Genomic DNA, 115343 nt, shown 5'->3' on the forward strand with positions numbered 1-115343 from the left:
GGCACGTACTGGTCGACGTTCGGCCAGGTGACGATCCTCGTCGCCGTCAAGATCGGCGGGCTCGGCGTCATGACGCTCGCCTCTCTGCTCGGCATGGCGGTGTCCCGGCGCATCGGGCTCACCCAGCGGCTCCTCACGGCGTCGGAGACGAAGACGACCCGGCTCGGCGAGGTCGGGTCTCTCGTCCGGGTCGTCATCATCACGTCCACGAGCCTCGAGGTGGCCATCGCCGCATTCCTCGTCCCGCGGTTCCTCGTGCTCCACGAGAGTCCCGGCGAAGCCGTGTGGCACGGCATCTTCTACGCCGTGTCCGCCTTCAACAACGCAGGGTTCGTCCCGACGGCGGAGGGTCTCACGCCGTTCGCCGGGGACTGGCTCCTGCTCATGCCGATCATCGTCGGGGTGTTCGTCGGGTCGCTCGGGTTCCCGGTGATCCTCAACCTCGCCCGCCACCGGCGGGACGTGCGCCGCTGGAGCCTGCACGCGAAGCTGACGATCACCATGAGCGTCCTGCTCGTCGCCGTCGGCAGCATCCTGTTCATCGCCCTGGAGTGGGCGAACCGGGGCACGCTGGGGCCCCTCAGCTGGCCGGACAAGCTGCTCACCGGTCTGTTCATGGGGGTCATGCCCCGCTCGGGGGGGTTCTCCACCGTCGACGTCGGCGAGATGCGCGAGGCCAGCTGGCTCATCACCGACGCCCTCATGTTCGTCGGTGGCGGGAGCGCATCCACCGCTGGTGGCATCCGGGTGACGACGATCGCCGTGATGATGATCGCGATCGTCGCCGAGGCCCGCGGGGACCGGGACGTCGAGGCCTTCGGCAGGCGCATCCCAAGAGACACCCTGCGCCTCGCCGTCGCGGTGTCGTTCGTCGGCGCGACGGCGGTGCTGCTGGCCACCCTCGTGCTGCTCGAGATCACCGGCTGGACGCTCGACGTCGTGCTCTTCGAGGTGATCTCCGCGTTCGCGACCTGCGGACTGACCACCGGGGTGACCCACGAGATGCCGACCGCGGGCAAGTATGTCCTCATCGTCTTGATGTTCATCGGTCGCACAGGCACGATGACACTTGCCGCAGCCCTCGCGCTGCGCGACCGCCGTCGGGTCATCCGACTGCCTGAGGAAAGGCCCATCATTGGTTGACAGGACGCCGACGATCATCGGCAACGACCGTGCGGAGATGCGTGCGTCGAAGGGCCGCACCGGGACGGAGACGGGCAAGGACCGCGGGTCCAAGGACGCCGGGGTCCTCGTCGTCGGGCTCGGCCGGTTCGGGTCGTCCCTCGCGCTCACGCTCGACCGGCTCGGCCAGGACGTCCTCGCCATCGAGCGCTCCCCCGCGCTCGTGGCCCACTACTCCGACCGGCTGCCGATCGTCGAGGCCGACGCGTCCAACCCCGACGCCCTCGAGCAGGTCGGCGCCCGCGACTTCTCCGTCGCCGTCGTCGGCGTCGGCACGTCGCTCGAGGCGAGCGTGCTCATCACGGGCAACCTCGTCGACATCGGCACACCCCAGATCTGGGCCAAGGCGGTCTCGGCCGAGCACGGCCGCATCCTGCAACGGATCGGCGCCCACCACGTGACCTTCCCCGAGGCCGACGCCGGCAACCGCGTCGCGCACCTCGTCTCCGGCAAGCTCCTCGACTACATCGAGGTGGAGGACGGGTTCACGATCGTCAAGATGCGCCCGCCGAAGGAGACGCAGGGATTCACCATCGCGCAGACGAAGGTCCGCGAGCGGTACGGCGTGACGATCATCGGGGTGAAGTCCCCCGGGCAGGAGTTCGTCTACGGCGAGCCGGAGACCCGGATCTCCTCGAACGACCTGCTCGTCGTCTCGGGGCACTCCGACCTGCTCGAGCGGTTCGCCGCGCGGCCCTGAGACCCGCGGCGACCGTCCGCGCGGTGCCCCGGCCCCGGAGCGGGTCGCCGGGGCCCCGCGCGGGAGGCGACTACCGTCGGCGGAGCGTGATGACCCGCTGGAGGACGACGAACCCGAGCAGCACGAGCCCGATGAACACCCGGGTCCACCAGGAGTCGAGTCCCTCGCGGGCGATGAGCACCTGGATGAGCCCGTACACGAGGACGCCGAGCCCCGTACCGAGCACGTAGCCACCGCCGCCCGTGAGGATCGTCCCCCCGATGACGACCGCGGCGATCGCGTCGAGCTCCATGCCGATGCCGGTGAGGTTGAAGCCCGACTTCGTGTAGAAGGCGAAGAGGATCCCGGCGATCCCGGCGCACGTGCCGCTGATGACGTACACCCACACGACGGTCCGGCCACCCTTGAGCCCCATGAGCTGGACCGCGTTGCCACCGTCGCCGACGCCCACCCCGTAGACGGTCCGGCCGAACCGCGTGTAGTGGAGCATGAGGAAGGCGACGAGCAGGACGACGAGCGCCACGATCATGCTGAGGTTGATCTTGGAGATGTTGCGCCCCTCGCCGAACTTGATGCTCCACGAGGCGAGCGCCGCGAAGCCCTCGTCCTTGATGGCGAGCGACTTGACGCTCACGACGTTGCACAGGCCGCGGGCCAGGAACATCGCGGCGAGGGACGCGATGAACGGTTGGATCGCGAAGACGTGCACCATCGTCCCGATGAGGAGGCCGAACGCGGACCCGATGAGAACCCCGACGACGAGCACGACGGGCAGCGGGAAGCCCGCAGGGAGGAGCGTCGCGACGACCAGCCCGACGAGCGCGACGACCGCACCGACGGACAGGTCGATGCCGCCGGTGAGGATGACGAACGTCATGCCGACCGCGAGGACGAGCAGGTAGGAGTTGTCGACGAGGAGGTTGGAGAACAGCTTGACGCTGACGAACCCGCGTTCTCCTCCGTAGCGGGACTCTCCGACGGCGAGCATGATCACGAGCGTGAGGAGCGTCCCGGCGACGGGCAGGTACCGGGGCTCGATGACACGGGAGACGGCCGCACGGACCGCCGCGCCGGTGGAGCGCGGACCGTGGGCTCCCGCCGGGCGGTGCGCGGGCTGTGCAGTGGTCGTCGTCATCGCACGACCTCCTTGACGGTCGGGACGGAGGTCGGGGCGGGGGCCGCGCCCTGAGCGGGACGCGCGCGGCGCCGGGAGGCACCCGAGCGGATCATCTCGCGGAGACGGGGCGACTGGGCGACGCAGACCGCGATGATGACGAGGGCCTTGAACAGAGGGGTGATCTGGGACGGGATGTGGAAGATCACCACGGCGCGCTCGATCGTGCTGAGGATGAGGGCCCCGATGACGGTGCCGCCCAGGTAGAACTTCCCTCCCGCGAGGGTCGTGCCGCCGAGGACGACGCACATGATCGCGTCCATCTCCTTCATGAGACCGATGTTGTTCGCGTCGGCGGCCATGGTCGGAGCGCCGTAGACGATCCCCGCCAGACCAGCGAGGAACGCGGCGACGATGTACACGAACCACGTGATGCTGCGCGCGGGGACACCGGCGAGCCGGCTCGCCTCGCGGTTGATGCCGACGCTCTCCAGGAGCATGCCGAGCGCCGAGCGGCGCACGAGCAGCACGAGGAGGACGAACACGACACCTGCGATGACGACCGGGGTCGGGAGCCCGAGGACGAAGCCCGAGCCGAGGAACTTGAAGGGGCCGCTCGTGACCGTCGTGATCTGGCCCTGGGTGATGAGCATCGCGATGCCCCGCCCCGCGACCATGAGGATCATCGTGGCGATGAAGGGCTGCACCCCCAGGACCGAGACCATGAACCCGTTGAACGCGCCCATCACGAGTGCGACGCCGAGGGCGATCCCGACGGCGACGAGGACGGTCGGGACGCTTCCCGCCGTCGGAGAGCTGTCGAGGTACGTGAGGGACACGGCGAGGGAGATCGCCATGACCGCCCCGACGGAGAGGTCGATCCCGCCGGTCGCGATGACGAGGGCCATGCCGAGCCCGAGGAGCATCGGCGTCGCGCTGAACCGCAGGATGTCGATGAGCTGGCCGAACAGGTGCCCGTCCCGCACGGAGACGTCGAGGAACCCGGGGCTGCGCAGCCCGCAGGCGATGAGCAGGATGACGAGTGCCGCGACGGGCCAGAAGAGCCTGTGGTGGACGACCTGCTGGAGGACGGTCGGGCCGCCCCCGCCACGTGCGGTCTCGGTGCTCACGGTGTGCTTCCTTCGAGGGGGGCGGGCAGGACGGGCGCGGCGATGCTCGTGAGGATCGTGTCGGGTGTGACGTCCGGGCCGTTGCGGATCTGCTCGACGAGGACGCGGTCACGGAGGATCTCGATCCGTTGGCTGACGCGCAGGACCTCCTCGAACTCCGAGGAGATGAACACGACGGCCATGCCGTCGTCGGCGAGCTCTGCGACGAGCTTCTGGATCTCGGCCTTGGCGCCGACGTCGATCCCGCGGGTCGGCTCGTCGAGGATGAGGATGCGGGGGGACGTGGCGAGCCAGCGGGCGAGCAGCACCTTCTGCTGGTTCCCACCGGAGAGGTTCTTGATGAGCATGTTCGGGCTCGCGGGGTAGACGTTGAGCGCCGTCATGTACTTCTCCACGATGGCGTCGAGCTCGCGTCGGGGCACCGGTCGCCACATGCCTCGCATGGTCTGCACGGCGAGGGCGATGTTCTCGCGGACGGTGAGGTCCCCGATGATCCCCTCCTTCTTGCGGTCCTCGGAGGAGAAGGCGATGCCAGAGGTGAGCGCGGCGAGCGGGTCGCTCAGGCGCACCCTGCGTCCGCCGAGCTCGAGGGACCCCGTGTCCGGCTTGTCGGCGCCGGCGAGCAACCGGGCAGCCTCGGTGCGCCCGGAGCCGAGGAGACCTGCGAGCCCGACGATCTCGCCGGGGAAGACCTCGAGGTCGTACGGCTCGATCTGGCCGTTCTTGCCGAGGCCGATCGCTGCGATCGCGGGAGCCTCGCCGCTGTGCGAGGTGCGGGCCCGGGCGACGGCGCCCTCCTCGAGGCCCGCGAGCTCCTCGCCGGTCCGGCCGATCATCTTCGAGATGAGCTCGAACCGGGGCAGGTCCTGCGTGCGGTAGGACCCGACGAGGCGCCCGTTGCGCAGGACGGTCATGCGGTCGGAGATGGCGTAGACCTGGTCGAGGAAGTGCGAGACGAAGAGCACGGCCACACCGGCGTCGCGAAGGCCGCGCACGACGTCGAAGAGCTCGTCGACCTCCGCCTTCTGCAGGCTCGACGTGGGTTCGTCGAGGATGAGCACCTTCGCGTCGACGACGGTCGAGCGTGCGATCGCGCACAGCTGCTGGACGGCGATCGAGTGCGCGGAGAGCATCGATCCGGGATCGATCGACAGCCCGAGGCGCTCGAGGTACGCCGCGGCCTCCCTGCGCATCTTGCGCCAGCTGAGGAACGGACCGGTACGTGGCTCGTGGCCGAGCATGACGTTCTCCGCCACGGACAGGTTGGAGCAGAGGTTGACCTCTTGGTACACGGTGCTGATCCCCGCGTCCTGCGCGTCGCTCGGGCCGGTCAGCCGTACCTGCTCGCCGCTCACGACGATGCGTCCCGAGTCCACGGTGTAGACCCCGGTGAGTGCCTTGATGAGGGTCGACTTGCCCGCGCCGTTCTCCCCCATGAGGGCGTGCACCTCACCGGGGTAGAGCGTGAAGTCGACGTCGTCGAGCGCCTTGACGCCGGGGAACGTGATGGTGATTCCTGACATCTCCACGACTGGCGTGGCTGCCGCCTTCGTCAAGGACATCGTTGACCTTTCTGCTGCGGCCCGGGGGCCGCGAGGTGGGGCGTCGTCTCGACGCGGGGCGTGCGCCGTCCCGTCGCGGAGGCTGACCGGGCCCCGTGCGGGGCGCGGGACCCGGTCAGCGTCCGTGCGAGAGGGTGCGGCAGCGGGTCAGAAGGACCGGCCGTCGATGACCTCTTGCGTGATGGTCTGGTCGAACGCCTCGTCCACGACGATGGTCTCCTTGTCGACCTCTTCGCCGTTGGCCACCTTGACGATGAGCTCGGCGAGCTGGTCACCGAAGGCGGGGTTGCACTCGACGACGTAGTTGAACTTGCCCTCGAGCAGCGCGGTCAGGCCGTCCTTGACGCCGTCGACCGTGACGATCTGGATGTCCTGGCCGGGGACCTTGCCGGCGGCCTCGATGGCCTCGATGGCGCCGAGGCCCATGTCGTCGTTGTGGGCGAAGATGAGGTTCATGTCGGGGTACGCCTGGAGGGCGGCCTCGACGGCCTCCTTGCCCTCGGTCCGCGTGAAGTTCCCGCTCGCCTCACCGATGACGTTGTCGCCCGCGACGGACCGGAAGCCTTCCTGACGGTTGGTCTGCGCGCCGGAGCCCATCGTCCCCTGCAGCTCGAAGATCTTCGCGTCCGGGTGGTTCGCCATGACCCACTCGCCGGCCGTGACGCCCTCGGCGGTGAAGTCGGCGCCGATCCACGTGACGAAGGGGTCCTCGACGGTGGTGTCGACCGTGCGGTCGACGAGGACGACGGGGATCCCGGCGTCCTTGATGTCCTGGAGGACCTCGTCCCAGCCGGTCTCGATGACGGGGGAGAAGGCGATGACGTCGACGTCCTGGTCGATGAAGTCGCGCAGCGCCTTGATCTGGTTCTCCTGCTTCTGCTGCGCGTCGACGAACTTCAGCTCGATGCCGTTCTCCGCGGTGAGGTTCTCCTTGATCGACTCGGTGTTCGCCGTGCGCCAGCCGCTCTCCGCCCCGAGCTGGGAGAAGCCCACCTTGACGAGGTCGCCGTCCGAGCCCTCGGACCCGCCTCCCCCGTCGCTGTCCGAGCTGCAGGCGGAGAGGGTGAGGATCGAGAGCGCGGCGAGGGTGCTGATCGCTGCGCGGGTGAAAGCCTTGCGGGCCATATCTCCTCCTTGAGATGTGCCTGGCGTCGTCGGTCGGCGTCAGACGGTGAGGGCGGGATCGTCGGCGGTCTCGCGCTACAGCGATGTTAGCGTTCACATCCGATATGGGCGCTTGGCGGTAGATCACTGTTGCGTAACGAAAGTCGGAGTTCGTTGTTGCGGTAAGTTTCGCCCGTTTCGCATCCCTTCGCCGTGCCCCCCGGGGCACGACAAAAGAGGGGGTCGGACAGTGTCCGACCCCCTCTTTCCGCGTCCTGCCCTAGAAGCCCTGCGCGAGCCTGTAGTAGGCCTGGTTCCACCGCAGCTCCTGCGCGAACCGCCGCGCCTCGGTCGACGCGTCGATCGTCACGAGCTCCGTCCGCGCCATGTCCGCGAGGTCCTGGAACGCCTCGAGGCCCAGCGCCGTGCTCATCACCGTGTGGTGCGCGGCTCCCGCGAGCAGCCACGCCTGGGCCGACGTCGCGAAGTCGGGCTCCGGCTTCCACACCGCACGCGCGACCGGCAGGTTGGGCAGCGCGTGCGCGGGCTCGACGACCTCGACGACGTTGACCGTGAGGCGGAAGCGCTCACGCATGTCCGACAGCGCGACGACGACGGCCGGGCCGGGGTCGGTGTTGAACACCAGACGGACGGGGTCCTCCCGGTCGCCGATCCCCAGCGGGTGCACCTCGAGGGACGGCCGCGCCGTGGTGAGCGTCGGGCAGATCTCCAGCATGTGCGCCCCGAGGATCACCTCGTCGCCGGGCGTGAGGTCGTACGTGTAGTCCTCCATGAGCGACGCCCCGCCGGGCAGGCCGTAGCCCATGACCTTCGCGGCCCGCACGAGCACGGCGGTCTTCCAGTCCCCCTCGGCGCCGAAGCCGTAGCCCGCGGCCATGAGCCGCTGGACCGCGAGACCGGGGAGCTGGCGCAGCCCGCCGAGGTCCTCGAAGTTCGTCGTGAAGGCATCGAAGCCGCCCTCCTCGAGGAACGAGCGCAGGCCTGCCTCGAGGCGCGCGCCGTACCGCAGCGACTCGTGCCGCTCGCCGCCGGGCAGCAGCTCGGCCGCGACGTCGTAGAGCTCGACATACTCCGCCACCAGGGCGTCGATCTCGCTCTCCGCGACCGCGTCGACGACAGCCACGAGGTCGTTGACGCCCCACGTGTTGACAGACACCCCGAGGCTGATCTCCGCCTCGGTCTTGTCCCCCTCGGTGACGGCGACGTTGCGCATGTTGTCCCCGAAGCGCGCCAGGCGCATGTTCCGCATGGCGTCGAAGCCCGCTGCGGCGCGCGTCCACACGGCGATCTGCTCGATCACGGCAGGGTTGGACACGTGGCCGACGACAGTCTTGCGCGGCACGCCCATGCGCGTCTGGATGTACCCGAACTCCCGGTCGCCGTGGGCGGCCTGGTTGAGGTTCATGAAGTCCATGTCGATGTCCGCCCAGGGCAGCTCGACGTTGGCCTGCGTGTGCAGGTGCAGCAACGGGGTGTCGAGCGCGTCGAGCCCGCGGATCCACATCTTCGCCGGGGAGAACGTGTGCATCCAGGCGACGAGCCCGATGCACGCGGGGTCGGCGTTGGCTGCGAGCGCGAGCTCCTTGATGGAGTCGGAGTCCTTGAGCACCGGCTTCCACACGACGCGCACGGGCACGTCGGGCGCCGCGTCGATCATCTCGGCGATGACCTGCGACTGCTCCGCCACCTGCCGCAGCGTCTCCTCGCCGTAGAGGTTCTGCGACCCGGTGAGGAACCAGATCTCCTTGCCGTCGAACGGGTTCTTCATCGTCGTTCCTTCACTGGCCGGGGTCACTGGCCGTAGACGTTCTGGTAGCGGTCGTAGAGGGCGTCGATGCTCTCGTCCGGGATCCGCGTGGGCTCGCCCAGCTGGCGTGAGATGTGCACGGTCCGCGCCACCTCCTCGACCATGACGGCGGCCTTCACCGCGGCCTTGGCGTCCCGGCCGATGGTGAACGGACCGTGGTTGCGCATGAGCACCGCGGGCGAGCGGGACGTCGACAGGGTCTCGACGATGCCGCGTCCGATGGAGTCGTCCCCGATGAGCGCGAACGGTCCCACGGGGATGTCTCCGCCGAACTCGTCGGCCATCATCGTCAGGACGCAGGGCACGGGCTCTGCGCGCGCGGCCCACGCGGTGGCGTACGTCGAGTGGGTGTGCACCACTCCCCCGACGTGCGGCATGTGCCGGTAGACGTAGGCGTGCGCCGCGGTGTCCGAGGACGGTTGACGGGTGCCGTCGACGAGCGTGCCGTCGAGGTCGCACACGACCATGGACTCCGGGGTGAGCTCGTCGTACGTCACGCCCGAGGGCTTGATGACGAAGAGGTCGGCGCTGCGCAGGCGCTGGGAGACGTTCCCGGCGGTCCAGACGACGAGCTCCCAGCGTGGGAGCTCGGCGTGCAGCCGGGCGACGAGCGCCCGGACCTCGGCGACCTCCGCACGGACCTCGTCGCTGTACCCGTCGAGGCCTGCGGGTGCACCGGCGCTCATGCGCCGGTCCGGGCTGCGCGGCGGATCGCCTTGAGGCGGTGCATGACGTCGTTGGCGCCGCGACCGAAGTAGTCGTGGAGCGTGCGGTACTCCTCGTACAGGGCGTCGTACCGGGCCGCCCGCTCCTCGTCGGGCTCGAACGCCGCAGCGGTCCGCTTGCCCATGGCCTTCGCGGCGCTGCGCACGTCGGGGTAGGCGCCCGCGGCGACGGCCGCGTGGATCGCGGAGCCCAGCGCGGGCCCCTGCTCGGACGCGATGGTCGACAGCGGCAGCCGCGTGACGTCCGAGTAGACCTGCATGAGGAACCGGTTCTTCAGCAGACCACCGGCGACGACGAGCTCGGTCACCGGGACGCCTGAGGCGTTGAACGCCTCGACGATGGTCCGCGTGCCGAAGGCGGTGGCCTCGAGCAGCGCGCGGTAGGTGTCCTCGGGCCGCGTCGCGAGGGTCTGCCCGACGACGACGCCGGAGAGCTCGTGGTCGACGAGCACCGACCGGTTGCCGGAGTGCCAGTCGAGGGCCACGAGACCGTGCTCCCCGATCTCCTGGCGCGCCGCGAGGTCGGTGAGGTACTCGTGCACCGACTGCCCGGCGGCAGCTGCGGCCTCGGAGTAGGCGGCGGGGACGGCGTTGTCGACGAACCACCCGAAGATGTCACCGACGCCGGACTGCCCGGCCTCGTAGCCCCACAGCCCCTCGACGATCCCGCCGTCGACGACGCCGCACATGCCGGGGACCTCGTGGAGCTCCTCACCGCTCATGACGTGGCACGTCGAGGTGCCCATGATCGCGGTCATCTGGCCGGGCGCGACGGCGTCGGCCGCGGGGGCGCAGACGTGGGCGTCGACGTTCCCGACGGCGACAGCGATGCCCTCGGGCAGCCCCGTCCAGGCTGCGGCCTCGGCCGTGAGCGTGCCGGCGCGCGCACCGAGCTGGCCGATCTCGTGCTCGACCTTGTCGGCGACGAACCCGCGGAAGTCGGGGTTGAGCGCGGCGAGGAAGTCCTCGCTCGGGTACTGCCCGTCCTGGTAGATCCCCTTGTAGCCGGCGGTGCACGCGTTGCGCACGTACTGCCCGCACAGCTGCCAGACGATCCAGTCCGCGGCCTCGACCCAGTGGTCGATCCGGTCGTAGACCTCCCGGTCCTCCTCGAGGAGCTGCAGGCCCTTGGCGAACTCCCACTCGGACGAGATGAGGCCGCCGTAGCGCTGGATCCACGACTCGCCGCGGGCGTGCGCGAGCTCGTTGATGCGGTCGGCCTGCCCCTGCGCCGCGTGGTGCTTCCACAGCTTGACGTACGCGTGCGGGCGGTCTCCGAGGCCGTCGAGCTCGCACAGCGGCGTGCCCGTCGTCGTCGTCGGGACCATGGTGCAGGCCGTGAAGTCCGTGGCGATGCCGATGACGTCCGCGGGGTCGACGCCGTGCTCGGCGTGGGCCTGGGCGAGGGCGGCGGGGACGGCGTTCTTCAGGACGTCGACGTAGTCGGCCGGGACCTGGAGCGCCCAGTCGGGGGCCAGCCGGACGGGCGTGCCGGAGTCGGCGGCCGGTCCGGCCGTCAGCACGTCGTCCATGACGGCGTGCGGGTACTCGAAGACGCCGGTGCCGAGCTCGGCGCCGTCGTGCACACGCACGACGACGGCGCGTCCGGAGAGAGTTCCATAGTCGACGCCGATGGTCACGGCGCGCTGCGGGTCGGTCATGGGGTGAGCCTCATCGCTGCTGGGGGGTGCGTGGATTCTCCGACAGTGCCACAGTCACCCGGACCCCGTCGTCGAACCACGATGTTAGCGTTCACAATCCGGTCCGTGTCAACCCCTCGTCGCCGCGCCGCGCCGCGGGGAACCCGCGCGGACCAGGCAGCCGACCACCCGCGTCGCGGGCCCCACCACAGCGGCGTCTCACGCCCGGGGCGGGCCGGTGCTCGAGCGCACGACGAGCGCGGGCGCAGAGACCGACGGCGCGGCCGAGCCGTCGTCGAGGACGCGCAGGAGCGTCTCGATGATGCGGGTGCCGAGCCGGTGGAAGCCCTGGCGGACCGTCGTCAGCGGCGGGATGAAGTGGGCGGAGCCGGGGATGTCGTCGAAGCCGACGACGCTCACGTCGTCGGGCACCCGGAGCCCTGCCTCGTGGAACGCTCGCAGCAGCCCCAGCGCGAGCTGGTCGTTGGCCGCGAAGACCGCTGTCGGCACACCCTCCTGCACGAGCCGCCGCCCCACCTCGAACCCCTGGTCCGCGGACCAGTCCGCCGCGACCGGCTCCCGCAGGTCGAGCCCGAGGTCCCGGGACTCGGCCTCCCACCCGGCGACGCGCGCTGCCGCGTCCAGCCAGTCCCGCGGACCTGTCACGTGCACCACCTCCCGGTGCCCGAGCCCGGCGAGGTGGCGCACGACGAGGCGCGCGCCGAGCTCCTGGTCGACGAACACCGTGGTGACGCTCTCCGGCGGGTCCGGGATCGACGCGACGACGACCATCGGCAGCCGGTCGTCGAACGCCCGCAGAGCGTCGACGACGTCCGCGTGCGGTGCGATGACGACGATGCCCTCGACCGCCTGGCCCATGAAGTGCTCGAGGGCGTCGTTCATCGAGGGCGCGTCCAGGACCCTCAGCGTCGCGACGGTGAGGAAGTAGCCCGCCTCCCGGGCCGCCTCCTCGATCGCGACGAGGGTCCTCGACGGGCCGAAGAGGTAGGACCCCGTGGTGACGACCCCGATCGTGCCCGAGCGGCGCGTCACGAGAGCCCGCGCGGACATGTTCCGCCGGTACCCGAGGTCGGCGATCGCCGTCAGGACCCGGTCACGTGTCTCCGGTCGCACGTTGGGGTGGTCGTTGAGCACCCGTGAGACCGTCTGGTGCGAGACCCCGGCCGCGCGCGCGACGTCGTTCATCCCGGGGGGACGCCCGGCAGCTGCCATCAGAAGCCGTATGCGCGGTAGACGTTCTCGACGTCCTGCCCGGGCCCGGCGACCTGGACGAGCACGCTGCCGTTCGTCCACACCGCCGAGCCGATCTCCCCCTCCGAGCCGGCGATGACGTAGCTGCCGGTGACGACGTCCCCGACCATGACCTCGCCCGAGTCCGTCGCCTCACCGACCTGAGCAGCGAGCCCGGCGGCGGCGGCCGCCGCCTCCTCCGGCGTGGCCCACTGCGCGACCGTCACCGCGAAGGACGCCTCCACGCCGTCGAGCTTCCCCGTGTACGTGAGGTCGTACCCCTCGAGCGCGCCGCTCGCCGCATGCGTCTCGGACGGGACGATCGACCGGAGGGAGTACTGCCGCACCGACGCCGGCAGGGCGAGGAACAGCGCGGACCCCTCGCCCCGCTCGACAGGCTCGACGTCGGGGACGGGCGGCGGGGCCTCGACCGTGACGGTGGGCGCGGGCTCGGGTTCCTCGCCGCCGGACAGCGCGAGGTACACCCCGGCACCGACGGCCGCGAGCACGGCCACCCCGAGCACCCACCACACCCATACGGGGCCGGGCAGCGCACGACGACGGGTCGCGACGTCGTCGTCGGACTCCGCCCCGGCGGTCGCAGGGGCCCGGTCGAGCGCCGCCGCAGCAGCCACCGTCGGATCGGTGGCACCGCGCAGCCGCGAGATCTCCGGTCGCGGCGCCGTGACCGCGCCCGCGCCCGGCGCGCCGGGCCCTGCGGCCCCGCCCCCCGGCTGCTCCCGCTCGGACCAGGGCCGCGCCGGACGTGCTGGCCGGTCGTCGTGCTCGCTCATCGTTCTCCTCGTCCACCCGGCGGTGGGCCCCGCACGGTCGCGCCCAGCCTACGGGTGGCGTCCGTCGGGAAGCGGGACCGCCCGCGGGTCCGTGTCGGTGGTCCCCGGTACCGTCCCGCTCATGGCCTCCTCGAGCACCACCGCGTCGCGCGCGACCGCGCGGACCAGCAAGCCCGGCTACCGCTGCTCCGAGTGCGGGTGGACGACGTCGAAGTGGGCGGGACGGTGCGGCGAGTGCCAGGAGTGGGGCTCGGTCTCCGAGGTCGGCGCTGCGGCGACCGGCCCCCGGACGGTGGCCAGCGCCCCGACGCGGAACCTCGCGCGGCCGATCGGCGAGATCGACGTCGACACGGCGAAGGCCACGCCGACGGGGATCAGCGAGTTCGACCGGGTCCTCGGTGGCGGCCTCGTGCCCGGCGCCGTCGTCCTGCTCGCCGGCGAGCCCGGCGTGGGCAAGTCGACGCTCCTGCTCGACGTCGCGAGCACGGCCGCGCGCGGTGGGCGCCGGGTCCTCTACATCACCGGGGAGGAGTCGGCCGGTCAGGTGAGGTTGCGCGCGGAGCGCATCGACGCCCTCGCACCCGGGCTGCTCCTCGCTGCAGAGACGGACCTCGGCCTCGTTCTCGGACAGGTGGAGGCCGCCGAGCCGGACCTGCTCATCGTCGACTCGGTCCAGACCGTCGCGTCCGCACAGGTCGACGGCTCACCCGGGGGCGTGAGCCAGGTCCGCGAGGTCGCCGCCGCGCTCATCGCGGTCGCGAAGGACCGCAACATGCCGGTGATCCTCGTCGGGCACGTCACCAAGGACGGTTCGGTCGCCGGCCCCCGCACCCTCGAGCACCTCGTCGACGTCGTGTGCCAGTTCGAGGGCGACCGCCACTCGCGCCTGCGGATGGTGCGCGCCGTGAAGAACCGGTACGGCCCGACGGACGAGGTGGGGTGCTTCGAGCTCACCGAGGACGGCATCCGCGGCCTGGCAGACCCGAGCGGCCTGTTCCTGTCCCACATCAACCTCGCCGTGCCGGGCACGTGCGTCACCGTCACGCTCGAGGGACGCCGCCCGCTGGCGTTGGAGATCCAGTCGCTCGTCGTCCCGAGCCCGCTGGCCAACCCCCGCCGGACGACGAGCGGTATCGACTCGAGCCGGCTCGCGATGATCCTCGCCGTGGTGCACCGCCACCTCGGGGCCAAGCTGTCCGACGCGGACGTCTACGTCTCGACGATCGGCGGCGCCCGGGTGTCCGAGCCCGCCGCCGACCTCGCCATCGCCCTCGCCACGCTGAGCGCTCTCGAGAACAGGCCCGTGCCGGTGGGCACCATCGCCATCGGTGAGGTCGGGCTCGCCGGGGAGCTGCGCGCGGTGACGGGCATCTCCCGGCGCCTGAGCGAGGCGGCACGGCTCGGATTCACCCGAGCGGTCGTCCCGGCAGGAACAGCGGGTCCCGCCCCTGCGGGCATGACCCTCCTGCCGTCCGCCAACCTCGCCGAGGCCGTCCGACTCACCCAGACGGTCGCCCGCTCCGCCGCGGCCGTCGGCGCGTAGGATTCGTCCCGTGGCCAACTCCCCCGCGCACATCGACGAACTCCTCCGCGAGACCCTCGCAGCCGTCGCACCCGGCACCGAGCTGCGCGACGGGCTCGAACGGATCCTGCGTGGGCGCACCGGCGCCCTCATCGTGCTCGGCTTCGACGACACCGTCGAGACCATCAGCTCCGGTGGCTTCGTCCTCGACGTCGAGTTCGCCGCGACCCGCCTCCGGGAGCTCGCCAAGATGGACGGGGCGATCGTCCTCGACCGCGAGGCAAGCCGGATCCTGCGAGCAGCCGTCCAGCTGCTGCCCGACCCGACGATCGAGACCACCGAGTCGGGTACCCGGCACCGCACCGCCGAGCGCGTCGCGAAGCAGACCGGCTTCCCCGTGATCTCCGTGAGCCAGTCGATGCGGATCGTCGCCCTCTACGTCAGCGGCTCGCGCTACGTGCTCGAGGACTCCGACACCATCCTGTCCCGCGCCAACCAGGCGCTCGCGACCCTCGAGCGCTACAAGGCCCGCCTCGACGAGGTGAGCGGCACCCTGTCCGCGCTGGAGATCGAGGACCTCGTCACCGTGCGCGACGTCTGCGCGGTGGTGCAGCGTCTCGAGATGGTCGGCCGGATCTCGGAGGAGATCGCCGGCTACGTCGTCGAGCTGGGGACGGACGGGCGCCTGCTCGCCCTGCAGCTCGACGAGCTCATCGGCGGGCTGGGCTCGGACCGCGAGTTCGTCATCCGCGACTACGTCGAGGTCGGCCGTAAGGACCACTCGGTCGAGGACGTGCTCGCGAGCCTCTCGGAGCTCGACTCCACCGAGCTCCTCGACCTCAGCCTCATCGGCCGGACGCTCGGCCTGCCCGGCGGCGGGGAGGCGCTCGACGCCGCGGTCGCCCCGCACGGTTACCGCCTCCTGTCGAAGGTGCCGCGCCTGCCGGCCCCGGTCGTCACCCGGCTCGTCAGCCACTTCGGAGGGCTCCAGAAGCTCCTCGCGGCCACCGTCGAGGAGCTCATGATGGTCGACGGCGTGGGCGAGCAGCGCGCACGGGCCGTCCGCGAAGGTCTCTCCCGCCTCGCGGAGTCGAGCATCCTCGAGCGTTACGTCTGAGCTCGAACGCTACGTCTGAGCTCGAACGCTACGTCTGAGCTCGAGCGTGACGTCTGAGCGTGAGCGTTACGTCCGAGCGTGAGCGCTGGGCGTGACGACTGGGCGTGACGACTGAGCGCCCTCGTGCGAGCCGCTCAGCTCTCGACGGTGAACGTCACCGCGGAGGACGAGACACCCTGGGTGGTCACGACGGCCTGGTAGGTGCCCGCGCCGATGCCGGGTAGGTCACCTGCGCACTCGGGCGCCGACCGCTGGGTCGCCCACTCGACCGTCTCGGTGTCCCGGTCGCCCGGCGCGAGGAGCAGCATCCGCGAGCCCGCCGTGTCACAGTCTGCGCTCGACCAGATCCGGTCCGTGCCGGAGGTGATGACGAGCTCGCGCGCCGTGCGGCCGGCGTCGACGGTGCAGGCCACCGGGCCGCTGTGCGAAAGGCTCACCTCGAACCCCACGGAGTCACCGACGGCAACCGTCGCGCCCGGCAGCGTCAGGGCGAGCTGGAGCTCAGCGGCGGCACAGTCCGTCACGGGCGCCGCGGCGGTGGGGCTGGCCTCGGGCGCCGCCGGCTCGTCGCTCGCCAGCGACCGCGTTGCCCAGCCCACGAGGGCGACCGTCCCGGCGACGAGCGCACCGAGGACAGCGAGTGCCAGCACCGCGACGAGCACGCGGCGCCGCAGGAAGGTGCCGGGGCCGGGCCCGGACGGCCCTCCCGGGCGCGGCGGCCCACCCATGGGTCGCCGCACCCGGGGGGCCGCAGCAGCCGAGGCGGGCGGTTGACCCGCCCGGGGGCGCGGGGCAGGACCCCGTGACCCCGGCGGGCGGGAACCGGTCGGTCGTGCACCGGGCCGCCCCGCCCCGCCCCTGCCAGCCGCGTCGTTGTCCATCCGCTCATTGTGCTCCACGACGAGGGCGAGGAGCCGTCACCTCCCCGGGAGCGTGCCACCTGCCGAGCGCCCTGTGGTCGCAGAGGCCATGCCCGCGACGCTCGCGTCGTGCACGACGACCCGGTCCCTGCCCCGCTCCTTGCCCGCGTAGAGCGCGGCGTCCGCGCGCTGCATCACCTCGCCTGCCGTCACCCCGGGCTCCCAGGCGGCGATCCCGACGGTGCACGTCTGCCCCCCGGGCACCGCGTCCCGCAGGCGCTCGAGCACGTCCACCCCCTCGGTGAGCGTGCAGTCCGGCAGGACCACGGCGAACTCCTCGCCACCCCAGCGCGCGACGACGTCCACCTCACGCACGAGCGTGGCGGCGCGCCCGGAGAACTCCCGGAGCAGGCCGTCCCCGGCCGCGTGCCCGTAGGTGTCGTTGTACGTCTTGAAGTGGTCGAGATCGATGAGCGCGAACGCGAGCGGCGTCCGGGTGCGGCGCGCGTCGGCCATCGCCTTCTCGACCGCGGCGTCCCACCCACGGCGGTTCACGAGCCCGGTGAGTGCGTCACGTCCGGCCGCGTCCTCGAGCCGGGCGAGCAGCGCGCCGCGCTCGATCGCGTGCGCAGCCTCCCCCGCGAGCGTCTCGATCATGTGGAGCACGTGGGGCGCGATCGCGTCGACCCGGTGGTGCCACGTCATGCACAGGACGCCGACGGCCGGGGCGCCACCGCGCGACAGCACCGGGAAGCACGCCGCCGCGTTGGTGCCGAGCGCCGCACGGACCTGTGCCGAGACCTTCTCGTCCTCGCTGAGGTCCGGCACGAGGACCCACCGGCCGGTGCGCAGCACCTCGGCGGTGCGGGACGGTTCCGACAACGGGATCCGCAGCGCGGGCATCTCCACCCCGACCACAGCGGTCGAGACGACGTTGCCGAGGCCGTCCAGCTCCATGAGGTACGCGCCGTCGGCGTCGGTGATGTCGAGCACGGCAGCGCACACCGCCTGCCGGGCGTCGTCCGCGGTCGCGACGGCGGACGACGCCCTGGCGAGGCGCTCGAGCCGGACGGCGTCGACCGCCGCGTCATCCGCCTGGCGGCGAACCTGGGAGAGGAGACGGTCCCGCTCGTCCCGGTTGAGCGAGATCGTCAGTCCCACGACGGTCGTCACGCCGACGAACGCCTGGACGAGCAGCGCCCTGGCGATGCCGTCCTCCACCTGAGCGAACGGCCCCCAGCCCTCCAGCGTGAAGATGCACGCAGCGACCCCGACGACGAGGGTGTGCAGGGTCGCGATCGTCGTGGTGAACCGCAGAGCCACCCACACGGTCACCGGAATGAGCCCGAACGCCACGGGGACGTCCGCGAGCGTCGTGAACGCCAGGGTGTACGCGAGCGCCGACGCGACGACGGCGAGCGCGAGCTCGAGCGCCGACCAGCCCGTGGGCCACACCTTCACCCGTGCCTGTTCCTCGCCGCCACCTCCCGGTCCCCCGAGGGACCGGGAGAGCTGGAACCCGACGCTGGCGATGAGCAGGACGCTCACGGTGTTCCGCATGACGAACATCCCCACGGTGAGCCACGTGACCTGGCCCCCGAGGACCGCGACGGCACCCAGCCCCACCGCGGCCGCCGCGACGCTGCTCACGACCGCCGCCGACATCAGCCAGAACGCCTCGTGACGGCGGACCAGGCGGATGCCTGTCCCCGGCGCGGCGGCACGCGCGCAGACGCGGAAGACGCCGACCTGCACGACGATGGACAGGGCGAGGGAGGATGCCAGCCCGGCGTCCGCACCGCTGAGCATCGTGACGAGCACGGTGAGGGTCAGAAGGAGCACGTGGTCCACGACCGCCCAGGCCCGGGGACGCGCCGCGGCGAACCAGACGACCGCCACGCCCGCAGCGGGATAGACGAGGCTGAGGTTGAGGCCGTCGACCGCCGTCTGCCGCCCGATGACGAGCGCCAGGAGATACATGACGGCGAACACTGCTGTGCGCGAGGCCCCGGCGGCGCGGGGGGCGTCGCTGCCACGTGGGCCGACGGGGCTGCTCCGGGAGGTCGGGGCGGACTCGTCCTCGATCATGGGGGCCATTCAAGCATCTCCCCCGGTCCGCGGACCGGGACCTCGGGACGTCCGATACTTGACCGGTGCCGTCTTCTTCCATCTCCGTCCGGTCTCCGGTGCCTGACCCCGGTGAGTCGCTCGACGTGCCGGGGCTCCAGGCGGAGCTTGCCGACTGGTTCGCGAGCGAGGCGCGCGACCTGCCGTGGCGCGCCACCGACCGCACGCCCTGGGGGGTCCTCGTGAGCGAGGTGATGTCCCAGCAGACTCCTGTCGCGCGGGTGGCACCGGTGTGGCTCGAGTGGATGGCCCGGTGGCCCACCCCTGCAGCGTTCGCCTCGGCCCGCACCTCCGACGTCCTGCGCGCGTGGGGCTCGCTCGGTTACCCGCGCCGGGCCCTGCGCCTGCAGGAGTGCGCCCGCGCCGTCGTCGAGCAGCATGGCGGGGTGGTCCCCGACGACCTGGAGAGCCTGCTGGGCCTTCCGGGCGTCGGTCCGTACACGGCGGGAGCGGTGCTCGCGTTCGCGTTCGGCCGCAGGGCCGTCGTGCTCGACACCAACGTCCGGCGCGTCATCGCCCGGACGGTGCACGGCGTCGCAGCGCCGCCGCCGTCGCTCACGGCCCGCGAGTCCGGCGTCGCGGCCTCGCTCGTCCCCGCCGACGACGCGGCGGCGGCACGGTGGGCAGCGGCGTCGATGGAGCTCGGCGCCGTCGTCTGCACGGCCCGCGCTCCGCGCTGCGGCGTCTGCCCCGTCGCTGCGCGGTGCGCGTGGCGGGCTGCGGGCTACCCCCCGGACGAGCACGCTGCCCGACGCCGCACGCAGGCCTGGGTGGGCACCGACCGCCAGGCCCGGGGTCGGGTGCTGAGCGTGCTGCGCGCTGCTGACGGACCGGTCTCGCGGGCGCGGGTGGAGGCAGCGTGGTCCGATGCCGCCCAGCTGCGCCGGTGCGTCGCCGGGCTCGTCGAGGACGGGCTCGTCGAGCAGACCGGCGACACCTACCACCTCCCGGAGTGACGGCGCCGTGCCCGTGCGCCGTGCCCGTGCGCCGTGCCCGTGTGCGGCGGCCGTGCGTCGTGCCCGGGTGCGCGGTCGCCGGGCGCTGGGTGCCCGGTCAGAGATCGATGAGCATCCTCGTGTTGCCCAGGGTGTTCGGCTTGACCCGAGCGAGGTCGAGGAACTCCGCGACGCCGTCGTCGTGCGAGCGGAGCAGCTCGGCGTAGACCGTGGGCTCGACGGGTGTCCCCCGGATCTCCCGGAACCCGTGCCGGGCGAAGAAGTCGACCTCGAAGGTGAGGCAGAACACGCGCTCGAGACCGATGTGCCGCGCGCGCTCGAGGAGCCCTTCGACGAGCGCGTGCCCGACCCCCTCGCCGAGCCACCCGGGAGCGACAGCGACGGTGCGGATCTCGGCGAGGTCCTCCCACATGACGTGCAGCGCTCCGCACCCGATCGTCTCTGCCGCGCCGTCGCCGGTCCCCTCCGCGACGAGGAACTCCTGCACGGCCTCGTAGTAGGCGACCGCCTCCTTGGCGATGAGGATGCGCTCCTGCGCGTAGGGCTCGACGAGCCTCCGTATCGCGCGGACGTCGCGGGGCAGCGCGGGACGGACGGAGAAGGGCCGGGGGGCTGCGCTCATCGTCGCAAGATAGCGCACATACTCGGTCGGTTGCATATGTACCCACTCCGTAGACCGTCTCCTCGCTGCTCACGGCCCTGGGCCGGAAGTCCCCGCGAGATCTGTCTCAACATGTGGCACTGTGGAGGCACGTCGTGCCGGAGCGAGCGAGAGGTGATCATGTCCACGTCAGGAACCTCGTCGAGGCTCACCACCGCCACCCGCGCCCGCTCCCTCGAGACGCTGCGGGAGACCGCGACCGGCGAGCCGCTCGACGTCCTCGTCATCGGCGGGGGTGTCACCGGAGCGGGCATCGCCCTCGACGCCGTCACCCGCGGTCTGAGCACGGCCGTCGTCGAGGCGCAGGACTGGGCCTCGGGCACGTCGAGCCGCTCGAGCAAGCTCGTCCACGGTGGGCTGCGCTACCTCCAGATGCTCGACTTCGCGCTCGTGCACGAGGCACTCACCGAGCGGGACCTGCTCATCACGCGCCTCGCTCCGCACCTCGTGCGGCCCGTCTCCTTCCTCTACCCGCTCGAGCACCGGCTCTGGGAACGCGGCTACGTCGGCGCGGGCGTGACGCTCTACGACACCCTCGCGAGCCTCTCCCCCGGCAAGCGGGCCCTGCCCCTGCACCGGCACGTCACCCGCAAGGGCATGGCCGCCCTCTTCCCCGACCTGCGGCACGACGCCGCGATCGGCGCCATCCGCTACTGGGACGCCTCCGTCGACGATGCCCGGCTCGTCGTGACCCTCGTGCGCACCGCCGCCTCCCACGGCGCGAGCGCCGCGAGCCGCACCCAGGTCGTGGAGATCACGAAGGATGCGAGCGGTCGCGTCGACGGCGCCGTGCTCGCCGACCTCGAGACGGGCGAGCAGTTCCCCGTCCGAGCGCGCAACGTCATCAACGCGACCGGTGTGTGGACCGAGGAGACCGAGGCCCTCGCCGGAGCCGACGGCGGCCTGCAGGTGCTCGCCTCGAAGGGCGTGCACGTCGTCGTGCCCCGCGAGCGCATCCGGGGGAAGGTCGGGCTGATCCTGCAGACCGAGAAGTCCGTCCTCTTCGTCATCCCGTGGTCCCGCTACTGGGTCATCGGCACGACGGACACGCCCTGGGAGCAGCAGCTGCAGCATCCCGTGGCGACGGCCGCCGACATCGAGTACGTCCTCGAGCGCGCCAACACCGTCCTCGCCGACCCCCTCACCCGCGACGACGTCATCGGCACCTGGGCAGGGCTGCGCCCCCTGCTGCAGCCGGGCACGAAGGCGGGGACGTCGTCGGCGAAGGTCTCCCGCGAGCACACGGTCGCCTCCCCCACACCCGGCCTGACCGTCATCGCGGGCGGAAAGCTCACCACCTACCGGGTGATGGCCCGCGACGCGGTCGACTTCGCCCTCGGCAAGGGCGCCCGCGCCCGGCCCTCGATCACCGCCGAGGTCCCGCTCGTCGGGGCGGTCGGCCTCGGCGTGCAGCAGAACTGGGCCCGACGGCACGCCGCGACGTACGGCTGGACCCCCGTGCTCGTCGACCACCTGCTGCACCGGTACGGCTCCCTCCTCGCCGACATCGTCGCGCTGTGCGAGCAGGACCCGGGCCTCGCGGCACCGCTCGAGCACGCACCCGCCTACCTGCGCGCCGAGATCGCCTACGCGGTGAGCCACGAGGGCGCCGTGCACCTCGAGGACATCGTCGTGCACCGCACCCGGCTGCAGTACGAGGTGCCGGACCGGGGTGTGGCCGCGCTCGACGAGATCTCCCGGATCGCCGCCGACGGCCTCGGCTGGGACGAGGACGCACGGCTCGCCGAGGTCGCCGCGTACACCGCGCGGGCCGACGCCGAGGCACGCGCGGAGCTCGAGCCCGACGACGTCGCGGCCGAGGTGGCCCGGCTCTCGGTCGAGGACATCGCGCCGCTCGTCCCGCTCGCCTCCCTCGACCCCGAGGACGCCGCGGCCGACGAGCCCGGTACGCACGGGACAGGTGGCGGCAACAAGCCCGGCTCGCCCACGGACAGCCGCGCCGCGGCCGGTCCCGCCGGGACCTGAGGAAAGGACGTACGTGGACGGTTCAGTGGCAGCAGTCTTCTTCGCCGAGGTGATGGGCACGCTCGTGCTCATCCTGCTCGGCACCGGGGTGGTCGCCAACGTCGTGCTCACCACGACGAAGGGCACCGGCGGCGGGATCCACATGATCACCGTCGGCTGGGGTCTCGCGGTGTTCTCCGGGGTGTGGGTCGCCCAGAAGTCAGGGGCGCACCTCAACCCCGCGGTGACGATCGGGATGATCACCGGGGACCAGGAGAACTTCGGCGGCACCGCCGCGCTCCCCATCACCCTGGGGAACACGCTCGTGTACTTCGCGGGAGAGCTCCTCGGAGCGATCCTCGGCGCCGTCCTCGCGTACCTCGCGTACAAGAAGCACTTCGACGCCGTCAAGCCCGGCACCCAGACCGTCGGGCTGTTCGCGACGACCCCGGCCATCCGCGCGTACGGGTGGAACCTCCTCACCGAGGTCATCGCGACGTTCGTCCTCGTGTTCGTCATCCTCGCCGTCGCAGCCTCGCCGCACGAGCTCGGGCCCCTGCCCGTGGCGCTCCTCGTGATCATCATCGGCGCCGGGCTGGGCGGTCCGACGGGGTACTCCATCAACCCCACGCGTGACCTCGGCCCGCGCATCGTGCACGCCCTCCTGCCGATCCCCGGCAAGTCCTCGAGCGACTGGTCGTACGCGTGGGTGCCCATCGTCGGCCCGGTCGTCGGCGGTGCGCTCGGCGGTGTGGCCGCTACCGCGTTCTTCTGACCTCGCACGACCCTGCCCTGCTCACGACGACGTGAAGGAAGCACCATGACTGACAAGTACGTCCTGGCCATCGACCAGGGCACCACGAGCTCCCGCGCGATCGTCTTCACGCACGAGGGCACCGTCCACTCCGTCGGGCAGCTCGAGCACGACCAGATCTTCCCGCGCGCCGGGTGGGTGGAGCACGACGCCGAGCAGATCTGGAGCAACGTCCGGGAGGCGGTCGGGCTCGCCCTGACCCGCGGGGACGTCACGCACACCGACATCGCCGCCGTCGGCATCACCAACCAGCGCGAGACCGCGGTGGTGTGGGACCGCACCACCGGCAAGCCCGTCTACAACGCGATCGTCTGGCAGGACACCCGGACCCAGAAGATCGTCGACAAGCTCGGCGGCGACGAAGGACCGGACAAGTACAAGGCGACGGTCGGCCTGCCGCTCGCGACATACTTCGCCGGGCCGAAGGTCATGTGGATCCTCGAGAACGTCGAGGGCGCACGCGAGGCCGCCGAGCGCGGCGACCTGCTCATGGGGACCACGGACTCGTGGGTCCTGTGGAACATGACGGGCGGTCCGGAGGGCGGCGTGCACGTCACGGACGTGACGAACGCGTCACGCACGATGCTCATGAACATCGACTCCCTCACGTGGAACGAGGACATCGCGAAGGACATGGGCATCCCGATGTCGATGCTCCCCGAGATCCGGTCGTCCTCCGAGGTCTACGGCAAGGGCCGCAACCGCGGGATGCTCCCCGGGGTGCCGATCGCCGGGATCCTCGGGGACCAGCAGGCCGCCACCTTCGGGCAGGCGTGCTTCGAGGTGGGGACCGCCAAGAACACCTACGGCACGGGCAACTTCATGCTCCTCAACACGGGTACGGAGCCGGTGGCGAGCAAGAACGGGCTGCTCACGACCGTCTGCTACAAGATCGGCGACCAGCCGCAGGTGTACGCACTCGAGGGATCCATCGCGGTGACGGGCTCGCTCGTGCAGTGGCTGCGGGACAACCTCGGGCTGTTCCCGGACTCCCAGGACGTCGAGTACCTGGCGAGCAAGGTCGACGACAACGGTGGCGCGTACTTCGTCCCTGCGTTCTCCGGCCTGTACGCCCCGCACTGGCGCCCGGACGCGCGCGGAGCGCTCGTCGGGCTCACCCGGTACGTCAACCAGAACCACATCGCCCGTGCCGCGCTCGAGGCGACCGCGTTCCAGACCCGCGAGGTCCTCGACGCGATGAACGCCGACTCGGGCGTGGACCTCACCGAGCTGCGGGTCGACGGCGGCATGGTGGCCAACGAGCTGCTCATGCAGTTCCAGGCCGACATGCTCGACGTCGACGTCGTGCGCCCGCAGGTCGCCGAGACCACCGCGCTCGGGGCCGCCTACGCGGCCGGCATCGCCGTCGGGTTCTGGGACGGGGAGCAGGACGTCCGCGACAACTGGAACGAGGGGCAGCGTTGGAGCCCGAGCATGGGCTCCGACGAGCGCGAACGCCAGTACCGCCTGTGGAAGAAGGCCGTCACGCGGACGTTCGACTGGGTGGACGACGACGTCCTGTGACCCCTCGAGGTCCGTGACCCGACGTCAGCGTCCGGCGTCAGCGCCGGCCGGAGCGTCCGCCGGACACGCCGCGACCACCGTCCCCGTGCGGGCGGTGGCGCGGCCCCCGTGCCGGCCGAGCAGGAACACCACGAGCGCGACGCCCATGCCCACCGCCGAGACGAGCGCCGTCGTCCGCACGTCGCCGTGCCTCACCACCTGGCCGCCGAGCAGCGCGCCGAGGCCGATGCCGAGGTTGAACATCATCCCGTTCGCGGCGGACGCCACGTCGGTGCTCCCCGTCGCCACGACGAGCAGTCGCACCTGGATCGCCGTGACGAGGGCGCTGAACGCCAGGGACACGACGGCGAAGGACGCGACGACCGCGACGGTGCTCGTGGACAGCACGTACGCCCCGACCATCGCCACCCCGACGACCGCGAGCGGCAGCGCGATCGCCACGTCGGGCCACCGGGGGGTGAGCCACCCGCCGAGCGCGACCCCCGCGACGCCCGTCGCGCCGGCGGCGAGCAGCGCGAGGCCCAGGCGCGCCTCAGGCAGCGAGCTGGCCTCGGTGAGGAAGACGGTGACGTAGGTCTGGGTGACGAAGTACGCCGTGACACCGAGGCCCGTCGCGGAGAGCACGGAGAAGTAGGTCCGACGGTCCGGGCGGGATCCGACGGACGTCGTCTCCGCGCTCCGGGGCCCGCCCGGGACGAGCACCGCGAGACCGACGAAGATCCCGAGGGCGACCACCGACATGACGAAGAAGCTGGGACGCCACCCGTGCTGGAGCGCGAGCGCGGTCATCGCCGGGATGCCCAGCACGGTGCCGAGCGAGCTGCCCGCGAAGAGCAGGGACACCACGCGGCTCTGCAGCGCGTGCTCGAACAAGGATGCCGCCGTGGTCGCGACGATCGCCCAGAACAGCGAGTGCGCGAGCGCCGTGAGCACGCGCGCGCCGAGCAGCAGGAGGTACGTGGGCGCGAGTGCGGTACCCACCGTGCCGACGACGAACAGGGCGAGCGCGGAGCACAGCAGCAACCGGCGCGGCACGTGCATCGTCGCGCGTGTCAGCGGGATGGACGCGAGGGCGACGACGGCCGCGTACCCGGTGACGAGCAGCCCGATCATCGGCTCGGTCGTCCCGAGCGACGGGGCCATGAGGGTGAGCAGCCCGATCGGCATGTTCTCGACCGTGACGAACACGAACGTCGAGGCCGCCAGGAGCGCGAGCGCCAGGACGGCCCGCCGGCGAGAGACCGGCGGTGCGGCGGGGTGGGCCGTGGAGGACTCGGGAGACACGTCGTTCCTTCAGGTCGGTGCGGCCGCACGGCGTCGGCCAGGCGCGGCGGCGATCACCGTACCGCGCGGACCACCGTGTCGACGGGTACTTTGGGCGGCAAGGACGACAGCTCTCGGGCTGTCGCGGGAGGAGGACGCGGACATGGGTCTGATGGACAACGCGAAGGCGGCGCTCGGCAAGGCCAAGGAGCAGGCGGGCGACCTCGCCCACCAGCACAACAGCGCGATCGACTCCGCCATCGACAAGGGTGGCGCGCTCGTGAACGCCAAGACCGGCGGCAAGCACGCCAGCGCCATCGCGAAGGGCAGCAAGCAGGCGAAGGACGCCGCCGACCGGCTCGCAGCGGAGAGCCGCGGACCGGGCGGGACCGCGAAGCACGCCGCACCGGAGCGCGTCGACCTCGTGCGCCCCGACCCGGACCAGCCGGCGCCGCAGCACGTCGAGGACGAGCGACCTGCCACCTGACGGGTCGGCCGTCCTACAGGTGCGCCGGAGGCACGGCCCGCAGGTCGGGCTGCGCGTCGTTGAGCCACCGCAGCCCCGTCGTCGCGAGACGTCCCGCCGCCCGGCCGATCGTGCGGTCGGACCGCGGTGAGTCCGGCAGCCGGAGCGGCTCGCGTGACCAGCGCGGGAGGGTCGCGACCGCGGCACGGGTGAGCACGGCGTACGGCACCTTCGCCGGACGGGGCAGGGGAGCGTCCGCGAGGAGGAAGCGCGCGACGTCGCGTGCCGCCGGGGTGCTCGCGAGCTCGGGGCGGAACCCCTCGATGCTCGCACGCAGCCCCGCCACCGTCGTCGGCACGTCGGTGGCGCCGAGGCGCCTCGCCACGAGGGACGTCTGCTCGACGTACGTGTCGCTCTCGGTATCGGTCAACGGCCGCGCCCCGAAGCGCTGGTGCGCGGTGAGGAAGCTGTCCACCTCGGCCACGTGCACCCAGGTGAGCAGGTGCGGGTCGTCCGCACGGTAGGGCCGCCCGTCGGGCGCGGTCCCGGCGATCCGCGTGTGCACGGCGCGGACGATCGCGACCGCGCGCTCCGCGTGCTCGACGGTCCCGAAGGTCGTGTCGGCGAGGAAGGTGCTCGTGCGGGCGAGCCGGCCCCAGACGTCGGTGCGGAAGTCGGAGAAGTCGTCGACCGCCGCCATGGCCAGCGGGTGCAGGGACTGCAGGAGCAGCGCCCGGATCCCCCCGACGTACATCGAGGCGTCGCCGTGCACGCGGTGCACGGGGCTCCCCGGCGGGAACCACCGGGGCCCCGGGGTCGTGTGGATGCGTTCCCGGGCCACAGGGCCCTCCGGGCCGGCGACCATGCCGAAGAGGGCGTCGCTCATGCGAGTGCGCAGCGCGCTCAGCGGGTTCACTGCTCCAGTATCCACGGCGCGCCCGACGGCCGCGGGGTGAGCGTTCCGGGGGCTCGGAGGTTCCGCGGGCTGGTGACCCGACCCGCGGCTACGATCGGAGCCTCACACCGAGGGGTCCCCACCGCATGCCCACAGCTGTCGCGCCGCGCGCGCCCGCGCCGCCGCGACGACCGTCACCCCGGACGCACCTGCGTGCTGCGCTCCCGAGCGGTGAGGACCTGAGCGAGGAGCGCTGGTCCACGCGGCACCGCGCGATCCGCATCCTCCTCGCGGTCCATGCCGTCGTCATCCCCCTCATCGGCCTGGTGCGCGGCTACTCCGTCCGGGATGTCGTCGTCGCCGGCCTGATCCTCGCCGTGCTCGCCCTGGGCGCCTCGGTCCCGGCGTGGAGCCGGGACACCCGCTCGTCCCTCGCGACGCTCGGTCTCATGGCGAGCTCGGCCTCCCTCCTCCACTTCTTCGACGGGACGATCGAGGCGCACTTCCACTTCTTCGTCATGGTGGCGATCGTCGCGCTCTACCAGGCGTGGTGGCCCTACCTCATCGCTGTCACGTTCGTCGTGCTGCACCACGCGGTCCTCGGCACGCTGTTCCCGGCGCAGGTGTACGGCCACCACGGTCACGGGACGTCGCCGTGGACGTCGGCACTCATCCACGGCGGGTTCATCCTCGCCGAGAGCATCGCGTGCCTCGTCCTGTGGCGGGCGAGCGAGGAGTCTCTCGAGCGCGAGCGCGACGCGCGACGCGAGGCCGCTCTGGCTCGGGACGACCTCGAGCAGGCCCAGCGGGTCGCCGGGATGGGCAGCTGGGACTGGGACGCGGTGACGGGTCTGCACACGTGGTCGTCGCAGACGTTCGTCCTGGCGGGACAGGACCCTGCGACGCACGCACCCACGGTGCGTGGGTCGATCGACCTCATCCACCCGGACGACCAGCCCCGGCTCACCGCGGCCCTCATGCACGCCTACGACACCCGGGGGACGTTCGACCAGGAGGTCCGCCTCGTCCGCCCCGACGGCGAGATGCGCCGGGTGCACGTCCTCGCCGAGTGGACGACGACGGCGGACGGCAGCCCGCACCGGCTCCTCGGAATCATGCACGACGTCACGGAGCGCTGGCTCCTGCAGTCCGAGATCGAGCACATGGCGTACCACGACCCGCTCACCGGCCTCACCAACCGGACCCTCTTCCTCGAGCGCCTCGAGGAGGCGCTCCAGACAGCGCGCAGCACGGGGCGCGAGTCCGCGGTCCTGTTCATCGACCTCGACGGGTTCAAGTCGGTCAACGACACCTACGGGCACCAGGTAGGCGATGACGCCCTCGTGGAGGTCGCGAAGCGGCTCACCGCCACGGTCCGGCCGTGCGACACGGTCGCCCGGCTCGGCGGGGACGAGTTCGCGATCCTCTGCTCCGACGTCGCCGGCCCGGCCGCCGAGGAGGTCGTCCTGCGCATCCGTTCCGAGCTCCTGCGGCCCGTCCGCGTGGGCCCCGCGGAGGTGGTGCTGGGGGGCAGCATCGGTGTCGCGTCGGACAGCGGGCACAGCTCCGCGGAGGATCTGCTGCGAGCCGCCGACGCGGGCATGTACGTGGAGAAGACCGCACGCCAGGACGCCTCGGTGCTCGGCGCGTGATCACGGTGCTGGACCGATGATCCCCGAGCACGCGGTGCTGCCCGTCGTCCCCGGCGCCGCAGTACGAGGAGCGGCGCGGCGGGCGGTCGAACGTTCCGGAAATGTCCGCGGCCCCCGTGCGTCGGTCAGGCGCGGACGCCGCGCAGACGCAACGCGATCCCTGCGACGACCGCGCTGCCGATGAGGAGGCCGACGCCGACGAGGATCGTCCCGACGAGCCACAGTCCTGACTCGTCGCTCGTCGCCCCGGACACGGCGAAGGCCGCCGTGAACCCGGCGGTCACCGCCAGCGCGGTGCTCAGGGTGTGCAGGCGGGTGGTGGCCGCGACCGTGAGGACGAGCAGCGTGATCACGGCGCCGACCACCTGCCACACCTCGTACGGTCCGCTCTGGTTCCCGTCCGCGTCGATCACGTACGTGGTGTCCCACGCGAACCACGCGACCCACGCCAGGGCAGCGAGGACGACGACGAACGCGACCGCACCCGCCCTCCGGGTGGATGACGGAGCGGGACCGGGAGGCGTCTCGAGGGTCATGCCGGAACTGTAGCGCCGCCGTCGGCGGCGTCCCGCTGCGCCCTGCGGGCGACGAGCAGGCTCAGGCGCGCGCCGAGGCGACGAGGTCCCGGACGGCGGGCGCGACCTCGGCGGCGTACCGCTGCGTCGTCGCCGCGTCGTCGGACGCGAGGATGAACCCGCTCGTCCCGTAGGTGAGCGTGACGTCCGCGAGCTGCTCCGCCCACTGTCGGGGCGGACCCTGGAGGAACCCGCTCCCGGAGGACGCGAACGACCCCCCGACGTTGAGCATCCGCCGCACGGCCCGCGGGTCGCGGCCCGCTGCCTGTGCACCGTCGTCGATCCGGGCGTTCATGTCCACGAGGTCCGCGAGACCACCGGCCAGGTACTGCATCGACGGGAGCCACCCGTCGGCGACGCGGCCGGTCAGGCCGAGCATCCGCGGCTTGTACGCGCCGAGCCAGATGCCGATGTCGTGCGCGGGGGCCGGGCCACGCTTGGCGCCCTTCACCTGGTAGAACTCGCCGTCGAGCGTCAGCCCGCCCCGCCGGCCCGCGTCCCAGACGCCACGGATGATCGCGACGGCCTCCTCGAGGGCCGAGATGGACTGCCCCGGCGTGAGGCGGCGGCCGCCCATCGCGGCGATCCCGTCCCAGAAGGCACCCGCTCCGAGCCCCAGCTCGAGCCGACCTCCGCTGAGGCGGTCGAGTGTCGCGGCGCTGCGCGCCAGGACCGCGGGCTGGCGCAGCGGCACGTTGAGGACGTTGGCGCTCAGCCGCACGTGCTCGGTCCGTGCCGCCGCGAAGGCGAGCAGCGTCCACGTGTCGTGGAACGTCGCGACGTACGGGTGGTCCTGGAAGGTCACGAGGTCGAGCCCCGCCCGGTCCGCGACGACGGCCTGCTCGACGGCGTGCTGCACCGGCTCCGCGGTGGGTGTGACGAAGGTGCCGAACAGGAGGTCGTGCCCGTAGTCGCTCATGCGCTGGTCTCCATCGTGTCGGCTCCCGCTGGTGCGAGAGGGAAGTTGTCCCGGAACAGGCCGTGCGGGTCGTAGGTCGCCTTGAGCCGACGCAGCCGCTCGAGCGTCGGCCCCGGGAAGGCATCGGTCACCCGCTCCGGGCTCGTGTCCGTCTCGAAGCTGAGGTAGAGACCGTCGAAGAGCTCACGCAGGGGCGCGAGCGCGCGGTCGAGCCGCCCGGCGTCGGCCCCCATGACCGTGAGGCTGAACTGCGCGTCGCGGTGCCCGTAGGCCATCGCGTCGGGCGGCACGTCGCTCGTCGCACCGCCGAGGGTGCGGATCTGGTACCAGTGGGCAGCACCACCAGCGAGCAGCCGGGCGCTCGCCGCACCGACCTCGGGGGTGATCTCCCGCAGGAAACCCGAGCGGGCGACGGGCTCACCGCGCCCGGCGTGCGGGGCGTCGGAGACCATGCTCATGACGGACGCGTACGACGTGATGACCACCCGTTGCTGGACCATCGGCGCGATCTCCGCGAAGGGCTGCAGGCGTGCGACGACGACCTCCGGGTCGTCCGAGTCGACCATCGCAAGACCTGCGCGATGCCGGGGCGTCCGGGCTGCGCGCGGCCCATGATGAGGAACGCGGTGGTGTCCCGCGGTGCGGACGACGCGACGCGGCCGAACTCCACGAGGTAGGTCGCGGGGTCTGCCACCTGGAAGGCCAGCTGGGCCCACCCGACATCCCCGACGGTCGCGGCCTCGAGCTCGAACGCGACGACGATGCCGAAGTTCGCGCCCGCCCCGCGGACCGCCCAGAAGAGGTCAGGGTTCTCGGTCGCGCTGGCGCGGACGAGCGAGCCGTCGGCGAGGACGACCTCGACGCCGCGCAGGTGGTCGATCGTCAGTCCGTGCTCCCGGGACAGGAACCCGATGCCGCCCGCCGTGGCGAGGCCACCCACGCCGACCCCGCCGTAGTCGCCCGAGCTCACCGCCCAGCCGTAGGGGTCCAGCGCTGCGGCGACGTCCTTCCACCGCGCGCCGGGACCGACGCGGACGAGCCGCGTGGCCTCGTCGAGCACCTCGATGCTGCTGAGCGCGCCGACGTCGATGACGATGCCGCCGTCGTTCGTCGACCGGCCGCTGATGCCGTGCCCGCCGCTGCGCACGCCGAGCGGCACGTGCGTGTGGCGGCGTGCGAACGCGACCGCCTCGACGACCTCGTCGACCGTGCGGGGGCGCAGCACGAGGCCGGGGCGCCCGCCACGCATGTACGTCGAGCGCACGCGCGAGTACCCGGGGTCGCCGGGTTCCACCGCCGCGTCGGCGAGCGCGGCCGGGACGTCGTAGTCGATTCCGTCGCGCCGCCGCGCGCGCACCTCGGCGCGACGCACGGGCCGGGTCGGGCCGGTGCCCGGCGGGAACGCCAGGTCGGCGGCTTGCCGGAGCGCGGGCCCGACGTCGCGCGCGAACCGCTCGACCGCGTCGGCGCCACCGGCGACCGCGTCGATCTCGACGAGGACCGTGTCGACGCCGTGCTCGACGACGAGCGTCACCAGCTCGGCGATCGACGGCTCCCGGACCACGACCACCCGTCGCAGCTCGAGGGGCTCCCGCCCGGCGGCCGCCGCCGCCGCGTCGAGGGCCCCGAGGTCACCGACGAGCGCTCCCGGGCCAGGATCGCCCACGGTGTCCAGCACCCCGACCCACCCGTCGGCCAGGCGGCCGGCCAGCTCCACGGCCGCGCGGTCGCCACCATGCACCCAGACGGCGACCTCGTGCGCCGGGACCGGCCCGGGCGCCGCGCCGTCGACGCGGTGGGCGACCCCGTCGTGCTCCACCTCGTCCTCGGACGTGTCCCACATCGCACGCACGACGCCCAGGGCGTCGGCGAGCGCGCCGACCTGCTCCGCCCCGGACGGCTCGCGGCCGGGGACGTCCGGCCGCGCAGCCGCGGTGGCGTCGAGCCCGATCGTCACGCGTCCACCCGCCAGCAGGTCGAGGCTCGCGGCCGCGCGGGCGAGCACCGACGGCATCCGCTCGGACGTCCGCAGCGCTCCCCCGACGAGCCCGATCCGGCTCGTGCGCGCCGCGACCCAGGACAGCAGCGTCCAGGCGTCGTCCGGAGCGGGTGCAGCGTCGTCGGGGTTCCCGGCCGGGTCGTCCTGCACGACGACGAGGTCGTAGCCGAGCTCCTCGGCGCGCACCGCGAGCGCGACCGCGACCGCGGCCCCGGCCGTACCGTCCTCGGCGGAGCCGCCCGGGCGCAGCAGGACGCCGAGCCGGAGGCGACGACCGTGCGTCATCAGCGGATGACGAGCTCGGACAGGGGCTTGCGCTCACGGGGCAGCTGCTCGCGCTCGCGCAGCGCGTCGGGGAGCAGGTCCGCGTCGGCGAGGCGACCGACCGCGATGACGGTCTGCACGTCGTGGTCGGCGCTCAGACCGAACTCCTCCGCGAGGGCCTCCCAGCCGAAGCCGCCCATGGTGTGGGTGTGCAGCCCGAGGGCCTGAGCCTGGAGCGTGAGGTGCGCACCAGCCTGGCCGGCGTCGTACCGGCTCCAGCGCATCGGCTTGCCGTCGGCGTCGACGACCCGGGTGGCGATCGCGACGAGGGCGCTCGCGCTGCCCGCCCACACGGCATTGAACCCGAGCAGGTGCGAGGCGATCCGACGGTGGGTCTCGCTCCCCCGCAGGCCGACGACGAACGTCCACGGCTGGCTGTTCGAGGCGGATGACGCCCAGCGGGCCGCCTCGAGCACGGTCGTGAGGTCGTCCTCGGAGAGCTCGTGGCGGGCGTCGAAGGAGCGGGGGCTCCAGCGCTCGGCGATGAGGTCGAGGATCGGGGCGCCGGTCTCTGCGCCACGGGACGTCGTCGTGGTGGTCATGTCATCCATCTCTCTCGGGGAACGTGGGACGCGGACATCGTCGGCCGTGCTGCACAACCTCCACCTCACCAGGGGGTATTCCCGCCGCGGGGGCAGACTGTGCCCATGCACGTCGTCGTCTCCGCCGCACCCGACGGCACCGTCCACCTCACGGACGTGCGCCTGGCGGACCGGTCCGCGGGTGGGGACGGAGCGGCCGCAGCGGTCGGCCCGGCGCATCACGTCACGCACGAGGACCTGCCGCGCGTCGTGCGCGACCGTGAACGGCAGCGGCCCCGGTGGGTGTGGTCAGACACGGCGACGTGGTACCCACCGCTCCTCGAGGCGGGCGTGCGGGTGGAGCGCTGCGTCGACCTGCGCCTGTGCCACGCGATCCTGCGCTCGAGCACGTTCACGGCGTCATCGGCACTGGCGCTCGCGCCGGCGTCGGGCTGGGACTCGCCGCGCGGCGCACGGACCCCGGGCCTGCTGTTCGACCTCGACCCGCCCGCTGACGAGGACCCGGTCGCAGAGCTGCTCGCGCAGCACGCCGCGGTCTGCGCGGTGGAGCCCAGCCGGGCGGGCCGCCTCGCCCTCCTGCTCGCTGCGGAGTCGGCAGGTGCGCTCGTCGCTGCCGAGATGACGTTCGCGGGGGTGCCGTGGAGTGCGCGCGAGCACGACCGCGTCCTGTCCGGGCTGCTCGGTCCCCGCCCTTCGCCGGGATTCCGTCCGGTGCGTCTCGAGGCGCTCCTCGAGGAGATCCGGGCCGCGCTCGACGGCGCAGACGTCAACCCCGACTCCCCGGCTGATCTCCTGCGCGCCCTGCGGGGCGCCGGCCTCGACGTGCGCTCGACCCGGTCCTGGGAGCTGCAGGCGCTGGAGCACCCCGTCGTGGCGCCGCTGCTCGAGTACAAGAAGCTCTCCCGCCTCATGACGGCCAACGGGTGGGCGTGGCTCGACGCCTGGGTGCGCGACGGGCGGTTCCGTCCCACGTACGTGCCCGGTGGTGTCGTCACGGGACGCTGGGCGTCCGACGGGGGTGGCGCGCTCCAGCTCCCCCACCAGGTGCGCGACGCCGTCCGTGCCGACCCGGGGTGGGCGCTCGTCGTGGCCGACGCCGCCCAGCTCGAGCCGCGGATCCTCGCCGCGATGTCGGGTGACGCGGCGATGGCGGCAGCCGGCACGGCAGGTGACATGTACGCGGCGATGGTCGACGCCGGCGCCGTCGAGACCCGGGAGCAGGCCAAGGTCGGGATGCTCGGCGCGATGTACGGGGGCACGCGCGGCGAGAGCGGCCGCATGCTCCCCCGCCTCGCCCGCGCCTACCCGCGGGCCCTCGGGCTCGTCGAGCACGCCGCACGCGCCGGGGAACGCGGCGAGGTCGTCTCGACCTGGCTGGGGCGCAGCTCACCGCGTCCTGGCGAGGCACCGCCCCTGCCCGGTGACCCCGACGGCGGCAGGACCGCCGAGGACGAGGACGCGGCACGGGCCCGCGCCCGCGGGTGGGGACGTTTCACGAGGAACTTCATCGTCCAGGGCACCGCCGCGGAGTGGGCCTTGTGCTGGATGGCGACGATCCGCCGACGCCTGCTCGCGCTCCAGCCCGGCGTGCCCGAGGACCCGGGCACGGATCCCCGGCTCGTCGACGGCCCGCACCTCGCCTTCTTCCTGCACGACGAGGTGATGGTGCACAGTCCTGTCAACCTCGCGCCGGACGTCGCGCGGATCCTGCGCGAGTCGGCGGCCGAGGCCGGGCGCCTCGTGTTCGGCCGGACCGGCGTCGAGTTCCCCGTGACCGTGGCGGTCGTGGCGAGCTACGCCGACGCGAAGTGAGCACCTCCTGCGTTAGCCAATCGTTATCTTCAAGACTTGAACACAGAGGGTGAAGAGGAATACTTTCGGACGAACGACGACCCTGGTGCACCGCTGCACCAGTCGGTGAGAGCAAGGATGCGACACCTCGAACCCCGCGCACGGCTGCGCCGGGACACCCTGTGCCCCACACCTGTTCCCACCCCGGCCCTCGGCCGGATCTCGTCACCGACGAAAGGACAGCCAACGATGTCTAGGAACACCCGAATCGTCGCCGCCGCGACGGGCGCAGCGCTCATGCTCAGCCTCGCTGCGTGCAGCTCCGAGCGCGACGACGCCGGCGACGGCGGTGCCGACGAGACCACCATGATCGGGATCGCGATGCCGACCCGCAGCCTGGAGCGCTGGATCAACGACGGAGCACAGCTCGAGACCCTTCTCGGCGAAGCCGGCTACGAGACCTCCCTGCAGTACGCGGACAACAAGGTCGAGCAGCAGATCACCCAGATCGAGACCATGGTCAACCAGGGCGTCGACGTCCTCGTCGTCGCAGCGATCGACGCCGCCTCCCTCGGCCCGGCCCTCGACACGGCGGCGGAGGCTGACATCAAGGTCATCTCCTACGACCGCCTCATCCTCGGCACCGACGCCGTCGACTACTACGCGACGTTCGACAACTACAAGGTCGGCCAGCTCCAGGGCGAGTACATCGTCGAGCAGCTCGACCTCGAGAACGCTGCCGGGCCGTTCAACCTCGAGCCCTTCGCCGGCGACCCCGGTGACAACAACGCGAAGTTCTTCTTCTCCGGCGCGTGGGACGTGCTCAAGCCGTACATCGACTCCGGCAAGCTCGTCGTCCCGTCCGGCAAGGCGCCCGCGACCAACGACGACTGGACCGACATCGGCATCACCGCCTGGGAGTCCGCAGGCGCGCAGGACGAGATGGACACCCGCATCAACTCGTTCTACGGCGACAAGAAGGTCGACGTCGTCCTGTCCCCGAACGACTCGCTCGCGCTCGGCATCGCGCAGTCCCTCGAGTCGGCCGGCTACACGCCGGGGGCGGACTGGCCCCTCATCACCGGTCAGGACGCCGACGAGGCCAACGTGCTCGCCATGCTCGCCGACAAGCAGAGCATGACCGTCTGGAAGGACACCCGCACGCTGGGCGCCCAGACCGCCACGATGATCGACCAGATGCTCTCCGGCGAGACCGTCGAGGTCAACGACGAGGAGACCTACGACAACGGCAACAAGGTCGTGCCGACGTACCTGCTCCCGCCGGAGGTCGTCACCAAGGAGACCGTCGAGGAGAAGCTCGTCGGTTCCGGCTTCTACGACGCGGAGACCCTCGGCCTCTGACGCGCGCCCCCGTCACCCGACCCGCGTGGGCGGGGCCCTCCGGGGCCCCGCCCACGCGGCGGGCTCCACGTCCACCCGGCTCCGCCCGGAGCCAGAATGAGGCCACCGATGGACACCACCATCCTCGAGATGCAGAACATCACGAAGACCTTCCCGGGGGTCAAGGCCCTGCAGGACGTCACGCTGCAGGTCCGCCGCGGCGAGGTGCACGCGATCTGCGGCGAGAACGGCGCCGGCAAGTCGACACTCATGAAGGTGCTCTCGGGGGTCTACCCCCACGGCAGCTACGACGGCCAGATCCTCTTCGAGGGTGAGCCCTGCGAGTTCCGGACGATCCGGGACAGCGAGAACCACGGGATCGTCATCATCCACCAGGAGCTCGCACTGAGCCCCTACCTGTCGATCGCCGAGAACATCTTCCTCGGCAACGAACGCGCGCGCCACGGCGTCATCGACTGGAACGAGACCAACTCCGCAGCCGCGAAGCTCCTCGAACGTGTCGGCCTCAGGGAGCACCCCGACACCAAGATCATGGACATCGGCGTCGGCAAGCAGCAGCTCGTCGAGATCGCGAAGGCGTTGTCGAAGGAGGTCAAGCTCCTCATCCTCGACGAGCCGACCGCCGCCCTCAACGACTCCGACAGCGCGCACCTGCTCGACCTCATGCGCTCCCTCCAGCGGGAGGGGATCACGTCGATCATCATCTCCCACAAGCTCAACGAGATCGCTGCCATCGCCGACTCGACGACGATCATCCGCGACGGCCGCACCATCGAGACCCTGGACATGCACGCCCCCGGCGGGGTGTCCGAGGACCGCATCATCAAAGCGATGGTGGGTCGGGCGCTCGAGAACCGCTTCCCCGCGCACACGCCGAAGATCGGTGAGGAGGCCCTGCGGATCGAGAACTGGACGGTGCACCACCCGATCCACGACCGCGTCGTCGTCGACTCCGCCAACCTCACCGTGCGGCGCGGTGAGATCGTCGGTCTCGCCGGGCTCATGGGCGCCGGGCGCACCGAGCTCGCGATGAGCGTGTTCGGCCGCAGCTACGGAACGAACATCACGGGCACCCTCTACCGCGACGGCAAGCCCGTGACCCTCAAGACCGTCCGCCAGGCCATCGACGCCGGGCTGGCGTACGCCACGGAGGACCGCAAGCGCTACGGGCTCAACCTCATCGACGACATCAAGCGCAACATCTCGTCGTCGGCGCTCGGCAAGCTCGCCCGGTGGAACGTCATCGACTCCAGCACGGAGACGGCGACCGCCGAGGGATTCCGCACGAGCATGAACATCCGGACGCCCAGCGTGGACGCGGTCACGGGGAAGCTCTCGGGCGGCAACCAGCAGAAGGTCGTCCTCAGCAAGTGGATCTTCACGGACCCGGACGTCCTCATCCTCGACGAGCCCACCCGCGGTATCGACATCGGTGCCAAGCACGACATCTACGAGATCATCAACACCCTCGCCGACTCCGGCAAGGCGGTCCTCGTCATCTCTTCCGAGCTTCCCGAGCTCCTGGGGACGTGTGACCGCATCTATGCGATGAGCCAGGGCCGGATCACCGGAGAGGTCTCCCGCGCCGACGCGAGCCAGGAGCGCCTCATGCGCTACATGACCATGGAGAAGGAAGGCACGAACGCATGAAGGGCTTGACCGATTACCTCAGCCGCAACCTGCGGGACTACGGCATGGTGGCAGCCCTCGTCATCATCGTCATCATGTTCCAGGTCTTCACCGACGACCGTCTGCTCATCCCCAACAACGTCGCAAGCCTCATCCAGCAGAACGCCTACGTCTTCATCCTCACCATCGGCATGGTCATGGTCATCGTCGCCGGGCACATCGACCTGTCGGTCGGGTCCGTCGTGGCCTTCATCGGTGGGATCATCGGCTACCTGTTGGTGAGGCAGGACCTGCCCTGGCTGCTCGTCGTCGTCCTCGCGATCGTCATCGGCGGCCTCGTCGGCTGCTGGCAGGGCTTCTGGGTCGCGTACGTCGGGATACCGGCGTTCATCGTCACCCTCGCGGGGATGCTCATCTTCCGCGGTCTCGCGATCGTCATCGCCGGCACCACGGTCTCCGGCTTCCCCTCGGCGTTCAACGACATCTCGAAGGGGTCTCTGCCGAACTTCCTGGGCTTCATGGGGAACCTCGACGTCGTCACCGTCGTCATCGGTCTCATCGCCATCCTCGGGCTCGTGTTCGCCCAGGTCCGCGCACGGGTCGTGCTCACCAGGGCCGGCCTCGCGACGGAACCCATGCCCGCCTTCGTCATCAAGCTCGTCGTCATGGTCGCGGCGATCGCGTACATCACCTACCTCCTGGCGAACTCCGCAGGCGGCACACCGATCGTCCTCGTCATCGTCGGCGCGCTCATCGTCCTGTACACGTTCATCCTCAACAAGACCGTCTTCGGTCGGCACATCTACGCCATCGGTGGCAACCTGCACGCCGCCCAGCTGTCGGGGGTGAACACGAAGAAGGTCAACTTCATGATCTTCGTCAACATGGGTCTCCTCGCAGGCGTCGCAGCGGTCGTCACGACCGCACGGGCCGGGTCTGCCGTGGCGACCGCGGGAAACAACTTCGAGCTCGACGCCATCGCGGCTGCGTTCATCGGCGGCGCGGCCGTCACCGGCGGTGTCGGACGGGTCTCGGGAGCGATCATCGGCGCGCTCATCATGGGCGTGCTCAACATGGGCCTGTCGATCATGGGCGTGGACGCAGCGTGGACGCAGACGATCAAGGGCCTCGTGCTCCTGGCGGCTGTCGCGCTCGACATCCTCAACAAGCGCAAGCTGTCGACGGTCTGACCCGCGCCGGTCGTCGACCGGCACGGCGCGCACGGGTGGTCCGGCTCTGCCGGGCCACCCGTCCGTGCACCTGGACGAGGGGTGCCGGGCTGAGAGGATGGACCCGTGAGCACCGATCCGGCCAGCACCGATCCAACCAGCACCGATCCAGCCAGCACCGATCCGACGACCACCGCCCCGTCCGACGAGAACGCCGTCCCCGCGATCGTGTTCCACGAGCCGCGCATCCCGCAGAACACGGGCAACGCGATCCGGCTCGCTGCGGTGACGGGCGCCCGCCTGCACCTCGTCGAACCGCTCGGCTTCGACCTCTCGGAGCCCAAGCTGCGCAGGGCGGGCCTCGACTACCACGACCTCGCCCACGTCGTCGTGCACCGGGACCTCGAGGCCATGCTCGCGTCCGCGCCGGGCTCGCGGGTCTTCGCGTTCACGACGCGGGCGACGATGCGGTACACCGACATCGCGTACGACCCCTCGGACATCCTGCTGTTCGGACCCGAGCCGACGGGGCTCGACGACGCCGTCCTCGCGCACGAGCGCGTGACGGCCGAGGTGAGGATCCCCATGCTGCCGAGCCGGCGGTCGCTCAATCTCACCTCGAGCGCGTCGATCGTCATCTACGAGGCCTGGCGGCAGCTGGGGTTCGTCGGGGGGCGTTGAGCCGCGAGCCGCACGCCTGGCCCGCCGCCGGGACCACCCGATTCGCCCGACTCCGGACCATCTCACCGATGCTCGCCCCCGTCGGGCCGGACAAATCCTCACAACCGTGCTTACGCTGACGATAAGGAGACGACCGCGGCGTCGCGCCGGGCAGCCCGGCGCCCCCGCGCCCGACCTGCCGGCCCGATGAGGAGTCCCATCACATGCGTCACGCTTCCGGAGCTCGCTCGACCGACCCGGCTTCCGCTGCCGTCGCCCCCGCGGTCGTCGACCACCACCTCGACCCCGTCGAGGAGGACATCATCGACGTCGTCGCCCGGTCCATCCTCGGAGCGGTCTTCCACGAGGTCCCCGGGTGCACGGGTCCGGACGGTCGGCCCCGCTCGCAGCACTGGCTCGAGCTTCCTGACGGCAGCGCGCTCATCGAGCTCGAGCCCGCCACCCGCTGCGACGACGGGCGTCCCGCCCCGGAACCCGACCCGACGGCCCTCCCACCGGTCGGTCGACTGCGCACGACGACCCGGGGCGCGGGTGAGGTCCTGCGGGCCGCGATGGAGGCGGGATGCACGAGCGTCGCCGTCGCCGTCGGCCCACCCGGTACGGCCGACGCCGGCACGGGCGCTCTCTGCGCCCTCGGTCTGCGGCTCCTCGACTCGGGTGGCGAGGCGCTCGGCCCCGGAGGTGCGGAGCTCGCTCGGCTCGAGCTCGCCGACATGACCGACCTGCGCCGCCCGCCGGTGATCACGGTCGTCACCGGCTCCACCCGCCCGTTCCTCGGTGACGCCGGCGCGGCAGCGGTCGCCGCTCGCGCACCCGGGGTCTCCGCGGACGGCCGCTCGATCCTCGAGGAAGGATTCGCACGTCTCGCCGCCGTGCTGGGCGGCGACCCCTACGCGCCGGGCAGCGGCGCAGCAGGTGGCGCGGTGTACGCACTCACCGTCGCGCTGGGTGCTCGGATCGAGTCGCCCGCCGACTACCTCGAGCGGGTGCTCAGCCCTGCTGCCCGGGCCGAGCAGGTCGACGACCGCTCATGATCGCCCGCGGCGCCACCTCCACGGTCGTGCCGCGATGAGCCACGGCGTCGCGACCCTCAGCGATGTCGCCCGCGAGGCGGGCGTCTCCCTCGCGACCGCCTCGCGCGCGATCAACGGCAGCGCGGGCAGGCACGTGCGCCCCGAGCTGCGAGAACGGGTCCTCGAGGTTGCCGCCCGGTTGAGATACTCCCCCGACGCGAATGCGCAGGCGATGGCCCGCGGGCGCACGACAGCGCTGGCGCTCATCGTCCACGACATCACCGACCCCTACTTCTCAACCATCGCCGCAGGGGTGACCGACGCTGCCGATCGCGCGGGTCTCGTCGTCACCCTGGCGAGCACCCGTCGGGAGCATGAGCGCGACCTCGCCTTCGTCGAGCTCATGCAGCGCCAGCGGGCGCGGGCGATCATCCTCGCCGGAGGGCGGTCCGACGACGCCGCGCTCAACGCCGCCCTGGCGGCGACGCTCGCCGAGTACCGCTCGCGGGGCGGTGGCGTCGCCGTGATCGGTCAACCGCTGCTCGGCGTCGACACGGTCATGGTCGAGTCCCGGCGGAGCTCGGCCGACCTCGCGCACCGCCTCCACACGCTCGGCTACCGCAGGTTCGCGCTCCTGGCCGGGCCGTCCGACCACCTCTCCGCCCGTGACCGCGCCGGGGGCTTCCAGGACGAGGTGGTGCGGCTCGGGTCGCGCCCCGAGGACGTTCACGTCGTCCACTCGCCGGTCACTCGCGACGGCGGGCATGCCGCGATGACCGAGCTCGTCCGGCGGGGCGTCGTGACGGCCGGGGGGCGGTCCGCCACAGGTGAGGGGTCCGTGCCCGCCCAGCTCGTCTTCGCCGTCACCGACCTCATGGCCGTCGGTGCCATGGCCGCAGCACGGGACGCAGGGCTCACCGTCCCCGACGACGTCGCGGTCGCGGGCTTCGACGACATCGTCACCCTGCGGGACGTCACGCCCTCGCTCACGACGATCCGGCTGCCCCTGCCGGACATGGGAGCGATGGCGACGGAGCTGGCGCTCTCCCCACCCGCGGACACTCCCCGTGTCGTTCCCGTGGACGGGACCGTCGTCCTGCGCGCGTCGACGCCCCCGCTCGGCTGAGCCGGGCGGGGGCGTCGGAGGACGTCCGTCGGGCGGGACACGGTCCCGGGCCGAGCGTGCAGATCAGAAGAGCTTGCCACCGGTGACGGAGATCGACTCACCCGTGATGTAGCTCGACTCCTGCGAGGCGAGGAACACGTAGGCGGGCGCGAGCTCGGCCGGCTGCCCCGCACGCTCCATCGGGGTCTCGGCGCCGAACTCCTCGACCTTCGCGTCCGGCATGGTCGCCGGGATGAGCGGCGTCCAGATGGGTCCGGGTGCGACGGCGTTCACGCGGATGCCCTGCGAGACGAGCTGCTGCGACAGGCCCCGCGTGAAGTTGAGGATCCCCGCCTTCGTCGTCGCGTAGTCGAGCAGCGGCGGGCTGGGGTCGGACGCCTGGATGGACGTCGTGTTGATGATCGTCGCACCCTCGTTCATGTGGGGCACCGCGGCCTTGGTGATCCAGAACAGGGCGTAGAGGTTCGTCTTGAAGACGCGGTCGAGCTGCTCCGTGGTGATGCCGAGCAGACCGTCCTCCTGCGCCATCTGGAAGGCGGCGTTGTTGACGAGGATGTCGATCCCGCCGAGCTCGGAGACAGCGTGGTCGACGAGTGCCTGGCAGTTCGCCTCCTCACGGATGTCCGCGGGGAAGGTCGCGCCCTTGCGGCCCGCCTCGGTGATCCACCGGACGGTCTCCTGGGCGTCGTCCTCCTCCTCGGGCAGGTACGAGATGAGCACGTCGGCGCCCTCACGGGCGAACGCGATGGCGACTGCGCGGCCGATACCGGAGTCTCCACCGGTGATCACGGCTCGCTTGCCCTCGAGCCGGCCGGACCCACGGTAGGTCTCCTCACCGTGGTCCGGCTGCTGGGTCATCTCACCGGTGTGCCCCGGTGTCGACATGTCGTCGACCGGCTGCTCGGGGGTCGGGTGCTGGGTGGTCGGGTCCTGGGGTGTGGTCTGGTCTGTCATGGATCGATCTTGCTGTCGACACCACGTGCCCGCATCTCGAACGCAGAGCGGGAAACCAGCCGGGCGAATGCTGGGACGCTGGCCCGGCAGGTCCGGGGAAACCGCTCCGACGCGCGCGCGGGACGCGGCGCACCGGGTCGGTGCGCCACGTCCCGGCGGCGGCGTCAGAAGTGCGTGATCGAGTGGACCGCGCGCTCCGGGCTCAGCAGTGCCCGCACCCGGTGGAGGGCGCCGGGCGTCCGCTCGTCGACGAGTCCGGCGGCAGCGAGGGTCAACGGGTCCGTCGAGCCGAGGTACACCGATCCCAGGGCCGCCACGTCGAGCTCGACGTCCGCCTCGAGGTCGTCTCCCCGGGTGACCGCGGCCCGACCGTCGCGCACCTCGATGCGGAACGTCCCGTCCGCGAACCCGAGGGCGTCCCGGACCCGGAGCGTCACGCTGCCGTCGACGACGTACGGGCGAGCCTCGAACGCCGCCACCGGGTCGAGCACCCGCAGCCAGACGTGGTCGGTCTCGCCGGTGACCTGACGCCGTCGGGAGTCGACGAGCGCGTGGGGCAGGGGGTCCGCGACCCCGGCGTCGCGGTAGACGACCTCGGTCGTGAGGTCGATCGACCCGAGGAGCTCCCACAGCCCGAGGTACGCGTCGTCGGACGCGGCCACGAGGTCCACCACCCGCACCGCGACCGCCTCGCCGCGCTCCTCGACGCGGTACGTGACGTACCCGTCCACCTCGCCGTCCGACGCGAGGTGGACGGCCGCGCGCAGCAGCGGCTCGGCGGGCTGGCCGGGCATCACCCCCGTGAGGGAGATGTCGTACTCCCCCGAGGCGCGCGAGATCGACCCGGGCGTGCGTGCGTGGAGTCTCGCGAAGACGGACCGCGCGACGTCTGTGAGCGCCGCCGGGTCCGCGAGCTCGACGGTACCCGCGGGCGTGGTGAGCAACGCCAGTCCGTCGCGGGTGTCCACCCGCGTGCGGACGAGCGACGTCGCCGGACCGAAACCGAACCGCCGGTAGATCGTGGCCTCGGAGACGGTGAGCGCGGCCATCGCCGCGCCCCCGGCGGCCGCCCGCTGCAGGTCGTCGACCATGACGCGCCGCAGGATCCCGCGCCGACGGTGCGTCGGGCGGACCGTGACGTCCGAGATGAGCTGGGTGTCGAGGAGGACGCCACCTCCGACGTTGAGGGTCCCGGGGTAGGTGACGAAGGTGCCCACCGGTTGCGTTGCGGGAAGGGTGGCGGTCCGAGGATCGCGTGCGTAGACGCCCGTGAGGCGGCGGCCGTCCGCGATCCAGCCGCGCACACCGGCCGCCCGGCCCTCCGCGGAGTCAGCCTCCTTCTCGTGGAAGGCGGTGGCCACCGCGGTGGCCCATCCTGCTGTCGCATCGTCGGGCACCTCGGCGCCAGCGTCGTCGGTCGTCAGGCCAGGGCTGAAGTGTCGGATCTCGTACTGTTCATCGAAGCTGTTCACCGGTCCACGGTACGAGGATCGGCGCCCGCTTGCGGCATCGCCCGTGCGTCATAGTGTTGAACGGGACCACGAGAGCCTTGAAGGAGCCCGATGACCGACGCACGGAATCCTGACCCCGACCCCACGCAGCTGCCGATGGAGAGCGCGAGCGGATCCGTGAACCCGGGCGAGACGCCGCCGGGCGAGTCCTCTGTCGCCGCTGTCCAGGGGCACGACGAGGGCGGCGGCTCGCGGATGTCCTCCGGATTCTGGCTCCTGGGTATCGGGCTGGTCGTCGGCATCGGCATCCTCGCGTTCGTCGGGTACGCCGTCGGCCTGTTCGACTGAACGCACTGATTCAATGCGCCTTCATCACGCGGCGCATGAATGAGGCAACCAAACTTTCTACGCAAGCACCCGCGCAAGATCGGGAAACGGCGCACGCAGACCAAGTCGCGCATCGACCGCTAACCTCAACGGCCCAGCGACCTGATCGACATGAGGGAGCGAAACGCCACCGAGGTACTGCCGGAGGCCAACCCGAATGACCTCCAGCGCATCTTTACCCCGGAAGCGACCAGTCAGCTTCCAGGCGGCGAGGTTCTTGAAACCGGCCACCGCAGCGCCCGCGGCCTCCGCACCAATGCGCGCCTGGAGCGCTCCGCGGAAGGAGTTCTCCAACTTGCTGTAATCGATCTGCATGGTGCGGGAATCGATCTTCTTTGAGAACTCGAGCGCCTCAAAATCCACGCCCCACGAATTCTCCGCATTCAGTTCGCGAAGTGCGCCGACAACTGATCCAATCTCGATCGCACGCGCTCGAATAACGTCCACACCACCCGCAGCCACGATCTTTTTCAAGCTTGCGGTTTCTTCGAGATAGTACGCAAACCAAGGGCCTTGCACCAGAAGCGCCTCGAGGTCCACCTCTCGGTAGGAGAACACCGGCAGGCAGGACGATTCACAACGCGCGACGAAATCATCAAAATCGCGGTCGACCAAACCGGCGAATCGCTTTAGCCGCAATTCTGCCAAATGTGCGAGCACAATCTCTACTTGCGGCCGGTTCCCCGCAGGAAACACGGCCCATTCGCCCGGAAAAACCCTGTTCAGGAGCCGTTCGTCGCTTGGGCCCTCGACGACTACAACGCCGCGCCGATCCACCTGCCGATGCTGCCTAATTCGATCCCAAGGGAGATCGAATTCCTGAAGGCTCGACTGCATCACGCCTGTTCTCCTTCGAGGAGCAGGTCATCCAAGTCATCCTCGACCGGTTCGGCTTGCTTCCCCATCGCGATCTCCGTAAGACTCGCTTGGTCGGGCTGTATCTCCGACACAAGATCCCATCGGCCGTTAATGATGCCAGTCGAGTGCGTCGCCGCAAGAATCCGCAATCCCGATATGCCGGCAACCTCGTCGATATCCGAGATGAAGGCATGCTTCCAAGCGGCATGAAGGCTGATCTCAGGCTCGTCAATGAGTATAAGAGACCCCTCTCTCGCGGTGAACAAAAGAAGCGTGAAGAGCGCGAGCAAGTGCTGCTCCCCCGATGACAACTGATCCACTTTTACCGATGAGCCCGCGCTTGTTTGCACTTGCAACTGGCCCGCGCCATTAAAAGCGATCCACTTGCGATAGAGCTTCGCATTTACGATGCCCTTCAACGATGTCAACTTCCGGTGAACCGGAATTAATGGCGCGAGCCGCCGGTCTAGGTCCTGGAAAAAGAGCTCCAACACCCGCCGTTCCGTTGGGTTTGTCTTTTCCGGCATCTTTACGTTTACAACCCGACCCGCCAACCCATTCGAGCTCAATTCTTCGCTCAGAACCGCCAAACGTGCGTACTCTGCAACTAGCGCGTCATCTCGCACCACCTTGCGTGAACGCCTCAGAAGCTTCGCGGCGAACTGCTCATCAGCCTGCTGTGATTCTGCAAGAGACTCTGCTTTGGCTCGTCGGACCGCGGACTGGATTTCACTCAAGTACTGCCGCATGCGCCCCTGGCTTCGCCCCCGCCGCCGCGGCCCCCCCTCGTCAAAGTAGCGGTAATCGCTCCGCGCAGAAGCCCGCGGAACGGAATCCAATCGCTTCGTGTCGATCAGAATGACGTCTGGGCTATCAAGAATCTCGACGAGCCGAGGATGTTCCGCCAGCACGCTAGCCCTGCGCACCGCAGACGGGATTTCAATTGCATACCTGCGTGATAGATCGACACTTGTAACGTATCGACCAATTCGCGTATCGAACCAACGATCGTTCTCGTCAATCCTCTGGATCCATTCGGGCAGCTCGTCCGTCTCGTCGGCCGCAAAGTCACTCGAAGTGACCTCGAAGTTCTCGACACCGAAGAGTTCGTCGGGATAGCACACTCGCACGCTAGTGACATCACCCACTGTCCTCTCGATCTCAATCACCTCACCACCATCAAGGGTTAATTCGACCCGTGCGTACGGCAGGCGTAGCAGATCGCTGAAGTTCATCGAGAGGATGGCTTTGATTATCTTCAGGACGTGGGTCTTTCCGACGCCATTCGGCCCCGTGAGAATAGTCACCCTCTCGTTTCGCGCAAGATCAACACTCAACCTGTGCCCGGGCTGGTCGAACAGTTCGGAGATCACAATTCTGGTCGGGAAGCGCGTCATCATCGCCCATCTGTCGAGCCTAGGCGAGCCTGGGTCGTTGCGAGGTTCGCAAAACTTTTCTTGTATATGCCCGCAGAAGCAACGTAAGACTAGCGCTCCCACGCGCTGCCTCTGGGACGAAGAGGGCGAGTTGCCCGACGGCAGAACTCTGTCACGTCGCAGTTTCCAGGACTAGCCTCGGCGCGTGGGAGCCAGTGCGGGGCATTTTGTGGCCACAGCGGCCGCTAGCCGCGCCGTCATGGAGGAGTTTTTGGCAAGGGAGGGCGAGGCTCTTCCCCGAATTGCACCCTTGACGCGAGGGCCTGTTGCCGGACGCAGTCGGTCCCCATGGGCCCGGGTCGGGTCAGCGCCCGCCGGTGAGTTTCCGTTGCCGCTGCTGCACCCCGGCCGTGCCGTAGGGGTAGTCGTCGACCCGGGGCGCGCTCGCCCGGGTGAGCTCCCGGAGCTCGGTCTCGTCCAGCTCGAGGTCGGCGGCGCGCATCGTGTCGAGAACCTGGTCCACGGTGCGGGCACCGAGGATCACCGACGTCACGGCGGGCTGGGCGGCGAGCCAGGCGAGGGACACCTGCGCGGCGGAGGCGTCGTGCTCCTGGGCCACGTGGTGCACCGCGTCGAGCACCCGCCACGTGCGGTCGTCCGCGTTGCGCGCCTGCCACGCCTCCATGCCCCGCTCCGGGTTCTCCCCGAGGCGCGTCGCTCCCTGCGGCGGGACGTCACGCGTGTACTTGCCGCTGAGCCACCCGCCTGCGAGGGGAGACCACGGCAGGAGGCCGATCCCCGCGTCGAGGCACGCCGGGACGATCTCGTGCTCGATGTCGCGGACGAGGAGGTTGTACTGCGGCTGCAGGGTCACGGGGGCCGCCCACCCGTGGGACGCCGCGACGTGCACCGCCTTGGTGAGCTGCCAGCCGAGGTAGTTGGAGAACCCGTAGTAGGAGATCTTGCCCGCGCTGACCGCGTCGTCGAGGAACCGCAGCGTCTCCTCGACGGGCGTCAGCGCGTCCCAGGCGTGCACCTGGTAGAGGTCGATGTGCTCGACGCCGAGCCGTCGGAGGGAGGCGTTGAGCGCGACGGTGAGGTGCCGGCGTGAGAGCCCGAGGTCGTTGGGCCCGGCGCCCATGGGGAACCGGCCCTTCGTCGCGACGACCATCTGTGCGGCCTCGGTCGGGTGCTCGGCGAGCCACCGACCGACGATCTCCTCAGAGGACCCCGCGCTGTAGACGTCCGCGGTGTCGATGAAGGTGCCGCCCGCCTCGACGAACGCGGTCATGATCTGCCCGGAGGTGGCCTCGTCCGCCTCCGCCCCGAAGGTCATGGTGCCGAGTGCCTGCGTGGACACGACGGCGCCGCTGGCGCCGAGGGTGCGGTACTTCACGGATCGTCTCCTCCGGGTGGGGACGCGTGCCGGGTGGTCCCAGCACGCTGGTCCCACCCTGCCCCTGCGGCAGCTTTCCCGCCACCACTCAGGGCACACCGCACGCCCCCGGAAACACAAAAGTTGTCAGACTCTCGCGCACGTATGTGTGCGCGAGAGTCTGACAACTCAGGTGGTGTGGGCGGGTGACCTCAGACGAGGTCGCGGACCGCCGCGTACTGCTCGCGGATGATCGGCTCGGGGCTGGCGTCGAAGATCTCGTTGCCCTTCCCGGCCGCGCTCCAGGTCGGAGCCTGCTCGGCGCCGGAGAGCACCCACGCCGCCTGACGGGCAGCGCCGTCAGCCACGTACTCGCCCGGCTCGGGGACCTCGACGGGCATCCCGAGGACCTGCGGCGCGATGCGTCGCACGGCCTCCGAGCGGGCACCGCCACCGATGAGCAGGAGGCGCTTGACCTCCACGCCCTGGGCGCGCAGGGCGTCCAGGCCGTCGGCCAGCCCGCAGAGCATGCCCTCCACGAACGCGCGCGCGAGGTGCGCGGGCGTCATGTTGTTCAGGCGGATGCCGTGCAGGGTGCCCGTGGCGTCGGGACGGTTCGGGGTGCGCTCGCCCTCGAGGTACGGGACGAGCACGAGCCCGTCCGCACCCGCCGGGGCGGACAGCGCGAGCTCGGAGAGCCCGGGGTGGTCCACCCCGAGGGTCCGGCACGCGGCGTCGAGCACCCGGCTGGCGTTGAGCGTGCACGCGAGCGGCAGGAACTCACCGGTCGCGTCCGAGAAGCCCGTGACCATGCCGGAGGAGTCCGTGGTCGGTGCCGTGGCGATGGCGGACACGACGCCGGACGTCCCGATGGAGATCGCGACGTCACCCGGCCCCATGCCCAGGCCCAGGGCGGCAGCGGCGTTGTCGCCGGCTCCCGGCCCGAGGGCCATGCCGTCGACCGTCCCGGCACTCTCCCCCGGCCCCAGCACGCGCGGCAGGACCACGCGCTGCGAGGCGCCCTCACCGAGGGCGAGGTCGAGGAGCTCCGGCACGTACGTGTTCGTCGCACCGTCGAAGTACCCGGTGCCGGACGCGTCGGAGCGGTCCGTCGTGAGCGCGGAGAGGTCCCGGGCGGCGCCGACGGAACCGCCGGCACCCGAGATCTGCCACGTGAGCCAGTCGTGCGGGAGCGCGACAGCAGCCACGCGCGCCGCGTTCTCCGGCTCGTTCTGCGCGAGCCACCGCAGCTTCGTCACCGTGAGCGAGGCCACGGGGACGCTGCCGATCGCGTCGGCCCACGCCTTCGGGCCGCCGAGCTCGGTGACGAGGTCCTGGGCCGCCCCGGCTGACCGGGTGTCGTTCCACAGGAGAGCGGGCCGGATGACCTGTCCGTCGGCGTCCAGCACGACCATGCCGTGCTGCTGGCCGCCGACGGACAGCGCTGCCACGTCGTCGAGCCCACCGGCGGCGGCCACCGCAGCACCGAAGGCGTCCCACCATGCGGCGGGGTCGACCTCGGTGCCGTCGGGGTGCTTGGCCGAGCCGAAGCGCACGAGCGCACCGGTCTCCGCGTCGCGGATGACGACCTTGCAGGACTGCGTCGAGGAGTCGACGCCGGCCACCAGGGTCCGACCGGACCCGGTGGCGGGCGACGAGGTGGCAGCCGTCATCAGCCGATCAGGTGGCGCAGGGCCAGCTGGTTGAGGCGCACGAAGCCGAAGTCACGCTGTGCAGCGGCCTCGGGGTCGAAGTCCTCGAACGCGGAACGGTCGGCGAGGAGCTCGGCGACGGTCTCGCCCTCGTTGAGGGTCGGCGTGGCGAGCTCGAAGATGCCGGCCGTCTTGAAGGCCTCCTGCACCTCGGGGTCGGCACGGTACTCGTTCGACTTCTTCGCGAGCATCTCGTACATCGCCATGTTGGCGGAGGCAGAGTCCCAGACGCCGGCCTCGACCTCGGTGCGCGAGGGCTTGTAGTCGAAGTGGCGCGGGCCCGTGTAACGGGGGCCGTCGGGCGTGCCCGGGAAGCCGTTCTCGACGAGGTCGACCGTGAAGAAGGCCGAGAGCAGGTCGCCGTGACCGAACACGAGGTCCTGGTCGAACTTGATGGAGCGCTGACCGTTGAGGTCGATGTGGAAGAGCTTGTCCGACCACAGCGCCTGGGCGAGCCCGTGCGTGTAGTTGAGGCCCGCCATCTGCTCGTGGCCCGTCTCCGGGTTGAGGCCGACGATGTCGCCGTGCTCGAGCTCGGCGATGAAGCCGAGCGCGTGGCCGATCGTCGGGAGGAAGATGTCGCCGCGGGGCTCGTTGGGCTTGGGCTCGAGCGCGATGCGCATGTCGTAGCCCTTCTCCTTGATGTAGCCGGCGACGAGGTCGAGGCCCTCGCGGTAGCGCTCGAGCGCAGCGTGCAGGTCCTTCGCGCCGTCGTACTCGGAGCCCTCGCGGCCGCCCCACATGACGAAGGTCTTGGCGCCGAGCTCGGCGGTGAGGTCGATGTTGCGGAGCACCTTGCGCAGCGCGAAGCGGCGCACGGAGCGGTCGTTCGACGTGAAGCCGCCGTCCTTGAAGACGGGGTGGCTGAAGAGGTTCGTCGTGACCATCTCGATGGTCATGTTGTGCTCTTCGGCCGCGGTCTTGACGCCGCTGAGGATGCGGTCGCGCGTCGCGTCGTCGGAGCCGAACGGCACCACGTCGTCGTCGTGGAACGTGAAGCCCCAGGCGCCGAGCTCAGCGAGCTTCGCGATGGAGTAGGTGGGGTCGAGGTTCGGGCGGGTCGCGGAACCGAACTGGTCCTGCGCGTTCCAGCCCACGGTCCAGAGACCGAAGGAGTAGTTGATACCAGAAGCGTTGGTCACGTGAGTCTCCTCGTTGAGCGTGTTTGTTGTATGACTGAACTTATCCCTGCGGACCGGTATGGTCAACCCATGGCCGCCATTCCCGCAGTCGGGCAGCACTCCCTGCGCGAGCAGAACATCGCTGTTGTCGCGCACCAGATCTTCCGGGCCACCACACCACCCTCGCGCGCCGACGTCGCGACGTCCACCGGTCTCACCCGCGCGACGGTCTCCGCCCTCGTCGACCGGCTCATCAAGGCCCGCATCGTCACCGAGCTGCCGCCCGCACCGCTGCGCCGCGCCGGCCGCCCGGCGGTCCCCCTGGCCCCCGCGCCCGGCACGCTCGTGGGCATCGGCCTGGAGGTCAACGTCGACTACCTCAACGGCACGATCGTCGACCTCGCGGGCGACGTCGTGGCGAGCGCCTCCCTGCCGGGCGACTTCCACCACAGCGACCCCACCGAGGTCCTCGAGCGTCTCGCGGACTTCACCCAGGACCTCCTCGCGACCGCAGCCGCGCACGTGCCCGACCCCGTGCACCTGCGCATCGCGGGCGTCACCGTGGCCCTGCCCGGGCTCGTCGACGCGAGCTCCTCCACCCTCCGGGTGGCGCCCAACCTCGGGTGGGCCGATCTCTCCCCCGTCGACCTCAGCGCCATCGCCCGCCACACCGGGAGCGCGCCCCTGACGATCGGCAACGAGGCCAACCTCGCGGCCCTCGCGCAGGTCGTGCAGCCGAGCGCGGACGACGAGGTCGCGGGCGACGCGACACCCTCCATGCCCGGGTCCTTCCTCTACGTCTCCGCGGACGTCGGTATCGGGGCCGCGATCATCGTCGACGGGGAACCGTTCCTCGGTGGGCGCGGGTGGAGCGGGGAGCTCGGGCACGTCGTCGTCGACCCCCACGGGCCCCCGTGCGAGTGCGGCGCCACGGGATGCCTGGAGCAGTACGCGGGCAAGGACGCGCTGCTGCGCGCCTCCGGCCTCCCGACGACCGCGAGCACCGTGGATGTCCTCGCGGCCGCGGACGCAGGCAGCGACGAGGCGCGGGAGGCCCTCGCCCGCGCCGGCACCGCGCTCGGGTCCGCCCTCGCCGACTTCATGAACCTCATCGACATCCCCGTCGTCGTGCTCGGAGGGGCGTACTCCGACCTCGCGGACTCGCTGGAGCCGTTCGTCCGCGAGCAGCTCACCAACCGAGTGCTCTCCGCGCCCTGGTCGGAGTTCGACATCCGGCGCGCCGTGGTCGGCCACCGGGCGGCGGCCATGGGAGGCGCCCGCGCGGTCCTCCGCGAGGTCGTCTCCGACCCCGCACGGTGGCTCGTCGACGCGACCGCCTGACGACGACGGCGCTAGGGTCCCCGCATGACGGCACGAGCCAGAACGCGAGCGACGACGCTCCTCCCGCTCCTCCTCGTCCCCGGGGTGCTCGCGAGCCCCGCGGCCGCGGCAGATGCCTCCGACGACGAGATCCGCAGCCTCGACGTCGCCGTGACGATCGAGAGCTCGGGGGCCGTGCTCGTCACCGAGACGTACGCGTGGGACTTCGGGGACCGCGAGGGCCGGGGGTTCGCGCGCGACCTCGCCACGGCCGTCGAGCACGACGACGGCTACCGCCGGTACGAGTACTCCGACGTCAGCGCCAGCAGCCCGTCCGGGGCACCCGCGGAGCTCGAGGTCATCGACCACGGAGCCTCTCTCGAGATCCAGGTCGCGGCGGACGAGGACAGCGACGAGCGCGTCACCGGTGTCCAGACGTACGTCGTGTCCTACCGGATCGACGGCGCCCTCAACGCGGTGCGCGACGAGGCGGGCGTGCCCGACGCAGACGAGCTGTACTGGAACGTCACGGGTGACGACCACGTCCGCATGGACGTCGTGCACGTCACGGTCGAGGGCCCGGTCGACGCCACCGCGGCGCGGTGCACCCAGGCGAGCGACGGCACGGCGTGCGACGAGCTCAGCGAGCCGGGCGCGATCGTCACCGCTCGCGGCACCGGCATCGCGCACGGCGACAACCTCACCCTCGCTGTCGCGTACCCGGCCGGGACGTTCGCCGACGCCGCCCCGATCCTCCTGACCGACGAGGAGTACGCCGAGCTGACCGACGAGGGCGTGAGCAGCGGCGCAGCGACCGTGATCGCCGGGATGATCGGCGCGCTCGTCCTCCTCCCCGTCGGCGGGATGCTGCTCACCGCGCGACGTCGTCGCGACCTCACCTTCGCGGGTGTCGAGCCCGGCGTCGTGCCGGTCGACCCGGCGTCGGCCCCGGTCGTCCCGGTCCGCAAGGACCCTCCGGTCACGCTCCGCGTCACGCCGCCGGACGGGCTCACCGTCGGCGAGGTCGGCGCCCTCGTCTCCAAGCAGCTCCGCTCGCGGGACGTGACCGCGAGCATCGTCGACCTCGCCGTCCGCGGGTACCTGCGGATCGAGGAGATGCCCTCCGCCGACGCGACGGGGACGGGCGGGCAGCGGTCGGGTTCGACGGACCCCGACGACTGGCGTCTCGTCGAGGTCGAGAAGGACCGCTCGGACCTCGCGCCGCACGAGGCGCGGCTGCTCACCGGCCTGTTCAAGCTCAGCCGCACGCCGACCATGTCCTCCCTCGCGGAGAAGTTCGCCGGCGACCGCAGCGACGTGCTCACCGCCATCGACGAACGCCTGCGGGAGCGGGGGTTGGTGAACCAGCCCCTCGGCCCGGAGCACGTGTCCGTCGCGGCGTTCCGGCAGCGGACCGCGCTCGGCCGAGCCCTCTACGAGCAGGCCCGCGGGTTCGAGCACTACCTCAGCACCGCCGCGGAGGGCCAGCTGAAGATGGAGGAGGCGCACCGCCTCGTCAGCAGCAACCTGCCGTACGCGATCGTCTTCGGCCTCGTGGACCGCTGGGTCGAGCGCTTCGCCGAGCTCGAGCCGTCCGGGTCGTGGCTCGGCGAGGACGGCTGGTACCGCCCCCTCGACGGGAGCGTGCTGCGCTTCGGTCTCGTCGGCCAGTCGATCGGACGGTTCTCCACCGCTACGGACACGACGCTCGCGTCGACACCCGGATCGGGGACGACGAGCTCCTCGGGTGGCTCGGGCTTCAGCGGGTCGAGCAGCAGCTTCTCGGTCGGGGGCGGGGGTGGTGGCGGCAGCCGGGGCCTGTGACCGGCGCCTGCTCACCCCACCGTGCGCTGCGGTGACCCCTCGACGTCTGCCCGGGAGCTCGAGCGCGTCCCGGGTGACGTCCCGGACGGTGAGCCCGGTCAGCGGCCTCCGGCGAGGAGCCACGTGGCCTCGGCCCGCAGCAGGGCCACCCGTGACGGCGAGGCGTACGAGCGCACGTCGTGACCGAGGGCGTCGTAGACCACCCGGAGGCCGTTCTCGCGGTTGACCCACAGGACCGGCTCCGGACGGTCCTCGTGGAGGTGCGTCGCGAGCACCTCCACCTCCGGGGCCACCTGCAGGAGCGCGTAGCGCTCGTCGAAGGCCGTGATCTCGGTGACCCCGCGCGTGGCGAGGGCGACGACGATCGGGTGGGCCCCGGCGTCGGTCGCCCCCGCCCCCGCACCGGTGAGGGTGAACGTCACGTCGTCGATGGGCGGGTGCATCGACACCCCGTCGACCCACCGCCCACCGAGGATCCGCTCCCAGTGCGGGCTGTCGGCGAACGCGAGCGACGCCTGGTGCAGCCCGAGGACGGGTCGGCCCGCGTCGGCGTACGAGCGCAGCGCGTCGTGGAACGCCGCCCACGGTGCGTCCTCCTCCCGGCGGACAGGGGCCGGTGCGTCGCCGGCCCCGCGGGGTGGACCCGCGGCGTTGACGACAAGGAGGTCGAACTCTCTGAGGTCCGCGAGCGCCTCCGGCACGGTCTCCCGCACGACGACCTCGCCCACGGCGCCGGCGGGATCGGTCTCGAGCGCCCGGGCGACGAGGGACGACGTCGCGGCCGTGTCGTGCCAGGGGTCCGTGTACCGGCCGTGCCCGGCGAGCACGAGGACGCGCGCGCCGGGCGAGATCGGTAGGGCCGTCATGTCAGCGCTTGGTGCCGTCGACCGCGAACGCGTCGATCGCGGCGATCTCGTCGTCCGTGAGCGGCGCGGCGTGCGCGGCCTCGACGTTGTTCTCCAGCTGCGCGACGCTGCTCGCGCCGATGAGCGTGGACGTCACGCGTGAGTCGCGCAGCAGCCACGTGAGCGCGAGCTGCGCGAGCGACTGCCCGCGGCCCTTCGCGATCGCGTCGAGGCCACGCGCCCGCTCGAGGTACGTGTCGCTGATGGCATCGGGCTTGAGGAAGTGCCCGACGGCGGCGCGGGAGTCCTGCGGGATCTCCCCGCTGAGGTAACGGTCGGTGAGCAGGCCCTGGGCGAGCGGGGAGAAGACGATCATGCCCATGCCGAGCTCGTCGACCGTCTCGAGCAGCGACTGACCGGTCGCTGCCGGGTCGTCCGTGCGACCGGCGTCCGGACGCTCGACGTGCCGGTTGAACATCGAGTAGCTCGGCTGGTGGATGACCAGCGGGGTGCCGAGCCCGGCGGCGACGCGGTGCGCCTCACGCGTCTGCGCAGGGCTGTAGTTGGAGATGCCCGCGTAGAGGGCGCGGCCGCTCGTGACCGCCGTGTGCAGCGCGCCCATCGTCTCCTCGATCGGGACGGACGGGTCCGGGCGGTGGGAGTAGAAGATGTCGACGTAGTCGAGGCCCATGCGCGTCAGGGACTGGTCGAGCGAGGACAGCAGGTACTTGCGGGACCCCCCGTCGCCGTAGGGTCCGGGCCACATGTCGTAGCCGGCCTTGCTCGAGATGATCATCTCGTCGCGGTACGGGCGGAAGTCCTCGCGCAGGATGCGGCCGAAGTTCGTCTCGGCGGAGCCGGCCGGCGGACCGTAGTTGTTCGCGAGGTCGACGTGCGTGATACCGAGGTCGAACGCGCGGCGCAGGATCGCCCGCTGCGTGTCGATCGGCGACGTGTCGCCGAAGTTGTGCCAGAGCCCGAGGGACAGTGCCGGGAGGTCGAGCCCGCTGCGCCCGCTGCGGCGGTAGGGCATCTGCGAGTAACGGTCGTCTGCTGCGAGGAAGGGAGTCACGTGCCGATCATGGCACGGTTATCGAATTGATTCGATCCGAAAGGTCGGATCGAGCGCTCTCCTCGCCGCAGCCCGCCGGTGGCGTTCTGCTGGCGGCCACCCGGAGGCCGCCGATATCCTTGATCGATGACGGTCCTCACCCGGAACGCCGTCCGCGTGAGCGGCCCCGCCGGCGCCCCACCCCTCGTGTTCGCCCACGGGTTCGGGTGCGACCAGGGCATGTGGCGCTACGTCGCCCCGAGGTTCGAGGAGCACCACCGTGTCGTCGTCTTCGACCACGTCGGAGCGGGAGCCTCGGACCTGAGCCACTTCGACAGGCAGCGTCACGCGACGCTCCACGGGTACGCGGCCGACCTCCTCGAGATCATCGATGCCCTCGACGTCGGCCCGGTCACCGTCGTCGGGCACTCGGTGAGCGCCATGATCGGGGTCCTCGCCTCGACCGCACGCCCCGACCTCGTCGACCGCCTCGTCCTCGTCGGGCCCAGCCCCCGCTACATCGACGACGAGGGGTACCGGGGCGGGTTCACCCAGGACGAGATCAACGAGCTGCTCGAGACGATGGACGCCAACTACCTCGGCTGGTCCGCACACATCGCGCCCGCGATCATGGGCCGGCCCGACGAGCCGGAGCTCGGCGAGGAGCTCACGAGGAGCTTCTGCCGCACCGACCCGTCGATCGCCCGACACTTCGCCCGGACGACCTTCTTGTCCGACAACCGCGCGGACCTCGCTGCCGTCGACGTCCCGACCCTCGTGGTCCAGTGCCACGACGACGTCATCGCCCCGATCGAGGTGGGCCGGTACGTGCACGAGAACATCACGGGCAGCGCGCTCGTCGTGCTCGACGCCGTGGGGCACTGCCCCAACCTCAGCGCCCCCGACGAGCTCGTCGCGGCGATGGAGCCGTTCCTCGCCGCGGTCCGCGTGGGCCCCGCCGGCGCGTGATGCCCGACACCGACCGCGCCGCCCCGGTGAGGTCGGACGGCGCGAGCTGGGACGCCGTCCCCTGCGGGCTGCTGACCCTGCGCAGCGACGGCACCGTCCTCGACGCGAACGCCACGTTCCTCGCGTGGGTGGGCCGGGACCGCGCGGACGTCGTCGGGACGCTCCGGCTGTCCCAGCTGCTCTCCGTCGGCGGGCGGATCTACTGGGAGACGCACCTGTCGCCGCTCCTGCACGTCGAGGGCCGGATCGACGAGGTCGCCCTCGAGCTCCGCTCCCCCGAGGGTCGCATCGCGGTGCTCATGTCCGCAGTCCTCGAGACGGACGAGCCGCTCGCTCCCGGCACTGCGCTCCGTGCGGCCCCCACCGGAGGTCGCATCCACGTCGCCCTGTCGAGCGCCCGCGAACGCTCCCGCTACGAGCGCGAGCTGCTCGCCGCCCGCCGGGAGGCCGAGCTCGCCGTGGCCCGGACGACGCTGCTCCTGCGCGCGACGACCGCGCTCTCCCAGTCGACGGACCTCACGAGCGTCGTCCGCGCCCTGCTCGCCGCGGCGACCGGTCCCCTCGGGGCCTCGGCCGCGACCGTCTGGGTTCCGGACGCCGACGGGCACCTCGCCGCGCACGCATCCGCGGGGGAGGACGCAGCGACGGCACCCCGCCCCTCCCCCGGGTGCGACCTCCGGTCACGGGTCGCGGGCACCGACGAGGGCCGCGTCGTCGTGCCGCTGCACGGGCTCTCGACCCTGCAGGGTGTCCTCTCGCTCGCCCCGGCGCGCGGGGCAGGGGCTGAGCCGGTCGACCTCCCTGCGCTCTCCGCCGTCGGTCAGCAGGCCGGGCTCGCGCTCGACCGCGCGCAGCTCTACGAGCACAGCGCGAGCGTCTCCCACCAGCTGCAGCAGTCGCTCCTGACGTCCCGGACGCCGGTCGACGGGAGGTTCGTCGTGAGCACCCTCTACCGGCCGGGCATCGCCTCCCTCGAGGTGGGCGGGGACTGGCACGACGCCTTCCTCGCGGACGACGACGTGCTCGCGATCGGCGTCGGCGACGTCGTGGGGAAGGGACTGCGTGCTGCGACCGTGATGGGGCAGCTGCGCAGCGCGGTGCGAGCCGTCGCCGGTCCCGGCGTCGGACCGTCGCGCCTGCTCACGCGTCTCGACCGGTTCGTCGAGCAGGTGCCCGCCGCGACGTCCGCGACGCTTGCCCATGCCGAGCTCGACCTCGCGCTCGGCCGGCTCACCTACGCGTGCGCCGGCCACATGCCGCCCCTCGTGCTGCCCGCGGACGGCCCGCCCCGGCTGCTGTGGGACGGGCGCTCGACGCCCCTCGGGCTGCGCGTCCCCGGTCTCGACCGGTCCGAGGCGACGCTCGACGTCGAGCCCGGGGACCAGGTGCTCCTCTACACCGACGGGCTCATCGAGCGGCGGACCCGATCGCTGCCGGACGGATTCCGCGCTCTCCTGGACGCGGTCGCGCGCCTTCGCGGCGCACGGCCGGACCACCTCGTCCGGGCGCTCACCGCAGACATGCTCCAGGACGAGGAAGGCCGCGACGACGTGTGCCTGCTCCTGCTCACATGGGTGGGCCAGCAGGGTCGGTGAGCGTCGGCGACCCGCAGATGTCACGAGTTCGCCCGATCCGGGGGACAATGAAGAGTTGGGGCTGTGACCCCGACGCGACCGGTCCGACGAACGCAGGATGTGCAGTGCCCCAGCCAGCCGTAGAACTTCCCACCCCCACGACAAGCTCCGCCACCTCGGTGGCGACCGCGGAGGCGGCACCCGCGGCCAGCTCGACCGTCCTCGCGGAGGCCTCCCGCCGCCGCTCCTTCGCCGTGATCAGCCACCCCGACGCGGGAAAGTCGACGCTCACCGAGGCGCTCGCGCTGCACGCGAAGGCGATCCGTGAAGCAGGCCGCTCCGACGGCAAGACCGGCCGCCACACGGTGTCCGACTGGATGGACATGGAGCAGGCCCGAGGGATCTCCATCACCTCCGCGTCGCTCCAGCTGACCTACCGCGACACGATCATCAACGTCGTCGACACTCCCGGGCACGCCGACTTCTCCGAGGACACCTACCGCGTGCTGTCCGCGGTCGACGCCGCCGTCATGCTCGTCGACGCCGCGAAGGGCCTCGAGGCGCAGACCATGAAGCTCTTCGCCGTCTGCAAGCACCGCGGCATCCCCCTCATCACCGTCATCAACAAGTGGGACCGTCCCGCCAAGGACGCCCTCGAGCTCATGGACGAGATCAAGGACCGCACGGGTCTCACCCCGACGCCGCTCACGTGGCCCGTCGGGATCGCCGGGGACTTCCGCGGCGTCCTCGACCGCCGGACCGGTCAGTACATCCACTTCACGCGCACCGCCGGCGGCACGACGATCGCCCCCGAGGAGGTCATGGACCCCGACGCGGCGCTCGAGCGCGAGGGCGACGCCTGGGCGACCGCCGTCGAGGAGGCCGAGCTGCTCGAGATCGAGGGCGCCGACCACGACGAGCAGACGTTCCTCGCCGGCGAGACCACCCCGGTGCTGTTCGGCTCCGCCGTGCAGAACTTCGGTGTGCACGCCCTCCTCGACGTGCTCGTCGACGTCGCCCCCTCCCCCGGCCCCCGGCCCACCGTCACCGGGGACGTCCGCCCCGTGGACGCGCCGTTCAGCGCCTTCGTGTTCAAGATGCAGGCCGGCATGGACACCGCCCACCGCGACCGCCTCGCGTTCGCGCGCATCTGCTCCGGCGTCTTCGAGCGAGGGATGGTCGTCACGTCCGCCCGCACGGGCCGCCCGTTCGCGACGAAGTACGCCCAGCAGGTGTTCGGGCGAGAGCGCACCATCGTCGACTCCGCGTACCCCGGGGACGTCGTCGGGCTCGTCAATGCGGCGAACCTGCGGGTGGGCGATACCCTGTACCTCGACAAGCCGGTCGAGTTCCCGCCGCTGCCCACGTTCGCACCCGAGCACTTCGCCGTCATGCGAGCCAAGGACGTGTCCCGCTACAAGCAGTTCCAGCGAGGCGTGATGCAGCTGGGAGCCGAGGGTGTCGTCCAGGTCCTGCGGTCGGACCTGCGCGGCGACCAGGCACCCGTGCTCGCCGCTGTCGGCCCGATGCAGTTCGAGGTCGCGGAGCACCGCATGGCGACCGAGTTCAACGCGCCGGTGACGCTCGACCACCTGTCCTACCAGATCGCGCTCCGCACGACGGCGGACTGGGTCGAGTCCCTCAACGCCCAGCTCGGCGTCGAGGTGCTCCGCCGCGAGGACGGCGAGTACCTCGCGCTGTTCCCGGACCGTTGGCGCGTCACGTCCGTGAAGAACCGCCTGCCCGACGCCGTGCTCGACCCGCTCGTCGCCACCTAGGCCCCAGATTTAGCACCACCCGGCAGTACCGCACACCCACCGGCCCACGCGGGCCACGAGACCTTTGAAGGTAACGACTTGCTGAACTCCCAGAAGATGACTCTCCACGCGCCCCCCGCACTGCCCCGCGGCGGCCTGCGCATCACCCCCCTCGGCGGCCTCGGCGAGATCGGGCGGAACATGACCGTGTTCGAGCACGAGGGCAAGCTCCTCGTCGTCGACTGCGGCGTGCTGTTCCCCGAGGAGCACCAGCCGGGCATCGACGTGATCCTCCCCGACTTCACGTCGATCCGCAGCCGCCTCAAGGACATCGTCGCGATCGTCCTCACGCACGGGCACGAGGACCACATCGGTGGCGTCCCGTACCTGCTCAAGGAGCGGGCCGACATCCCCGTCATCGGCTCCAAGCTCACGCTCGCGTTCATCACCGCGAAGCTCAAGGAGCACCGCATCCGGCCCCGCACCATCGAGGTCGAGGCCGGCGACGTGTCCAAGCAGGGACCGTTCGACCTCGAGTTCGTCGCCGTCAACCACTCCATCCCCGACGCCCTGGCCGTCGCGATCCGCACCCGCGCGGGCCTCGTGCTGCACACCGGTGACTTCAAGATGGACCAGTTCCCGCTCGACCGCCGCATCACGGACCTCAACCACTTCGCCCGCCTCGGCCAGGAGGGCGTGGACCTGTTCATGACCGACTCGACGAACGCCGAGGTCCCCGGGTTCACGATGTCCGAGCAGGAGCTCATCCCCGCGATCGAGCAGGTGTTCCGCACCGCCCCCAAGCGCGTCATCGTCTCGAGCTTCGCCAGCCACGTGCACCGCATCCAGCAGGTGCTCGACTCCGCGCACGAGAGCGGACGCAAGGTCGCGTTCGTCGGACGCTCCATGGTCCGCAACATGCAGATCGCCGACGAGCTCGGCTACCTCAAGATCCCGCGCGGGCTCGTCGTCGACCTCAAGAAGCTCGAGTCGATGCCGCCGAACAAGATCTGCCTCGTGTGCACCGGGTCCCAGGGCGAGCCCATGGCGGCGCTCTCCCGCATGGCGCAGGGCGAGCACGTCATCAAGGTGGAGGAGGACGACACCGTCCTGCTCGCCAGCTCCCTCATCCCGGGCAACGAGAACGCGATCTACCGCGTCATCAACTCCCTCACCGACCTCGGCGCGAACATCGTGCACAAGGGCAACGCCAAGGTCCACGTCTCCGGCCACGCCAGCGCGGGCGAGCTCGTGTACTGCTACAACATCGTCAAGCCGAAGAACGTCCTGCCGGTGCACGGCGAGGCCCGCCACCTCAAGTCCAACGGCCAGCTGGCCATGAAGACGGGCGTGCCCGCGAGCAACGTCGTCATCGCCCAGGACGGCTCGGTCATCGACCTCGTCAAGGGTCGTGTGTCGATCGTCGGCAAGGTCCCCGCCGGTTACGTCTACGTGGACGGTCAGACCGTCGGCACGGCCACCGAGGACACCCTCGCCGAGCGCCGCGCACTGGGCTCCAAGGGGATCGTCACGGTCCTCGCCCTCGTCGACCTCGACCTCGGGGTCATGGCCGAGAAGCCGGAGTTCATCACCCGCGGGTTCGTCCACGACGGGCACACCTTCGACGACGCCGTCATCGAGATCGAGAAGGCGCTCGCACAGATCCCGAAGAAGGACGTCGGAGACATCGACCGCCTCGAGAACGTCATCGCCAAGGCCGTCTCCCGCTGGCTGCAGCGCAAGTACCGCCGCGAACCGCTCGTCAACGCGATCGTCGTCGACGCGTAGTCAGACCGGATGCAGAAGGACCCCGCACGCGATCTCGTGCGGGGTCCTTCTGTCCGTCCGGCCACTGCCGATAAGGACGACATCGGATCCACAACAGCGACCTCACGTGCGGCGCGGACGACGCACGTGACCTTCGGGGTCGCAGCACTCGTCCTCGGGATCGCTCGCGCCCTCACGGAGGGCGTCGCCAGCGGTCTCGTGTTTCTCGCGTCGACGGGCGTACCCGTCCTCGTCGTCGTCGCTGTCCTCGTCATCGCGCGCCCCCCGTACCGCGCGCCCTGGCTGATCGTCGCGGCCGCGCTGGCCATGTCGACCCTCCACAACGTGGTGTGGTTCGTCCAGGTCCCGCTCGGGGGTGCCGACGAGGCGGACGGACTCCTGTACGACGTGTCGCTCATGATCACGTACGCAGGGCTGCTCGTCGCCGCGATCGTCATCGTCATGCCCATCGCCAGGGGCGACGGCGGCGCGGTGGTCGACTCGGCCATCGTCGCCGTCAGCGGTGCGGGACTCCTGTGGACCGCCGTCCTCGCGCCCGCCCACGACGCCCAGGACGCGACCACATCCACCCGCGTGCTCTCCCTCGTCACGGTGCTGCTCGTGTGCGGCACGAAGGGGGCCGTCGTGCGGGCCGCACTCACGGCACGCGCCGCCCGCCCCACCCTCGGCTACCTCCTCGTCGCCGCGGCAGCCATGCTCGCGGCCACCGTCATCTCGGTGACGTCGGTGACGCCCGCGGGCGAGCAGGTCAAGGACGTCGTGTGGATCATCGCCTACCTCGCCCTCGCCGCCGCAGCCGCGCACCCCTCGAGGGACCGGCTCGGCACTCCCGGTCGGGCACCCGCACGCCCCCTCACCCTGCCCTACATGCTCGGGCTCGGGTTCGCCGTGTGCTCGAACCTCCTGCTCGCCGGGGTGCTCGAGCTCAGCGGAGCCGGCGCGGACCCGGCGCTCCTCATCATCGGTTCCCTCTTCGTCCTGGCGCTCTTCCTCATCCGGGTGTGGCAGATCGCCGGCCTCTTCGAGCACGCCCGGGCCGACCTCGTGCGGCTGGCCAGCCACGACGACCTCACCGGTCTGCCCAACCGGCGTGCTGCGACCGCGCACCTCGACGAGACGGTCCGCCTCATCGACACCGGTGCTCTCGCGGGCGCCCGGGTCTGCTTCATCGACCTCGACGGCTTCAAGTCCGTCAACGATCTCCACGGGCACCGGGTCGGTGACCTCCTGCTCGCCGCGGTGACGAAGCGGCTGCGCGCGGCCGTGCGCGCCGAGGACTTCGTCGCACGCCTCGGTGGCGACGAGTTCGTCGTCGTCCTGCGCTGTGACTCCCCCAAGCTCGAGGAGTCCACCGTGCAGCGGATCCGTTCGGCCTTCGCGGAACCGATCGAGGTCGGCGGCACCGCGATCCCCGTCGAGCTGAGCATCGGGTCGGCCTCGGTGCGCGACGGCGACGGCTCGACGGCTGACACCGTGCTGTCGCTCGCCGACCAGCAGATGTACCTCGACAAGCGCCGCGGGCGCGCGAGCGAGCACGCCTCGAGCTGACCGGGCTCAGCCGAAGACGGTGCCCACCAGCACGACGTACAGGCCCGTCCCCGCGACGATGCTCAGCAGGGCGTTGCGGCGCCACAGGTGCAGCCCGACCGTCGTGAGGAGTGCCAGCGCCTCGGGGATCCCGTGGGACGGCCCGGTGAACGAGACGTCGCGCAGCGTGTACACGACGAGGATGAGCATCACGCCGACCGGCATGTACCGGGCGAGGTAGCGCACGTACCGCGAGGACCGGAGCGGCTCGACGAGCGCGAACGGCAGTGCGCGCAGCGCGAACGTGACGACGAGGATGACGGTGAGCGACGCGAGGATCGCCCCGTTGCTAGGCATGCCCCTGCCCCTCGGCACGGCCCCTGCGGCTGCCCCTGCGCCCGGTGACGACGAAGCGGACGGTGAGTGCCGCGACGAACGCTGACAGCGCGACGACGAGCATCTGCCCGGGGGCGACGACGAGCGCCCCGAGGGCGCACAGCAGGGCGAGGACCGGCGTGGGGACGTCCCGGGAGACCCGGTACGCATCGAGGGTGAGGACGACGAACAGCGCCGTGAGTGCGAAACCCATGCCGCGAGGAATCCCCGGCAGGGCGGACCCGAGGGCCCCGCCCAGCACCCCACCGAGCACCCAGTACGACTGGCAGAGCACCTGCATCCACACGATGCGTCCCGTGGACAGCTCCTCGGGCGGGACGTGGTGCGCGAGCGCGTACGCCTCGTCGGTCAGCGCGTACATGCTGTAGGTGCGCGCGCCCGCGCCGTGCACGGCGTGCAGCGGGAACGACAAGGCGTAGAACACGTGCCGGAAGTTCACGAGGACGGTCGCGAGGGCGATCTGGGCGAGGGGCGTGGCAGCCACGATGAGCCCGATCGCGAGGAACTCCAGCGAACCCGCGTAGATGAACACCGAGAAGACGGGCGCCCACCACCAGGCCAGCCCTGCCTCGACGACGAGGAGCCCGAACGCCACCCCCAGCGGCACGAGCGCCACTCCGACCGATGCGGTGTCCCGCAGAGCGGCTCGGAACGTTGCAGACATGGCGCCCACGCTACCTCCGGGCTCCGGGCTCAGGTCTCCGTGGTCCGTGGTCCGTGGTCCGTGCTCCGTGCTCCGTGCTCCGTGCTCCGTGCTCCGTGCTCCGTGCTCCGTGCTCCGTGGCTACCATGGACATGCCGGGTCGCAATGGCGCGTCTCGGCGCATCCCGGTCGCCGGGGACGTCCCTCAGCGCCGCCGGGGACGCCCGGGCCGCAGCGAGGCTCGGGACACGCGTCCGCGCACGCGGGTCCACAGCGCGCCCTCCCCTCGGATCACCGCCACGGACCGGTCCACGGCCGCCCAGTAGCTGGCGACCTCGGTGTCGCTCGGAGCCCCGCCCGAGAAGACCGCCGCGTCGGCGTGCTCGGCCAGGGCCGTCGCCGGCAGTGCGGGGTACACGACCGCGAGTCCCCGTGCGGTCTCCCGGCGGGTCCGGTCCGGGTCCGTTCCCGTCCCGTGGTCGCGGGCCGTGTCGAGCACCTCGTCCCACCCCCCGCTGATGCGCGCGACGGGGTCCGGCGCGTTCCGCCGGCGTCGTCGTCGCCGCTGCTTGGCGGCGACGACGAGGAGCGGGGGCAGCACGAGCAGCAGGAGCGGTACGGCAACGGCTGCGGTGACGAGGACCACGCGTCGGATGTCGACGCGCGCCTCCTCGGTCTCCTGGTTCGTGTCGACGTTCGGCTCCTCGACGTCCTCGCGCGGGGGGACGACGGGGTCCGCGGGCGGTGGGGGCGGCTGCACCACCTGGGGCTGCGGTTCCTTCTCGATCGGTGTCTCGTTCTCCTGCGGTGTCTGCGAGGTGGGCGGGGTCGGGAAGTACGGCACCCATCCGACGCCGGCGTACGCGACCTCGACCCACGCCTGCACGTGGTCGCCGGTGAAGGTGATCTCCTCCGCCCCGGCCTGCTCGGGTGCCGGGACGAACCCCATGACGACCCGTGCGGGCAGGCCCTGCTGCCCGACCATGAGCGCCATCGCCGACGCGTACTGCTCCGCGTCCCCGACCATGAGGTCACCGCCGAGGAGCTCGGTGATCCGTGCGGCTCCGTGCCCGGACGCCGACGGGTAGTCCCCGGAGGCCTCGATCCCGTGGCTGAAGAACCCGGTGTCGTGGAGGTGCGCCTCGAGGGCTCTGGACACGAGCGCCGCGGTCGTCGCGTGCGCCGCGACCTCCGTCGACCGCAGCGGGACGACGTCCGGCACGCGCTGCGGCTCTGGCAGGACGACGTCCGCCGGGTCCGCCGAGCCGATCTCCTCGTCCGTGGGGACGGGCGGCAGCACGGCGTCGAGCCGGTAGGTCTGGCCCTGCTCGAGCCCGCCGGTGAGCACCCCGGTACCCGTGGCGTCGTTGAAGCGGAACTCCGCACGCAGGGCCTCGTCCCCCGCGAAGTCGACCGCGGTCGTCTGGCCCACGGTGGGCAACCAGACCCCGGCGAGCTCGTGGACCTCGACCTCGACGCTCACGTGCTCCCCCGTCACGGACGACGGGATCGTGTCCCCGACCTTCCGGAACGACCCGGAGCCGTCGGGCTCCCCGTCGCCCAGGACGTTCCACACGACCCCGTCGAACGCGTCGAGCGTCGCGAGGCGCACCACGGCGTCCTCGGGCAGGCCGCGGACGGTGAGGAGATCGGTGTCCTTGTGGTCCTTGACGTAGGTGCGGTACGCCGCCAACGGGCTCACGTGGTCCCGCGGGTCGAACGGTGGCACGACGACCGAGCGCAGGACGAACCGCGGGACGTCACCCGCGACGACCGGCGCGAGCAGCACGCCGCCACCCACCGACAGCACGAGCATCGCCGCGAGCGAGACCGTGCGGCGCGGCCGCAACCGGCCGGCGCGCCACGCCGCCCAGCCGAGCAGCAGGACGGTCATCGCGACGCCGACCTCCGTCACGAGCAGCAGCTCGACGGTCCCGAAGAGGATGGACGTCAGGAGGACGAGGACCGGCACCGCCGCCGCGGTGACGAGCCGCAGACCGTGCCGACGCCCGGCGCCCACCGTCCCGGCCGCCACGACACCGACGAGACCGAGGAGGTACGGCACGACGAGCACGTTCCCCGCAGTACCCAGCGGGGGCTCGAGGGTGAGCACCTGCTTCCACGACGTCACCACGCCCTGGGCCAGGGCCACCAGGGTGTCCCCGGACGGCACGACACCCGCCACGGTCGTGGACGGAGCCGCGAGAGGGCCACCGACGAGCACGAACGCCAGCCCGGCAGCGGCGATCGTCGTCATGACGGGCCAGCGCCGCAGCACGGCGCACAGCGCCACCGCGGTGCCGACGAGCACCCCACCGAGGGCCGCCGGCAGGGCGGCCGTGGTGCCGTACACGGGCAGGAGCGGGACGAGGGCCAGGGCCACGGCCACCGCGAGGACGAGGACGTCGACGACGCGGTGTGCCGCGGGCCGCTGCTGCTCGGGCCCCGGCGCGAGGGGGTGCACGGTCACGCCTGCACCACCTGCCGCAGGAGCCGGGGCAGGTCCCGGATCTCCCCGAGGGTCGCGAGCGACAGCGCACCCTCGGTGCGCAGCGAGACCTCGCTGCCGACGCGGCACGTGACGAACACGGTCCGCAGACCGGCAGGCAGCCGCCCGGCGCTCGCGCGCAGCGCGGCGGGCGAGGTCGTGGAGCCCGTGATGCAGATGGCCATCGACGCCGTCGGCACCGCGCGTGCCACGACGTACGCGAGGTCCCTGTCGTCCTCGGTCGGCGGGAGGGTGTCGATGCGCGAGCAGTCGTCGAGCAACCACCGCGGCGTGCGCGCACGGAGCACCTCGGGCCCGGCGAGCGGCGTGATCTCCAGCCCGTCGCGGATCGCCTGGACCCCGATCGACGCGAACGCGCTCACCGCGAGCTCGAGCTCGTCGTCGTGCGCGTAGTCCGTCGACCGCGTCGCGACGGCGAGGGCCGTGTGGGTGCGACGCGTGTCCTCGAACTGGCGGACCATGAGGGTCCCGGTGCGGGCGCTCGTGCGCCAGTGGATGTTGCGCCGGTCGTCGCCGGGGATGTACTCGCGCAGCGCGTGGAAGGACATGTCGTTGTCCGTGATCGTCCGGGTGGACTGGCCCTCGAGGTCCCGGAGGAGCCCGGGTCGCGTCCCGGCCAGGGAGACGGTCACCGGGTGGACGTAGAGCTCCACGGGGTCCGTCCACCGGGTGTCGCGCCGCGCGATGCCCAGCGGGTCGGCACGCACCGAGTGCACGGGACCGACGACGACGACGGAGCGCCGGGACGTGGGGATCGCGAAGAGCTCGTCGTGCACCGCGCCCGGGGCCATGCTCGGCAGCGCGAAGCTCGCCGCGCCCTGCCCCACCGGCAGCTCCACGTACGCGGGCAGCAGCCGTCCGCGGCCGGCGTTGCGCACCTCGATGCGCCCCATGGCGCGCTCCCCGACGGTGACGAACCTGTCGGCGAGGTCGAGGTCGACCGCATAGCTCGAGCGCCCGATGGTCAGCAGGAGCGCGACGACGAGGGCGACCCCGAGCACGCACCCACCGACGACGAGCTCGGCCCACCCGAAGCGCCGTCCCACCCCGAGCGCGAGCACGGCGCACACGGCCGTCGCCCAGCCGAGACCGGTGAGCAGGCGCGCCCGCGCCCGCACGACGGCGACGGACCGGCGCCACGCACGCCGCAGCCGCGCGGGTTCCTCGACCCCGGTGTCGTCCACCGCAGCCACGTCAGACCTCGTCCATGTCAGGCCACGCGCTCCGACGGGGGCGTGGTCGTCGACAGGATCCGCTCGAGGACGTCCTCGCTCGTCACGCCCGCGAACTCGGCCTCGACGTCGAGCACGATCCGGTGCGCGAGCACCGCGACCGCGAGGTCCTTCACGTCGTCCGGGATGACGTACGGGCGCCCCTGGGCCGCCGCCCACACCTTCGCGCAGCGCACGAGGGCGAGGCACCCCCGGACGCTCACGCCGAGGCGCGTCTCCGCGTCGCGCCGGGTGGCCTCGGCGAGCCGGGAGATGTAGTCGTGGATCGTCCCCTCGACGTGGACGGTGGCACCGAGGTCCGCCATGTCGGCCACGGCGGTGGAGGAGATGAGGGGCGTGAGGCTCGTCGTGCGGTCGCGCTCCGCCGCGCCCGCGAGGATCTGCACGGTCGACGCGTGGTCCGGGTACCCCAGCGAGGTCTTCATGAGGAAGCGGTCGAGCTGCGCCTCGGGCAGGCGGTACGTCCCGGCCTGCTCGATGGGGTTCTGGGTGGCGATGACCATGAACGGTCGGCCCGCGGAGTGCGTCACCCCGTCGACCGTCACGCGGGACTCCTCCATGACCTCGAGGAGCGCGGACTGGGTCTTCGGCGAGGCCCGGTTGATCTCGTCAGCCAGCACGACGGACGCGAAGATCGGCCCCTTGTGGAACTCGAAGGCACCCGCCTTCTGGTCGTAGATCGTCACCCCCGTGACGTCCGACGGCAGGAGGTCCGGGGTGAACTGGATGCGGTTGTGCGTCCCGTCCACCGTCGCCGCGAGTGCGCGCGCGAGCATCGTCTTGCCCGTGCCCGGGGCATCCTCGAGCAGGATGTGCCCCTCGGCGAGCATCGCCGTGAGGACGAGGCGGACGACGTGCGTCTTGCCCAGGACGGCCTTGCCGACGTTGTCGACGAGCGCACTGAAGGTCTGTGCGAACCATGCGGCCTGCTCGGCGGTCATCGGGGTGGGTGTCATGTCACGGGCTGCTCTCTGTGCTGGGTGGGGTGCGGGTGCTCGGCGGGCGCTCGGGGCGCCCGGCGCTGATCAGCCATCGCCGGGTTCCGGCGGCGCCGCGACGACGACGTCGGTCGAGGCCGTGGCAGCTCCTGGGCCTTCCGCGCTCAGCGCGCGGACCTCGACACGGACCGTCCCGGGGGGGATGGCGACGAGCGTCACCGGGCTGGCCGTGGGGACGCCCGTCCAGCCGCCCGGGACCGTCAGCGGACGCACGACGCGGTACTCGTACCCCGTGACGGGCGACCCGTTCTCGGGGGCCGGCGTCCAGCTGAACTGGATGGTGCCGGGGCCGGGGGTCGACAGCGTGACGGACCCCGGGGCGTCCGGCTCGCGGATGCGCTGGGCTGTCCCGGTGGCGCTCGCGACCGTGCTCGTGCCGGCCGCGTTCGTCGCTCGCACGAAGACCGTGACGTCCTGCGAGTCGCCCCAGCCGCCGAAGTCGACGGCGTGGGCGAATCCCGACGGCGGGACGGGCGTCCATACCGACGGCGTACCGACGGCGTACTCGACGCTCGTGATCGGGGACCCCCCGGTACCAGCCGTGGACCACGTGACCGTGACCTGGCCGTACCCGCCGGCGACGTTCACGGTCGGCTGCTCCGGGACGGTGACGGGGGTCGCGCTGCCGATCGATGCCCAGTCGCCGCAGGCACCGCGGGTGTTGCACGCCCGGACGCGGTACGCCGGGGTCGGAGTCCCGCCCCCGAGGCCACCGATCGCGTAGCTCGTCACCGCGCCGACGTTGCCGATCCCCTCGACCTCGTAGGAGCTGATGCCGACGCCTACGCCGCCGGTGGACGTCGGCGCACCCCAGGCGAGGACGACCCGGCCGTCGCCGAACCCGCGACCGGTGGCCGTCGCGCTGATGCTCGGCGAGGTCGGGGCGCCGGGCGTCGAGAACGTCGACGTCGTCGTGGACCCCGCCGGGCCCGTGCCCGCCTTGTTGCGCGCGGTGACGGCGAACGTGTACTCGACACCGTTCACCGCGTTCGTGAACGCCCAGCTCGTGCTCGTGCCGCGGCTGACGACCTGGGTGGCCTGCCCCGCGCCGCTCACGGTCACCACGTACTCGTCGATGGGCGCGCCGTTGGAGGCTGGCGCGTCCCACCCGACGTCGATCTGGCCCCCGAGCGCCGTCTCCACCCGGCTGGCGCGAACCGTCGGAGCACCGGGCACCCCCGCGGGGATCGCCGACGACGACCACGGGCTCCACGAGCCGCCCTCGGGCGGGGTCGCCCCGTTGTGCGCGCGGACCCGGACCTGGTACTGGGTGCCGTTGGTGAGGCCGGTGAAGGTCACGGACGTCGAGGACGTCGTGCGGCTCCCACCACCCGACGTCGGCAGGGGCGAGATCTCGACCGTGTACTGGGTGATCGGGGTGCCGGTGTTGCTCGGCGCGCTCCAGCTCGCGGTGAGCTGCTTGTCGCCCTCGGCGAGGGTCGGCGCGGCAGGGACGTCGGGGACGGCGTCGGGTGTGGCGGACGCGCTCGCCGGCGACTCCGGCGACCACCCGATGGCGTTCTGTGCGGCGACCGTGAACGTGTACGCCGTGCCGTTGGTGAGGCCGGTGACCGTGCAGGTCGTCGACGCGCAGCTCGTCGTCTGACCGCCCGGTGAGCGGGTGAGGCGGTACGCGGTGATCGGTGAGCCGTTGTTCGCGGGAGCCTCCCAGGACAGCACGACGGACTGGCTCGTGACGCCGCCCGCTCTCGGAGCCACCGGGGCGTCGGGCCGGTCACGGACGTTCACGGAGATCCGCCCCTCGACCTCGCGCAGGCTGTCGCCCGTCGCGTCACGGACGCGGTACCGCACGACCATGGACCCGACGAAGCCCTCGTCCGGCCGCACGACCACGGTGGACCCTGACACGGACGCGGTGCCCGACCCCGGGGTCTCGACGGTCGCACCCAGCACGGTCACCGCCTGGTCGGGGAACGGGTTGAACACGACGGGGACGGTGACACGCGTGTCGACCCCGGCCGCGCCGTCGACGCTCACGTCGGGCGTGACCTTGACGAGCGCGCGGGTGCTCGCCACCACCCGGAACTGCACCTCGACCGTGAGGCTGCCCGAGCGGCCGTACCCGAGGGTCAGCTGCGTGGAGCCCGTCGTGCCACGAGCCACGTCCGGAGAAGCGACGACCTGGAGGGTCGTGCCGGTGAGCGTCGCGCTGAACCCCGCGGTCGGGGTCCCGGCGAGGCGGAAGGTGTACGGCTGCGCCCCGTCGGCACCCTCCGGGCCCTCGGCGAACCCGAGCAGGTCGACCGCTGCGGCGGCGTCACCCTGCGGGATCTCGATGACGCTCGGCGTGAACGTCGGCGGGTAGTCCTCCTCCGCGTACACGGTGATGGGGAGCGTCAACGTGGCCCTACGTCCGCTCGCGTCGTCGCGGCTGGCACCGTCGGTGACCTGGAACGTGATGGAGGCGGGGCCGGCGTAGCCGACCTGCGAGGCGTACCGCAGCGTCGTCTCGTCGACGACGAGCTCGGAGCCGTCGGAGCGTGTCGCGCTCACGAGCGTCGTGTCGCCGATGCGTGCCGTCTTGCCGGTCCCCACCTGGACGAACTCCGCGATGGGGATGGCGAGCTCCGCGCCGGACGCCACCCGCAGCTCCCGCGCCTTGGGGCGCAGGACGGGCGGGAAGTCGCCGAGCGCCGGGACGGTGATGAAGGCGTAGGCGTGCACGCCGTCGGCGTCGGGGTGCGTGTTCGTCAGGAGGTACGGGACCGTCTGCGCCTCGTCGGTCAGCGTCACGAGGACCCTGTCGTCGGCGGTCACGGACGCGACACCCGAGTGCGACGACGGGACGGACACCTCGAGGTCGCTCAACGGGCCCGAGGGGTTCTCCGCCACCTCGAACACGTCGACCTCGACGCTCGTCTTGCCGACGACGTCGATGGGCGCGACGGTGACGTCGCCCGCGACCGGCGGGGCGATGACGGCGTCGGCCACGACGTAGACGGTGAGGACGGCGGTCGCCCGGCCGCCCCGGTCGTTCGTCACGGTGTAGGCGATCGAGATCGGCGGTCCGGGTTCGGCGGGTGCCTCGACGACGATGCGGCGTCCCTCGGTGCGCGCGACGACACCCGGCGGGACCTCGATGTCCGGGGAGAGCGTGAGGTCGCCCCCGGAGGGGTTGACGTCGTTGCGCAGCACCCGCACCTCGACCCGCTGGCCGGGCTGCACCGTCACCTCGTCGTCCTGGGCGACGATGGGCAGCGCCTCCGCGGGCCTGCGGGCGATCCCGACCCGGACGGTCGCGACGGCGCGCTGGCCCACCCAGTCCTCGACCGCGTACGTGAAGGTGTCCGTGCCGGTCTCGCCGGGGAACGCCTCGTACTCGATCCAGTCGGCGCCGACCGCCGAGATGCGCCCCTTCTTCGGGGCGGTGTCCCCCTGGCCGAGGAGGACGACGCCGTCGCCGTCGGGGTCGATGCCGGTGAGCGGGACCATGACGCGGACCACCTCGCCCTCGAAGGTCCGGGCGGTGAGGTCCTTGGGCCGTGGCGGGGACTTCGTCGTGGCGGACGACTCGTGGACCGTCACCGTGAGCCGGCCCGCGCCCACGTTGCCGGCGGAGTCACGGACGCTGAAGACGGCGCGGGCCGTCGTCGGCGCCGACGGCGCCTGGTAGCGCAGCTGGTCGCCGGAGACGAACAGCAGGCCCTGCCCGTCGGCGAGCGGCTCCGCGAGCTCGGGGACGAGCTCCATGTCGTCGCCGTCCGCGTCGTACGCGTAGTCCAGGGCCGGGATGGTCACGACGCCTCCGGTCCGCACGGAGACCTCGACGTCGCGGACGACGGGCGCGTGCTGGTCGGCGGACGGGGGCACGGGCTGCACGAGGATCTCTCCGCGTGCCTCACTCACTCCGTTGGAGATGACATAGGTGACCGTCTCGGGTGCCTCGAGGGCCCGCAAGGACGTGATCCGCACGAGGCGGTGGTCGATCACCGCGACGCGCAGCGCCGAGTCGGGCACGGCGGTCGCCGACGTGAGGACGAGCACCCCGCCGTTGGGGTCGACGTCGTTCGCCATCGGGTCCACGGTCACCTCGCCCCCGAGGGGGAGCAGCGCCAGGTCCCGCACGGCGACGGGCGGCAGCGGCGCGCCGGGCCACTCGCGGATGTCGACCCGCGCGAGGCCCGTGGCCTGCTGCGGGGACGCGACGACCGTGAAGCCGACGTAGTACGTCCCGGGGTTGGGCGCTGTGAACGTGAACGTGCCGTCCTCGAGCTTCGGCAGGATCGTCGTGCCGGCGACCTCCTCGACGGACGCCAGACGCACCGGCTCCCGGGAGGCGCTGCGCACCGACGCGAGGATGTCGACGTCGACGGGCTGCCCCACGTAGGTCACGGCGTGCACCGGGTCGATGACGGGCGGCAGGGACCCGGTCGGGCGGACGTCGACGACCATCTCTCCGACGACCGTCGCCCTGCCGTCGGTCACGGTGAGCTGCACCGTCTGCCGTCCGAGCGCCTCGCCCTCGGCGACGAACGTGACGATGCCGTCCTGGCGGGCACGCACGGACCCGCTCCCGTCGGTCACGGCCGAGCTGAGCAGGAGGTCGTCGCCGTCCGGGTCGGTGAAGTTCGCGAGCGCGTCGTACTCGATGGTCGCGCCCTGCTCGACCTCCACGGCGCCGGTGCGGACCTGCACGGGGTCGGCGTTCTGGCTCGCGTCCTGGGCCGTGAGGGTGACGGTCGCCGTCGACGGGGGGTTCTGGCCGCGGCCGTCGGTGATCGTGTACGTGAACGTGACGCTGCCCTGGGCGTCCGGGAAGATGACGGCCTGCAGCGCGCGTCCGCCGTACACGGGCTCGAGCGTCCCGAACGTGTCGGGGATCGCGTCGAAGGCGCTGATCGCGATGATCCCGCACTCACCCGCCGTGTCGTTGTCGAGCACCTGGAGGATGGTCGTGCGCCCGGGGCGCACCCCGAGCGAGTCGTCCATGGCACCCGGCGTCGCGGACTGGTCCGTGCACTGGCTGAGGAGCTGCTGGGCAGTCTGGACGTCGTCGGACGTGTCCTCCTGGTCGTCCGGCTCCTCCTCCTGCTCGATGTCCTGCCAGTTGGGCTCCTGGACCTTCGGCAGGTCCTCCGGCAGCCACATCCGACCCTGGGCGGTGTCGTTGAGGACGACGACGGACCGGTTGACCCGGAAGACGAGGACGTCGGACGTCGTCATCCCGTCGAGGTCGACGATCTCGGGGTCACCGTCCTCGCACTGCGACACGTAGCTCCCGGAGCCCGACGCCCACGCCGAGTGCGTGCAGTCCCCGACGCGCACCGGGCGGGCGGGCACTCCTGCGCCACCGGTCGGCAGCGCGTCGACGCTCCCGTCCTCGAGGTCGACGCGCACCGCCGCCGTGGTCGTCGACGCGAGCACGACGTCGGACGCTGCCGAGGGTTGCTGCAGCACCGCACCCGTGCCGTGCTCCTCAAGGTTCACCGACCAGCCCTCGCCGTAGAGCGTGCTCCCGCCACGCACGACGAGCTCGTCGCCGACCGCGGTGATCTCGTCGGGTTCGACGCCGGCCGCGTCCGTGAGCGTGACCACCTGCTCCTGCTCAAGACCCTCCGGCGTGACCGCGACGCGGTGCACCCCACCGTCCGACGGGTCGAACGCGAGCACGTCGCCGTCGACGGTCACTGTCGCGAGGGCACCGTCGGCGAGCTTGAGGTCACCGGGCGTCGCAGCATCGATCGTCGCGAGCGTCGCCGTGGTCCGGACCCAGACGTTCCCGTCGGCGCCGGTGATCGCCACGACCCCCGCGGACATCGACACCTGGGTGTCCGCCGGGATCTCCGCCTGGGTGGCGAGCGTGACCGACGCCGTGTCGACGACGGACACCTTCCCCGGTTCGGTGAGCAGCACGTCCTGGGCGTCCTGGAGGACGTCGAACGCAGGATCGGTCGCGACGAGCCCGCCGTTGAGCTCCTTGACGGTCGCGTTGTAGCGGCCGAGCTTGAGCCCCTGGGCGTTGGTCACCCACACGGCGCCGTCGTTGAGGTCGATCTCCGCGATCTTCACACCGGGGTTGATGATCGCGAGGGCGGCAAGCACCGCAGGAACGGTGATGGCGGCGACGACGGAACGCGCGGTGGAGGTCCGGGAGGACGTGCTCCCGCTGCGGGACCGACGGAGCCTCATGCGCTGCACCCCTGCGCCGGCGTCGCCGTCGCGCGGCCGTCGGCACGCACGATCGACACCTCGATGCAGACGGTCGCCGAGCCCTCGGGCACCGGGACCGACACGGACGGCCGGGTGACCCGCTCTGCCGGCGCCGTCGACCCGACGGCGACGACGCGCCACAGGTATGCGTCGCCCTCCAGCTCGTCGGGGTTGCTCCACCGGAAGGTCGCGGTGCCGTCCGGGTTCGTCCGCCCCTCGAGGCCCTCGGGTGCCGGGACCGTCGCCCCACCGATGAGCGTCGGGGACGGCGTCGCGCTCGCGGACTCCTGGGGGTTGCCCTGCGGCCCGAGGCCGAGGGTCTGGCTGGCGACGAACGCGAGGAGCGCGACGACGACGACGCTGCTGGCGCCGACGAGGAGCCGTCGTCCGGTGGACGTGCGCCCGGCGTGCTGCTCGTCCTCGGCACGGTGCTCGGTCCGGTAGTGGCGTGTGCGGAGCTCGCTCGCGCTCACCTCGAACTGCGCCGGGCGGGGCGCCGGCCCGCCGGTCGACGGTGGGACGGCCACCGAGGCCGCCCGGGGCGCCGGAGCTGCACCCGCACCGTAGATCCCCGCCGGAGGAGTCGTTCCGCGAGCCCCGGCACCGTAGGGGATCGAGTCGTGGGACGTCGGCGGGTGCGGCGCCTGCGGGTGAGACGTCTGCGTGTGCGCCGTTGGCGTGCGGATCGCCGCGTCGTGCGTCACCGGGCCGGGGCCCGTCGTCGACGGCGACGGGGCGGCGCTCGTCCCGGGGCGCGTCCGGCCGCCCTCCGCACCGGCGGGGTCCGGCACCTCCGACGCGCTGGTCGGCCCCGGAGCCGGGGCCCCTGGTCCTGGGAGGCCGGCCGGGTCCGCCGCGCCCGGGTACGGGCCGTGCCCCGTCGTCGACGGGGCGACCACCGGTCCGTGCGGGGAGATGCTCGTGACGGCGCGCATCCGCGTCGCCTGGTCGTCGAGCTCCGCGACGTCGTCCGCCGACCGTGCGCTCACGGCGGCCGACGGTGTCCCTCCCGGCGCCCGGGCTGCGTGGCGCGGCGCAGGGGCGGGCGCTCCCTGCGGGTCGATGCTCGTGATGGGCCGCAGGCGCGTCGCCTCGTCGGAGTCCGGCTCGCGAGCGGAGCCCGGCGCAGCGGGAGCCTCGAACGGGCTCCGACCCTGGTGGGGGTCTGTGACGGTGTCCGCCGGCGGCTGGAACTCCTCGGACAGGTCGATGCTCGTCACCGGCAGCTGCATCGACCGCTCGACCTGCTGGAGGGCGTGCGCGAGGGCGAGGGCGCTGACGAAGCGGCGCTCCGGGTTCTTCGCCATGGACCGCGCCAGCACTGCGGTGAGGCCCGGTGGGACGTCCTGCCGGTCGATCGGCGTCAGAGGGCTTCGCTCGATGCGCGAGAGGAGGTCCGCTGGGGTGTTGTTGCGTCCCGGCACCTCGAAGGGCGAGCGACCGGCGAGGAGCGTGTAGAGCGTGGCGCCGAGGGAGTACACGTCCCCACGTGCGTCCCCGGTCGGGTGCTCGGCGAGGAGCTCGGGTGCGGACCACGGGATCGACATCCCCGTGGCCGCCGCCGACGAGCCGAGCGTCGCGGCGATGCCGAAGTCGGTGAGGGCGGGCCACCCGAAGTCGGTGGCGAGGATGTTCGCAGGCTTGATGTCCCGGTGCAGGATCCCGAGGCGGTGCGCCGCCTCGACGGCCGACGCGACACGGATCCCGGTCCGCAGCACCTCGGCGACGGTGAAGCGCTCGGTGCGGTACCGGGCGCCGAGGCTGGGCCGCGAGCAGTACTCCATGACGAGGAACGGGCGACCGTCCGCGGCGATGTCCGCGTGGTAGATCGTCACGATCGACGGGTGGTGGGACAGCTGCGCCATGACGTTGGCCTCGGCGAAGAACGCCTCGCGGGCGTCCTGGTCGAGGGACCCGCCGAGGAGGACCTTCACGGCGACCGAGCGTCGCGGGAGCTCCTGCCGGTACTCGAAGACGTCGGCGAACCCACCCATGCCCAGGAGCCGGACGTACTCGTACCCCGGGATCCGTGGCGCGATCGAGGGTTGGCGGCGGGAGCTCACTCGTCCCGCTCCAGCTCGAAGGTCACGCCGTCGCCGAGGTCGACGACGGCGCCGGGCACGACGACGGTCGCCTCGCCCGGGCGCAGCCGACGGGCGGGCTGTCCCGGCTCGACGAGGAGCATGCCGTTGGTCGAGTTGAGGTCGGTGACGAGCACGTCCTCGCCCTCGGCCCGCACCTGGGCGTGCGTCCGGGATATGTCCTGGTTGGGACTCGTCACCGTGACGAGGCGCGGGAGGTCCCGTGCCGAGACGCGGGACACGACGGGCGCCCGGCCGATGAGGACCGCCCTGTCGAGCGGGACGACGAGTCCGGACGCCATCCGGATCCGATGGACGCGGACGGGCACGCCGGGCACCGAGAAGGGACCGGGGACGAAGTCCTGCTGCCAGTCGGGCATCTGCCGGCGCAGCTCGACGAGGCTGGAGCTGAGCACGGTGCTGCCGTGCACGTCGTCCTCCTCGTCCACAGCGCCGGCTGCCGCCCGCGGGAGGGCCGTCACGGACGAGGCGGGCACCGTCTCGAGCGCGTGCACGGGCACCGCAGCGAGCTCGCCCGTCGGCGCAGCACCCGGACCGCTGCGCGGAGCGACGGACGACCCCGCCTGCCCGGCGTCCGCGGGGCTGGGGGCCGGCGGGTCCTCGAGGGGCGGCGCGACCGTCATCTCCGACGCGGGCGGCACCTCGAACGGCTCGAGGGCGCGGCGCGGCGCGGGCCCTGCCGGGAGCTCGTCGAACGAGGCGCGCGCCGGTGCGGCGTGCGCGCGGCCCGAGGACACCACGCTGTGCGAGGTGAGGGCGCTGTGCGAGCTGAGGGCACTGTGCGAGCTGAGGGTGCTGTGCGAGCTGAGGGCGCTGCGCGAGGCGAGGGCGGGGACGGCGCTCGCGCCGACGCGCAGCACGACCTCCACGGCCGACGCCTGGACCACGGCGGCGAGGGCGGGCATCCGCGCCGCCCGACCACGCGGGGCCTCGTCCTCCGGCACGGCGACCGTCAGTGCGTGCGCGTCGGTCACGTTGATCTCCGCCCACGTCGCGACGTGGGTCGCGGTGTGCTCCGCCAGACCGCTGGCGGTGGTGACGAGCAGGCGGACGTCACCCCGGAGGAACCCGCGGACGTGGCCGTCCACGACGGTCACGAGGGCGAACGGCGGCAGTCCCACGAGGCCCCCGCGGGCAAGCACGGCGAGCCCGTGCGTGAGATCGGGGCTCTCCCGGAGCGCATCCCACACCTCCGCGACCTTGGCGTGGTCGACCGACGGCGGCAGCAGGGCCACCGCACCGTCGGTGACCACCGCGAACCAGTCTCCGGGGGCGTACCGGGGGACGATCACGACGTCACCGTCCGTGGTCGCGGCACGGTGATGCCGTGCATCTGCTCGTCCCACTCGGGAGGAGGCTCTGCGACCGGGTCCGGGCGGCCGTCCTGGTTGTGGGTCTCGTCAGCGCTCGTCAGTCCGTGCCAGATCGTCGCGACGTCGACGACCACCGCGGTGATGTTGTCCCGGCCACCTGCCTCCACGGCGGCGTGCACGAGCGACTCAGCGGCCTCCTGGGCATCGCTGATCAACGTGAGCCCCACGCGGATCTTGTCATCGTCCAACTCATCGGTCAGTCCGTCGGAACAGATGAGCAATCTGTCCTGGGCACCTGCCGGGATCATCCAGTAGTCCGGCTCGGGGGCGGACGCGGTCTCGAGCGCACGCGTGACGACGTGCCGCTCCGCGTGCACCGACGCCTCCTCCTCGCTCAGGCGGCCTGCCTCGACGAGCTCCTGGACGACCGAGTGGTCGACGCTCACCTGCTCGAGGTCCCCGTCCGCGAGGCGGTACACGCGCGAGTCGCCGATGTTGAACACGAGCCAGTACGCGGCGTCGTCGTGCATGGCGATCGCCGCACCGGCGACCGTCGCTCCCCCGGTACGCCCGACGAGCATCTCGCGGAGGCGGTCCGCCGCCCGGCTGAAGCACTCGTGGACGTCCTCGATCGTCACGAAGCGGCGCCCGACGAGGAGCGAGAACTCCTCGACGACGACGCGGCTGGCGACGTCGCCCGCCTCGTGGCCGCCCATGCCGTCGGCGACGAGGAAGACGGGCGGGTACGCGAGGAGCGCGTCCTCGTTGAGCGTGCGGACACGTCCGGTGTCGGTCGCCGAGCCCCAGGTCGTGTGCATGGGCCTCACCCCTGCCCCCGGACGTCGGGCCGGAGGCTGAAGTCGCCGAAGGTCACGACCGACCCGGGCGCCATGCGGATCGTCTGGCCCGGAGCGCAGAGGATCTGCTGCCCGTCCGGGAGGGTCACGAGCGTGCCGTTCGTCGAGTGCCGGTCGGTGACGAACGGCCCGCGGGCGTCCATCCCGACGAGGAGGTGCGTCTTGGAGACCGACCGGCGCGGGTCGCTGAGGGTCACGAGGTCCGTGATGATCTCGTCGGGTGCGGGCTGCGGGTGACGGCCGACGAGGGTCATGCCGCGCAGCGGGAGGACCTGTCCGTCGGAGAAGCGCAGCACGACGTCCGGCCCGGCCGCGGACGACGCGGGCGGCCGGAGCTGGCCACGTTGCTCAGCCACTGCGGGACCCCTTTGGACACGGACGACGATCGGAGCCCGGCGACCGCCGAGCACAGACCCTGGGTAGGTTACCCCGTCGCGCCGGAGACAGGCCGCGCGATCCACCCATCACGGACGGCCTGCGGCGCCGCTCGTACCCGGCAACCGCCGGGCCCGGTCCCGTGGCACCGGGCATGTCTGTGCTGGGTACGAGGTCCCACAGGACGCCCCGAGCCGGTACATACGGTGGGAGCCAGACATCGAGGAGGCCCCCGTGGGAACCCAGCACACACCGCAGAGCGGCTCGGAGCGGGGCGCCCAGAGCCCTGACCCGAGGCGCATCGTCGTCGTCGGCGCAGGCATGGTGGCCCACCGGTTCGCCGAGAGCCTCGCCGCACGCGACCCCGAGGGACGCTGGGAGCTGACGATGCTCGGCGACGAGGGCCGGTTGCCCTACGACCGGGTGGCCCTCACGAGCTTCTTCGGCGGGGCGAGCCCTGAGGACCTCACTCTCGGCGGCGCCGACGGCGGCACCATCCTCGCTGCCGACCCGCGCGTCACCGTCCTGCCCGGCTCCCCGGTCGCCGCCGTGCGACCCGAGGACCGTGTCGTCCTCACGGAGGACGGCGTGCACAGCTACGACACCCTCGTCCTCGCGACGGGGTCCCGTGCAGCCGTCCCGCCGATCCCGGGAGCCGACCTGGCCGGTGTGTTCGTCTACCGCACGCTCGACGACGTCGCGGCGCTGCGGAGCTGGATGGCCCAGCGCACCCGCGCCCTGCGCGCCCGCGGTGACGACCGCCCCCTGCGGGGCGCCGTCGTCGGCGGCGGTCTGCTCGGTCTCGAGGCAGCGGGCGCTCTCCAGGCGCTCGGTGCGCGGAGCACCGTCGTGGAGTTCACCGACCGCCTCATGGCGCTGCAGGTCGACGCGGGAGGCGGCGAGGCCCTCCGCCGACTCATCGAGGGGCTCGGCATCGCGGTGCGCACCGCGACCGCAACGAGCGCGCTCCTCCCGGCGCCCGAGGACCTCCTCGACGTGCCGGGCGCGGACGAGGCCCGCACCGAGGGTGCGACGGCGTCCGAGCCGCCGGCCGTCGCGACGATGGTCTTCGCCGACGGCTCGGACATCCCCGTGGACGTCGTCGTCCTCGCCACCGGCATCCGACCCCGCGACGAGCTCGCCCGGGCCGCCGGCCTCGAGATCGGCCCGCGCGGCGGGGTCGTCGTCGACGCCGCGTGCCGCACGAGCGCCCCCGACATCTGGGCGGTCGGCGAGGTCGCCTCGATCGACGGTGGGTGCGTGGGCCTCGTCGCCCCCGGCAACACGATGGCGGACACCGTCGTCGACAACCTCCTCGGTGGCGACGCCCGCTACCCGGGGACGGACCTCTCGACGAAGCTCAAGCTGCTCGGGGTCGACGTCGCGAGCTTCGGGGACGCCTTCGCGGCCACGCCCGGCGCGCTCGAGGTCGTCTACGCCGACCCGATCGGTGGCACGTACAAGAAGCTCGTCATGTCCGACGACGCGAAGGTGCTGCTCGGCGGCATCCTCGTCGGCGACGCCTCCGCCTACGCGTCCCTGCGCCCCATGGTCGGGCGCTCCCTCGGTGCGGACCCTGCCGCCTACCTCGTCCCCGAGGGCGCGGGCGCTGCAGCACCGAGCGCGGACCTGCCCGACGACGTCGTGGTGTGCTCGTGCAACAACGTCACGGCCGGCACGGTGCGCCAGGCGGTGGCTGACGGCCACACGAGCGTCGCGGCCGTGAAGACCTGCACCAAGGCGGGCGCCACCTGCGGGTCGTGCGTGCCCCTCGTGTCGAAGATCGTCGACGTCGAGCTGCGCCGCTCCGGCCAGACCGTCTCCAGGGCGATGTGCGAGCACTTCGCCATGAGCCGCTCGCAGCTGTTCGACGCCGTCCGGGTCACCGGGCTGCGGACGTTCACCGAGATCGTCGCCCGGCACGGCGTCACGGTCCCCCTCGCCGGGGCTGACACGCCGCGCGGGTGCATCATCTGCAAGCCCGTCGTCGCGTCGATCCTCTCCTCGCTCGACGTCGGGCACGTGCTCGACGCCGAGCAGGCACCGCTGCAGGACACGAACGACCACCTCATGGCGAACATGCAGAAGGACGGTTCCTACTCGGTCATCCCCCGGGTGCCCGGGGGCGAGATCACTCCCGAGAAGCTCCTCGTCATCGCTGAGGTCGCCCGCGACTACGGGCTGTACACGCGGATCACCGGCGGGCAGCGGATCGCGATGTTCGGTGCCCGCATCGAGCAGCTGCCGCCCATCTGGCGGCGCCTCGTCGACGCAGGGTTCGAGTCCGGCCAGGCGTACGGCAAGTCCCTGCGCACCGTGAAGTCGTGCGTCGGGTCCACGTGGTGCCGGTTCGGTGTCCAGGACTCCGCCGGTCTCGCCGTGAAGCTCGAGATGCGGTACCGCGGGCTGCGCTCCCCGCACAAGATCAAGTTCGGCGTCTCCGGGTGCGCCCGCGAGTGCGCGGAGGCCCGTGGCAAGGACATCGGCGTCATCGCGACCCTCAAGGGGTGGAACCTCTACGTCGCCGGCAACGGCGGGTTCGCCCCTCGGCACGCGGACGTCATCGCCGAGGACCTCACGGAGGAGGAGCTGTTCCGGGCGATCGACCGCTTCCTCATGTACTACGTCCGCACGGCCGACCGCCTGCAGCGCACCGCGGCCTGGGTGCAGGAGGTCGACGGCGGCCTCGACGGTGTCAAGCAGGTGATCTTCGAGGACTCGCTCGGTATCGCAGCCGACCTCGACGCGGCCATGGCCACCCACGTGGAGCGGTACGAGGACGAGTGGCGCGCGACCCTCGACGACCCCGAGAAGCTGCGGAGGTTCGTGTCGTTCGTCAACGCACCCGAGCAGGCGGACGGCGACCTCGCGTACATCCCCGTCCGCGGCCAGGTGCGGCCCGCCGCCCCGGAGGAGCGGGCACCGGACCTCCCGCACACCCCGCTCGCCGCCCGGCCCTGACCCGCCCGACCCGCCTGACCAGCTCGCCCCGAGCCACGACCGTGAAAGGCACGACGATGACCTGCCCGACCACCTGGACCGACGTCTGCACGCTGTCCGACCTCCCGCTCGAGCGGGGCGTGCCCGCTCTCGTCGGGGGCGAGCAGGTCGCGCTGTACAAGCTCTCGCGGCACGAGGTCGTCGCGGTGCAGCACCGCGACCCGTACTCCGGGGCCAACGTCCTCGCCCGCGGCATCATCGGCTCCCGGGACATCGGGATCATGGGCCCGATGGTCACCCTCACGTCTCCCCTGCACAAGCAGATGTGGGACATCCGCACGGGCGAGTGCCTCGACGCCGGCGGCAAGGACCCGGTGGCGCTGCGCACGTGGACCGTCCGGATCGACGAGGGACGGGTGCTCGTCCGGACGACGACGGCGACCCCCGGCATGTCGCCGGAGGTCGCCGCCTAGGAGCACCTGGGGTGCGTGCCGGTCGTCAGCCGGCGACCACGACGTGCTCGTTGGGCACGCAGTGGGTCATGACGAGGCCCGTGACGTCGCGCGGGCCGTTCTTGCCGAGGTTCGCCGCACGCGTGAGCTCGTCCTCGGTGAGGGTCTGGCTCTGCAGGGGCGGCAGGCCACGGACGTCGTCGGCGGAGATGCCGATGCCGTCACCGACGCGCTGACCGAGCTCGTCGTCGCACATGTAGAAGTGCCAGACCATGCGCTCCTGGATCTCACGGCGGCACTGCGAGAGCGCACCGACGAGGTTGGTGACGAGGTCGTCCTTCTCCCACTGCTCGGAGAGCTGGTACCGCTCGCCGGCCTGCACGTAGTCGTTCGTGCGGGGGATGCGCGCACGGGTGAGGCGCCCGGTGATCTCGGGACCCTGCACGTCGTGCGTCGGGTACTGGGCCTCGCGCAGGCCGCCCGTGATGGACGGCTCGTAGTTGACGTGCGGGTTGGACCCGTTGGCGTCGACCGTGTACTGCATCTGCCCACCCTGCTGGTTGGTGGCGACCCGGGCGTTCTTCGCCTGGTTCACCGGCAGCTGCAGGTAGTTGGGGCCGACGCGGTAGCGCTGGGTGTCGGAGTAGGAGAAGGTGCGTCCGACGAGCATCTTGTCGTCCGAGAAGTCGAGACCGTCGACGAGCACGCCGGTGCCGAAGGAGATCTGCTCGTTCTCCGCGAAGAAGTTCTCCGGCATGCGGTTGAGGGTCATCTCCCCGACCTTGCGGAGCGGGAAGTCGTTCTCGGGCCACACCTTGGTGTCGTCGAGCGGGTCGAAGTCGAGCTCGGGGTGCTCGTGGTCGTCCATGAGCTGGACGTGCAGCTCCCAGGAGGGGTACTCGCCGGCCTCGATGGAGTCGTAGAGGTCCTTCGTGTGCGCGCCGAGGGTCTTGGCCTGCACCGCGGAACCGTCAGCGGCCGTGTAGGACGCGACGCCCTGCTTCGGCAGCCAGTGGTACTTGACGAGCTGCGTGTCGCCGGCCTCGTTGACCCACTTGTACGTGTTGACGCCGAAGCCCTGCATGGTGCGCAGGCTCGCCGGCAGACCGCGGGGGCTGAAGACGAGGGAGACCATGTGCATGGACTCGGGGGTCTGGCTGAAGAAGTCGAAGGCACGCTCGGGGACGTTCGCCTCGAAGGTGACGGGGTCCGGCTTCTGCGAGTGGATGAAGTCGGGGAACTTCACGGCGTCGCGGATGAAGAAGACGCCGAGGTTGTTGCCGACGAGGTCCCAGTTGCCGTCCTCGGTGTAGAACTTCACCGCGAAGCCGCGGGGGTCGCGGGCCATCTCGGAGGAGTCCCGGCCACCGGCGACGGTGGAGAAGCGCACGGCGACGTCGGTCTTCTTGCCCGGCTCCTGGAAGAGCTTGGCGCGGGTGTACTTCGAGATGGGCTCGTCGCCCACGGTGCCGTCGGCGGTGAACGTGCCGTACGCGAGCACGCCACGGGCGTGCACGACGCGCTCGGGGATGCGCTCGCGGTCGAAGTGGCTGATCTTCTCGAGGAAGTGGTAGTTCTCCAGCGTGGCGGGGCCGCGGGCCCCGACGGTGCGCTGGTTCTGGTTGTCGTAGACGGGGTGGCCCTGGCGCGTGGTGAGCACCGGGCGGTCGTCTCCGGGTGCGGGCGGCTGCGACGCGACGTCGGTCATGACAGTCCTCTCGTTGGCTGTGGATCTTGTGACGCAAGTCCTCGGGAGCTGGCGCACTCGGCGCACCACCCCCAGAAGGTGATCTCGGCCTCGTCGATGACGAAGCCGGGCGGTGTGGTCGTGGGTGCACCGTCCGCGCTCGCGCGGACGTGCGGGACGAGGCAGGGCGCGGCACCCTCGACGCAGTCGACGTCGGTGGTGGCGCCGCAGCCCCGGCAGACGAGGTGGTGGTGGTTGTCCCCCACGCGTGCCTCGTAGAGCGCCGCCATCCCGGCGGGCTCGATCCGGCGGGCGAGCCCGGACCTGACGAGTGCGTCGAGGCAGTCGTAGACGGCCTGCGTGGACAGCGTGCCGAGGCGGGCGCGGGCACGCTCGGCGACCGCGGCTGCGGTGAGGTGGTGCTCGCGGTCGGCTCGCGCCTCGTCGAGCACCTCGTAGACGGCGACGCGGGGGCTGGTGATGCGCAGGCCCACGGCGCGGAGTCGTTCGACGGTTGCTGTCACGCCCTCATCGTCCCACGATTCCGGAACGATGCCAAGAAAGGATCGGCTACATCTTTTGTGACGAACGTCAGAGTGCCACCGGCGGGAAGCTCGTCTGGGGCACCGGAGCCATCGGATCGATCAACCATGCCGCCCGCAGGTCCTCCCACAGCTCGACCGGCACGTGCGCCCGCGAGCGCCGCAGCGTCGTGCGGACCTCGTCCTCACCCAGCGCCCCCACCGCCGTGGCGACGACGGCGGGGTGCGCACGAACGAACGCGAGCGCGGCCTCGGGGAGCGTCACCCCGTGCCGCTCGCACAGGGCGGCGATGCGCTGCGCCCGGTCGAGCACGGCCTGCGGGACCTGTGCGTAGTCGTAGTGCGCGTCAGCGCCAGGTCGCGGCGTCGCGAGCAGACCCGAGTTGAACGGACCCGCGACGACCACGCCCACCTCACGCTCGAGCGCCGCCGGGAGCAGGTCGGCGAGCGCGCCCTGCTCGAGGAGCGTGTACCGCCCCGCGCACATGACGACATCGACGTCGGTCTCGCGGACGAACCGGGTGAGCATCGCCGACTGGTTCATCCCGACGCCGACCGCCCGGACGACGCCCTGGTCGCGGAGCTCGACGAGCGCCGGCACGGCCTCGCGCGACGCCTGCTCCCAGTGCTCGTCGGGGTCGTGGACGTACACGACGTCGACGCGGTCGAGGCCGAGCCGCCCGAGGCTGTCCTCGAGGGAGCGCAGCACGCCGTCGCGCGAGAAGTCCCACTCGCGGCGGACGTCGGCCGGGACGAGGAAGTCGCTGTCCTGCTGGCCCGCGAGCTCGGGCGCGGGAACGAGGAGGCGGCCCACCTTCGTGGAGAGCACGTACTCGTCCCGGGGGCGCTGCGCGAGCGCCGCGCCGAGACGCCGCTCAGCGAGACCGATGCCGTAGTGGGGCGCGGTGTCGAACGACCGCACACCCTCGTCCCAGGCGGCGTCCACCGTGCCGCGCGCCTCGTCCTCGTCCACCGCCCGGTACATGTTGCCCAGCGGGCCGGTCCCCAGCACGAAGGGCCCCAGACGCCCCACGACGCCCTGTCTGATGGTGCTCGCGTCGACGCTCATCCGCTTACCTTCTCAGGCCTCGGCGCGGGGCGCCCACCAGGACTCGCACCACGGACATCGCCTGTTGCGAGCGTCACAGCGCCGCGGCGCGCGACGTGAGCGGTTTCGCCCCGACCTGTGGAGGTTTAGGCTCTGCCCCCCCGGGGAACAGCAGGTGCATGACCGGTTCTGGACGGCCCGTCGCGGCCCACGCCTCCCCGGTCCCGCCGCGTGCCGTCCTGTTCGACCGCGACGGGACACTCGTCGTCGACGTGCCGTACAACGGCGACCCCGCGCTCGTCGAGCCCATGCCCACGGCCGTCGCGGCGGTCCGCCTGCTCCGTGACGCCGGGATACCGGTGGGGGTCGTGACCAACCAGTCCGGGATCGCCCGCGGCCTCATCACCCGCGCGGACGCGGACGCCGTCCACGCCCGCGTCGACGAGATCTTCGGGACGTTCGCCACCTGGTGCGTGTGCCCGCACGCGCCCGAGGACGGGTGCGCGTGCCGCAAGCCCCGGCCCGGCCTCGTCCTGCAGGGCGCCCGGGACCTCGGCGTGGCACCCCACGAGGTCGCCGTCGTCGGAGACATCGGCGCGGACTACCTCGCGGCAGCGGCAGCCGGCGCGCGCGCCGTGCTCGTCCCCACCCCCGCGACCCTCGAGCACGAGGTCCGCCAGGCGCCGGCGGTCGCGCCGGACCTCCTGGGCGCCGTCGGCTCGCTGTTCCCCGCGCTCCTGCGCACGCACCACCCGACGGCCCACCCGGACCGCGAGGGAGCCCGCGCCCCGACCGCTGCTGCCGCCGAGAGGAGCGTCCGGTGAGGATCTCGATGGTCTCCGAGCACGCCAGCCCGCTCGCGGCCCTCGGCGGCGTGGACGCGGGTGGCCAGAACGTGCACGTCGCCGCCCTGTCCTGCGCGCTGGCCCGGCAGGGCCACCAGGTGACGGTCTACACCCGCCGGGACGACCCCGACCTGCCCGAGCGTGTGCCGGCGGCCCCGGGCGTCGAGGTGGTGCACATCACCGCCGGCCCCACCGGGCACGTGCCCAAGGACGAGCTCATGCCCTACATCCAGACCCTCGGCGAGGGCATCGCTGCGGACTGGGCGGACGACCGGCCCGACGTCGTGCACGGGCACTTCTGGATGTCCGGCATCGCGGCGCTCGAGGCGGTGCGGCTCGCCGGTGCGACGGGAGACATCCCCGTCCTGCAGACCTTCCACGCCCTCGGCACGGTCAAGCGCCGCCACCAGGGCGACGCGGACACGAGCCCGGAGGAGCGCGCGCTGCTCGAGCCCTGGGTGGGCACCACGGCCGACGGTGTCGTCGCGACGTGCTCCGACGAGGTGTTCGAGCTCCGGTCGATGGGCATCCCCGCCCGGGCGATCTCGGTCGTGCCGTGCGGCGTCGACACGGAGCACTTCCGACCTGACGGGGAGGTCGCCGACCGCCCCGACGGGCGGGTCCGCGTCGTGTCGATCGGCCGTCTCGTGCAGCGCAAGGGGGTCGGCAACGTCATCTCGGCGCTGGCCCTCCTGCGGGCGCGAGGCCGCACCGACATCGAGCTCGTCGTCGTCGGGGGCTCCGCGGACACCGCGAGCACGACGGACCCGGAGCTCGAGCGCCTCCGCCAGCTCGCCGACGCCCTCGGGGTGCTCGACCTCGTCGACTTCCGGGGGCAGGTGGACCGTGCCGGGCTGCCGGCGATCCTGCGGTCTGCCGACGCGGTCGTCTGCGCGCCCTGGTACGAACCGTTCGGGATCGTCCCGCTCGAGGCCATGGCGTGCGGGGTGCCCGTCGTGGCGGCGAGCGTGGGAGGCCTCATCGACACCGTCGTGCACGGTGTCACCGGCCTCCACGTGCCCCCGCGCGACCCGGGCGCGATCGCGGACGCCGTCGAGAGCCTCGCCGACGACCCGGAGCGGCGCGCCGCCCTCGGTCGGGCTGGTCGCGCCCGGGTGTGCTCCCGCTACTCCTGGGACCGCATCGCGACGATGACGGCGAAGATCTACCAGGGCGCCCTCGCCGCCACGACCACCCGCAGCGCGGCCGTCCGGATCCCCCGCAGCGAGGCCGCGACGGGCACCGGGAGCCGCGCGACGTCAGGGCGCAGCGGGCACCCGGCCCGCTCCGGGGCAGGGACGCGCGGCACGGCGCTGCGCCAGGCCGAGGGGACGGCACGATGACCGCCCACAGCATGCTCGTCGCGGTCCCGGACGAGGCGTCCTCGGTCGAGTCCGGCATCTGCGCGCGGACCGTCGCCGCGCACCTCGGCGCGCTCGAGGGCGTCCTGGCGCACCTGCGCGTGGAGTCCGGGCACCTCACCGCCTGGGGCTGCGAGCTGGCACGTCGGCTCATCGACGGGCAGCGGCTCCTCGCGGCCGGCAACGGGGGGTCGGCCGCCGAGGCGCAGCACCTCACGGCAGAGTTCGTCGGGCGGTTCGACGGCGACCGACGCCCCTTCTCCGCGATCGCCCTCCACGCGGACACCTCCGCGATCACCGCGATCGGCAACGACTACGGGTACGACGAGGTCTTCGCGCGGCAGGTCCACGCCCACGGGCGACCGGGCGACGTCCTCGTCCTCATCTCCACGAGCGGGCGCAGCCCCAACCTGCTGCGCGCGGCGGCCGCGGCCCGGGAGGTCGGGGTGACGACCTGGGCGCTCACCGGGCCCGGCCCCAACCCGCTGTCGGAGGCCACGGACGACTGCGTCGCCCTGAGCGGGCCGTCCGCGAACGTGCAGGAGGCCCAGCTCGTCGCGGTGCACCTGCTGTGCCGGGCCTTCGACACCTACGTGCGGCACACCGAGGAGGGGCACGGATGAGGGTCGTCGTCGTCGGGGACGTCCTGCTGGACGTCGACCTCCTCGGACGGTCGGACCGGCTGAGCCCGGACGCCCCGGTCCCCGTCGTCGACGTCGAGGGGACCGTGCTGCGCGCGGGCGGTGCCGGGCTCGTGGCGCGGATGCTCGCGGCGGACGGCCACGACGTCCGGCTCGTGACCGTCCTGTCGGACGACGCCCGTGCGGCGGACCTGCGAGATGCCCTCCGGGGGGTGCGGGTGGTCGCCGGTGCGTCGAACGGGCCGACGCCCGTCAAGACACGGGTCCGTGCCGCGGGCCAGGCCGTCGTGCGTGTCGACGAGGGGTGCGCCACCCCCGCCGAGCCGACCGTGAGCGACGCGATGGTCGCCGCGATCGCCTCGGCGGACGTCGTGCTCGTCGCCGACTACGGGCGCGGGGTCGCCGCGCACCCCCGGGTCCGGGCGGCGGTCGCGGCGCGCGCGGCCGACGTCCCCGTCGTCTGGGACCCCCATCCGCGCGGGGCGGACCCCGTGCCGGGGACGACCGTCGTCACGCCCAACCTCGCCGAGGCCACGAGGTTCGCGCAGGTGCGCGGCTCGGGCATCGCAGCGGCGCACGACGCCGCAGCGCTGCTCCGGGCGCGGTGGGGCGCGGACGCCGTCGTCGTCACCCTGGGCGACCGTGGTGCGCTGCTCGTGGCGGACCCCGCGGGCCGGCACGGCGCCACACCGGGGCCCGTGGTCGTCCCGGCCCCGGGGGTCGAGGCGTCGGACCCGTGCGGGGCGGGCGACCGCTTCGCCGCGACGCTCGCGGTCGCGCTGCTCGACGGCACGCGCCTGCCGGACGCCGTCGACCGTGCCGTGCGGGCGGCCTCGACGTTCCTCGCTGCCGGCGGCGTCGCCGGGCTCGTCCCCGTCAGCGCACCCGACGACCGGCCCGTCGTCCCGCCGGTACCCATCGGCGGGACCGCCGAGGCGCTCGACGTCGCCCGCCGCACGCACGCGGCCGGAGGCACGGTCGTGGCCACGGGCGGCTGCTTCGACCTCCTGCATGCCGGGCACGCCCGCACCCTGGCCGCGGCCCGCACGCTCGGCGACTGCCTCGTCGTGTGCCTGAACTCGGACGCGTCGGTCCGCCGCCTCAAGGGCAGCGAGCGGCCGATCATCGGGCAGGAGGACCGGGTCGCCCTGCTCCTGGCGCTCGAGTGCGTCGACGCTGTCCTCGTGTTCGAGGAGGACAGCCCCGAGGACGCGCTCGCCCGACTCCGACCCGACGTGTGGGTCAAGGGCGGTGACTACCGGGTGGACGAGCTGCCCGAGGCCGCGCTGCTGCGGACCTGGGGTGCGGTGACCGTCACCGTCCCCTTCCACGCGGCACGGTCCACGTCGTTGCTCGCCAGCGCCCTCGCGCGGGTGAGCTGATGCCCACCCGTCCCGTCCCCCGACCGGCCCACGTGCCGACGACGGACATCCACCCGACCACCCGCACGACGAGGAGACACCAGTGAACCCATCGACACGCACACCCGGCCGCGTCCTCATCACGGGCGGGGCCTCCGGGCTGGGCGCCGCCGTCGCCCACGCCGTCAAGGCCGCGGGGGGCACGCCCATCGTGCTCGACCGGTCCGTCGAGGGCGTCGAGGCGGTCTCCGCCTACGAGGTCGACGTCGCCGACACCGCTGCGGTGGAGGCAGCGGTGGCCCGGGCCGTCGCGGAGCACGGCGGGCTCGAGGGCGTCGTCACCGCCGCCGGGACGGACAGGTGCGGGCGGCTGGAGGACATCGCTGCCGCGGACTGGGAGCGTGTCGTCGCGGTGAACCTCATCGGCACCGTGAGCGTCGTCCGCGCAGCCCTGCCGCACCTGCGCGCCACGCACGGCCGGGTCGTCACCGTCTCCTCCTCGCTCGGCATCAAGGCGGTCTCCGACGCGACGGCGTACTGCGCCTCGAAGTTCGGCGTCATCGGCTTCACCCGTGCGCTCGCTGCCGAGACCCGCGGCGAGATCGGCGTGACGACGCTCATCCCCGCCGGCATGAAGACGCACTTCTTCGACGACCGCGACGAGCAGTACAAGCCCCAGGACGACTCGCGGCTCAACGACCCGGCGGCCGTCGCGGACGCCGTGCTCTTCGCCCTCAACCAGCCCCCGGGCTGCGAGGTGCGCGAGCTCGTCATCTGCCACGAGGAGGAGGGCTCCTGGCCCTGACGAGCAGCCGGCGCCCGGCACGGCGCGGGCGTGCGGCGCAGCGGGGCGCGGCAGGCACCGACCACCCGGACGCCATGCCCCGCTTCGTCCCACCTTCAGCACGGACGCACCCAAAGCACGAAATGCCCGTTCCGGTGGCGGCGCCGGAGGAGCGGTGCTTCTCTGAGGTCACCCGTGGTCGACAAAGGCGCCGCGCCGATCTCCTCCCACACGGAACGAGGCCGCCGTGAGCGCACTCGACGACATCCCCACCCCTGCCGAGGTCCGCACCCCGTCCCGCCCGCGCAGCCGGACCGAGGTGGACGCACTCGTCCTCGCGCACCTCGGCGTCGCCGAGTCCATCGCCCGCAGGCACAGCTCCGGTGGCGGCGACTGGAGCGACCTGCGGCAGGTCGCGTACGTGGGGCTGGTCAAGGCCGCCCAGCGGTTCGACCCCGTCAAGGGTGAGCAGTTCGTGTCCTTCGCGGTCCCGACGATCGCGGGCGAGCTCAAACGCTACCTGCGGGACTGCGGATGGATCGTCCGGCCACCGCGCCAGGTCCAGGAGCTCCGGGGCCATCTGTCCACGGAGATCCCCCGCCTCACCCAGGCCCTCGGCCGGCAACCGTCGTCGGCGGACCTCGCAGCAGCGATGGGTGAGGACCTGCGCCGGGTCGAGGAGGCCCTCGGCGCGCACAACAGCATGCGTCCGTTGTCCCTCGACGCCCCCGGTGGACCGGACGACACCGAGGGCAACCCGCTCGTGGACCTGCTCACCCGGGAGGACGCCGGCCTCGAGCGGGCCGAGCTCATGGCGACGCTCGCCTCGGCCTGCGGGACGCTGTCGGTCCGCGACCGGCAGATCGTCTACCTGCGGTTCTTCGAGGAGAAGACGCAGCAGGAGATCGGGCGCGAGCTCGGCGTCACCCAGATGCAGATCTCGCGCCTGCTCACGCACATCCTCGGTCGCCTGCGCGCGGAGCTCGTGCCGGGTCCACCCGGGCGACCCACGGCAGCCTGACCGCACCGGTCGCGACCCGCACGGGTAGGCAGCCTCAGCGGGAGAGGACCTCGTCCGCGGCCGCGAGGACGTCGCGGACCGTCACCGCGAGCAGCGCAGGGTCCGGCTCGTCCCCGAACGCGTCGCCCACCCGCACGCTCGCGTCGGTGAGCGCGACGTGCGGACCCTTCGGCGGCCCCCACTCCTCGACGGGGGCGGGACCGAAGATCACGACGGACGGGATCCCGAACGCCGAGGCGAGGTGCGCGGCACCCGTGTCGACCGTGACGACGAGGCGGGCGTCCGCGACGACGGCGGCGAACTGCCGCAGGTCGAGCAGGCCCGCGAGCGCGTGGGACTCGTCGAGCCCGGCCTGCCGCGCGACGTCGAGGGCACGGTCCCGCTCCGCCTCGCCCCCTGTGAGCACGACGTCGAACCCGTCGTCGGCGAGCCGCCGCGCGACCTGCGCGAACCGCTCCGCGGGCCAGCGCCGCGACCCGTAGAAGGCGCCGACGTGCACGACCGCTGCACGCGGCCGCAGGCTGGGCCCGGGGTGCCGGAGCCACACCTCGTCCGGGTCCGCGGGCATGCCGTGGGCCTCGACGAGCCGGGCCCAGCGCACCCGCTCGTTGATGCCGTCGAGCCACTGCGGCCCGTCGCTCCCGGGGCCCCGGTGCCCGATGCGGCGCCGGGCACCGAGCGCGTCGATGACCCGGCGGCTCTCGGGTCCGTTGCCGTGGAGGTTGACGGCCGTGTCGATGCGTCCGGGCCGCAGGGGCAGGAGGTCGTCGAGACCGCGGGCGGGCAGGAGGGCGTCGACCCCGTCGACGAGGTCGATGACGGGGTCGAGCCAGGCGGGCATCGCGAGCACGAGCCGGTGCTCGGGGAGCGCCCGGCGGATCGCGTGCAGCGCGGGGACGGCGACGAGGAGGTCACCGAGCTTGAGGGTCCGCAGCGCGAGCACCTCGGGGACGTCGCAGGTCCTCGCATCGAGGTCGGTGAGGAGTTCCACGCTGCCACCCTGGCAACGTTTGGGGGCCCGCGCCACAGGGAACAGCACGGGGTATGAGCCATCCTTGCGCCGCCCCGCCCCAGCCGCCGCGGGCACGCCGCCGCGTCCTCGTCGCACGGCTCGACAGCGCCGGCGACGTCCTCGTCTGCGGCCCCGCGGTGCGGGCCGTCGCCGCGAGCGCCGACGTGTGGATGCTCTGCGGCCGCCAGGGCGTGGCGGCGGCGCGCCTCCTGCCGGGCGTCTCGCAGGTGCTCGAGTGGGACGCTCCGTGGATCGCGGCGTCCGCGCCGCCGGTGTCCGTCGAGCACACGGACTCCCTGCTCGCCGCGGTCCGGGAGTGCGCGCCCGGTGCCGCGGTGATCCTCACGTCGTTCCACCAGTCACCGCTCCCCCTCGCGCTCCTGCTCCGTCTCGCGGGTGTGCCGCACATCAGCGCCGCGTCGGTCGACCACCCCGGTCACCTGCTCGACGTCCGGGTGCGTCCCGGCGAGGACTTCCCGGAGGACCAGCCGGAGGCCGTGCGCGCACTGGCGATCACCCGCGCCGCGGGCTACGAGCTCCCGGCGGACGACGACGGGCTCCTGCAGGTCCTCGCCGCGCCGGCCCCCGCCCCCGACGTCGCGGCGCTCGTCGGGGACGAGCCGTACGTCGTCGTCCACCCGGGCGCGTCCGTGCCCGCCCGCACCTGGCCGGGGTGGCGCCACCGCGACGCCGTCGAGCTGCTCGCCGCGCGGGGCGTGCGCGTCCTCGTCACGGGCGGACCCGACGAGCGGGACCTCACCCGCGAGGTCGCGGGCGACCACGGAACCGACCTCGGCGGACGCACGGACCTCGCCGCGCTGTCCGGGATCCTCGCGGGCGCCGCGATCGTCGTCACGGGCAACACGGGGCCGGCGCACCTCGCTGCCGCCGTCGGGACCCCCGTCGTGAGCCTCTTCTCCCCCGTGGTCCCCGCCGCGCGGTGGGCACCCTACGGCGTCCCTGTCGCGCTGCTCGGCGACCAAGCGGCTCCCTGTGCCGGATCCCGCGCGCAGCTGTGCCCGGTCGCAGGTCACCCGTGCCTGACCGACGTGACGGCGGACGAGGTGGTCGCCGCCTGCCTGGAGCTCGCCGGACCGGCGCTGGCGCCGACGACGACGTGGGAGAACAGCGTCCCCGAGATGGAGGTACCGACCGCGTGAGGATCCTCGTGTGGCACGTGCACGGCGGCTGGATGGACGCGTTCGTCCGCGGCGACCACGACTACCTGCTGCCCGTCGACGCTGACGGCACCGGGGGACGTGGCCCCCGGCAGTGGCCCGCGAAGGTCCGGGACGTCCCCGAGGGCGAGCTCGCGGACACGGACGTCGACGTCGTCGTGCTGCAACGCCTCGAGGACCTCGAGGCAGCCGAGCGCCTCCTGGGCAGGCGCCCTGGCCGGGACGTCCCGGCGGTGTTCGTCGAGCACAACACCCCGCGCGTCGACATCCCGTCCTCCGTGCACCCGCTCGCCGACCGCAGCGACATCCTCGTCGCGCACGTCACCCACTTCAACGCACTGTTCTGGGACTGCGGGCGCGCGCCGACCACGGTCGTGGAGCACGGCGTCGTCGACCCCGGGCCGCTCTACACCGGGGAGCTCGAGGCGATCGGCGTCGTCATCAACGAGCCCGTGCGGCGGTGGCGGGTGACCGGGAGCGACCTGCTGGGGGACTTCGCTCGCGTCGGACGGGTCGACGTGTTCGGCATGAAGACCGAGGGTCTCGCCGCCGCGCTGGGCGTGGAGCGCCCGCCGGGCCAGGAGATCGTCCTGGCCGCGGGAGACCTGCCCACGGCGGAGCTGCACGCGCAGCTGGCGCGCCGCCGCACGTACCTGCACCCGGCCCGGTGGACGTCGCTCGGTCTGTCCCTGCTCGAGGCCATGCACATCGGCATGCCGGTGCTCGGCGTCGACGCGACGGAGATCCGCCGCGCCGTGCCGCCCGAGGCCGGTGTGCTCTCGACGGACATGACCGAACTGCGCTCCGCCGCGGCCCGGTGGCTCGCGCACCCCGACGAAGCGCGCGCCCGTGGCGCGGCAGCGCGCGCCTTCGCGCTCGAGAACTACGGCCTCGCGGCCTTCCTCGCCCGGTGGGACGAGGTGCTCGGCACCCTCTGACGCGTCACGGATGCCGAGCGGACGCCGAGCGTGCGAGGAGGTCGGCGACCTCCTCGTACATCTCGTCTACCGCGACCCCGGCGACGAACGGCACGTCGTGCGCGCACCGGTCGTCCCTCGCCGGGACCTGCGGTGCTCCGCACTCCGGGCACCGGGTGGTCCACGACATGAGGACGCGGTGCCCGGTGCGGGCGAGCGGACCGGCGTTGATGACGTTGCCGCACCAGAACACCCCGACGGTCGGGCACCCCACGGCGAGCGCGAGGTGCCGCGGGCCGCTGTCGTTGCCGGCGAACACGTCGGCCGCGGCCAGGAGTGCGACGAGGTCGCTCAGCGAGAGCTGTCCCCCGAGCGAGCGCACGTGCGCGCCGCGTCCCCGACCCACGAGCGGCCGGGCGGCGGCGGCGACCTCGTCGGCGAGGTCCGCGTCCGCACCGTCCCCGACGACCACCACGTGCGCGCCGTCGGCGGCCGCACGGGCCGCGAGCTGCGCGAACGACGCGACCGGCCAGCGCCGGCGCGCGTCGGTCGCACCCGGGTGGACGACGAGCAGCGGGGACCCGTCCGGGGGGCGCAGGCCCAGCCCGCGCTCCCGCTCGGCGTCCGTGACGACGAGCTCCGGCTCGAGCCCCACGGGGCGCGCTCCCGCCAGTGCGGCGACCTCGAGCCCGCGCAGCATCTCGTGCTGGTAGTACCGGAACGGGATGGTGCGCTCGAGCGCGACGGCGTCGGGCGTCCGTGTGCCCACCGTGTGCCGCGCCCGGGCACGCAGCAGGAACGGGTTGGAGTTCCGGCCACCCCCGTGCACCTGGACGGCGAGGTCGTAGCGCCGGGCGGCCACCCGCTCGAAGAACGCGTCCGTCGCCGCGGGGTCCTCGACGAGGCCGACGCCGTCCCGCACGCCGTGCGCGACGGGCAGCAGCTCGACGTCCGACACGGGCGACGGGCGTCCCGCGAGCAGCGCACGGTGCAGCGCGTTGCCGAGGAGCGTGATCCGCGCTCCGGGGTAGGCCGCGGCGAGCGCGTCGATCGCGGGCAGGGCGAACAGGAGGTCACCGAGCCCTCCCCCGCGCAGCACGGCGATCCGCTCGATGTCGTCGAACGGCGGCGAGAGCGGGCCCACGGTGGGCACGCGGCTCACAGGGGCGGCGAGACCACCGACGCCCTGCTCGGCGTCCCCGTCCGTCGTGGTCGTGGTCAGCGGTGCGGTCGTCACGGGTCCTCCTCCGGGCGCGTCCTCCGGGCGGTCGTCCACGCCCTGTTCCCGTGCCGCGCCCCCGGCAAACGTTCCGCCGTGCACGTGTAGGGGGACCCCGGGGTGGGTACGGGACCCCTGTGCCCGCCGAGCAGACGCCCGGCCCCACCCGACGCGTGCAGCCGGCCCGCGCCACCGCTCCGGAGGACCCCATGTCGCTCATCCACCTGCCAGGCAGTCACACCGACGAGGTGCTGATGACGATCGTCGACCCCCGGGACGGCAGTCCCGTGGGGGATGTCGAGCCGACGGCGCTGGATGCGCTCGAGGACGTCGTCGACCGGGCGCGCGACGCGTTCGCGTGGTGGTCGCGGGTCCCGCCCGGCGAGCGTGGCTCCATCCTGCGCCACGCCGCCGCCCAGGTGGCGGAGCACGCCGAGTCCCTCGCCCGCCTCAACGCCCGCGAGACCGGCCGACCGGAGGCCGAGGCGCTGGCCGGGGTCACCGCCGGCGTCGAGACGTTCCTGCAGTACGCGGAGCTGGGCCCGTTGCACCGTGGCAAGAGCCTGCGGGGTGCGGTCGACGCCGCCGACTACACGGTGCCCGAGCCCCGCGGCGTCGTGCTCGCCGTCACGCCGTGGAACGACCCGGTGGCCGTCGCGGCCGGGCTCATCGGTGCCGCGGTCGTCACAGGCAGCACGGTGATCCACAAGCCGAGCGAGCGGTGCCCGCACACGGGCGCCTTCCTCGGTGAGATCCTCTCCCGGGCGTTCCCGGCCGACGTCGTCCAGACGGTCCTCGGCGGGGCGGGGGTCGGCGCCGCACTCACCCAGAGCACCGGCATCGACGTCATCGCGCACGTCGGTTCGACGGCGACCGGCGAGCGGATCGCCCGCACCGCTGTCCTCACCGGCGCGCACGTCATCCGCGAGAACGGCGGCAACGACCCCCTCGTCGTCGACGCGGACGTCGACCCGGAGTGGGCTGCGCAGCAGGCAGCCCTCGGCGCGTTCGCCAACTCCGGCCAGGTCTGTGTCTCGGTGGAACGCATCTACGTCCACCAGGCGGTCGCCGGGGCCTTCACGGACGCGCTCGTCGCCGAGGCCCGCCGACGGGAGGCCGAGCGGGAGCTCGGGCCCCTCGTCGACACCGCACTGCGCGACGAGGTGCACCGTCAGGTGTCGACCTCCCTCGCCGCGGGTGCCGTCGCCCGGACGGGCGGGTTCGTCCCCGACGGCCCGGGTTCCTTCTACCCGGCCACCGTGCTGACGAACTGCGGTCCGGGCATGCCGGTCATGACGGAGGAGACGTTCGGGCCGGTCGCCCCCATCCAGGTCGTCCAGTCCTTCGAGGAAGGGCTCGAGCTCGCCGCCGCGGACCGCTACGGGCTCGCGGCGACCGTGCTCACCGGGTCGATCCGCAACGCCCAGCGCGCCGTCGCGGAGCTCCCGGTGGGGACGCTGAAGATCAACGCCGTGTTCGGCGGAGCGCCGGGCGGTTCGGCCGAGCCCCGGGGGGACAGCGGCAGCGGGTACGGGTACGGGCCGGAGCTGCTCGACGAGATGACGCTGACGAAGGTCGTCCACATGGAGGCCGCGCCACTGCGCGGCGAGACCGCCTGACCCTGCGAGGGCACCCGGAAGGAACGTGCGCATGGCCCCCACCGAGCCGATCCTCTCGTCACGCGCGGCGCTCACGGCCGAGGTGCCGCGGATGCTCGCGCACATGTCCCCCGTCGTGAGCGTCGTGGGGGACCCGATGCTCGACGGCTGGTTCAGCGGCACGAGCGACCGCATGGCGCGCGAGGCGCCCGCGCCGGTCGTGCACATCACGTCGCGCCGGTACGTGCCGGGCGGGGCAGCGAACACCGCGATGAACCTCGCCGCGCTCGGGGCACGGGTGCGGTTCTCCGGGGTCGTCGGGGACGACGAGCCGGGGCGGATGATCCGCGACCTGCTCGCCGGGGCCGGGATCGACGTCGCCGGGCTCGTGCTGCATCCCGACGTCGTGACGACGACGAAGGACCGCATCGTCGTCGGCGACCAGGTCATGGTGCGGATCGACGAGATGCCGGCCGGGGTGTACCCGGCGGAGGCCCTCGAGGCGCTCGCCGCCGCCGCCCTGCGAGCCGGCGAGGACGCGGACGCCGAGGTCGTGTGCGACTACTCCTCCGGCACGCTCCAGGGACCGGTGACGCAGGCGCTGCTCGCCCGGTCCGCGCGTCCCGGACTCTGCGTGGTCGACGCCCACGAGCCCGCGCTGTGGGCCGCGCTGCACCCCGACCTCGTGACGCCCAACGCCGCCGAGGCCGCGGCCACCGTCGGTGTCGACCTGCGCGGGGAGCCGGACCGTGCCGCCGCGGTGGCGGCGCTGGCGCGCCGGCTCACGGGGACGACCGGAGCACGGGACGTCGTCGTCACCCTCGACAAGGACGGTTCCGTGCTGCTCGACGCCGACGGCCTGCAGCACCGCACGTGGGCGCGCCCGGCCACCGAGAAGCAGGCGTCCGGTGCGGGCGACACGTTCGTGGCGGCCCTCACGCTCGCCCGCACCTGCGGGTTCCCGCTGACCACGAGCGCGGACCTCGCCCAGGCCGCCGCCGACGTCGTCGTCACCCGGTTCGGCACCTCCCTGTGCACGACCGCCGACCTCGTCGACCACCTCGCGGGGTTCGCGGACAGCGCACTGGACCACGACGAGCTCGTCCGCAGGATCGAGCAGGACCGCGCCGTCGGGCGCTCTGTCGTGTTCACGAACGGGTGCTTCGACGTGCTGCACCGCGGCCACACCGCGTCCCTCAACCAGGCCAAGCGGCTCGGCGACGTGCTCGTCGTCGCGATCAACGACGACGACTCCGTGCGCCGGCTCAAGGGCGAGGGGCGACCCATCAACCCCGCCGCGGACCGGGCGGGCGTGCTCGCGGCGCTCAGCTGCGTCGACTACGTCACCGTGTTCTCGACCGACACCCCGGTGCCGCTCATCGAGCGGATCGAGCCGGACGTCTACGCCAAGGGCGGGGACCATACCGACGCCGGGATGGTCGAGTCGGACGTCGTGCGCGCGCACGGCGGGGAGGTGCGGATCCTCGACTACGTGCCCGGGAGCTCGACGACGGCGGTCGTCCGGCGGATCCAGCTGGCCCCGGCGTCGACCGCCTCGACAGCAGCGCCCGCCCGGACGGTCGTCCGGTCCTAGGTCGTCGTCCGGTCCTGGGTCCCAGCCGCGACGCCCAGGAGCGCCGCGAGCTCGGCGGCCGTGCCCACGCTGGGGACGCCGTCGGGCGCGTGGCCCGTGTCGTGGGACCAGGTGACCCGCGCCGCGCGCATCCCCACGCGGGTCGCGGCGCCGAGCTCGTCGACCATGCCGTCGGCGACGTACCAGGCGTCCGCCGGCTCGAGGCCGAGCGCTGCGAGCGCCGTCGTGTAGATCTCCGGGTCCGGCTTCATGTGCCCGACCGCGCGGGAGAGCGTCACCCCGTCGAGCAGGGGCAGCAGGCCGCTCGCGTCGAGGGTGTGCTCGACGCTCGCTGAGCAGTTGCTCACGAGCCAGGTGCGGATGCCACGGGACCGGAGGTCCGCCAACAGCTCCGGTATGCCGTCGACGACGCGGACGGCGTCGCGCAGGAACCGGTGCTCGGCGTCGGCGAGCTCCGCGACGAGCTCGTCGCTCGTGTCCCGCGGCGCCGGGAGCGCGTCGAGGACGTGCCGGACACGCTCCGTCGTCGGGCCGACGACACCGGTGTTCGACGCGCGGCTCGTCGCGTCCCACAGCGCGAGGAACTGCTCGGTCGGGATGCCGATGCGCTCCGCGAGGTCCTCCTGATGAGCTCTGCGTGCGGCCGGCGCGACGACGACGAGCGTGTCGTAGAGGTCGAAGGTCACGGCGCGCACGGGTCTGTCGTCAGACGGAAGCATGGCCCCACCCTGGCACGGCGACCCAGCCCTGATCCACGCGCGGAGCGACGCGCAGATGGGTGGTGGTCACATCGGGCCACGGCACAGCGCGCCATCGCGCACCCGCGCCTAGGGTTGCGAGATGCACTTCGCGCTGCTGGCGGTCATCGGGGTCCTCGTGGTCGTCGCGGTGTCGGCCTTCGCCTCTCGGCTCGGCGTCGCGGCGCCGCTCATCCTCGTCGTCGTCGGGGTGCTCGGGAGCTTCGTGCCCGGGGTCCCGGTGCTCGAGTTCCCACCGGAGCTCATCCTCACCGTCGTCCTCCCACCGATCCTCTACTCCAACGCCGTCACGGTCCCCCTCGTGGACTTCCGCCGGAACATCAAAGCGATCACAGGCCTCTCCGTGCTGCTCGTCCTCATCTCGGCGCTCGCCGCCGGCGCACTCCTCTACTCGCTGCTCCCGGACCTCAGCTGGCCGGCGGCCATCGCGCTCGGCGCCGTCGTCAGCCCGCCCGACGCGGTCGCGGCCACCGCGATCGGCAAGCGCCTCGGTCTCCCGCCACGCCTCGTGACCCTCCTCGAGGGCGAGGGCCTCGTCAACGACGCCACGGCCCTCGTGCTGCTGCGCTCCGCGATCGCCGCGACCGCCGGAGCGGTCTCCGTGTGGGAGGTCGCGGGGGACTTCCTCTTCGCGGTCGTCGCGGCGATCGTCATCGGCCTCCTCGTCGGGATCATCACGGTGTGGGTCCGGTCGCGGCTCGACGACCCGGTGCTCACCACCGCCATCTCCTTCGCCGTGCCGTTCGTCGCCTTCATCCCCGCCGAGGAGCTCCACGCCTCCGGTGTCCTCGCGGTCGTCGTCGCGGGCCTCTACACCGGCCACCACAGCGCCGCGGTCTTCAGCGCGCAGGACCGCATCAGTGAGCGCACCAACTGGCGCACCGCGCAGTTCCTCCTCGAGAACGGCGTGTTCCTCCTCATGGGGGTCGAGCTCAAGGGCCTCGTCGAGCAGGTCCGCAGCGACGAGCTGACACTCACCGGCGCCGTGCTCATCGGGCTGGCCGTGACCGGCCTCCTCGTTCTCGTCCGGGCCCTGTTCGTCGTTCCCCTCATCGCGGTGCTGCGCCACGACCAGCGCCGGGCCGTCGAGCGTCGGACCCGGCTGAAGAAGGCGCTCGAGCGGCTCGACCAGTACGAGGAACGGGCCGACGACAACGAGGACGGGCCGCGGGACGTCGCCCGTGCCCGCCGGTTCCTCGTCCGCCGTCGGGCCGACGCCGTGTTCCTCACGCAGGAGGGCCTCGGCTGGCGCGGTGGCGCCGTGCTCGCGTGGTCCGGGATGCGCGGCGTCGTCACGCTCGCCGCGGCGCAGTCCCTCCCCAGGGACGTGCCCTACCGCGCGGAGCTCGTGCTCGTGGCATTCGTCGTCGCGATCGTCACGCTGCTCGTCCAGGGCGGCACGCTCCCCGCGCTCATCCGGAAGCTGGGCGTCGTCGGGTCCGACTCGGAGGCCGACCGCGCCCAGCTCGCCACCGTCTACCAGGAGATCGCGACGACGGGCCTCGCCACCCTCGACGACCCGGACCTCGCACAGCCCGACGGCCGACCCTTCTCCCCCGACGTCGTCGAGCGTGTCCGGGAGGACAGCCTCATGCTGGCGGAGGCCGTCCAGGAACGCGCAGCGGTGACGGAGGACGACCGCCCGCACGCCCAGCACCGCCAGCTGCGGCTCATGGTCCTGCGGGCGGAGCGGGCCGCGTTCCTCGACGCGCGGGCGTCAGGCACGTACAGCTCACGCATCCTCGACCGCGTGCAGTACATGCTCGACATGGAGGAGGCGCGCCTCATGCAGATCGCCCGGGGCGAGCCCGGGCACCACTAGCAGCGTGAGCGTCGAGATCTCCGGGCGCGTCTCCAGCTGCCGCGCACACGACCCCGTGGGACGTCACCGGACGCCCCCCCGGACGGAAGGACGATCAGGTGAACTCGCAACCATGGGCAGCCGAGCCCGAGCACAGCGACGCGGTGGCGCGCGAGAACACGGGCCACGGCTGGGACGAGTGGGTGGCGCTCATCGACGCGGGCCCGGGCCGCGACGCCGGGCACACGGCGATCGCTGCCTGGGTGCAGGACGCCCACGGGGTCCCGGGCTGGTGGGCGCAGAACGTCACCGTGAGCTACGAGCGGATGACCGGCCTGCGACGTCCCGGTCAGATGGTCGACGGGACGTTCACCGCGAACCGGTCCCGCATCGTCGAGCGGCTTCCGGAGGAGCTCCGCGCGCAGCTGCTCGACGACGTGACGCGAGCATCCCTGCTGCCCGGCCTCGCGCTCGAGCTCCGGTCCCGCCCGACGACGAGGTCACCGAGGTTCAGCCTGCCGGACGGGACCGCGGTCCTGTTCTCCATCGATCCCGCGAAGGCCGACCGGACCCGGGTGAGCGTCGCCCACGAGAAGCTCGCCTCGCAGGACCAGGTCGATCGCTGGAAGACGTTCTGGGGCGACTGGCTCGCAAGCCTCTAGGCGGGACTGCCGAGCGCCCGCCCGCGAGATCAGGCGTAGTACAGCGCGACGGCGCGCCCGTCGATCTCCCGGACATCCACCGGGGTGTCGTACACCGCCTCGAGGACCTCCGGTCGCATGATCCCGGCCGCCGACGCGTCGGCGACGACACGTCCGTCCCGCATGGCCACGATCCTGTCCGCGTGGGTGGCAGCGAAGTTGATGTCGTGGAGCACGACGATGACGCGCTTGCCGAGCTCGTCGGCCATCCGGCGCAGGAGCCGCATGATCTCCACGGCGTGCCGGAGGTCGAGGTTGTTGAGCGGTTCGTCGAGCAGCACGTACCGGGTGTCCTGCGCGAGGACCATCGCGACGAACGCCCGTTGGCGCTGACCGCCCGAGAGCTCGTCGAGGAACCGGTGCCGCAGGCCGTCCATGTCGAGGTAGCCGAGTGCCCGCTCGATGGCCTCGCGGTCCTGGGGTCCCAGCCGACCCTTCGAGTGCGGGAACCGGCCGAACTCCACGAGGTCCTGGACGGTGAGCCGCGCGGCGATGTGGTTGTCCTGCTGGAGGACGGCCAGGCGGGTGGCGAGCTCCGGTGAGGACGCGCGCGCGACGTCGAGCCCGTCCACGGTGATGCTGCCGGCGTCGGGCCGCAGCAGGCGACCGATGATCGAGAAGAGCGTGGACTTGCCCGCCCCGTTCGATCCGATGAGTGCGGTGACGCCTTCCTCACCGAGCTCGATCGACACGTCGGAGAGCACGGTCGTGCTCCCGTACCGCTTGGTGACGCCGTCGAGCGCGATCATCGCGCCCCCTTCCGTAGCACGAGGAACAGGAAGAACAGGCCGCCGGCGAACTCGATGACGACGCTGATCGTGGTGCCGAGGTGGAACACCCGCTCGAGGACGAGCTGCCCCGCGAGCAGGCAGAACATGCCGAGGAGGACCGCCATGGGCAGGGTCCACCGGTGCCGGAACGACCCCGCGAGCGAGTAGGCGAGGTTCGCGACGATGAGCCCGAAGAAGAGGATCGGGCCGACGAGCGCCGTCGAGGCGGCGATCATCACGGAGACGATCGAGAAGAGCACGAGGACGGTGCGCCGGTAGCGCACGCCCAGCCCGACGGCGGCCCGCTCGCCCAGGCTGAGCACGTCGAGGGTGCGCAGCAACGGCACGAGAGCGACGAGCGCGGCCGCGACGATGATCCCGGTGAACAGCAGCAGCTGCCGGTCGGGGCGCGTGAGGCTCGCGAACATCGCGTCCTGGAGCACCTGGAAGTCGACCGGGTCGATCATCCGCTGCATCCATGAGGACAGGCTGCGGAAGAAGGTCCCCAGGACGATCCCGACGAGGAGCATGAGGTGGATGCTGCGGCGCTTGCCGGCGAACATCCACGTGAAGAGCCCCGCGGCGAACGCGACCATGACGACGACCTGCACGCCCCACAGGAGGAGCTCGTCGGCCCGTACGAGGACGGTCGCTCCGAAGAAGAAGACGACGAACGTCTGGACGAGCACGTAGAACGCGTCGAACCCCATGATCGACGGCGTGAGGATCCGGTTGGCCGTGATGGTCTGGAACACGACGGTCGAGGCGCCGACGGCGGCCGCGACGACGAGCATCGCGAGCACCGTGCGGGACCGGATCTTCACCGCGTAGTCGAGCGACCCGGGGACGTCGGTGAGCAGGTACAGGGCGACGAGCACCACGACGACCACCGCGAGCGCGGTCAGCCGCGCCCACGGCGGGACGCGGGGTCCGGGCCGGGCGAGCCCCGTGGCGGGGCGTGCTCCGGCGTGAGCGCCCGTGCCGGGCGCGGGAGCGGTCTCGTCGGAGGGGTCCGCGGGCTGCGTCGTGCCGCGTGCGGGTCTAGTGAGCACGGGACCTCTTCCGCAGCAGCAACCACAGGAACAGCGCGCCGCCGATGATCCCGACGACGACGTTGAGCGGGATCTCGTACGGGAACCGCACGACCCGGGCGAGGATGTCGCACGCGAGGATGAACACGGCGCCGAGCGCCGCGACCCACGGGATGGACCGCCGCATGTTGTCGCCGACGAGGAGGCTGACGACGTTGGGCACGACGAGCCCGAGGAAGGGCACCATCCCGGCGGTGACGAGCACCGACGCCGTGATGACGGCGATGAGCACCATGCCGATGGCGACGACCGGCCCGTACCTCACCCCGAGGTTCGTCGCGAACACCTCGCCGAGCCCGACGACGCTGAACCGGTCCGCGGCGAACCAGGCGACGACCGTCATCGCGGCAGCGATCCACAGGAACTCGTACCGTCCCTGCATCACCCCGGAGAACTCACCCTGCGACCAGGTGCCGAGCGCCTGGAGGAGGTCGTACCGGTAGGCGAAGAACGTCGTGAACGCGCCCACGACTCCGCCGAGCATGATCCCGACGAGGGGCACGAGGACGAGCTGACGGGACGGGATGCGGCGCAGGACCGCGAGGAAGACCCCGGTCCCCACGAGGGCGAACAGCGCGGCGAACGCCATCTTGCCCAGCTGGGGCATGCCGGGCCACAGGAGCAGGGTGACGAGGACGCCGAGCATCGCGAACTCCGTCGTGCCGGTCGTCCCGGGCTCGACGAAGCGGTTGCGGACGAGCATCTGCATGAGGAGCCCGGCGATGCCGAGGGATGCTCCTGCGAGGACGACGGCGAGCGTGCGGGGGACGCGGCTCGCCATGAGGAGGAATGCGGCCTGTCCGTCGGCACCGCCGGTGAGGAGGCTCGCCGGGGAGACGTCGGCCACGCCGATGAACGTGCTCGCCACGACGAGCACGAGCAGCGCGGGCAGCACGAGGACCCCCACCCGCGGGGTGCGCAGGGTGGGGGTCGGTGCCGTGAGGACAGCGGTCACCCGTGGGTCAGGGAACGAGCGAGCTGATGTCGTCGACCATCCGGTCGACGGTGCTGATCCCGCTCATGACGATGTACCAGGCGGAGGGGTCGAGGTAGACGATCTGGTCTTCCTGCCAGGCGGTGGTCCGGTGCATGATCTCGTTGTCGAGCACCTGCTGGGCGGACTGGCCGGAGCCGTCCCCGGCCACGGCCTCGCGGTCGACGACGAGCAGCCAGTCGGGGTCGTGCTCGAGGAGGAACTCGAAGGAGACGGGCTCGCCGTGCGTCGCGGAGGCGACGTCCTCGACGGCCGGCTCGAGGCCGAAGACGTCGTAGACCATCGCGAACCGGGCGGCGCGCCCCTCGGCCCCGGCGGACGGGCCGTACGCGCTCACGTCACCACCGGAGACCTGGACGACGAGACCGTTCCCGGCCTCGGCCGCGATCGCCGACGCCTCCTCGATGCTCTTCTCGACGCCGGTCCACGCCTCGGCTGCCTCGTCCTGCTTGCCGAAGATCTCGCCGAGGACGGTGACGTTCTGCTCGAAGTCGTCGAGGAAGGAGTTCCAGCCGAGCGTGAGGTCGATCGTCGGCGCGATCTCGGCGAGGTCGTCGTAGGCCGCTGCGGAGCGGTTGGCGACGATGATGAGGTCGGGCGCCGATGCCTCGATGGCGACGAGGTCGGGCTCGAAGAGCGAGCCCGCGTTGACCATGTCCTCGGTGACGTACTCCTGGAGGTAGTCCGGGACGGCGTCGAGCGCCGTCCCGGACACCTCGACGCCCAGTGCACCGAGGGTGTCGAAGCTCGCCATGTCGAGCACGACGACGTTCTCCGGGCGGTAGGGCACCTCGACGGACTCGGTGACGACGGCGGGCTCCTCGCCCTCCTTGGCGGTGTTGCGCTCGAACTCGACGGTGATCGTCTCGGGCGCGTCGTCGGTGCCGGCAGACGCGACGGCGTCGTCGCTCGAGGAGCAGCCGGCGAGGACGAGCGCCGCGACGAGCGCGGTGCTGATGGTCGTAGCGGGGAGGAGACGGGACGCGCGCATGCAGGGCTCCAGCTTCTGGGAAAGGGATCCAGGACGTCGATAAGGACGGCCTTAGGAAACGAAGCCTAGCCTAACTTCGCCCTCTCCCCGCATGGCCGGTGAACGCAGTCGGGCCCGGCACCGAACGATCCGGTGCCGGGCCCGAGCAGCTGTGGGCGTCAGCCCGCGGCGTTCGCCGCTGCCTGCGTCGCGTCCACGATGTCCTGCGGTGTTGCCTGGCCGGCGAACATCAGGGCGATCGCGTCATTCAACGCACTTCCGATGGTCGCGCCGAGCTGGGTGTCGAGGTAGAGCTGGACGTAGGGCGCGGAGTCACGCTGTCCGACGAGCACCGCGAGCGCAGCGTCACCGACGGATGCGACGGCCGCCGGGTTGGTGGGCAGTCCCATGCCTTCCTCCGCGAAGCCCTGCTGCACCTTGTCCGAGACGAGGTAGGAGATGAAGTCAGCACAGGCCGGCGGCGCGTCAGTACTGCACGCCCATGCGTCGCCGCCACCGAGCTGCGCCGTCGGGTCCCCCTGCCCGCCTGCCACTGCTGGGAAGCTGAACCACCCGGCGTCCTCGCCGAGTCCCTGGCGGTCCTCGGTGAGACCCTGCATGACGCCGGACTCGTAGTGCCCGGCGAGCTCCATCGCGACCTGGCGGTTCGCGATGAGGCCGGAGGCGCTCGTCGCGCCCTCCTGCGCGCCCGTCGTGAGGAATCCCTCGTTGAACGGTTCGGCGGCGATGAGCTTCTCCAGCTCCTGCCCGGCCTGGAGGAAGCACGGGTCGGAGAAGTCCTTCGAGGACGCGAGGTTCTCGAGGACGTCCTGCGAGCAGGTCCGCAGGGCGAACGTGTACCAGTAGTGGGCGGCGGGCCACTTGTCCCCCGCACCGACCGAGAGCGGCGTGATCCCCGCGCTCCGGAGCTTGTCGATGGCACCGTAGAACTCCTCCATCGTCGCGGGGGTGCCCTCGATGCCGGCCTGTGCGAACAGCGCCTTGTTGTACCAGAACCCGACGACCCCGAGCGTGAACGGCAGGGCGTAGGTCGAGCCGTCGAGCTGCCAGCCGGCGAGCCGGACGTCACCGATCTTCGCGGCCGCCTCGGCGGTGCTCTGGGTGATGTCCTGGATCACTCCCGCGGCGACGTGGTCGGCGAGCTCGCCGCCGCCACGCTCCATGAAGACGTCGGGCATCGGTCCGTTGCCCGCGAAGCCCGCCTCGAGCAGGGAGAGCATGTCCTGGTGCTGCAGGGCCGTGATCTCGATGGTGACGCCCGGGTTCTCGTTCTCGAACGCCGTGGCCACGGTCTCGTAGTAGATGTTGCCGGGGTCCTGGTTGGAGTTGTGCCACCAGGTGATCGTCTGCGGCTCGAGAGCGGGGACGTCGTCCTCGGCGGACCCGCTGGAGCATGCGGCGACGAGCAGGGCGCTCATGGTGACGGCGACGGCTCGGAGTGCGGTTCGGTTCTTCATCGGTGCGTCCTGTCGGCTCTGACATGGCGAGTGGGGAATCCGGGCCAGCCTCCTGCCGCGCGGAGCGCCTGTCAATCGTTTTCCACAGCGTTAACCCGACTCTTCACCCAGTCGGGCCTCCGGCGAAACGCAGCAGCAGATCTTCGACGTGCTGCTCGACGAGCGCCCGGAACACCTCGTGCTCGGCGAGCGCGGGATCGAAGACCTCCCGCACGGCGAGCATCCGACCGGCGAGGTCGCCGTCCGGTCCCTGCGCGGCAGCACGCAGCGTCTGCGCCGCGGGGTCGTCCAGCGGCAGCGGCGCGCCCGTGAAGGTCGTCCCTCGGGCGACGAACACGATCCACACCGCCACGACGAACGCTCCGGCGCGCGGCTGCGCCCCGGCGGCGAGCCGGTCCCGGAGCGTCGGGAACAACCGGAACGGCAGCTTCTTCGAGCCGTCCATCGCGACCTGCGCGGTGGTGTGCCCTGTCGCGGGGTTGGCGAACCGTTCGAGGAGCGACTCCGCGTACTGGCCGAGGTCGACGCCGGGGGGCGCGACGAGGGTCGGGATGACGTCCTCGATGAGCAGGGCACGTGCCGCAGCTGCGATCTCGGGATCGTCCATCGCCTCGGCGATGAGCCGGTGGCCCCGCAGGGCGCCGAGGTAGGCGAGCAGGGAGTGCGTCGCGTTGAGCATCCGGAGCTTGGCCTGCTCGTAGGGCCCGACGTCTGCGGTGAGCGTGGCTCCGGCACGCTCCCACGCGGGACGGGGACCTGCGAACCGGTCCTCGATGACCCACTGGACGAACGGCTCGGCGACGACGAGCCCCTCGTCGCGCACGCCCGACACCTCCTGCGCCCGTGCGCGGTGCTCCTGCGTGGTGGCGGGCACGATCCGGTCGACCATGGTGCTGGGGAACGTCACCGACTGCGCGAGCCAGTCCCGCAGGGACACCGCGGGGCCCTCATGGACCACGGGGTCCGCTGGGCCGGCGCCACCGCATGCCGCAAGAGCGGCGCCGAGCAGGTCGCCCACGAGCCGTTCCACGACCCGCCCGTTGTCGACCATGTTGTCGCACGTCAGCACGGTGATCGGGGCGGCGGACGTGGCGGCGCGACGCACGAGACCGCGCACGAGGAGCCCGATCGGCGAGCGCGCTGGTGCGGCAGTGGCCCCCGGGTTGCCGATCTCGGCGGCGAGCGCCGCGACGTCGGCGGCGACGTCCGGGTCCTGCAGGTCGAGCGAGCCGTCGGGCCCTGCCCGGTACCCCTTCTCCGTCACGGTGAGCGTGACGACGTGGGTCGTCGGCGCTGCGAGCGCCGCGAGGACACGCTCGGTGTCCTCCCCGGGGAACGCGACGTCCCGCACCGAGCCGATGATCCGCAGCGAGGACGAGTCCCGACCGGCGGTGAGCACGCCGTAGAGGCCGTCCTGCGGGGCGAGCTGCTCGACGACGGAGCGGGAGCGCTGCGTGACGCCGAGGATCCCCCAGCAGGTCTCGCCCGTGGCTGCTGCGGCGTCCTCCGTGAGCACGGCCTGGTGCGCACGGTGGAACGCCCCGAGCCCCAGGTGGACGATCCCGATGCTCACCGCGGCGGGGTCGACCCGGGGGCCCTCGACGGGTCCGTCGAGGCACGCCGCGCGCTCGAGCGTGGCGAGCGAGAGCCGCGGCCCGGTCGCCACGACGGTGCCGCCGGACTCCTGCTCTGTACTCACTTCAGTCCTCTCAGGAGCTCGTGGCCCCGGTCGACGCGCGGGAGGGAACCGAGGTGGAGGCACGGATGATGAGCTCCACCCCGAGCTGGGTGTGCTCCGGCAGGGGAGCTGTCGCGGTGGGCTGCGCGGATGCCCCCGACGAGGGCTCGTTCGTGCTGGCGAGGTGGGCGACGATGAGGTCGACCCCGTAGCGCCCGAGGCCGGCCTGCGGGATGTGGACGGTGGTGAGCGCCGGGGAGACGAGCGTCGCGACGGAGACGTCGTCGAACCCGACGACGGACATCTCGCCGGGGACGTCGACGCCGCGTTGGCGCAACCGGTCGACGATGCCCAGGGCCATGAGGTCGTTGTACGCCACGACGGCGGTGATGTCCGCGGCGAGCGCGAGGTCGGCGGCGGGGTAGCCGCCGGAGAAGTAGGGCCGGAAGTGGCCGAGGTCGACGACCGTGACGTCGGGGAACTGCTGGGCGACGCTCAGCGCGGCGATGCGCCGCTGCTCCCCCGACCACGACTGCGCCGGCCCGCTGGCATACCCGATCGACCGGTGCCCGAGGGCCCGCAGGTGGCTGACGACCTGCTGCATGCCGTCCGCGTTGTCGACCGTCACCGAGGGCACACCGTCGACCTCACGGTTGAGCAGTACCGCGGTGCGTCCCCCGACGGCCTCGATGACGTCCGCGTCGGCCGCGCGGGGCGACGCGAGGATGATGCCGTCGACCTGTGCCGCGAGACTCGCGACGAGCTCGAGCTCCTGCGCGGCGTCCTCGTCGGAGTCCGCGACGAACACCGCGTACCCGGCCGCCCGGGCCCGGCTCTGGACGCCCTTGGTGACGGAGGCGAAGAAGGGGTTCTCGAGGTCGGGGATGAGCAGCCCGATGTTGTTTGTCCGTCCCACGCGCAGGCCGCGAGCGGCCGCGTTGGGGCGGTAGTCGAGCTCCTTGGCGGCGGCGAGCACGCGCTCGCGCGTGGCGTCGGAGACCATCCCGGGGGCGGACAGTGCGCGCGATACGGTGGAGATGGAGACCCCGGCTCGGACTGCGACGTCACGGACGGTCGCCACGCCCCACCTCCTCCACAGACCGAAGACGCCGCTCTGCGTCGGTGGACAGTCTGCAAACGATTGTTTTGTCCGTCAAGTTCGTCCCACCGCACCGAGCGCAGCCGCGGCGTTTGTTGCTTCTCGCCCTGTGACCGGGCACGATGGACTGCAAACGATCGCAGTGACGTTTCAACGAGGAGGCGAACTTGGCTGCACAGCGCTCTGCCCCGACCGTGGCCGTCGGCACCGACGACGGGGCCGTGACCGGGGCGCCGTGGACCCTCCACGAGGACCGCGCACTGCCTGCCGAGCCCGCCACCCGCTCCGTCGCCCGCGAGATCTACGCGGCGACGCGGACGTTGCCCATCATCTCGATGCACGGTCACGTCGAGGCCCGGCTGCTGGCCGAGGACACCCCGTTCGGCGACCCCGCCGAGATGCTCGTCATCCCGGACCACTACCTCGTGCGGATGCTCGTCTCCCAGGGCGCCTCCCTCGACCAGCTGGGCATCGCCCCGACGACGCCCAGCAGCACACTGGTTCACGAGACCGACCACCGAGCGGTCTGGCGGCGCTTCTGCGAGAGCTGGAAGCTCTTCCGCGGGACACCGACGCGCTACTGGATGGAGCACGAGCTCGTCGAGGTCTTCGGCATCACGCAGCGGCCCTCGGCCGCCACCGCCGACGCGATCTACGACCAGCTGTCCGCAGCCCTCGCGTCGGAGGAGTTCCGCCCGCGCGCGCTCATGGACCGCTTCGGCATCGAGATCCTCGCGACGACGGACCCCGCGTGGAGCCCGCTCGAGCACCACGCGCACCTGGCCGAGACCGGCTGGGGAGAGCGCGTCGTCCCGACGTTCCGCCCGGACCCGTTGCTGCACCTCGACGGCCCGGGCTGGACGCACGACGTCGCGCGGCTCGCCGCCGCTGCTGGCATGGAGGTCGGCACGTACGACGCCTACCTCGAGGCCCTGCGCGACCGCCGCCGCGCCTTCATCGCGGCGGGTGCCCGCGCGACGGACCACGGCCACTTCTCGGCGGACACCACGCCGTTGCCGCACGCGCAGGCCGCGCGCATCTTCGACACCGCGCTCCGCGGCGGCCCGGTGAGCGCAGCCGAGGCGCAGGCGTTCAGCGGCCACATGCTCTTCCAGATGGCCGCGATGTCGGCCGAGGACGGCCTCGTCATGCAGCTCCACCCGGGCGTCCAGCGCAACCACGACCGCGGCGTCCACGCGACGTTCGGCGCGGACATGGGGTACGACATCCCCGTCGCGGTCGAGTACACGCGCGCCCTGCGTCCCCTGCTCGAGGCGTTCGGCCACCACCCGCGCTTCCGGTTCATCGTCTTCACCATCGACGAGACCGCGTACTCCCGGGAGCTCGCCCCCCTCGCGGGGGTCTACCCCGCCATGCGGCTGGGGGCACCCTGGTGGTTCCTCGACTCCCCCGACGGCATGCGCCGCTTCCGCGAGGCCGCGACGGAGACCGCGGGGTTCTACAACACGTCGGGATTCGTCGACGACACCCGCGCCTTCGCGTCCATCCCCGCACGGCACGACCTCGCGCGACGCATCGACGCCGGCTACCTCGCGCGGCTCGTCGTCGAGCACCGCCTCGACCTCGACGAGGCCGTCGAGACCGCCGTCGACCTCGCCCACACCCTGCCGCTCGAGAGCTACCCCCAGCCCTGAGCTCCGCCCGCGCCGGCAGGCGCACCCGCCCCCCGCACCCTGGAGTGACCGTGATCATCACCGATGCCGTCGTCGTCATCACCTGCCCCGGACGCAACTTCGTCACCCTGAAGATCACGACGTCAGACGGGATCGTGGGGCTCGGGGACGCAACAGTCAACGGGCGCGAGATGTCCGTCGCGAGCTACCTCACCGACCACATCGTCCCCATGCTCATCGGGCGCGACGCACGCAACATCGAGGACACCTGGCAGCTGCTGTACCGCGGTGCGTACTGGCGCCGCGGCCCGGTGACGATGGCGGCCGTCGCGGCCGTGGACATGGCGCTGTGGGACATCAAGGCCAAGGCCGCGGGCATGCCGCTGTACCAGCTGCTCGGCGGCGCGTCCCGCGTCGGCGCGCTCGCCTACGGGCACGCGTCCGGCTCGTCGCTCCCGGCCCTGTTCGACTCCGTCCGCAACCACCTCGAGCTCGGCTTCAAGGCGATCCGCATCCAGACCGGCGTGCCCGGGCTCGGTCAGATCTACGGCGTCGGCTCGGACCAGAGCGCGGGCGAGCGCTACGACTACGAGCCGGCGAAGCGCAACCTCCTCGACGGCCGACCGACCCCCGTCGAGGAGGTGTGGGACACCCGCGCCTACCTGCGGCACATCCCCACCGTGTTCGAGGCCGTGCGCAACGAGTTCGGCCCGGAGCTGCCGCTCCTGCACGACGGGCACCACCGCATGACGCCGATCCAGGCGGCCAAGCTCGGCAAGTCCCTCGAGCCGTACGACCTCTTCTGGCTCGAGGACTGCACACCGGGTGAGGACCAGACGGCGCTGCGGCTCGTCCGCCAGCACACGACGACGCCGCTGGCGATCGGCGAGGTGTTCAACACCACGTACGACTACGCGACGCTGCTGCCCGAGCGCCTCATCGACTACGTGCGCTCCGCGGTGACCCACACGGGTGGTGTGACCGCCATGAAGAAGCTCCTCGACTTCGCAGGCATGTACGGCGTGAAGTCCGGCATGCACGGGCCGACGGACATCTCCCCCGTGGGCATGGCCGCCGCGCTGCACATCGACCTCGCGATCCACAACTTCGGCATCCAGGAGTACATGCAGCACTCCGCGCAGACGCTCGAGGTGTTCCACACCTCCTACACGTTCACCGACGGCCTGCTGCACCCGGGCGAGACCCCCGGTCTCGGCGTCGACCTCGACGAGGAGGCGGCCGCGAAGTTCGAGTACACCCCGGCGTACCTGCCCATCAACCGCCTCGTCGACGGCACGGTCCACGACTGGTGAGTCCCCGTCGTGCCGGCGGGCGGGGTCCCTTCCCCGCCTGCCGGGACGGCTCGTCCCGGCAGGCCGTGTGACGATGGGCAGATGAGTCGACGCGCTGCTATCGAGGAGCGGCGTGCTGCGCTCGAGGGGCGGCGCGCTGCGCTCGAGGGGCGGCGCGCTGCGCTCGAGGAGGACCACCGGCGGGTGCTGAGCAACCTCGCCGAGGTGCGCGACGCACGTTCCGGGCAGTCGGACGACGACGAGCACGACCCGGAGGGCGGCACGACATCGGCCCAGTGGTCCCACCTCACGGGCATCCGGGCAGAGATCGAGGCGAGGATCGCGGAGGTCGACGTCGCGCTCGAGGGCCTCGACGACGGCACCTACGGCATGTGCCGCTCGTGCGGCCG

General features: G+C 72.1%; 93 protein-coding genes (2 of these 93 running past the window's edge). 42 read left to right on the top strand and 51 right to left on the bottom strand.

Translation table 11 applies throughout. The features are described from left to right. Together AC54T1_RS10980 and AC54T1_RS10985 are read left to right on the top strand one after the other, a co-directional pair. On the top strand, positions 1-1143 hold the 3' portion of the coding sequence (locus tag AC54T1_RS10980) for a TrkH family potassium uptake protein (protein ID WP_484345749.1). Its footprint begins 234 nt before the window's first position; the window shows 1143 of its 1377 coding nt (coding positions 235-1377); its start codon lies beyond the left edge, outside the window; it ends in the stop codon at positions 1141-1143. Between the two features lie 37 nt (positions 1144-1180). Then, positions 1181-1882: a potassium channel family protein gene (locus AC54T1_RS10985; protein ID WP_484345748.1), complete on the top strand. Its 702-nt coding sequence runs from the start codon at positions 1181-1183 to the stop codon at positions 1880-1882. 70 nt (positions 1883-1952) lie between these two features. Here AC54T1_RS10985 and AC54T1_RS10990 read toward each other — a convergent pair whose 3' ends face one another. From AC54T1_RS10990 to AC54T1_RS11030, 9 genes are all read right to left on the bottom strand, one after another. Then, entirely contained in the window at positions 1953-3017 is a 1065-nt protein-coding gene (locus AC54T1_RS10990) for an ABC transporter permease subunit (protein WP_484345579.1), read from the bottom strand. Further along, positions 3014-4126 (bottom strand): ABC transporter permease, encoded by a 1113-nt coding sequence (locus AC54T1_RS10995; RefSeq protein WP_496911946.1) that lies wholly within the window; start codon positions 4124-4126, stop codon positions 3014-3016. Before AC54T1_RS10995 ends, AC54T1_RS10990 begins: the two co-directional genes overlap by 4 nt. Next, entirely contained in the window at positions 4123-5688 is a 1566-nt protein-coding gene (locus tag AC54T1_RS11000; RefSeq protein WP_484345577.1) for a sugar ABC transporter ATP-binding protein, read from the bottom strand. The genes AC54T1_RS10995 and AC54T1_RS11000 overlap by 4 nt, the downstream gene beginning before the upstream one ends. A 147-nt stretch (positions 5689-5835) precedes the next feature. Then, the gene (locus tag AC54T1_RS11005) at positions 5836-6813 is read right to left on the bottom strand and encodes an ABC transporter substrate-binding protein (protein ID WP_484345576.1); all 978 of its coding nucleotides are present in this window, start codon (positions 6811-6813) and stop codon (positions 5836-5838) included. A gap of 259 nt (positions 6814-7072) precedes the next feature. Beyond that, the gene (gene araA, locus AC54T1_RS11010; RefSeq protein WP_496911947.1) at positions 7073-8581 is read right to left on the bottom strand and encodes an L-arabinose isomerase; all 1509 of its coding nucleotides are present in this window, start codon (positions 8579-8581) and stop codon (positions 7073-7075) included. Positions 8582-8604: 23 nt separating this feature from the next. Next, the gene (locus AC54T1_RS11015) at positions 8605-9306 is read right to left on the bottom strand and encodes an L-ribulose-5-phosphate 4-epimerase (protein WP_484345574.1); all 702 of its coding nucleotides are present in this window, start codon (positions 9304-9306) and stop codon (positions 8605-8607) included. Then, positions 9303-11006, bottom strand: coding sequence for a ribulokinase (gene araB, locus AC54T1_RS11020; RefSeq protein WP_496911948.1), 1704 nt, complete (start codon positions 11004-11006; stop codon positions 9303-9305). The genes AC54T1_RS11015 and araB overlap by 4 nt, the downstream gene beginning before the upstream one ends. Positions 11007-11204: 198 nt before the next feature. Next, the gene (locus AC54T1_RS11025; RefSeq protein ID WP_496911949.1) at positions 11205-12218 is read right to left on the bottom strand and encodes a LacI family DNA-binding transcriptional regulator; all 1014 of its coding nucleotides are present in this window, start codon (positions 12216-12218) and stop codon (positions 11205-11207) included. Further along, complete coding sequence (locus AC54T1_RS11030; protein WP_496911950.1) at positions 12218-13030, bottom strand: hypothetical protein; 813 nt, start codon at positions 13028-13030, stop codon at positions 12218-12220. Before AC54T1_RS11030 ends, AC54T1_RS11025 begins: the two co-directional genes overlap by 1 nt. Positions 13031-13151: 121 nt before the next feature. On the opposite strand from AC54T1_RS11030, the gene radA reads away from it, so the two are divergent. Both radA and disA read left to right on the top strand, forming a co-directional pair. Next, positions 13152-14573 (top strand): DNA repair protein RadA, encoded by a 1422-nt coding sequence (radA, locus tag AC54T1_RS11035; protein ID WP_496911951.1) that lies wholly within the window; start codon positions 13152-13154, stop codon positions 14571-14573. Positions 14574-14583: 10 nt separating this feature from the next. Next, positions 14584-15669, top strand: coding sequence for a DNA integrity scanning diadenylate cyclase DisA (gene disA / locus AC54T1_RS11040; protein ID WP_484345569.1), 1086 nt, complete (start codon positions 14584-14586; stop codon positions 15667-15669). A gap of 134 nt (positions 15670-15803) precedes the next feature. Here the strand turns inward: disA and AC54T1_RS11045 are convergent, their stop codons facing one another. Beyond that, the gene (locus tag AC54T1_RS11045; RefSeq protein ID WP_496911952.1) at positions 15804-16397 is read right to left on the bottom strand and encodes a hypothetical protein; all 594 of its coding nucleotides are present in this window, start codon (positions 16395-16397) and stop codon (positions 15804-15806) included. 189 nt (positions 16398-16586) lie between these two features. Next, complete coding sequence (locus AC54T1_RS11050) at positions 16587-18617, bottom strand: GGDEF domain-containing protein (protein WP_496911953.1); 2031 nt, start codon at positions 18615-18617, stop codon at positions 16587-16589. Between the two features lie 65 nt (positions 18618-18682). Here AC54T1_RS11050 and AC54T1_RS11055 point away from each other — a divergent pair, with 65 nt between their 5' ends. Beyond that, entirely contained in the window at positions 18683-19612 is a 930-nt protein-coding gene (locus AC54T1_RS11055) for an HhH-GPD family protein (protein WP_496911954.1), read from the top strand. Between the two features lie 97 nt (positions 19613-19709). On the opposite strand, the gene AC54T1_RS11060 is transcribed toward AC54T1_RS11055, so the two are convergent. Next, a complete protein-coding gene (locus AC54T1_RS11060) occupies positions 19710-20234 on the bottom strand; it encodes an amino-acid N-acetyltransferase (RefSeq protein WP_484345565.1) in 525 nt (174 codons plus the stop codon). Positions 20235-20393: 159 nt separating this feature from the next. Between AC54T1_RS11060 and AC54T1_RS11065 the strand changes: the two genes are divergently transcribed. From AC54T1_RS11065 to glpK, 3 genes are read left to right on the top strand one after another with little or no spacing between them, the layout of a single operon-like run. Next, complete coding sequence (locus AC54T1_RS11065; protein WP_484345564.1) at positions 20394-22259, top strand: glycerol-3-phosphate dehydrogenase/oxidase; 1866 nt, start codon at positions 20394-20396, stop codon at positions 22257-22259. A 13-nt stretch (positions 22260-22272) separates the two neighbouring features. Continuing rightward, a complete protein-coding gene (locus AC54T1_RS11070; protein WP_496911955.1) occupies positions 22273-23013 on the top strand; it encodes an MIP/aquaporin family protein in 741 nt (246 codons plus the stop codon). 45 nt (positions 23014-23058) lie between these two features. Next, a complete protein-coding gene (glpK, locus tag AC54T1_RS11075; RefSeq protein WP_496911956.1) occupies positions 23059-24576 on the top strand; it encodes a glycerol kinase GlpK in 1518 nt (505 codons plus the stop codon). 24 nt (positions 24577-24600) lie between these two features. Here the strand turns inward: glpK and AC54T1_RS11080 are convergent, their stop codons facing one another. Further along, on the bottom strand, positions 24601-25860 hold the full coding sequence (locus AC54T1_RS11080; protein ID WP_496911957.1) for an MFS transporter: 1260 nt from the start codon (positions 25858-25860) through the stop codon (positions 24601-24603). Between the two features lie 142 nt (positions 25861-26002). Here AC54T1_RS11080 and AC54T1_RS11085 point away from each other — a divergent pair, with 142 nt between their 5' ends. Beyond that, complete coding sequence (locus AC54T1_RS11085) at positions 26003-26326, top strand: antitoxin (protein ID WP_496911958.1); 324 nt, start codon at positions 26003-26005, stop codon at positions 26324-26326. Positions 26327-26339: 13 nt separating this feature from the next. On the opposite strand, the gene AC54T1_RS11090 is transcribed toward AC54T1_RS11085, so the two are convergent. Beyond that, entirely contained in the window at positions 26340-27221 is an 882-nt protein-coding gene (locus AC54T1_RS11090; protein ID WP_484345559.1) for an oxygenase MpaB family protein, read from the bottom strand. A 125-nt stretch (positions 27222-27346) separates the two neighbouring features. Here AC54T1_RS11090 and AC54T1_RS11095 point away from each other — a divergent pair, with 125 nt between their 5' ends. Continuing rightward, complete coding sequence (locus tag AC54T1_RS11095; RefSeq protein WP_496911959.1) at positions 27347-28852, top strand: diguanylate cyclase domain-containing protein; 1506 nt, start codon at positions 27347-27349, stop codon at positions 28850-28852. A 125-nt stretch (positions 28853-28977) separates the two neighbouring features. Here AC54T1_RS11095 and AC54T1_RS11100 read toward each other — a convergent pair whose 3' ends face one another. The 5 genes from AC54T1_RS11100 to AC54T1_RS11120 all read right to left on the bottom strand — a co-directional run bounded on the left by AC54T1_RS11100 (position 28978) and on the right by AC54T1_RS11120 (position 33211). After that, entirely contained in the window at positions 28978-29388 is a 411-nt protein-coding gene (locus AC54T1_RS11100; protein WP_484345557.1) for a hypothetical protein, read from the bottom strand. Between the two features lie 61 nt (positions 29389-29449). After that, positions 29450-30346, bottom strand: coding sequence for an LLM class flavin-dependent oxidoreductase (locus AC54T1_RS11105; RefSeq protein WP_484345556.1), 897 nt, complete (start codon positions 30344-30346; stop codon positions 29450-29452). Next, complete coding sequence (locus AC54T1_RS11110; protein WP_496911960.1) at positions 30343-30912, bottom strand: BBE domain-containing protein; 570 nt, start codon at positions 30910-30912, stop codon at positions 30343-30345. Before AC54T1_RS11110 ends, AC54T1_RS11105 begins: the two co-directional genes overlap by 4 nt. Next, positions 30801-32630, bottom strand: coding sequence for an LLM class flavin-dependent oxidoreductase (locus AC54T1_RS11115; protein ID WP_496911961.1), 1830 nt, complete (start codon positions 32628-32630; stop codon positions 30801-30803). The genes AC54T1_RS11110 and AC54T1_RS11115 overlap by 112 nt, the downstream gene beginning before the upstream one ends. Beyond that, the gene (locus AC54T1_RS11120) at positions 32630-33211 is read right to left on the bottom strand and encodes a nitroreductase family protein (protein ID WP_496911962.1); all 582 of its coding nucleotides are present in this window, start codon (positions 33209-33211) and stop codon (positions 32630-32632) included. The genes AC54T1_RS11115 and AC54T1_RS11120 overlap by 1 nt, the downstream gene beginning before the upstream one ends. Before the next feature lie 105 nt (positions 33212-33316). Between AC54T1_RS11120 and AC54T1_RS11125 the strand changes: the two genes are divergently transcribed. From AC54T1_RS11125 to AC54T1_RS11155, 7 genes are all read left to right on the top strand, one after another. Next, positions 33317-35023, top strand: coding sequence for a bifunctional 3'-5' exonuclease/DNA polymerase (locus AC54T1_RS11125; RefSeq protein ID WP_496911963.1), 1707 nt, complete (start codon positions 33317-33319; stop codon positions 35021-35023). A gap of 228 nt (positions 35024-35251) precedes the next feature. Next, entirely contained in the window at positions 35252-36364 is a 1113-nt protein-coding gene (gene chvE / locus AC54T1_RS11130; RefSeq protein ID WP_484345552.1) for a multiple monosaccharide ABC transporter substrate-binding protein, read from the top strand. A gap of 108 nt (positions 36365-36472) precedes the next feature. Then, a complete protein-coding gene (mmsA, locus tag AC54T1_RS11135) occupies positions 36473-38014 on the top strand; it encodes a multiple monosaccharide ABC transporter ATP-binding protein (RefSeq protein ID WP_484345551.1) in 1542 nt (513 codons plus the stop codon). Then, the gene (gene mmsB, locus AC54T1_RS11140; protein WP_484345550.1) at positions 38011-39183 is read left to right on the top strand and encodes a multiple monosaccharide ABC transporter permease; all 1173 of its coding nucleotides are present in this window, start codon (positions 38011-38013) and stop codon (positions 39181-39183) included. Before mmsA ends, mmsB begins: the two co-directional genes overlap by 4 nt. A 204-nt stretch (positions 39184-39387) precedes the next feature. Continuing rightward, complete coding sequence (locus AC54T1_RS11145; RefSeq protein WP_484345747.1) at positions 39388-39843, top strand: tRNA (cytidine(34)-2'-O)-methyltransferase; 456 nt, start codon at positions 39388-39390, stop codon at positions 39841-39843. Positions 39844-40046: 203 nt separating this feature from the next. Further along, positions 40047-40877, top strand: a complete 831-nt coding sequence (locus AC54T1_RS11150; RefSeq protein ID WP_496911964.1) for a glycerate kinase — start codon at positions 40047-40049, stop codon at positions 40875-40877. Between the two features lie 34 nt (positions 40878-40911). After that, positions 40912-41982 carry a LacI family DNA-binding transcriptional regulator gene (locus AC54T1_RS11155; protein WP_484345548.1) on the top strand — a complete coding sequence of 357 codons (1071 nt, stop codon included), beginning with the start codon at positions 40912-40914 and terminating at the stop codon, positions 41980-41982. Between the two features lie 63 nt (positions 41983-42045). Here the strand turns inward: AC54T1_RS11155 and AC54T1_RS11160 are convergent, their stop codons facing one another. Next, positions 42046-42936, bottom strand: a complete 891-nt coding sequence (locus AC54T1_RS11160) for an SDR family oxidoreductase (RefSeq protein WP_496911965.1) — start codon at positions 42934-42936, stop codon at positions 42046-42048. Positions 42937-43100: 164 nt separating this feature from the next. Continuing rightward, the gene (locus AC54T1_RS11165) at positions 43101-44408 is read right to left on the bottom strand and encodes a GNAT family N-acetyltransferase (RefSeq protein ID WP_496911966.1); all 1308 of its coding nucleotides are present in this window, start codon (positions 44406-44408) and stop codon (positions 43101-43103) included. Positions 44409-44498: 90 nt separating this feature from the next. Here AC54T1_RS11165 and AC54T1_RS11170 point away from each other — a divergent pair, with 90 nt between their 5' ends. After that, on the top strand, positions 44499-44735 hold the full coding sequence (locus AC54T1_RS11170) for a DUF6480 family protein (RefSeq protein ID WP_484345545.1): 237 nt from the start codon (positions 44499-44501) through the stop codon (positions 44733-44735). A gap of 57 nt (positions 44736-44792) precedes the next feature. Here AC54T1_RS11170 and AC54T1_RS11175 read toward each other — a convergent pair whose 3' ends face one another. From AC54T1_RS11175 to xylA, 5 genes are all read right to left on the bottom strand, one after another. Continuing rightward, on the bottom strand, positions 44793-45614 hold the full coding sequence (locus tag AC54T1_RS11175) for a hypothetical protein (protein WP_496911967.1): 822 nt from the start codon (positions 45612-45614) through the stop codon (positions 44793-44795). Further along, positions 45611-47032 (bottom strand): AAA family ATPase, encoded by a 1422-nt coding sequence (locus tag AC54T1_RS11180; protein WP_496911968.1) that lies wholly within the window; start codon positions 47030-47032, stop codon positions 45611-45613. Before AC54T1_RS11180 ends, AC54T1_RS11175 begins: the two co-directional genes overlap by 4 nt. Positions 47033-47372: 340 nt before the next feature. Then, positions 47373-48404 carry an aldo/keto reductase gene (locus AC54T1_RS11185; protein ID WP_496911969.1) on the bottom strand — a complete coding sequence of 344 codons (1032 nt, stop codon included), beginning with the start codon at positions 48402-48404 and terminating at the stop codon, positions 47373-47375. 191 nt (positions 48405-48595) lie between these two features. After that, the gene (gene xylB / locus AC54T1_RS11190; RefSeq protein WP_496911970.1) at positions 48596-50056 is read right to left on the bottom strand and encodes a xylulokinase; all 1461 of its coding nucleotides are present in this window, start codon (positions 50054-50056) and stop codon (positions 48596-48598) included. Continuing rightward, positions 50056-51237 (bottom strand): xylose isomerase, encoded by a 1182-nt coding sequence (gene xylA, locus AC54T1_RS11195; protein ID WP_496911971.1) that lies wholly within the window; start codon positions 51235-51237, stop codon positions 50056-50058. The genes xylB and xylA overlap by 1 nt, the downstream gene beginning before the upstream one ends. A 69-nt stretch (positions 51238-51306) precedes the next feature. Between xylA and AC54T1_RS11200 the strand changes: the two genes are divergently transcribed. Then, positions 51307-52557: an ROK family protein gene (locus tag AC54T1_RS11200; RefSeq protein ID WP_484345541.1), complete on the top strand. Its 1251-nt coding sequence runs from the start codon at positions 51307-51309 to the stop codon at positions 52555-52557. Between the two features lie 24 nt (positions 52558-52581). Next, entirely contained in the window at positions 52582-54360 is a 1779-nt protein-coding gene (locus tag AC54T1_RS11205) for a DUF2207 domain-containing protein (protein ID WP_496911972.1), read from the top strand. Positions 54361-54458: 98 nt separating this feature from the next. Here AC54T1_RS11205 and AC54T1_RS11210 read toward each other — a convergent pair whose 3' ends face one another. Then, complete coding sequence (locus tag AC54T1_RS11210) at positions 54459-55226, bottom strand: ThuA domain-containing protein (protein WP_496911973.1); 768 nt, start codon at positions 55224-55226, stop codon at positions 54459-54461. 1 nt (position 55227) lies between these two features. Further along, the gene (locus tag AC54T1_RS11215) at positions 55228-56238 is read right to left on the bottom strand and encodes an aldo/keto reductase (RefSeq protein ID WP_496912071.1); all 1011 of its coding nucleotides are present in this window, start codon (positions 56236-56238) and stop codon (positions 55228-55230) included. Positions 56239-56403: 165 nt separating this feature from the next. On the opposite strand from AC54T1_RS11215, the gene AC54T1_RS11220 reads away from it, so the two are divergent. The 5 genes from AC54T1_RS11220 to AC54T1_RS11240 all read left to right on the top strand — a co-directional run bounded on the left by AC54T1_RS11220 (position 56404) and on the right by AC54T1_RS11240 (position 63892). Then, positions 56404-57225 (top strand): alpha/beta fold hydrolase, encoded by an 822-nt coding sequence (locus tag AC54T1_RS11220; RefSeq protein WP_484345538.1) that lies wholly within the window; start codon positions 56404-56406, stop codon positions 57223-57225. Beyond that, positions 57225-58820, top strand: a complete 1596-nt coding sequence (locus AC54T1_RS11225) for a PP2C family protein-serine/threonine phosphatase (RefSeq protein ID WP_496911974.1) — start codon at positions 57225-57227, stop codon at positions 58818-58820. Before AC54T1_RS11220 ends, AC54T1_RS11225 begins: the two co-directional genes overlap by 1 nt. A 158-nt stretch (positions 58821-58978) precedes the next feature. Beyond that, positions 58979-60577 (top strand): peptide chain release factor 3, encoded by a 1599-nt coding sequence (locus tag AC54T1_RS11230; protein WP_496912072.1) that lies wholly within the window; start codon positions 58979-58981, stop codon positions 60575-60577. Positions 60578-60673: 96 nt separating this feature from the next. Then, positions 60674-62344 carry a ribonuclease J gene (locus AC54T1_RS11235; protein WP_496911975.1) on the top strand — a complete coding sequence of 557 codons (1671 nt, stop codon included), beginning with the start codon at positions 60674-60676 and terminating at the stop codon, positions 62342-62344. A 126-nt stretch (positions 62345-62470) separates the two neighbouring features. After that, entirely contained in the window at positions 62471-63892 is a 1422-nt protein-coding gene (locus tag AC54T1_RS11240) for a GGDEF domain-containing protein (protein ID WP_496911976.1), read from the top strand. A gap of 6 nt (positions 63893-63898) precedes the next feature. On the opposite strand, the gene AC54T1_RS11245 is transcribed toward AC54T1_RS11240, so the two are convergent. The 10 genes from AC54T1_RS11245 to AC54T1_RS11290 all read right to left on the bottom strand — a co-directional run bounded on the left by AC54T1_RS11245 (position 63899) and on the right by AC54T1_RS11290 (position 80448). Beyond that, positions 63899-64228: a branched-chain amino acid transporter permease gene (locus tag AC54T1_RS11245; RefSeq protein WP_496911977.1), complete on the bottom strand. Its 330-nt coding sequence runs from the start codon at positions 64226-64228 to the stop codon at positions 63899-63901. Then, complete coding sequence (locus AC54T1_RS11250) at positions 64221-64931, bottom strand: AzlC family ABC transporter permease (protein ID WP_496911978.1); 711 nt, start codon at positions 64929-64931, stop codon at positions 64221-64223. Before AC54T1_RS11250 ends, AC54T1_RS11245 begins: the two co-directional genes overlap by 8 nt. A gap of 184 nt (positions 64932-65115) precedes the next feature. Beyond that, positions 65116-67380, bottom strand: a complete 2265-nt coding sequence (locus tag AC54T1_RS11255; protein WP_496911979.1) for a transglutaminase TgpA family protein — start codon at positions 67378-67380, stop codon at positions 65116-65118. Then, positions 67377-68612: a DUF58 domain-containing protein gene (locus AC54T1_RS11260; RefSeq protein WP_484345531.1), complete on the bottom strand. Its 1236-nt coding sequence runs from the start codon at positions 68610-68612 to the stop codon at positions 67377-67379. Before AC54T1_RS11260 ends, AC54T1_RS11255 begins: the two co-directional genes overlap by 4 nt. 17 nt (positions 68613-68629) lie before the next feature. Beyond that, positions 68630-69592, bottom strand: coding sequence for an AAA family ATPase (locus tag AC54T1_RS11265; RefSeq protein ID WP_496912073.1), 963 nt, complete (start codon positions 69590-69592; stop codon positions 68630-68632). Positions 69593-69676: 84 nt separating this feature from the next. Continuing rightward, a complete protein-coding gene (locus tag AC54T1_RS11270; RefSeq protein WP_496911980.1) occupies positions 69677-75799 on the bottom strand; it encodes a fibronectin type III domain-containing protein in 6123 nt (2040 codons plus the stop codon). Beyond that, positions 75796-77883, bottom strand: a complete 2088-nt coding sequence (locus tag AC54T1_RS11275; protein WP_496911981.1) for a serine/threonine-protein kinase — start codon at positions 77881-77883, stop codon at positions 75796-75798. The genes AC54T1_RS11270 and AC54T1_RS11275 overlap by 4 nt, the downstream gene beginning before the upstream one ends. Then, the gene (locus AC54T1_RS11280) at positions 77880-79214 is read right to left on the bottom strand and encodes an FHA domain-containing protein (RefSeq protein ID WP_496911982.1); all 1335 of its coding nucleotides are present in this window, start codon (positions 79212-79214) and stop codon (positions 77880-77882) included. Before AC54T1_RS11280 ends, AC54T1_RS11275 begins: the two co-directional genes overlap by 4 nt. Further along, a complete protein-coding gene (locus AC54T1_RS11285; RefSeq protein WP_484345527.1) occupies positions 79211-80053 on the bottom strand; it encodes a PP2C family protein-serine/threonine phosphatase in 843 nt (280 codons plus the stop codon). Before AC54T1_RS11285 ends, AC54T1_RS11280 begins: the two co-directional genes overlap by 4 nt. Before the next feature lie 5 nt (positions 80054-80058). Further along, the gene (locus AC54T1_RS11290; RefSeq protein WP_484345526.1) at positions 80059-80448 is read right to left on the bottom strand and encodes an FHA domain-containing protein; all 390 of its coding nucleotides are present in this window, start codon (positions 80446-80448) and stop codon (positions 80059-80061) included. A 340-nt stretch (positions 80449-80788) separates the two neighbouring features. Here AC54T1_RS11290 and nirB point away from each other — a divergent pair, with 340 nt between their 5' ends. Together nirB and nirD are read left to right on the top strand one after the other, a co-directional pair. After that, on the top strand, positions 80789-83428 hold the full coding sequence (nirB, locus tag AC54T1_RS11295) for a nitrite reductase large subunit NirB (RefSeq protein ID WP_496912074.1): 2640 nt from the start codon (positions 80789-80791) through the stop codon (positions 83426-83428). A 56-nt stretch (positions 83429-83484) separates the two neighbouring features. Continuing rightward, a complete protein-coding gene (gene nirD, locus AC54T1_RS11300) occupies positions 83485-83880 on the top strand; it encodes a nitrite reductase small subunit NirD (RefSeq protein WP_484345525.1) in 396 nt (131 codons plus the stop codon). Positions 83881-83905: 25 nt separating this feature from the next. On the opposite strand, the gene AC54T1_RS11305 is transcribed toward nirD, so the two are convergent. The 3 genes from AC54T1_RS11305 to AC54T1_RS11315 all read right to left on the bottom strand — a co-directional run bounded on the left by AC54T1_RS11305 (position 83906) and on the right by AC54T1_RS11315 (position 87157). Continuing rightward, positions 83906-85567, bottom strand: coding sequence for a catalase (locus AC54T1_RS11305; RefSeq protein ID WP_496911983.1), 1662 nt, complete (start codon positions 85565-85567; stop codon positions 83906-83908). Further along, positions 85564-86070: a Fur family transcriptional regulator gene (locus AC54T1_RS11310; RefSeq protein ID WP_496911984.1), complete on the bottom strand. Its 507-nt coding sequence runs from the start codon at positions 86068-86070 to the stop codon at positions 85564-85566. Before AC54T1_RS11310 ends, AC54T1_RS11305 begins: the two co-directional genes overlap by 4 nt. 67 nt (positions 86071-86137) lie before the next feature. Further along, positions 86138-87157, bottom strand: coding sequence for an aldo/keto reductase (locus AC54T1_RS11315; RefSeq protein ID WP_484345522.1), 1020 nt, complete (start codon positions 87155-87157; stop codon positions 86138-86140). A gap of 158 nt (positions 87158-87315) precedes the next feature. On the opposite strand from AC54T1_RS11315, the gene AC54T1_RS11320 reads away from it, so the two are divergent. The 6 genes from AC54T1_RS11320 (at position 87316) to AC54T1_RS11345 (ending at position 93149) form a co-directional block, all read left to right on the top strand. Next, complete coding sequence (locus AC54T1_RS11320) at positions 87316-87960, top strand: D-glycero-alpha-D-manno-heptose-1,7-bisphosphate 7-phosphatase (protein ID WP_496911985.1); 645 nt, start codon at positions 87316-87318, stop codon at positions 87958-87960. Then, complete coding sequence (locus AC54T1_RS11325) at positions 87957-89324, top strand: glycosyltransferase (protein ID WP_496911986.1); 1368 nt, start codon at positions 87957-87959, stop codon at positions 89322-89324. Before AC54T1_RS11320 ends, AC54T1_RS11325 begins: the two co-directional genes overlap by 4 nt. Then, a complete protein-coding gene (locus tag AC54T1_RS11330) occupies positions 89321-89965 on the top strand; it encodes a D-sedoheptulose-7-phosphate isomerase (RefSeq protein ID WP_484345519.1) in 645 nt (214 codons plus the stop codon). Before AC54T1_RS11325 ends, AC54T1_RS11330 begins: the two co-directional genes overlap by 4 nt. Continuing rightward, a complete protein-coding gene (locus AC54T1_RS11335) occupies positions 89962-91365 on the top strand; it encodes a PfkB family carbohydrate kinase (RefSeq protein WP_496911987.1) in 1404 nt (467 codons plus the stop codon). Before AC54T1_RS11330 ends, AC54T1_RS11335 begins: the two co-directional genes overlap by 4 nt. An 82-nt stretch (positions 91366-91447) precedes the next feature. Then, positions 91448-92149: an SDR family oxidoreductase gene (locus AC54T1_RS11340; protein WP_484345517.1), complete on the top strand. Its 702-nt coding sequence runs from the start codon at positions 91448-91450 to the stop codon at positions 92147-92149. A 226-nt stretch (positions 92150-92375) separates the two neighbouring features. Further along, complete coding sequence (locus tag AC54T1_RS11345) at positions 92376-93149, top strand: sigma-70 family RNA polymerase sigma factor (protein ID WP_496911988.1); 774 nt, start codon at positions 92376-92378, stop codon at positions 93147-93149. Positions 93150-93183: 34 nt separating this feature from the next. Here the strand turns inward: AC54T1_RS11345 and AC54T1_RS11350 are convergent, their stop codons facing one another. Further along, on the bottom strand, positions 93184-94140 hold the full coding sequence (locus AC54T1_RS11350) for a glycosyltransferase family 9 protein (protein ID WP_496911989.1): 957 nt from the start codon (positions 94138-94140) through the stop codon (positions 93184-93186). Between the two features lie 53 nt (positions 94141-94193). Between AC54T1_RS11350 and AC54T1_RS11355 the strand changes: the two genes are divergently transcribed. Together AC54T1_RS11355 and AC54T1_RS11360 are read left to right on the top strand one after the other, a co-directional pair. After that, the gene (locus AC54T1_RS11355; protein ID WP_496911990.1) at positions 94194-95321 is read left to right on the top strand and encodes a glycosyltransferase family 9 protein; all 1128 of its coding nucleotides are present in this window, start codon (positions 94194-94196) and stop codon (positions 95319-95321) included. Beyond that, positions 95318-96277, top strand: a complete 960-nt coding sequence (locus AC54T1_RS11360; RefSeq protein ID WP_496911991.1) for a glycosyltransferase — start codon at positions 95318-95320, stop codon at positions 96275-96277. Before AC54T1_RS11355 ends, AC54T1_RS11360 begins: the two co-directional genes overlap by 4 nt. A 4-nt stretch (positions 96278-96281) precedes the next feature. Here the strand turns inward: AC54T1_RS11360 and AC54T1_RS11365 are convergent, their stop codons facing one another. Next, the gene (locus AC54T1_RS11365; RefSeq protein WP_496911992.1) at positions 96282-97493 is read right to left on the bottom strand and encodes a glycosyltransferase family 9 protein; all 1212 of its coding nucleotides are present in this window, start codon (positions 97491-97493) and stop codon (positions 96282-96284) included. 191 nt (positions 97494-97684) lie between these two features. On the opposite strand from AC54T1_RS11365, the gene AC54T1_RS11370 reads away from it, so the two are divergent. Together AC54T1_RS11370 and rfaE2 are read left to right on the top strand one after the other, a co-directional pair. Continuing rightward, entirely contained in the window at positions 97685-99094 is a 1410-nt protein-coding gene (locus AC54T1_RS11370; protein WP_484345742.1) for an aldehyde dehydrogenase family protein, read from the top strand. 31 nt (positions 99095-99125) lie between these two features. Then, entirely contained in the window at positions 99126-100667 is a 1542-nt protein-coding gene (gene rfaE2, locus AC54T1_RS11375) for a D-glycero-beta-D-manno-heptose 1-phosphate adenylyltransferase (protein ID WP_496911993.1), read from the top strand. Here rfaE2 and AC54T1_RS11380 read toward each other — a convergent pair. Next, entirely contained in the window at positions 100664-101386 is a 723-nt protein-coding gene (locus AC54T1_RS11380; protein WP_496911994.1) for an HAD family hydrolase, read from the bottom strand. The two genes, rfaE2 and AC54T1_RS11380, sit on opposite strands and share 4 nt — an antisense overlap. A gap of 121 nt (positions 101387-101507) precedes the next feature. Between AC54T1_RS11380 and AC54T1_RS11385 the strand changes: the two genes are divergently transcribed. Both AC54T1_RS11385 and AC54T1_RS11390 read left to right on the top strand, forming a co-directional pair. Then, positions 101508-103247 (top strand): cation:proton antiporter, encoded by a 1740-nt coding sequence (locus AC54T1_RS11385; RefSeq protein ID WP_496911995.1) that lies wholly within the window; start codon positions 101508-101510, stop codon positions 103245-103247. Between the two features lie 98 nt (positions 103248-103345). Continuing rightward, positions 103346-103888 (top strand): DUF4287 domain-containing protein, encoded by a 543-nt coding sequence (locus AC54T1_RS11390; RefSeq protein ID WP_496911996.1) that lies wholly within the window; start codon positions 103346-103348, stop codon positions 103886-103888. Positions 103889-103917: 29 nt separating this feature from the next. Here AC54T1_RS11390 and AC54T1_RS11395 read toward each other — a convergent pair whose 3' ends face one another. The 7 genes from AC54T1_RS11395 to AC54T1_RS11425 all read right to left on the bottom strand — a co-directional run bounded on the left by AC54T1_RS11395 (position 103918) and on the right by AC54T1_RS11425 (position 111989). Further along, entirely contained in the window at positions 103918-104676 is a 759-nt protein-coding gene (locus tag AC54T1_RS11395; protein WP_496911997.1) for an iron ABC transporter ATP-binding protein, read from the bottom strand. After that, positions 104673-105749 carry an iron chelate uptake ABC transporter family permease subunit gene (locus AC54T1_RS11400; protein WP_496911998.1) on the bottom strand — a complete coding sequence of 359 codons (1077 nt, stop codon included), beginning with the start codon at positions 105747-105749 and terminating at the stop codon, positions 104673-104675. The genes AC54T1_RS11395 and AC54T1_RS11400 overlap by 4 nt, the downstream gene beginning before the upstream one ends. Beyond that, on the bottom strand, positions 105739-106743 hold the full coding sequence (locus tag AC54T1_RS11405) for an ABC transporter permease (RefSeq protein ID WP_484345505.1): 1005 nt from the start codon (positions 106741-106743) through the stop codon (positions 105739-105741). Before AC54T1_RS11405 ends, AC54T1_RS11400 begins: the two co-directional genes overlap by 11 nt. A gap of 7 nt (positions 106744-106750) precedes the next feature. Continuing rightward, the gene (locus AC54T1_RS11410) at positions 106751-107773 is read right to left on the bottom strand and encodes a siderophore ABC transporter substrate-binding protein (RefSeq protein WP_484345504.1); all 1023 of its coding nucleotides are present in this window, start codon (positions 107771-107773) and stop codon (positions 106751-106753) included. 158 nt (positions 107774-107931) lie between these two features. Further along, complete coding sequence (locus AC54T1_RS11415) at positions 107932-109230, bottom strand: extracellular solute-binding protein (RefSeq protein ID WP_496911999.1); 1299 nt, start codon at positions 109228-109230, stop codon at positions 107932-107934. A 103-nt stretch (positions 109231-109333) separates the two neighbouring features. Then, positions 109334-110929, bottom strand: coding sequence for a mannitol dehydrogenase family protein (locus AC54T1_RS11420; RefSeq protein WP_496912000.1), 1596 nt, complete (start codon positions 110927-110929; stop codon positions 109334-109336). 10 nt (positions 110930-110939) lie between these two features. Beyond that, positions 110940-111989: a LacI family DNA-binding transcriptional regulator gene (locus AC54T1_RS11425; protein WP_484345501.1), complete on the bottom strand. Its 1050-nt coding sequence runs from the start codon at positions 111987-111989 to the stop codon at positions 110940-110942. A 212-nt stretch (positions 111990-112201) separates the two neighbouring features. Here AC54T1_RS11425 and uxaC point away from each other — a divergent pair, with 212 nt between their 5' ends. The 3 genes from uxaC to AC54T1_RS11440 all read left to right on the top strand — a co-directional run. Next, on the top strand, positions 112202-113662 hold the full coding sequence (gene uxaC, locus AC54T1_RS11430) for a glucuronate isomerase (RefSeq protein WP_496912075.1): 1461 nt from the start codon (positions 112202-112204) through the stop codon (positions 113660-113662). A gap of 50 nt (positions 113663-113712) precedes the next feature. Beyond that, complete coding sequence (gene manD, locus AC54T1_RS11435) at positions 113713-114954, top strand: D-mannonate dehydratase ManD (RefSeq protein ID WP_496912001.1); 1242 nt, start codon at positions 113713-113715, stop codon at positions 114952-114954. An 81-nt stretch (positions 114955-115035) separates the two neighbouring features. Then, positions 115036-115343 carry the 5' portion of a TraR/DksA family transcriptional regulator gene (locus AC54T1_RS11440; protein ID WP_496912002.1) on the top strand. 85 nt of this gene lie beyond the right edge of the window, so only the first 308 of its 393 coding nucleotides appear in the window; the start codon lies at positions 115036-115038; its stop codon lies off the right edge, out of view.

It is taken from the genome of Sanguibacter sp. Z41_6 (assembly GCF_059621145.1).

Coding starts and splice junctions, on each gene's coding strand:
- AC54T1_RS10985 (WP_484345748.1), top strand. CDS start 1,181: ATGCGTGCGTCGAAGGGCCGCACCGGGACGGAGACGGGCAAGGACCGC.
- AC54T1_RS10990 (WP_484345579.1), bottom strand. CDS start 3,017: ATGACGACGACCACTGCACAGCCCGCGCACCGCCCGGCGGGAGCCCAC.
- AC54T1_RS11000 (WP_484345577.1), bottom strand. CDS start 5,688: ATGTCCTTGACGAAGGCGGCAGCCACGCCAGTCGTGGAGATGTCAGGA.
- AC54T1_RS11005 (WP_484345576.1), bottom strand. CDS start 6,813: ATGGCCCGCAAGGCTTTCACCCGCGCAGCGATCAGCACCCTCGCCGCG.
- araA (WP_496911947.1), bottom strand. CDS start 8,581: ATGAAGAACCCGTTCGACGGCAAGGAGATCTGGTTCCTCACCGGGTCG.
- AC54T1_RS11015 (WP_484345574.1), bottom strand. CDS start 9,306: ATGAGCGCCGGTGCACCCGCAGGCCTCGACGGGTACAGCGACGAGGTC.
- araB (WP_496911948.1), bottom strand. CDS start 11,006: ATGACCGACCCGCAGCGCGCCGTGACCATCGGCGTCGACTATGGAACT.
- AC54T1_RS11025 (WP_496911949.1), bottom strand. CDS start 12,218: ATGGCAGCTGCCGGGCGTCCCCCCGGGATGAACGACGTCGCGCGCGCG.
- AC54T1_RS11030 (WP_496911950.1), bottom strand. CDS start 13,030: ATGAGCGAGCACGACGACCGGCCAGCACGTCCGGCGCGGCCCTGGTCC.
- radA (WP_496911951.1), top strand. CDS start 13,152: ATGGCCTCCTCGAGCACCACCGCGTCGCGCGCGACCGCGCGGACCAGC.
- AC54T1_RS11045 (WP_496911952.1), bottom strand. CDS start 16,397: ATGGGTGGGCCGCCGCGCCCGGGAGGGCCGTCCGGGCCCGGCCCCGGC.
- AC54T1_RS11050 (WP_496911953.1), bottom strand. CDS start 18,617: ATGATCGAGGACGAGTCCGCCCCGACCTCCCGGAGCAGCCCCGTCGGC.
- AC54T1_RS11060 (WP_484345565.1), bottom strand. CDS start 20,234: ATGAGCGCAGCCCCCCGGCCCTTCTCCGTCCGTCCCGCGCTGCCCCGC.
- AC54T1_RS11065 (WP_484345564.1), top strand. CDS start 20,394: ATGTCCACGTCAGGAACCTCGTCGAGGCTCACCACCGCCACCCGCGCC.
- glpK (WP_496911956.1), top strand. CDS start 23,059: ATGACTGACAAGTACGTCCTGGCCATCGACCAGGGCACCACGAGCTCC.
- AC54T1_RS11085 (WP_496911958.1), top strand. CDS start 26,003: ATGGGTCTGATGGACAACGCGAAGGCGGCGCTCGGCAAGGCCAAGGAG.
- AC54T1_RS11095 (WP_496911959.1), top strand. CDS start 27,347: ATGCCCACAGCTGTCGCGCCGCGCGCGCCCGCGCCGCCGCGACGACCG.
- AC54T1_RS11100 (WP_484345557.1), bottom strand. CDS start 29,388: ATGACCCTCGAGACGCCTCCCGGTCCCGCTCCGTCATCCACCCGGAGG.
- AC54T1_RS11105 (WP_484345556.1), bottom strand. CDS start 30,346: ATGAGCGACTACGGGCACGACCTCCTGTTCGGCACCTTCGTCACACCC.
- AC54T1_RS11110 (WP_496911960.1), bottom strand. CDS start 30,912: ATGGTCGACTCGGACGACCCGGAGGTCGTCGTCGCACGCCTGCAGCCC.
- AC54T1_RS11115 (WP_496911961.1), bottom strand. CDS start 32,630: ATGACGCACGGTCGTCGCCTCCGGCTCGGCGTCCTGCTGCGCCCGGGC.
- AC54T1_RS11120 (WP_496911962.1), bottom strand. CDS start 33,211: ATGACCACCACGACGACGTCCCGTGGCGCAGAGACCGGCGCCCCGATC.
- AC54T1_RS11125 (WP_496911963.1), top strand. CDS start 33,317: ATGCACGTCGTCGTCTCCGCCGCACCCGACGGCACCGTCCACCTCACG.
- chvE (WP_484345552.1), top strand. CDS start 35,252: ATGTCTAGGAACACCCGAATCGTCGCCGCCGCGACGGGCGCAGCGCTC.
- mmsA (WP_484345551.1), top strand. CDS start 36,473: ATGGACACCACCATCCTCGAGATGCAGAACATCACGAAGACCTTCCCG.
- mmsB (WP_484345550.1), top strand. CDS start 38,011: ATGAAGGGCTTGACCGATTACCTCAGCCGCAACCTGCGGGACTACGGC.
- AC54T1_RS11150 (WP_496911964.1), top strand. CDS start 40,047: ATGCGTCACGCTTCCGGAGCTCGCTCGACCGACCCGGCTTCCGCTGCC.
- AC54T1_RS11155 (WP_484345548.1), top strand. CDS start 40,912: ATGAGCCACGGCGTCGCGACCCTCAGCGATGTCGCCCGCGAGGCGGGC.
- AC54T1_RS11160 (WP_496911965.1), bottom strand. CDS start 42,936: ATGACAGACCAGACCACACCCCAGGACCCGACCACCCAGCACCCGACC.
- AC54T1_RS11170 (WP_484345545.1), top strand. CDS start 44,499: ATGACCGACGCACGGAATCCTGACCCCGACCCCACGCAGCTGCCGATG.
- AC54T1_RS11180 (WP_496911968.1), bottom strand. CDS start 47,032: ATGATGACGCGCTTCCCGACCAGAATTGTGATCTCCGAACTGTTCGAC.
- xylB (WP_496911970.1), bottom strand. CDS start 50,056: ATGACGGCTGCCACCTCGTCGCCCGCCACCGGGTCCGGTCGGACCCTG.
- AC54T1_RS11200 (WP_484345541.1), top strand. CDS start 51,307: ATGGCCGCCATTCCCGCAGTCGGGCAGCACTCCCTGCGCGAGCAGAAC.
- AC54T1_RS11205 (WP_496911972.1), top strand. CDS start 52,582: ATGACGGCACGAGCCAGAACGCGAGCGACGACGCTCCTCCCGCTCCTC.
- AC54T1_RS11210 (WP_496911973.1), bottom strand. CDS start 55,226: ATGACGGCCCTACCGATCTCGCCCGGCGCGCGCGTCCTCGTGCTCGCC.
- AC54T1_RS11215 (WP_496912071.1), bottom strand. CDS start 56,238: ATGCCCTACCGCCGCAGCGGGCGCAGCGGGCTCGACCTCCCGGCACTG.
- AC54T1_RS11220 (WP_484345538.1), top strand. CDS start 56,404: ATGACGGTCCTCACCCGGAACGCCGTCCGCGTGAGCGGCCCCGCCGGC.
- AC54T1_RS11225 (WP_496911974.1), top strand. CDS start 57,225: ATGCCCGACACCGACCGCGCCGCCCCGGTGAGGTCGGACGGCGCGAGC.
- AC54T1_RS11235 (WP_496911975.1), top strand. CDS start 60,674: ATGACTCTCCACGCGCCCCCCGCACTGCCCCGCGGCGGCCTGCGCATC.
- AC54T1_RS11245 (WP_496911977.1), bottom strand. CDS start 64,228: ATGCCTAGCAACGGGGCGATCCTCGCGTCGCTCACCGTCATCCTCGTC.
- AC54T1_RS11250 (WP_496911978.1), bottom strand. CDS start 64,931: ATGTCTGCAACGTTCCGAGCCGCTCTGCGGGACACCGCATCGGTCGGA.
- AC54T1_RS11265 (WP_496912073.1), bottom strand. CDS start 69,592: ATGACCGCCGAGCAGGCCGCATGGTTCGCACAGACCTTCAGTGCGCTC.
- AC54T1_RS11270 (WP_496911980.1), bottom strand. CDS start 75,799: ATGAGGCTCCGTCGGTCCCGCAGCGGGAGCACGTCCTCCCGGACCTCC.
- AC54T1_RS11285 (WP_484345527.1), bottom strand. CDS start 80,053: ATGCACACGACCTGGGGCTCGGCGACCGACACCGGACGTGTCCGCACG.
- nirB (WP_496912074.1), top strand. CDS start 80,789: ATGGTGGCCCACCGGTTCGCCGAGAGCCTCGCCGCACGCGACCCCGAG.
- nirD (WP_484345525.1), top strand. CDS start 83,485: ATGACCTGCCCGACCACCTGGACCGACGTCTGCACGCTGTCCGACCTC.
- AC54T1_RS11305 (WP_496911983.1), bottom strand. CDS start 85,567: ATGACCGACGTCGCGTCGCAGCCGCCCGCACCCGGAGACGACCGCCCG.
- AC54T1_RS11315 (WP_484345522.1), bottom strand. CDS start 87,157: ATGAGCGTCGACGCGAGCACCATCAGACAGGGCGTCGTGGGGCGTCTG.
- AC54T1_RS11320 (WP_496911985.1), top strand. CDS start 87,316: ATGACCGGTTCTGGACGGCCCGTCGCGGCCCACGCCTCCCCGGTCCCG.
- AC54T1_RS11330 (WP_484345519.1), top strand. CDS start 89,321: ATGACCGCCCACAGCATGCTCGTCGCGGTCCCGGACGAGGCGTCCTCG.
- AC54T1_RS11335 (WP_496911987.1), top strand. CDS start 89,962: ATGAGGGTCGTCGTCGTCGGGGACGTCCTGCTGGACGTCGACCTCCTC.
- AC54T1_RS11355 (WP_496911990.1), top strand. CDS start 94,194: ATGAGCCATCCTTGCGCCGCCCCGCCCCAGCCGCCGCGGGCACGCCGC.
- AC54T1_RS11370 (WP_484345742.1), top strand. CDS start 97,685: ATGTCGCTCATCCACCTGCCAGGCAGTCACACCGACGAGGTGCTGATG.
- rfaE2 (WP_496911993.1), top strand. CDS start 99,126: ATGGCCCCCACCGAGCCGATCCTCTCGTCACGCGCGGCGCTCACGGCC.
- AC54T1_RS11380 (WP_496911994.1), bottom strand. CDS start 101,386: ATGCTTCCGTCTGACGACAGACCCGTGCGCGCCGTGACCTTCGACCTC.
- AC54T1_RS11385 (WP_496911995.1), top strand. CDS start 101,508: ATGCACTTCGCGCTGCTGGCGGTCATCGGGGTCCTCGTGGTCGTCGCG.
- AC54T1_RS11395 (WP_496911997.1), bottom strand. CDS start 104,676: ATGATCGCGCTCGACGGCGTCACCAAGCGGTACGGGAGCACGACCGTG.
- AC54T1_RS11410 (WP_484345504.1), bottom strand. CDS start 107,773: ATGCGCGCGTCCCGTCTCCTCCCCGCTACGACCATCAGCACCGCGCTC.
- AC54T1_RS11415 (WP_496911999.1), bottom strand. CDS start 109,230: ATGAAGAACCGAACCGCACTCCGAGCCGTCGCCGTCACCATGAGCGCC.